Genomic DNA, 110058 nt, shown 5'->3' with positions numbered 1-110058 from the left:
CACGTGCGAGAAGGTCGAGCCCGAGTCGAACCACACCTCGAGGATGTCGGTGCTCTTGGTGTAGCTCGGTGCGTCTGCGGCGCCCAGGATGTCTTCGACGGTGACGCGGCTCCAGGCCTCGATGCCGCCCTTCTCGACGATGTCGGCGGCCTGGTCGAGGATTTCCATGGTGCGCGGGTGCAGCTCGCCCGAATCCTTGTGCAGGAAGAACGGGATCGGCACGCCCCAGCTGCGCTGGCGGCTGATGCACCAGTCGGGCCGGCCGGCGATCATGTCGTGCAGGCGGGCCTTGCCGTTCTCTGGGTAGAAGCTGGTCTGCTCGATGGCGTCGAGCGCGGTCTGGCGCAGCGTCTTGGGCGCCTTGTCCTTCGTGAACACGCCTTCGCCTTCGTCCATGCGAACGAACCACTGGGCGGCCGCGCGGTAGATCACCGGCGTCTTGTGGCGCCAGCAGTGCGGGTAGCTGTGGGTGATGGTCTCGGTGGTCAGCAGGCGGTTGGCGTCGCGCAGCGCGGCGATGATCACCGGCACGGCCTTCCAGATGTTCTGGCCGCCGAACAGCGGGAAGTCGGGCGCGTAGCTGCCGTTGCCCTGCACCGGGTTCAGGATGTCGTCGTACGCCACGCCGTGGGCGATGCAGGAGTTGAAGTCGTCCACGCCGTAGGCAGGCGAGGAGTGCACGAGGCCGGTGCCGTCGGTGGCGGTGGCGTAGTCGGCCAGGTAGATGGGCGACAGGCGCTGGTAGCCCGCATCGACGTCGTACAGCGGGTGCTCGAACTCGAGCCCGCCGAGCGCCTCGCCCTTGACCGTGGCCAGCACCTTGCCGTCGAGCGCATAGCGCGTCATGCACATCTCGACCAGCGAGTTGGCCAGGATCAGCAAACCGCGCTCGGTGTCGACCAGCGAGTACTCGAGCTCCGGGTTGAGGTTGATCGCCTGGTTGGCGGGGATCGTCCACGCGGTGGTGGTCCAGATCACGGCGAAGATGTCGCCCAGGATCGTGTGGTCGGTGCCGAAGGCCTTGAGCACCTTCTCGCGCTCGTGCGCCTTGAAGGCCACGTCGATGGTCTGGCTCTTCTTGTCGGCGTACTCGATCTCGAACTCGGCCAGCGAGGAGCCGCAGTCGAAGCACCAGTACACGGGCTTGAGGCCCCGGTACACGAAGCCGCGCTCGATCACGCGCTTGAACGCGCGCAGCTCGCCGGCTTCATTGGCGAAGTCCATCGTCTTGTACGGATGGTCCCATTCGCCCAGCACGCCCAGGCGCTGGAAGTCGACCATCTGCTGGGCGATCTGCTCGGTGGCGTAGGCGCGGCTCTTGGCCTGCATCTCGTCGCGGCTGAGGTTGCGGCCGAACTGCTTTTCGATGGCGTTCTCGATCGGCAGGCCGTGGCAGTCCCAGCCGGGCACGTACAGTGCGTCGAAGCCTTCGAGCTGGCGCGCCTTGGTGATCATGTCCTTGAGGATCTTGTTCACCGCGTGGCCCATGTGGATCTGGCCGTTGGCGTACGGCGGGCCGTCGTGCAGGATGAACTTGGGCGCGCCGTGGCGGGCGTCGCGCAGGCGGTGGTAGCGGCCTTCGTCGTTCCATTCCTTGACCCAGCCCGGTTCGCGCTTGGGCAGGTCGCCGCGCATCGGGAAGGGGGTGTCGGGCAGGTTCAGCGTGGAACGGTAATCTTTGGGGGAAGCAGCGTCAGACATGTTGGGGTGCGGCGAAACAGAGGGGCTTCGACAGGCTCAGCCCGAACTGCATTGAGCGGTCGGTGCGGAAGATATAGCCGTTCGCCCTGAGCTTGTCGAAGGGCGGCAGCACGGGGCGTGCAGGGCTAAATTCGGTCGCGCGTGGTCTGGCGATGGGTCTCGGCGTGGGTCGATGCGAAGAACGCGCGTGCGTCGCGGCCATCCTTCGCGATGCCCGCAGTGAGGGCTTCGAGGCTGGTGTAGCGCAATTCGTCGTGCAGTTTGTGCAGGAGTTCCACGCGCACGATTTTACCGTAGGCCCCTTCGGCCCCCAGATGCGAGGGCCACTCCAGGCAATGCGTCTCGAGCAGCACGCGCCCCGCGTTGACGTCGTTGGCGTCCAGCGAGGGCCGCACGCCGAGGTTGGCGACACCCGGCAACGGCTGGTCGGCCAGGCCGTGCACCAGCACCGCGAAGATGCCGCTGGCGGCCGGTTTCCAGTGCTTGAAGCGCAGGTTGAGGGTGCGAAAACCGTCGTCCTTGCCCGGCGACGAGGCGCCCAGCGCCCGGCCCAGCTTGCGGCCGTGGACGACGTGGCCCGAGATCGTGTACGGGCGGCCCAGCAGCGTGTGGGCGTCGGCCATGCGGCCTTCGGCCAGCGCCTCGCGCACGGCCGAGCTGGACACCCGCAGGCCGTGCACTTCGTAGCTGTTCATGCGCGCCACGTCGAAGCCGTGGGTTTCACCGGCCGCATCGAGCATGGCGTAGTCGCCCGCGCGCTTGGCGCCGAAGCGGAAGTCGTCGCCCACCAGCACGTAGCGCGCGCCCAGGCCGTCGATCAGCACGTTCTGGATGAAGGCCTCGGGCGACTGGGACGCCAGCCGGCCGTCGAAAGGCAGCACGATGGTCTGGTCGACGCCGCAGGCCGCCAGCTCGGTCAGCTTGTCGCGCAGCGTGCCGATGCGGGCCGGAGCCAGGTCGGGTTTCTTGGTGACGGCGGCGAAGTAGTCGCGCGGGTGCGGCTCGAAGGTCAGCACGCAACTGGGCAGCCCGCGATGGCGGGCCTCGGTCTGCAACAGCGCCAGCATGGCCTGGTGGCCGCGGTGGACGCCGTCGAAATTGCCGATCGTGAGGGCGCAGGCCGGAGCTACGCCCGGGTGTCGGAAGCCGCGGAAAACCTGCATGGGAGAGTATCTTTTTGATAGCGCCTGATGCCCGTCGTATGGGCAAATCAGGCCGATTTGTCACAAAGCCGGTATATTGTGACGCAGTGGGTGGGTTGGCGTGAGTCGCCAACGCATTCCGAGTCTCTGGTCTCTGCGTGTTTTTCTCGTTTCGAGGAGGCGTGTGTGAAGGTCTTGAAGCTGTCGGCCCAAGGGCTGCCCCAGTCATGGATATCGCTGGAACAGGCGGTGATCCACTACGCGGCGGACGAAGTCCGCTGGGAAGTGGGCGCGCAGGTGGCCGTGTTCCGTGGCGGCCACAACGCGATCACGGGTGAGCAGTCGCAGATCGCGATCAACAGCATCATCGGCACCAAGGGCGTGCCGCGCATCAACCCCTTCGCGCAGCGCCCGGGCCTGACCAACAGCAAGCTGTTCTCGCGCGACCGCAACATCTGCGCCTACTGCGGCGGCCATTTCCACGAAGACGAACTCACGCGCGAGCACATCATTCCGTTCGCGCAGCGCGGCATCGACACCTGGATGAACGTGGTCACGGCCTGCAAGCCCTGCAACCACCGCAAGAGCAGCCGCACGCCCGAGCAGGCGAACATGCCGCTGCTGTACGCGCCCTACGTGCCGAGCCTGTGGGAAGACTTCATCCTGCGCAACCGCCGCATCCTGGCGGACCAGATGGAATTTTTGATGGCGCACCTGCCGCAGTCGTCCCGGTTGCACGACATTTGACACCCGACGCGCAAGAAAAAAGGAGGCCTCGGCCTCCTTTGTCATTTCAGCCCTTCCAGGCCGGTGGCCGCTTCTCGATGAAGGCCTGCACGCCTTCCAGCGCGCTCTCGTCCATCATGTTGCAGGCCATGGTCCGGCTGGCGTCGGCCAGCGCGGCCTCGATGCCGGTCTCGAGCTGGCGATAGAACAGCGCCTTGCCCAGCGCGAGCGCCGTGCGGGGCTTGGCGACGATGCTGGCGACCAGTGCCTCGACGGCGGCGTCGAGCCCTGAGGGCGGCGCGACCCGGTTGACCAGGCCTTTCTCACGCGCTTCCTCGGCGCTGATGAATTCGCCCGTCACGAGCATCTCGAAGGCTTCCTTGCGCCCGAGGTTGCGCGACAGCGTGACGCCGGGCGTGGCGCAGAACAGCCCCACGTTGACGCCGCTGACCGCAAAGCGCGCGTCGCTGGCGGCCACCGCGAGGTCGCAGACCGCCACCAGCTGGCAGCCTGCCGCGGTCGCGATGCCGTGGACACGCGCGATCACCGGCACGGGCAGCCGCTGGATCGACAGCATCATCGCGCCGCACCGGTCGAACAGCTGCTGGTAGTAGCCGAGCGACGGCTCGGCGCGCATCTCCTTCAGGTCGTGGCCCGCGCAGAACGCCTTGCCCGCCGCGGCGATGACGACGGCGCGCACCGTGTCATCGGCGGCGACCGCGCCGAGCGCCTGCTCGAGCGCGCCCAGCATGCCTTCGGACAGCGCATTGAAGGCGGCGGGGCGGTTCAGCGTGAGCGTGACCACGCCGCGCGCGTCGCGGGCCGTCAGGACGAAGGGGGGCGTGTCGTTCATGGCCGTTCAGTACGTCAGCTCGAGCACCGTCGTGTGCCCTTGCGCGGCGGGCCAGCTCTGGCCGGTGAGGCGCTCGCCGTTGAACTCGGCGCTGACCGTGCGCTGCGGCGCGCCGGCCGCAATGCGCAGCCGCGAGCTCGACTGCCCCGCGCCCTGGGCCGGTACGCCGGGCGGCGGGCTCTGGCCGTCGAAGTTCATCGTGTCGCGCTGCGCATCGAAGTAGCCGCGCGGGCGCGTGAAGACGACCACCGCGCCCGCGCCGCTCTCGGCCGGCGCCAGGCGCTCGGTCCGCAGGTTGACGACGCCGCTGCTGCGCACGAACGGGCTGCGGTAGATGTGCGTGGTGCCCTGGCCGGGCACGTCGAGCACGAACTCGTAGCGTGCGGTGGGCTGCGCGCTGAACGGGCCCCAGCGGCCGTCGGCGCCGACCGTCTGCTGGTGCGCCGCCTCGCCGCGCCGCGCGCCCGAGGCCGGGTCGATGGCAAAGACCGTGACGCGCGCGCCTGTCAGTGCCAGGTTGTCCGCGCCGGTCGCGCGGCCGTCGAGCACGACCTTCGATTCTGGTGCCACCGCCGTGCTGGCCGGCGCCTGGCCGGTCAGGAAGCGCCAGGTCGCCGCGAAGGCCGCCGGCGAGAACGAGGTCTCGCGGTGGTCCACGCGCGGCAGCACGAGGTTGGTGGCGCCCTTGAGCGCCGGCCCGTCGAAGCCGATGTTCGTCGGCTGGCCCGGCGCGCCGATCCACAGGCCGTCGGGCTGGGCGTACTTGTCGTTGGTGTCCGAGCGCAGCGTGAGCCACTGCACGCCGGGCGTGACCTCGTCGCCGTTCGGTCCCTTGGGCGCATTGAGCTGCTGCATGAAGGCCGAGAGCCCCGAGAACTCGTTGTTCTCGCGCAGGCCCTTCACCTTCCAGATGCCGTGCGCGGGGTTGCCGCCGAGCACCACATGGCTCACCACGGCCGCGCCGCCGCCGTTCTGCACGTAGTTGCGGATGGTGTTGCCGCCGCGCGAGTTGCCGATGAGCACGACCTTGGGCGCGCCCGTGGCCTTCAGCACCTTCTCGACCTCGGCGCGCAGGAACGCGGCCGAGTCGGCGGTGGAACTGCGCCCCGGCTGGGCCACGGCATCGTCGTCGCGGGCCAGGGGAGTCGGCTGGTCGATGGCGAAGAGCCGCTCGCGCGGCCAGCCGTTCGATTCGAAGCGCCAGATCGTGGTCTGCCACAACGCGGCCGAGTCGCCGTTGCCGTGCATGAAGACGATGGGCGGACGCTCGGTGGAAGAGGGCGCGGAGGTGGCGCAGCCGGTCAGCAAGGTGACGGCGGTGCTTCCGGCAAGGGCCAAGGCAAGCAGGGTGCGGCGGGAAGGCATGTCTGTCTCTCTCCTGGCAGGGGGCTGGGGCCCCGCAAGTGAAAACGCCCGCCGGCGCAAGGCGGGCGGGCGTTGGATGCTATCGACAAACAGCCGTCAGGCGAAGACGCCGGCCGTGTCCTGCATGCGTGCCGACACTTCACCCAGGTGGTGCAAGGTGTCGCCGAAGGCGAGCTCGAGCTGCGTGAGCTTGCGGAAGTAGTGGCTGCCGATGTACTCGTCGGTCACGCCGATGCCGCCGTGCAGCTGCACCGAGTTCGCGGCCACGTAGCGCATCGACGTGCCCAGCTGGTACTTGGCGCGGGCCAGCGCCTGGCGGCGTTCGTCGGCCGGGGCGTTGAGCTTGAGCGTCGCGTAGTAGCTCATCGAGCGTGCCAGTTCCAGCTGCATCTTCATGTCGGCGACGCGGTGGCGCAGCGCCTGGAAGCTGGAGATGACCACGCCGAACTGCTTGCGCTGGTTCATGTAGTCGATGGTGACGTCGAGCGTCTTGTCGAGCACGCCGACCGCTTCGGCGCAGGTGGCGGCAATGCCGACATCGACCGCGTATTCGAGCGCGGCCAGGCCGTCGGCCGTGACCAGCGTGGCGTCGGCCTTGTCGAACACGACTTCGGCCGCGCGGCCGCCGTCCTGCGTGCCGTAGCCGCGGGCTTCGACGCCGCTGGCGCTGCGCTCGACCAGGAAGAGGGCGATCTTGCCGTCGACCTTGGCGGGCACGATGAAGGCATCGGCCTCGTCACCCACGGGCACCACGCTCTTGGCGCCGGTCAGCGAGTAGCCGTTGCCCGACTTGGTGGCCGTAGCCTCGCACACGTCGAGGCGGTAGCGCGCCTTGCGCTCCTGGTAGGCCAGCACCACGAGGGCCTGGCCGCCGGCGATGCGCGGCAGCCAGTTTTCCTTGGTGGCCGCGTCGGCGTAGCCGCCGAGCACGGCGCCGGCGATCAGCGTCTGGGCGAAGGGCTCCAGCACGATGCCGCGGCCCAGTTCTTCCATCACGACCATGCCGGCCACCGGGCCCATGCCCAGGCCGCCGTCGTCTTCGCTGATGTACAGGCCGCCCAGGCCGAGTTCGGCCAGTTCGTCCCAGGCTTCGCGCGAGAAGCCGCCCTTGGCCTCGATGCCGCGGCGGCGCTCGAAGTCATAGCCCTTGTCGACCCACTTGCGAACGGCGTCGCGCAGCTGGTCCTGGTCTTCCGAAAAATTGAAATCCATGTTGGTGTCTCCTCAGCCCAGGACGGTTTGCGCCACGATGTTGCGCTGCACTTCGTTCGAGCCGCCGTAGATCGTGGTCTTGCGCATGTTGAAGAAGGTCGATGCCAGCGGTGCCAGCGCCGGGTTGCCGCCGGGGAAGTTGCCCTGCCAGCCGGCTTCCATGGCTTCGCGGATCAGCGGCAGCGAATAGGGGCCGCCGGCCAGCATCATCAGCTCGGCGTAACGCTGCTGGATCTCGCTGCCGCGGATCTTGAGCAGGCCCGCGACGTCGAGCGAGTTCTTGCCCGAGGTGGCGGCCGAGAGCACGCGCAGCACCATCATCTCGAGGGCGACGATGTCGACTTCGAGCTTGGCGATCTCGTCGCGGAAGCGCAGGTCGTCGTACACGCCTTCGCTCTTGGCGATGCGCTTGAGGCGCTCGAGTTCGCGCTTGGCGCGGTTCACGTCGGCGATGTTGGTGCGCTCGTGCGAGAGCAGGTGCTTGGCGTAGGTCCAGCCCTTGTTCTCCTCGCCGATCAGGTTCTCGGCGGGCACTTCGACGTTGTCGAAGAACACCTCGTTCACCTCGACGCCGCCGTCGATCAGCTTGATCGGGCGCACGGTGACGCCGGGCGACTTCATGTCGAGCAGCAGGAAGCTGATGCCGGTCTGGGGCTTGCCTTCGTTGCTGGTGCGCACGAGGTTGAACATCCAGTCGCCGTGCTGGCCGAGCGTGGTCCAGGTCTTCTGGCCGTTGACGATGTACTTGTCGCCCTTGCGCTCGGCCTTGGTCTTGACCGAGGCCAGGTCGGAACCCGAGCCGGGTTCGCTGTAGCCCTGGCTCCACCAGACTTCGCCGCTGGCGATGCCGGGCAGGAAGCGCTTTTGCTGCTCGGCGTTGCCGAAGGCCATGATCACCGGGGCCACCATGACGGGGCCGAAGGGGATGATGCGCGGCGCGCCGGCCAGTGCGGTTTCTTCCTCGAACAGATGGCGCTGCACGGCGGTCCAGCCGGGGCCGCCGAATTCCTTGGGCCAGCCGTAGCCCAGCCAGCCCTTCTTGCCGAGGATCTTGGCCCAGCCTTGCAGATCGTCGCGCGTCAGTTCGAGCGCGTTGTGCACCTTGTGCGAAATCTCCTGGGGGAGGTTGTCCTTGACCCATGCGCGAACTTCTTCGCGGAACTTCTGTTCTTCGGGTGTGAAGCTCAAATCCATGCGTGCCTCGCTGTGTTGATCGGTCCACCGCAGACGCGGGGTGTCTCCGGAACTGCGAGTTTTAGCACGGTCGTGCTGCGATCCGGTGTCCGCGTCGCGACAAGCCCGCCGGCGTGCGGGTCGACGGGAGGCTGATCGGGGTGTTGGCGGGGCACGGATAATTCCGGCCTCCCATGAAGAACATCGTGATCCTGATCTCCGGCGGCGGCTCGAACATGGCGGCCATCGTGCGCGCCGCCGAGCGCGACCGCTGGGCCGAGCGCTTCGGCGCGCGCATCGCCGCCGTCATCAGCAACAAGGCGGAGGCCGGCGGGCTGGCGCTGGCCGCATCGCACGGCATCGCGACCGCCGTGGTGCCGCACCAGGCCTTCGACAGCCGCGAGGCCTTCGACGCGGCGCTGGCCGAGGCGGTCGACGCCCACGCGCCGGCGCTGGTGGTGCTGGCGGGCTTCATGCGCATCCTGACGCCGGGCTTCGTGGCGCGCTACGAGGGGCGGCTGGTGAACATCCACCCCTCGCTGCTGCCGGCCTTCCCGGGGCTGCACACGCACCAGCGCGCCATCGATGCGGGCTGCAAGGTGGCCGGGGTGACGGTGCACCAGGTCACGGCCGAGCTCGACCACGGGCCGATCCTGGCGCAGGCCGTGGTGCCGGTGCTGCCGGACGACACGGCCGCCACGCTGGCCGCCCGGGTGCTGTCCCAGGAGCACCTGCTGTACCCGCGCGCCATCGCTGGATGGCTTTTGGATACATTGAGTCACAAAGCTTAAAGTTGTTTATATTGCTGGGTTTTCGGGAGCACAGAACTTTGAAAACCCAATCGCTACTGTTGACGTTGGCCACCGCGGCCCTGCTGGCCGCCTGCGCCGCTCCGGCCCCCGCGCCGGCACCGGGCGCCGCCGCGCCTGCGCCCGCCGCGCCGGCCGAACCCGTCTTCCAGTGCAACGCCGAAGGCGCCCGCTTTGCCGTGGGCCAGCAGGTGACGCCTCAGCTCGAAGCCGCGGCACGTGCGCGCGCAGGCGCCGGCACGGCACGGGTGCTCAAGCCGAACCAGGCGGTCACGATGGAACTCAACCCCGGACGGCTCAACATCAGCGTCGACGCGCGTGGCCGCGTCAAGGACGTTCACTGCGGCTGAGCGTCGATCGGGGTGAAGCGGCGCTGCGGGCGGCCGTCGATCTCGATGGTTTCCTCGAACATCGCGGCCGGCCGGACCCACAGGCCGCGGGCACCGTAGAGGGCGCGGTACAGCGTCATCGGCTCCAGCGTCTCGCTGTGGCGGACGGTGCCGATCACGTCGTACTCGCCGCCCTTGTAGTGGCGGTAGCGACCGGGGGGCGTTTCGATCAGGGGAGGGAGGTCTTCGTCGTTCAACGGGGGCTTCTTTCTTCGGTAACAACTGTCGGATGAGTCTTTGACGGGAGTCGGATGGACCGTGCGGATTTTGTTCACCTGGTACGCCTGAGCGAGCACGCGAGTGCGGACGACAGCGCGCGCTACCGGCGTGGCGTCGCGGCGTTCGCCGCGCTCGGCTACCTCTGGGTGCTGGCCTGCCTCGGGCTGGCGGTGGGCATTGTGGCCTGGGTGGTCGTCTCGGTGGCCGACGGGCGCTTCAACTTCACCCGCGGCTGGCTGCTGGTGTTCGCGCTGGGCCTGTTCTGGGCGACCCTGCGCGCGCTCTGGGTGCACTTCGACGAGCCCGACGGCGAGCCGCTCACGCGCGCCGACGCGCCCGGGTTGTTCGAGGCGCTGGACCGCATCCGCGAGCGCATCAAGGGGCCGCCGGTGCACCGCGTCTACCTGGACGACAACTTCAACGCCAGCATCCGCCAGGTGCCGCGCTTCGGCCTGTTCGGCGGTGCGCTCAACTCGCTGAGCATCGGCCTGCCGCTGCTGATGATGCTGGACCGGCAGCGCCTGCTGTCGGTGCTGGCCCACGAATACGGTCACTTGCGCGGCAACCATGGCCGGCTGAGCGCCTGGATCTACCGCACGCGGCTGTCGTGGCTGCGGCTCGATGCCAGCCTGCAGCGCGACGAGGGCGTGATGGCGCTGGTGTCGCAGGCCTTCTTCCGCTGGTACTTCCCGCGCTTTGCCGCCAAGACCTTCGCGCTGGCCCGCCAGGACGAATACGAGGCCGACCGCATCTCGGGCCGGCTGCTCGGCACCGCGGTGGCCGCGGCCGCGCTCACCGAAGTGGCCATCAAGGGCAACTGGTACGCCAGCGAGTTCTGGCCCTGGCATTGGGCGCGCGCCGAGCGCGAGCCGCTGCCGCCCGGCCCGTTCGCCGCCCTGCGGCAGCGCGCCCGCACGCCGCCGAGCGAGGAGTTCGCGCGCCAGGCGCTGCGCGAGGCGATGCGGCGCGTGAGCGACCTGGACGACACCCATCCCGTGCTGCGCGACCGGCTGGAAGCGCTGAACCAGAAGGCGGCGCTGCCGGCCTGGTCGCAACGGCCTGCGCTCGACATGCTGGCCGACAAGCACAAGTGGATCTCGCATTTCGACAACGCCTGGCGCCGCGCCCACGCCGCCGACTGGAAGCAGCACCACGCGCACCGCTCGCGCATCCGCGAGCGCATCGCGGTGCTGGCGGCTCGCGGCGAGCGCAACACGCCCGACGAGATGGTCGAGTGGGCCGACGCCGAGCGCCGGCTCGATCCGGCGGCGCCGGTGCGTGCGCGCTACGAAAGCGCGCTGCGGATCGCGCCGGACCACCCGGGCGCGCTGCGTGGGCTGGCCCAGATGCTGCCCGTGCGCGAGCGCGCCGAGCGCCTGGTGGTGCTCGAGCGGCTGCACCAGTCGGGCGTGGCCAGCCGCTGGTGGGCGGCCAAGAATGCCGTCGCGTCCCTCGAAGATCCCGAAGCCGGGCCGCACGACGAGCAGGGGCTCAAGCTGTGGCGCGCGCGGCTCAAGGAGGCGGAGGAGGCCGAGGCGCGCGCCTGGGAAGAGATCACCGACACGCCGTTCTTCAGCCAGATCTCGCGCCACGACCTGAACGACCACGAGTTGGGCGAGCTGCGCGCCGACATCGCGCGCTGTCTGCCGGTGTCGCGGCTGTGGGTGGTGCGCAAGAACCTGCGCGAGTTCGCCTGGCGGCGGGCCTACATCGTGTTCGTCGAGGTGCCGGGGCTCGGCGACGAGGACCGCTGGCACCTGTGCCGCGAACTCGAGCAGACCCTGACCCTGCCGGGAGCGGCGCTGGTGCTCTGGGCGGGGCACTCGCCCACGCTGGAAGACATCGAGCGGCAGGCCTTCGGGACCGTCTGGGTGCGCGGCGCCTGAGGCGTTTCGGCCGCGAGGCCGGCCGGCTGAGACAATCGGGGCTATGCATCCCAAAGCCCTGTTGGAGGCCACCGCCGATCTGGTCGGCCTGGTCCTGAAATTCGATCACCCGGCCGACCAGGTCGTTTCGCGCTTTTTCCGCGACCACCGCGAGTTCGGCCCGCGCGAGCGCGCGACGCTCGCCGAAACCGTCTACACCGTGCTTCGCAAGAAGCTGCTGTTCGATCACCTGTCGCCCTCGGGCAGCGGTTCGAAGGAGCGCCGCATGGCGATCCTGGGCTTTCACGGCCCGCGCGACTTCCTGAAGAGCGCGCTCAACGACACCGAGAAGCGCTGGCTCGACAACTGCGACGCCGTCAAGCCCGACGACCTGCTCGAACGCCATCGCCACAACCTGCCCGAATGGCTGGTCACGCCGCTCAAGGCGCAGCTGGGCGACGGTTTCTGGCCGATGGTCGAGAGCCTGCAGCAGCCGGCGCCGCTCGACCTGCGCGTCAATGCATTCACCGACAAGCGGGCCGAAGTGAAGGCGGAGCTTGCGAAGGCTGCTATCAAATCGGAAGTGACGCCGTTCTCGCCCTGGGGGCTGCGCATCGACGGCAAGCCCGCGCTGACCAAGCTCGACGCGTTCGTGCGCGGCGCCATCGAGGTGCAGGACGAAGGCTCGCAGCTGCTCGCGCTGCTGCTGGACGCCAAGCGCGGCGAGATGGTGGTCGATTTCTGCGCCGGCGCCGGCGGCAAGACCCTGGCCATCGGCGCGACCATGCGCAACACCGGCCGGCTCTACGCCTTCGACACCTCGGCCCACCGCCTCGATGCGCTCAAGCCGCGGCTGGCGCGCAGCAAGCTGTCGAACGTGCACCCGGCCGCGATCGCCCACGAGCGCGACGACCGGATCAAGCGCCTGGCCGGCAAGATCGACCGCGTGCTGGTCGACGCGCCCTGTTCGGGGCTCGGCACGCTGCGCCGCAATCCGGACCTCAAATGGCGGCAATCGGCCAAGTCGGTGGCCGAACTGACGGCCAAGCAGACCGCCATCCTGCAAAGCGCGGCGCGGCTCGTGAAGTCGGGCGGCCGGCTGGTGTACGCCACCTGCAGCGTGCTGCCGGAGGAAAACGAGGCCATCGCCGAGGCTTTTGCCGCCGCGAACCCCGATTTCGTGCCCATGGATGCGGCGGAATTGCTCCAGGCGCTCAAGGTGGAGGGCGCCGAGGCCCTGTGCGCGGGCGGGGAAGACGGCCGGCGCTACCTGCGGCTGTGGCCGCATCGCCACGCCACCGACGGCTTTTTTGCCGCCGTGTGGAACCGGAAATAGGCGCGGGGCTCCAAACTAGGGTAAATCTGCGGTGTGACAGAAGGACAAAAGGCCTCGTTTTGGCCCTGACATCCTAAAATCGCGGGTTACCTGAAGGCTGCACCTTCGTGTGGCCATGGAGTACCTGACTCAATGATGCTTCCTGACTCCGCCGTTCTGAACGCGGTCATCCAATGGCTCGGACACGGCCTGTGGGACATTGCCTGGTGGCAAGTCGTGCTGTACACGCTCGTCACCACGCACATCACCATCGCAGCGGTCACGATCTTTCTGCACCGCACGCAGACACACAAGGCGATGGACCTCGGTCCGATCCCCTCGCACTTCTTCCGTTTCTGGCTCTGGCTCGGCACCGGCATGGTGACGAAGGAATGGGTCGCCATCCACCGCAAGCACCACGCAAAGTGCGAAACCGCCGACGACCCGCACAGCCCGCAGGTCAAGGGCATCGACGAAGTCTTCTGGCGCGGCGCCGAGCTGTACCGCAAGGAATCGAAGAACAAGGAAACGATGGAGCGCTACGGTCACGGCACGCCCGATGACTGGATCGAGCGCAACCTGTACACGCGCTACAGCTGGCAAGGCGTGGGCCTGATGCTGGTGATCAACCTGGCGCTGTTCGGCGGGCTCGGCCTGACCGTGTGGGCTGTCCAGATGCTCTGGATCCCGATCACCGCCGCCGGCATCATCAACGGCATCGGCCACTACTGGGGCTACCGCAATTTCGAGGCGTCCGACGCCAGCCGCAACATCATGCCCTGGGGCCTGATCATCGGCGGCGAAGAGCTGCACAACAACCACCACACGTACCCCACCTCGGCCAAGTTCTCGGTCAAGAAGTACGAGTTCGACATCGGCTGGGTCTACATCCAGGTGTTCCAGAAGCTCGGCTGGGCCAAGGTCAAGAAGGTGCCGCCGAAGATGCAGATGGGCGACATCCAGCCCGTGGCCAACGAGAAGACGCTTGAGGCCGTCATTGCCAACCGCTACGAAGTGATGGCCGGCTACGCCCGCGAAATGCGCCGCGCGACCAGCGAAGAAATCGACGTGCTGAAGGCCAAGGGCGCCGACCTGTCGGTGCTCAAGGCGGCCAAGCGCTGGCTGCATCGCGACGACGACAAGGTGCCCGCCTCGGCGCGCACCCATCTGGTGCAGGCCCGTGCTGCGCACCCGGTGCTCGACAAGATGGTCACGATGCGCGAAGAGCTGCGTCAGCTCTGGCTGAACACCTCGCAATCGCGCGAGCAGCTGGCGGCCGACCTGGCGGCTTGGTGCCACCGTGCGGAAGCCAGCGGCATTGCCGGCCTGCGCGAGTTCTCGACCCGCCTGCGCGCTGCGCGCGCCTGACGAAGAGCAAAGGGCCGGCGCCTCCCGCGCTGCTGCTCTTGCCCAGTGAAGAAGCCGACCTGCGGGTCGGCTTTTTTGTGCCTGCCTTTTTCTGCGTTCACAAAAACGACAGGCAATAAAAAACCCGCTGGGTGAGCAGCGGGTTTTTTGGGGAGAACAGGCCGAATTACTTCAGCTTGATTTCCTTGTATTCGACGTGCTTGCGCGCCTTGGGGTCGAACTTCATGATCGACATCTTTTCAGGCATCGTCTTCTTGTTCTTGCTCGTCGTGTAGAAGTGGCCGGTACCCGCGGTGGATTCCAGCTTGATCTTTTCGCGTCCGCCTTTGCTCGTTGCCATGATTCAGCTCCTTAAGCTTGGCCGCGGGCACGCAGGTCTGCGAGCACGGCATCGATACCGTTCTTGTCGATCAGGCGCAGTGCAGCGCTCGAAACGCGCAGGCGAACCCAACGGTTTTCGGTCTCGACCCAGAAACGGCGGTATTGCAGGTTCGGCAGGAACCGGCGCTTGGTTTTGTTGTTGGCGTGGGAAACGTTGTTTCCGACCATCGGGCCTTTGCCCGTTACGTCGCATACGCGTGCCATGTGGACACTCTTTCTTGAACAGCTGGCACCAGCGCAATCAGGGCGATTGCAGGGTGTTTTACAGCTTGACCTCGCCAGAAACGGGTGGCGGTACCCCGGATTTGCCGCAACCCGACTCCCGGTGGGAGGTAGGCCCTGTTTCGGCAAAGCCTCGGATTATAGCCCTTTCGGGCTCAGCGAGGCGGGGGCCGTCGCAGATACGGGAAATCCGGCCGCGCTGGCCGGTGCCCCGTTCCCCGTGGGATAGGCCTCAGTGCTCTTCCAGGAAGCGCTGCGCGTCGAGGGCAGCCATGCAGCCCGTGCCGGCGCTGGTGATGGCCTGGCGGTAGATGTTGTCCTGCACGTCGCCGGCCGCGAACACGCCGGGCACGCTGGTCATCGTCGCGAAGCCCTTCAGGCCCGAGCGGGTCAGGATGTAGTTGTCCTTCATTTCCAGCTGGCCCTGGAAGATGTCGGTGTTCGGGTGATGGCCGATCGCGATGAAGCAGCCCTTGAGCGTGATCTCTTCGGTCGCGCCGGTCTGCGTGTTCTTGATGCGGATGCCCGTCACGCCCGTGCCGTCACCGAGCACCTCGTCGAGCTGGTTGTGCAGCTTCAGCACGATCTTGCCTTCGGCCACTTTTTCCATGACCTTGTCGATCAGGATGGGCTCGGCGCGGAACTTGTCGCGGCGATGCACGAGTGTGACTTTGTTTGCAATGTTGGAGAGGTACAGCGCTTCCTCGACGGCCGTGTTGCCGCCGCCGATCACGCAGACCTCCTGCTCACGGTAGAAGAAGCCGTCGCAGGTCGCGCAGGCGGAGACGCCGCGGCCCATGAACTTCTCTTCGGAATCCAGGCCCAGGTACTTGGCCGATGCGCCCGTGGCGATGATCAGCGAGTCGCAGGTGTAGGTGCCGCTGTCGCCCGTGAGCGTGAACGGCCGCTTGCTCAGGTCGACCTTGTTGATGTGGTCGAACACGATCTGCGTCTTGAAGCGTTCGGCGTGTTCGAGAAAGCGCTGCATCAGCTCGGGGCCTTGCACGCCGTGCACGTCGGCCGGCCAGTTGTCGACCTCGGTGGTGGTCATGAGTTGACCGCCTTGCGCGATGCCCGTGATGAGCAAAGGCTGGAGGTTGGCGCGTGCGGCGTAGACGGCGGCGGTGTAGCCGGCCGGGCCGGAGCCCAGAATGAGAACCTTGGCGTGTTGGGGTGCGGACATGAGTAGAAAACCTAGGATGGACGCTGCGGCAGCGTGTACATTTTCAGGGTGGTAGCGATACGTGGGGAGTATCACCGCCCGGTTCAACACCGGGTGCACGGTGTTTTCAATGCGCGCGATTGTAGTAATCCATGGGCTCAGCATCAGGATCACATCGCGCGCTGTTTCAGGGATTGATTAATGTCGATGCTGTCCAACCTTGAATTGCTTCGGCGCGTTCCATTGTTCGCGTCGTTGACGGCCTCGCAGTCCGCAAGCATTGCGGATGCGATCATCAAGAAGCGCTTCAAACGCGCCGAGGTCGTCGTGGAGCAGGGCAAGAAATCCGATGCGCTGTACATCATCCTGACCGGCCGCGCCCGCGTCACGAGCGCCGACAGCCGTGGCCGCGAGGTGATCCTGGCCACGCTGCACCCCGGCGACTACCTCGGCGAGATGAGCCTGATCGACGACGAGCCGCATTCGGCCACCGTGCGCACCGAAATCCAGTGCGACGTGCTCATGCTGGGCCGCGATGCCTTCGCGCGCTGCCTGCCCGAGAACTCCTCGATGGCCTACAACATCATGCGCGGCCTGGTGCAGCGCCTGCGCCACGCTGACCGCAAGATCGAGTCGCTGGCGCTGATGGACGTGTACGGCCGCGTCGCCCGCGCACTGCTCGAGTTCGCCAGCCAGGACGGCATGGGCAACCTCAAGGTCCGCGACAAGATCTCCCGCCAGGACCTGGCCAAGATGGTCGGCGCGTCGCGCGAAATGGTGAGCCGCGTCATGAAGGACCTGGAAGAGCGCGGTTTCGTGCAGTCCCAGGAAGACGGCTCGGTGATCATCAAGGACCGGCTCCTGACGCTGACCTGAGCCCATAGGCCGGGCGCTTTCGGCGTCCACGGCCTTTTGTTGTAGTGTTCGGGGCGGCCGGCCTGCGTTTTTTCGGGCCGGGCGCCGTGCTTTTCATGACCTATTCGCTCCATACGCTTCAATCGTCCTCTTCTTCTTCCGCTGCCGAAGGGCAACCCGTGCGCCTGCGCGCCCTGCGCTTCGCCCACGAAATCACCTTGATCGCCGGGTTCGCAGCCCTCCTGTTCTGGCTGCTGGCGATGCTGAGCTTCACCCCGTCCGATGCCGCCTGGTCGACCTCGGGCACGGGCGGTGAGATCAAGAACTGGGGCGGCCGCATCGGCGCCTGGTTGGCCGATGGCAGCTACTTCCTTGCCGGCTATTCCGTCTGGTGGTGCCTTGCGGCGGGCCTGCGCGCGTGGCTCTCGTCGCTGGCCGGCTGGCTGCGCGGCGGCGAACCGACGCCGGCGGTCGAACAGCCCCCGCGCGGCCGCTTCAACCGCAGCCGCCTCGCTTTCTGGTTCGGCCTGGTCCTGCTGCTGTGCGCGAGCGCGGTGCTCGAATGGTCGCGCCTGTACCGACTCGAATCGCACCTCCCGGGTTCGGGCGGCGGCGCCCTCGGCTACCTCGTGGGGCCGGCGAGCGTGCGCTGGCTGGGCTTCACGGGCTCGGCGCTGGTCGCCATCGCCGGCGGTGTGATCGGCTCGGCGCTGGTGTTCCGTTTCTCCTGGAGCCTGATCGCCGAGCGCATCGGTGCCCGTGCGTACTCGCTGTTCGAGTCGCGCCGTGAAAAGCGCGAAATGGCCGCCGACATCGCCATGGGCAAGCAGGCCGCACGCGAACGCGCCGGCGACGAGGAAGAGCTGGCGCCCGCGCCGCGCGCCAAGAAAATGCGCCCCAGCAAGGAGGCCGCGTTCGGCGACGCCGGCCCTCTCGAGCCGAGCTTCGACGACGAAGAGGGAGAAGTCGCGCCCAAGCGCCGCCCCGCATCGCCGCCCGTGCAGATCGAGCCCGCGATGACCGAGGTCCCCCGCAGCGACCGCGTCGTCAAGGAACGCCAGAAGCCGCTCTTCAAGGAACTGCCCGACAGCAAGCTGCCGCAGGTCGACCTGCTCGACGCCGCGCTGGTGCGACAGGAAACGGTGTCCTCCGACACGCTCGAGATGACCTCGCGCATGATCGAGAAGAAGCTCAAGGACTTCGGCGTCGAGGTGCGCGTGGTGCTCGCTTCGCCGGGTCCCGTCATCACGCGCTACGAGATCGAGCCCGCCACCGGCGTCAAGGGCTCGCAGATCCTCGGCCTCGCCAAGGACCTGGCGCGTTCGCTCTCGCTGGTGTCGATCCGCGTGGTCGAGACCATTCCCGGCAAGAACTACATGGCGCTCGAATTGCCGAACGCCAAGCGCCAGTCGATCAAGCTCAGTGAAATCCTGGGCTCGCAGGTCTACAACGAGGGCAAGTCGATGCTCACGATGGGCCTGGGCAAGGACATCATCGGCAACCCCGTGGTGGCCGACCTCGCGAAGATGCCGCACGTGCTGGTGGCCGGTACCACCGGCTCGGGCAAGTCGGTCGGCATCAACGCGATGATTCTTTCGCTGCTCTACAAGGCCGAGGCACGCGACGTCCGCCTGCTCATGATCGACCCGAAGATGCTCGAAATGTCGGTCTACGAAGGCATCCCGCACCTGCTGGCGCCCGTGGTCACCGACATGCGCCAGGCGGCACACGGCCTGAACTGGTGCGTGGCCGAGATGGAGCGCCGCTACAAGCTCATGAGCAAGCTCGGCGTGCGCAACCTGGCCGGCTACAACACCAAGATCGACGAAGCCAAGGCGCGCGAGGAGTTCATCTACAACCCCTTCAGCCTCACGCCGGACGATCCGGAACCGCTCAAGCGCGAGCCGCACATCGTGGTCATCATCGACGAGCTGGCCGACCTGATGATGGTGGTCGGCAAGAAGATCGAAGAGCTGATTGCCCGCCTTGCGCAAAAGGCCCGCGCCGCTGGCATCCACCTGATCCTGGCCACGCAGCGCCCCAGCGTCGACGTGATCACCGGCCTCATCAAGGCCAACATCCCCACGCGCATCGCGTTCTCGGTGGGCTCCAAGATCGACAGCCGCACCATCCTCGACCAGATGGGCGCCGAGGCGCTGCTGGGCATGGGCGACATGCTCTACATGGCCAGCGGCACCGGCCTGCCGATCCGCGTGCACGGCGCCTTCGTGAGCGACGAGGAAGTGCATCGCGTGGTGGCCTACCTCAAGAGCCAGGGCGAGCCCGACTACATCGAAGGCGTGCTCGAAGGCGGCACGGTCGATGGCGACGGTGACGGCGACCTGCTCGGCGGCGGCGACGGCGAAAAGGACCCGATGTACGACCAGGCGGTCGAGGTCGTGCTCAAGAACCGCAAGGCCAGCATCTCGCTGGTGCAGCGCCACCTGAAGATCGGCTACAACCGCGCCGCGCGCCTGGTCGAGGACATGGAAAAGGCCGGCCTCGTGAGCGCCATGAGCGGCAGCGGCCAGCGCGAGATCCTCGTGCCCGCGCGCCAGGCGGAGTGACCCGCCGGCGCACCATCGACGACGACCCCCATCACCACCGCGGCAGGGCTGGTTACGTGCTGAGAGGCAATTTGCAAACGCGCACCGGCGCTGCTGCAAATCTTCATGAAAGCCTACAGAAGCCGGCACCTGCGGCGGGTAGTGTCGATGGGCATCGCAGCAACGTTTTTCCGAGGAACCTCCCATGAAGAAAACCCGCCTCTGGCTGTTGGCCGGCCTGATCTGCACCGTGGCCGGCAGTGCCTGGGCCGACGGGCTCGAAAGCCTCGAAGCCTTCGTGAAGACGGTCAAGTCCGGCCGCGCCGAGTTCACCCAGACCGTGACGGCCCCGCCGCGCGAGGGGCAGCCGGGCCGCGTGAAGACGTCGACCGGCACCTTCGAATTCCATCGCCCCGGCAAATTCAAGTTCGACTATCGCAAGCCCTTCGCCCAGAGCATCGTGGCCGACGGCAAGACGCTGTGGCTCTACGACGCCGACCTGAACCAGGTCACGCAGCGCACCCAGGCGCAGGCGCTGGGTTCGACGCCCGCGGCGCTGATTGCCTCGGCCGCCGACCTGCGCGCCCTGCAGGCCGATTTCGCGCTGGAGGCCGCGCCCGAGCGCGACGGCCTGCAGTGGGTCAAGGCCACGCCGAAGAACAAGGACGGCCAGCTGCAGAGCGTGATGGTCGGCTTCCAGGGTGACGCGCTCGCGGCCCTCGAGATCCTGGACAGCTTCGGCCAGCGCTCGGTGCTCAAGTTCAGCAAGGTCGAGGTGAACCCGGCCTTGCCCGCCAGCACCTTCGAGTTCAAGGCGCCCGCGGGCGCCGACGTGCTCAAGCAGTAATCACCCACAGCAGGACAGTCCCCGGTTTGGCCCCGCGCACCCACCAGCCCCTCGCCGAGCGCCTGCGTCCCAAGACGCTCGGCGAAGTGATCGGCCAGCAGCACCTGCTCGGTCCGGGCATGTCGCTGCGCATCGCCTTCGAGTCGGGTCAGCCGCACTCCTGCATCCTCTGGGGCCCGCCGGGCACCGGCAAGACGACCATCGCGCGGCTCATGGCCGACGCCTTCGACGCGCAGTTCCTGAGCATCAGTGCGGTGCTGGGCGGCGTGAAGGACATCCGCGAGGCGGTCGAGCAGGCCACCGCCGCGCGCGACGGGCTCACGCAGCAGCGCACCATCGTCTTCGTGGACGAGGTGCACCGCTTCAACAAGAGCCAGCAGGACGCGTTCCTGCCGCATGTCGAGTCGGGCCTGTTCACGTTCATCGGCGCGACCACCGAGAACCCGTCGTTCGAAGTCAATTCGGCCTTGCTGTCGCGGGCGGCGGTGTACGTGCTGCAGTCACTCAACGAAGGCGACCTGAAGCAGATCGTTGCCAAGGCGCAAGCGATCCAGGCGGTTCCGGCCATCGATGAGGTGGCCATCGACCGCCTGGTCGCCTACGCGGACGGCGACGCGCGCCGCCTGCTCAACACGCTGGAGACGCTGGCGGTTGCGGCCGGCGCCGAGAAGCTTACGAACATCACCGATGAGTGGCTGCTGCGCGTGCTCGGCGAGCGCATGCGCCGCTACGACAAGGGCGGCGAGCAGTTCTACGACACCATCAGCGCGCTGCACAAATCGGTGCGCGGCAGCGACCCCGACGCCGCACTCTACTGGTTCGTGCGCATGCTCGACGGTGGCGCCGACCCGCGCTACATGGCGCGCCGCCTGGTGCGCATGGCCAGCGAAGACATCGGCCTGGCCGACCCGCGTGCGCTGCGCCTGGCGCTCGATGCGGCCGAGGTCTACGAGCGCCTGGGTACCCCCGAAGGCGAGCTGGCACTGGCGGAATGCGTGGTCTACCTGGCCATCGCACCCAAGTCGAACGCGGTCTACAAGGCCTACAACGCGGTGCGCGCGCTGGTGAAGAAAGACAGCACGCGCCCGGTGCCGATGCACCTGCGCAATGCGCCGACCAAGCTCATGAAGGAGCTCGACTACGGCAAGGGGTACCGCTACGCGCACGACGAGGAGGGCGGTTTCGCCGCCGGCGAGCGCTACCTGCCCGAGGGGCTGGAAGGCCAGGTTTTCTACGAACCGGTCGAGCGTGGGCTCGAAATCCGCATCGCGGAAAAGCTGCGCGAACTGCGTCGCCTCAACACAAATTCAGATCGCTGATACAGGTTTGCGCATCTGCATGACTTCACGCGCATACAGCATGAAGTGAGCGGGTAAACCCCGGTCATCCCGCCCCAAAACAGCGCCGGGGCGTGTCTACAATCCCGCCCACCAAATCTGCCGGCGACACATGTTGGCTGGTTTTTTGCTTGTCAAGCCAGTGGCGCCAAACCGGTGCCTCGGTAGGTGAATGGCACCCGCAAGGTGCAACACATAGGGAATCGCGTTATGGAAATATTGCTGCAGCAGATCATCAACGGTCTGGTTCTCGGCAGCATGTATGCCTTGATAGCCTTGGGCTACACCATGGTGTACGGCATCATCAATCTGATCAATTTTGCGCACGGTGAAGTGCTGATGGTGGGGGCGCTCACAAGCTGGACCATCATCGGGCTCATGAAGGACGGAATGCCCAACACCCCGGGCTGGCTGATCCTCTTCGTTGCGCTGATCATTGCCTGCGTCGTCGCGGCAAGCCTCAACTTCGTGATCGAGAAAGTGGCCTACCGGCCGCTGCGCAACAGCCCCAAGCTCGCACCGCTCATCACCGCCATCGGCGTGTCGATCCTGTTGCAGACGCTGGCCATGATCATCTGGAAGCCGACCAACAAGGCGTATCCCAACCTGCTGCCGACCGACCCCATCCACGTGGGCGGCGCCGTGATCTCGCCGACGCAGGTCATGATCCTCAGCGTCACGGCGTTCTCGCTCGTGATCCTGATGTGGCTGGTCAACTACACCAAGCTCGGCCGCGCGATGCGCGCCACTGCCGAGAACCCGCGCGTCGCGGCGCTCATGGGCATCCGGCCCGACATGGTCATCTCGGCCACCTTCATCATCGGCGCCGTGCTCGCGGCCATCGCCGGCGTGATGTACGCCTCCAACTACGGCATCGCGCAACATGCGATGGGCTTCCTGCCTGGCCTCAAGGCCTTCACCGCGGCCGTGTTCGGCGGCATCGGCAACCTGGCCGGCGCGGTGGTCGGCGGCATCCTGCTGGGCCTCATCGAGGCCATCGGCTCCGGCTACATCGGCACCCTCACGGGTGGCGTGCTGGGCAGCAACTACAGCGACATCTTCGCTTTCATCGTGCTGATCGTGATGCTCACGCTGCGGCCTTCGGGTCTGCTCGGCGAGCGCGTGGCGGACCGGGCCTGAGGAGCAGCACACCATGAAGAACAGCAAGAACCTCGCGCTCTACATCCTCGGCGTGGTCGCCGTGCTGGCGCTGCCCATCCTGTTGCAGACCCAGGGCAACGCCTGGGTGCGCATCGCCGACATCGCATTGCTCTACGTGATGCTCGCGCTCGGCCTGAACATCGTGGTCGGCTACGCCGGCCTGCTCGACCTGGGCTACGTGGCCTTCTTTGCGGTCGGCGCGTACCTCTACGCGCTGATGGGTTCGTCGCACCTCTCGGACACCTTTCCGTGGTTCAAGGCGATGTTCCCGAACGGGCTGCACACCTCGCTCCTGATCGTGGTTCCACTCGCGCTGGTGGTGGCCGGGGTGCTCGGCGCGATGCTGGGGGCGCCCACGCTGAAGCTGCGCGGCGACTACCTGGCGATCGTCACGCTCGGCTTCGGTGAAATCATCCGGGTGTTCCTGAACAACCTCGACCAGCCGATCAACATCACCAACGGGCCGAAGGGCATCACGGCGATCGACTCCATCAAGTTCTGGGGGCTGGACCTCGGCAAGGCGTGGAAGTTCGACGGCTTCACGATCTCCTCGGTCACGCTGTACTACTACCTGTTCCTGGCGCTGGTGGTGGCCACCATCATCATCTCGCACCGCCTGCAGATCTCGCGCATCGGCCGCGCCTGGATGGCCATCCGCGAAGATGAAATCGCTGCCAAGGCGATGGGCATCAACACCCGCAACATGAAGCTGCTGGCCTTCGGCATGGGCGCCAGCTTCGGCGGCGTGTCGGGCGCGATGTTCGCAGCCTTCCAGGGCTTCGTGTCGCCCGAGTCCTTCAGCCTGATGGAGTCGGTGATGATCGTCGCCATGGTCGTGCTGGGCGGCCTCGGGCACCTGCCTGGCGTCATCCTGGGCGCCGTGCTGCTGGCCGCGCTGCCCGAAGTGCTGCGCTATGTGGCCGGCCCGCTGCAGGCGATGACCGACGGCCGCCTCGACGCGTCCATCCTGCGCCAGCTGTTCATCGCGCTGGCCATGATCGTCATCATGCTGATGCGCCCGCGCGGCCTGTGGCCCTCGCCGGAACACGGCAAGACGCTGACCAAGAAGAACGGCGCGCCCGTCGACCCGACCCATGCGGCCGTGGCGCCCGGAACGCTCCAGACCCACGCACCGGGCATCGACAGCCCCGCTGACGAAGTGCCGGGTGCGGCATCGCGTCCCATGTCCATCAATCCGTGAGCCAAGGACACACAGACATGACGACAGACACCATCCTCGACGTTCGCGGCATCTCCAAGCGTTTCGGCGGGCTGCAGGCCCTCTCGGACGTGGGCATCACCATCAAGCGCGGCCAGGTCTACGGCCTGATCGGGCCCAACGGCGCCGGCAAGACGACCTTCTTCAACGTGATCACCGGGCTGTACACGCCCGACAGCGGCACCTTCGAGCTGGCCGGCAAGCCCTACCAGCCGACGGCCGTGCACGAAGTGGCCAAGGCCGGCATTGCGCGCACCTTCCAGAACATCCGCCTCTTCGCCGAAATGACGGCCCTGGAGAACGTGATGGTCGGGCGCCACATCCGCACGCACTCCGGCGTGTTCGGCGCCATGCTGCGCACCAAGGGCTTCAAGGCCGAAGAGGCCGCCATCGCCAAGCGCGCACAGGAGCTGCTCGACTACGTGGGCATCGGCAAGTTCGCCGACTACAAGGCGCGCACGCTGAGCTACGGCGACCAGCGCCGCCTCGAGATCGCCCGCGCACTGGCCACCGACCCCCAGCTCATCGCGCTGGACGAACCGGCCGCCGGCATGAACTCGACCGAGAAGGTCCTGCTGCGCGAGCTCATCGACCGCATCCGCAAGGACAACCGCACGATCCTGATCATCGAACACGACGTCAAGCTCATCATGGGCCTGTGCGACCGCGTCACCGTGCTCGACTACGGCAAGCAGATTGCCGAGGGCAACCCGGTCGAGGTACAGAAGAACGAAAAGGTGATCGAGGCCTACCTCGGCACCGGAGGACATTGAGATGAGCACCGCAGAAGCAACGATGGCACCCACGACGGCAGCGGCCGCCGCCAAGGCCGCAGGCAAGAACCTGCTCAAGGTCCGTGGCCTGAAGGTGGGCTACGGCGGCATCCAGGCCGTGAAGGGCGTGGACTTCGACGTGTTCGAGGGCGAGCTGGTCTCGCTCATCGGCTCCAACGGCGCCGGCAAGACCACCACCATGAAGGCCATCACCGGTACGCTGCCGGCCGGCGCGGGCGACATCGAGTTCCTGGGCCGCAGCATCAAGGGCCGCGGCGCCTGGGACCTGGTGGGCGAGGGCCTCGTGATGGTGCCCGAGGGCCGCGGCGTGTTCACGCGCATGACGATCACCGAGAACCTGCAGATCGGCGCCTACATCCGCAACGACAAGGCCGAGATCGCCAGCGACATGGAGCGCGTGTTCGTGACCTTCCCGCGCCTGCGCGAGCGCAAGGACCAGCTGGCCGGCACGATGTCGGGCGGCGAACAGCAGATGCTGGCGATGGGCCGCGCGCTCATGGCACGCCCGAAGGTGCTGCTGCTCGACGAGCCCACCATGGGCCTGTCGCCCATCATGTGCGACAAGATCTTCGAAGTGGTGCAGACCGTGGCCTCGCAGGGCGTCACGATCCTGCTGGTGGAGCAGAACGCCAACCGTGCGCTGCAACTGGCCGACCGTGGCTACGTCATGGAGTCGGGCCTCATCACGATGAACGGCGACGCCAAGGAACTGCTGCGCGACCCGCGCGTGCGCGCCGCCTACCTCGGCGAGTAAGCGCCAGTCAACGCCGACCGGCCAGCACCGCAGAGCGCGGTGGCTGGCCGTTTTTTCGTCTGTCCCTATCCCATCATCGCGGCGGCGGCCTTGATCGCCTCGCGGATGCGCCCGTAGGTGCCGCAGCGGCACACGTTCTCGATGGCGTCGATGTCGGCGTCCGTCGGGGTGCGGGTGCGGCGCAGCAGGTCGACCGCGGCCATGATCTGGCCCGGCTGGCAGAAGCCGCACTGCGGCACGTCCAGGTTCATCCAGGCCTGCTGCACCGGGTGCAGCGTGTTGCCGTTGGCCAGGCCCTCGATGGTCGTCACCTGGCGTCCGCGCACGTCGGACACGCGCACCGAGCAGGTCGTCACGGCCTTGCCGTCGACGTGGCAGGTGCAGGCCTTGCACACGTTGATGCCGCAGCCGTACTTCGGGCCGGTGATGCCGAGCTTGTCACGCAGCACCCACAGCAGCGCCAGGTCGTCGGGCGCCTCGACGTCGACGTTCTGGCCGTTCACCTTGAAAGATTGCACAGGCATGGCGGGTCTCCTCAGGCGGGGATCGGAACGTTGACGGGCGTGGGCAGCTTGCCCGGCGGGATCGGCGTGAAGTCGACCGGGAAGTTCAGCGGGAAGCTGCGCGGCTTGATGCCGGTGGCGCGCCCGTAGGCGTTGGCGATCGCACCCGAGCTCGCCGACAGGCCGACTTCGCCCAGCCCGCCGATGGCCTCGCCATTGGCCGGCAGGATGATGATCTTCACGTCCTTCGGGTAGTGCTTCATGCGCGAGAAGTGGTACTGCGAGTAGCTGCCTTCCAGCGGCAGGCCGTTCTGGATGTGCAGCCCCGCCGACAGCACCAGCGCGATCGATTCGCACAGGCCGCCCTGCAGCTGCGCCTCGATGCCCGAGGGGTTGATCGGCGTGCCCACGTCGATGGCGATGGTCGCGCGCACCACGCGGGCCTGCGCCGGCACGCGCGCGTCGATCTCGACGATGCAGGCCGTGAAGGACTTCGACTCCTGGTGCACGGCCACGCCCTGCGCAAAGCCCGCCGGCATCGCCTTGCCCCACTGCGCGGCCTCGGCCACGGCCTTCAGCACCGCGCGGGCGCGCGGCAGGCGCAGGTACTCGAGCCGGAAGGCGACTGGGTCCTTGCGCGCGGCGCGGGCCATCTCGTCGACCAGGATCTCTTCCACCAGCCGCGCGGGCTGGATGTGCACCGAGCGGTAGGAGCAGGTGTTCATGTCCATCGGCACCGGCGTCAGCAGCTTGGTCGTGACGCCGAAGTTGTACGGCGAGGTCACCATGGTCTTGAACATGACCTGCTCGATCGCGAAGTTGCCCACCGTCTGCGGGAAAGCGTTGGGCAGCGCGATGGCGGCGGCCTCGAGCATGTTGCCGAAGCCGTGGCGCGTGTCCAGGCGCACGCTGGCGATGCGCTGCTCGAAGGCGATGACCTGGCCCAGCAGCATCGTGGCGCGCGCCTTCTGGTAGATCGGCGGGCGGATGCGCGTGTGGCGCATGTCGTCGGTGCGGTGGTACATCAGGCGGCAGGGGCGCCCCAGCGCCTTCGACACCTGGATCGCCTGCAGCACCGGGTCCCAGAACAGGCGCCGCCCGAAGGAGCCGCCCGAGGGCACCGCATGCACGACGACCTTGTTCAGCGGCAGGCCCAGCTCGGCGGCCACCGCCTGCTGGGTGACGATGGGGCTCTGCAGCCCGGCCCAGATCTCGGCGCGATCGGGCCGCACATCGGCAATCGCGCATTCGACTTCCATCGGGCAGTGCGCGGCCGGCGCGAACTCGAACTCGGCCTCGACCGTCAGCGCGCCCAGCGGCGGCAGCGCAAAGGGCAGCAGCGACGACTTCAGCTTGCGCATGATGGTGGCGTTCGACTCGCCGTCGAGCGGGCCCGCGGCCCAGGTCACGTCGAGCGCGTTCACCGCGGCCCAGGCCTGGCCGAAGGTCTCGGCCATCACCGCCACGCCGGGCGGCGTCGGCGTGATGCCGTTGGTGGCGGGAATCGGCACCACGCCGATCACGCCCGGCATCGCCATCACCGTGTTCAGGTTGTTGATGCCGACGAACTTGCCGTTGATAGTCGGCGGGCGCCGCACCATCGTCGGCTTGGCATTGGGCACCGCCTGGTCGAGCGTGAACTTCTTGCGCCCGGTGACGATGTCCAGCGCATCGAGCCGCGTCACGCGCTGCCCGACCACCGAGGGCGTGGAGCCCGAGAGCAGGCCGCCGAGGCCGCCCAGCACCGGCATCCCCGCGTGCATCGAGCGCACGCTCGACGAGCCGCCCGTGAGCTGGTTCCAGATCAGCTCGGGGCTCGCGTCGGCCGACGTGACTTCGATGGCGCTCAGCGGCAGGCGCAGCTTGTCGGCCAGCATCATCGCGCTGGCCGTGGCGATGCCCTGGCCCACTTCGAGGCGCGGCAGCGCGAGGCGCACGCGGCCGTCGCCGGTGTTCGTCACCTTCACCAGCGGCATGGTCGGCAGCGAGGTCAGTGTGACCGCGTCGCCGATGTCGATCAGGTCGGTGGTGTCGGGCGGGGTCATGGGCAGCAGCGCAGCGACTGCAGAGGCGGGCGCCGTGAGGGCGCCGAGCCCCGCGATGCCGGCCGCCGCCGATGCCAGCGGCGCGGCCGTGGCGTAGCCGAGCACGTCGCGCCGGCGCAGGCCGTGCGCATCCCCGTCGTCCGTCCCGCGCGCGGGACGCGGGTCCTTGTTCGAACGCTTCATCGTTGTCTCCTTGTTGTTTGGCGAACGCGGATGACTGTGGCACCATCGCCGCGCCGAAGATGTCGTTGCAACGACATTTCTTACGGTCCCCGCCGACCGGCGCCTGCGACGGATCGGCCGATGCGATGTCACGAGGGACGACAGCAGGAGGCGCGATGTCGAACGCGTTGGAGAACATGCTTCGCGAGAGCCTGTGGGCGCGCGCGCTCACGGACGACGAACTCGACCGCGTCGTCCAGGAGTCGCACGAGCGCGTGGTGCCGGCCGGCGGCTTCGTCGTGCGGCGCGGCGAGCCGGCCGATCACTGGATCGGCGTGATCGACGGCCTCATGAAGATGTCGGTGTCGCTGCCCGACGGGCGCGTGTCCACCTTCACCGGCGTGACCGCCGGCGGCTGGGGCGGCGAAGGCTCGCTGCTCACCCCCGGATGCTGGCGCTACGACGGCGTGGCGCTGCGGCCCACGCGCGTGGCCTGCGTGCCGCGGCACAGCTTCGAGCGGCTGATGTCCACCAGCATCGACTTCAATCGGTTTCTGTTGTTACACATCAATGCGCGACTGAGCCTGTTCATCGGCCTCATGGAATTCGATCGCCTGCTCGGCCCCGATGCGCGCGTGGCGCGCTGCCTGGCCAGCCTGTTCGACCCCATCCTCTATCCGCGCGCCACCCGCTTCGTGCGGCTGAGCCAGGACGAGATCGGCCTCTTGTCGGCGGTGTCGCGCCAGCGTGCCAACCGCGCGCTGCATGCGCTGCAGCGCGACGGCCTGTTGCGCATCGAACATGGCGGCGTGGAGGTGCTTGACCTCGCGGGCCTGCGCACCTACCAGAGCGGGGCGGCCGAAGCGGCGGCGGCCGTGGCGGCGGCCACCGACATGCAGGCCGCAGCGCCCCTGGACGACCTCGTCAGTCCACCTTCGCCCCGGTGGCCTTGACCACCTTCTCGTACTTGGCCAGTTCGCTCTTCATGAAGGCGCCGAACTGCTCGGGCGAGTTGCCGACGGGCTCGGCCAGCATCGAGGCGAAGCGGGTCTTCGTTTCCGGCGCGTTCAGCGCGGCGGCGAAGGCCTGATTCAGTTTCGCGACCACCTCGGGCGGCGTGCCGGCCGGCGCGACCAGGCCCCACCAGGTGTCGATCGAGAAGCCCTTGAGCGTGTCGGCCACGGGCGGCACGTCGGGCAGGGCGCTGCTGCGCTTGAGCGTCGTGACCGCGATCGCCTTCAGCTTGCCCGAGCGGATGTTCGGCGCGGCCGTGGCGAGGTTGTCGAAGTTGAAGTCGACCTGGCCCGACAGCAGCGCCAGCTGCGCCGGGTTGCCGCCGTTGTACGGAATGTGCACAGCGAAGATGCCTGCTTCCTTCTTGAACAGCTCGCCCGCCAGGTGGCCGGCGCTGCCGTTGCCGCCGCTGGCGTAGTTGAGCTTGGCGGGGTTGGCCTTGGCGTAGCGGATCAGGTCGGCCAGCGTGCGGATGTTCAGGCGGTTGGCCGTCTCGGCGTTCATCACCAGCACGTTGGGCACGCGCACCATCTGCGTGATCGGCGCGAAGTCGGTCGCGGCGTTGAATGGCATCTTGCTGTACAGCCACGGGTTCACCGCGTTCGTGGCCGTGGCCGCGATGCCGATCGTGAGGCCGTCCGCCGGCGCCTTGGCGACGAAGTCGGCGCCGATGTTGCCGCCCGCGCCGGGCTTGTTGTCGATGATGACCGGGCCGCCCAGCGTGTCCTTCACCTGCTCGGCCAGGATGCGCGCCGTGTTGTCGATCGGGCCGCCGGCCGCGTAGGGCACGACGAGGCGGATCGGGCGGTGTTGCTGGGCTGCAGCATGGCCAGTGCCGAGCACGGCAGCGCTGGCGATCAGGGTCAGGAGGAAGTGTCTCGTCTTCATGTTGTTCTACGGAAAGGAAAGGGGAACGCGAAGGCTCAGGGCAGGGCTTTGTCGGCTTCGGTGGTGAAGGCGTCGGCGAAGAACTCTTCTTCGGGCAGGCCCGCGAGCGCCACGTAGTCGCGCTTGGCCGAGTCGACCACGATCGGCGCACCGCAGGCATAGACCTGGTGGTTCGACAGGTCCGTGAAGTCTTCCAGCACCGCCTGGTGGACGAAGCCGGTGCGGCCGGTCCAGTTGTCTTCCGGCGTGGCGTTCGACACCACAGGCACGTAGCGCAGGTTCGGCATCGCGGCCAGCTGCTCGCGCAGCCAGGCGTCCATGTACAGGTCTTCGGGGCGGCGCCCGCCCCAGTAGAGCGCGGTGGGGCGGTCGATGCCCTTGAACTGCATGTGCTCCAGCAGCGCCTTGATGGGTGCGAAGCCCGTGCCCGAGGCCAGCAGGATCATCGGCTTGTCGGAGTCCTCGCGCAGGAAGAAGCTCCCGAACGGGCCTTCGATGCGCAGAATCTCTTTTTCCTTCATCGCGCCGAAGACATGGTCGGTGAACTTGCCGCCCGGCAGGTGGCGCAGGTGCAGCTCCAGGCCCGTGCCCGGCACGGCCACCGTGTGCGGTGCGTTGGCCATCGAGTAGCTGCGGCGCGCGCCGTCGCGCAGGATGAATTCCACGTACTGGCCTGCATAGAACTGCAGCGGCTCGCCGGCCGGCAGTTGCAGGCGCAGCATCATCACGTCGTGCGACTGGCGCGTGAGCGCCATCACGCGCACCGGCATCTTGCGGATCGGCAGCGCGCCGGCCTCGGTGACCTGGCGCGACTCGAGCACCACGTCGCTCGTCGGATGGGCGCAGCAGGTCAGCACGTAGCCGGCCAGTTGCTCCTCGGCGCTCAGCGCCTTGCTCTGGTGCGGGCCGAGCGTGACCTCGCCCGACAGCTTCTTGCACTTGCAGGAACCGCAGGCGCCGTCCTTGCAGCCGTAGGGGAGGCCGATGCCCTGGCGGATGCCGGCCGCGAGGATGGTTTCGTCGCCCTGGACCACGAAGTGGCGCCCGCTGGGCTCGACGGTGATGGAAAAGCCCGCTTCGTGCGGCGCTGTAGCAGTCATCGGTATTCTTCGGGGGTGAACTTTCCCGGCTGCGTGCGGCCGGGACAACTGAATTGAGACAGGAAACCCGGATTTTGCCTTCAATCAATAGTCCCTCCGGCGCACTGCCGGCCCGGTTCCGGCGCGAACGCCTGCTGATCGTCGGCTGCGGCGACGTCGGCCAGCGCGTGGCGCGCAACCTGCGCGGGCGCATGCAGCTGGTGGCGCTCACGTCCTCGGCCGATCGTGTCGCGGCGCTGCGCGCGGCCGGCATCCGGCCGCTGGTGGGCAACCTGGACGACCGCGCCACCCTGCGCCGCCTGGCGGGCATCGCCACCCGCGTGGTGCATCTGGCGCCGCCCGCGCGCGAAGGCGGCGCGGCCTGGTGGCGCGACCAGCGCACCGTGTCGCTGGCGCAGGCGCTGCGGCTGCGCTCGCTGCCCTCGGCGCTGGTCTACGGCTCCACCAGCGGCGTGTACGGCGACTGCGGCGGCGCGCGCGTGAGCGAAACGCGCGGCGTGCGCCCCGACACCCCGCGCTCCCACCGGCGCGTCGACGCCGAGCGCGCCGTGCGCTGGTTCGGCCGCAGCACCGGCGTGCGCACCAGCATCCTGCGCATCCCGGGCATCTACGCGCCCGACCGCGAGAACGGCACGCCGCGCGGCCGCCTGGAACGCGGCACGCCCGTGCTGCGCCGCGAGGACGACGTCTACACCAGCCACATCCACGCCGACGACCTCGCGCGCGCCTGCGTGGCGGCGCTGTTCCGCGGCAAGCCCCAGCGCGTGGTGCACGCGTCGGACGACACCGAGCTGCGCATGGGCGACTACTTCGACCTGGCCGCCGACCTCTACGGCATGCCCCGCCCGCCGCGCGTGGCGCGCGGCGAGGCCGAGCGCCAGCTGCCGCTGCAACTGCTGAGCTTCATGGGTGAATCGCGCCGGCTCGACAACACGCGGCTCAAGCGCGAGCTGCGCGTGCGGCTGGCGCATCCGACGGTGCACACGGGCCTGCAGCCTGCGCAAGCCTGAAAGGACGCACCCGTGAGCAAACAGAGCGTTCGCATCCCCGACGGCCATCCGACTTTCGGCTCGACCGCCGTCTTCGACACCTTCAAGTACGCGCCCGGCGTCAAGGCCGGCGGCCTGCTGTTCGTGGCGGGGCAGGTCGGCCTGCGTGCCGACGGCAGCGTGCCCGAGAGCGCCGCGGAACAGGCCGACTGGGCCTTCCGGCGGCTGGGCGTGGTGCTCGAAAGCGCAGGGCTCGGCTTTGCCGACCTGGTGGAGATCGTGAGCTACCACGTCGACGTCGAGCACGAACTGGCGGGCTTTCGCGAGGTGAAGGACCGCTACATCACCGAGAATTTCCCGGCATGGACCATCCTTGGCGTGGCGGCGCTGGCGCGGCCGGCGCTGCGGGTGGAGATTCGCGCCGTGGCGGCGTTGAGGGCTGTGTAGGCGGGCTTGCACAGGAGAGAGGGAGTGGCGCTAGCCACCAGCGAAACACAACGAAGGGAAGACGCGACGCGGTGTTGGTTCCGGTGATCTCAAGGGTGTAGTTCGGTTTCTCTTGAGGCCTAATTCGCTCCATGATCTTCATCAAAGCCCGCCTTTCTGCGACTGCCCTTGCCCTTGTTGCTGCCTTCGTGATGGCGCCTGCCGCCAATGCGTCGGACACATACGGTGCAGGTGTCGGCGTCCGTGATGACAGCTGCAGTTTGTGGCTCGCTGCTCGAGCAGCGTCCCCCTCCGATCCAAATGCCATTGCGGCGCATCTGATGACTTCTTGGGTTCTGGGCTTTCTGACAGGCTTGAACGCAACAACCAACAAGGACGACATGGTCCGGCTACCGTCCGCTGACACGATCAACGCCTATTTGGACAAGGCCTGCAAGGAAGAGCCGGGCACGATGGTCATGTTCCACGCCGTGGCGCTCAGAGGCGCTGTCCAGAGGCAAGATCGACGGTGATTCACTCAAGCCGTGGACGGGCAGGGATTGTCGGGGGCGTGGTCCTGCCATATTGGACCGCCAGGACGCAACCCTGTCAGGCGGCTCGACTGAAGCGGGTGCCCGGGGCCGCTCTCGCAGATCGGTCCGGGCGTACCATGGCAGGACGGGTTCCAGATCGAACCGATCGAAGCGAAGCGGACGAAACGAATGCCCCAAACGATTGAAGCGTTGCTTGCCGATCAAGGCGCACAGGCTGTCCTCGCCTACCTGAACGCGCGCGTGCCGCATCGGTACACCGGGATCTACAGGATTCGCGCCGACCTGGTCACGAGCCTCTACCTGCACGACAAGCAAGGTGAACTGATCCCCGAGAACATTGCCGTCGTGCCCTTCGAGGCGAGCATCTGTCCCTTTGTCCTGCGCGACGGATGGTTCCGCACCGACGACTCGAGCGTGGACGAGCGCTTTGCCACGCACCCCGGGCGGGACTACACCATCAGCTATCACGGCGTTCCGCTGTTGAACCCCTCGGGCGCGGTCGCCGGCACCTTGTGCCACTTCAACTTCACGGCCGTGCCACTGCCGGACGACGAGTTCGAGTTGCTGCACCAGGCCGCCTTGTCGCTCCAGGTGAAGCTCGCCGACGTGCTTGGCTAAGGCGGGGCTTGCCCGGCCTGAAAGGCCCCGAGGCAAAGAAAAACCCGCTGCGCCAGTGAAGCGAGCGGGTTTCTTGATGTGGGGGTGAGACGGTGTCGTCTCGTGGTGCCCGGGGCCGGAATCGAACCGGCACACCTTTCGGTGGGGGATTTTGAGTCCCCTGCGTCTACCAATTTCACCACCCGGGCACATCCGGAAGGAAGCCCAAAATTATGGCACAGTGGCTGGCATGAATTATCCGACGATCGAAGACGCCATCGGCAAGACCCCCCTGGTTGCCCTGCAACGCATCCACGCCGCGGAAAACGCCAAGCGCGGCAACGTGATCCTGGGCAAGCTCGAAGGCAATAACCCGGCGGGTTCGGTCAAGGACCGGCCGGCGCTGTCGATGATCAAGCGGGCCGAGGAGCGCGGTGAAATCAAGCCCGGCGACACGCTGATCGAGGCCACCTCGGGCAACACCGGCATCGCGCTGGCGATGGCCGCGGCCATCAAGGGCTACCGCATGGTGCTGATCATGCCGGAGGACCTCTCGGTGGAACGCGCCCAGACCATGAAGGCCTTCGGCGCCGAGCTGGTGCTCACGCCCAAGAGCGGCGGCATGGAATACGCGCGCGACCTGGCCGAGCAGATGGTCGCCCAGGGCAAGGGCCGCGTGCTCGACCAGTTCGCCAACCCCGACAACCCGCGCATCCACTACGAGACCACCGGCCCCGAGATCTGGACCGATACGCAGGGCAAGATCACGCACTTCGTGAGCGCGATGGGCACCACGGGCACCATCACCGGCGTCTCGCGCTACCTGAAGGAAAAGAACCCGGCGGTCCGCATCGTCGGCGCGCAGCCGGCCGAAGGCTCGCGCATTCCGGGCATCCGCAAGTGGCCGGTCGAGTACCTGCCGAAGATCTACGACCCGAGCCGCGTCGACGAGGAAATCAGCGTGAGCCAGGACGATGCCGAAGAGATGTGCCGGCGCCTGGCGCGCGAAGAGGGCATCTTCGGCGGCATTTCGGCGGCCGGCGCGCTGTGGGCGGCCATCGAGGTGTCGAAGAAGGTCGAGAACGCCACCATCGTCTTCGTGGTCTGCGACCGCGGCGACCGCTACCTGTCGACGGGCGTTTTCCCCGCCTGATCCCTTCACACTGCGGCGGCGCCCACGGGGCGCCGCACGCCCGAGAAAAAGAACAGAGACTTCCCATGCCCCACCCCAAGTTCTGCCAGGCCTGCGCCACCCCGCTCGAATGGATCGCGTTGATGGAAGACGGCGGTCCCAAGGAGCGCCTGCGCTGCCCCAACTGCGGCCACACGCACTGGAACAACCCCACGCCCGTGCTGGCGGCCATCGTCGAGTACCGCGGCCAGGTGCTGCTGGCGCGCAATGCGGCCTGGCCGGGCAAGATGTTCGCGCTCATCACCGGCTTCATGGAGGCCGGCGAGACGCCCGAGGAGGGCATCACGCGCGAGGTCAAGGAAGAGACCAACCTGGACGTCAGCGCCGCCAAGCTCGTCGGGGCCTACGACTTCCAGCGCATGAACCAGATCATCATCGCGTACCACGTGGTGGCCGATGGCGAGGTGAAGCTCTCGCCCGAGCTGGTGGACTACCGCCTCTACGACCTGCCCGACCTGCGGTGCTGGCCCGCCGGCACCGGCTACGCGCTGGCCGACTGGCTGCGCACGCGCGGCCACGAGCCGGTGTTCTTCACGGCGGCGGAAAACGAAGAGCGTCGCCGCGGCCTGAACCTGCCGCCGGAGCCTGGCAATGCAAGTTGACCGCGAAATCGACACGCGCGGCCTCAACTGCCCGCTGCCGATCCTGAAGGCGAAGAAATCGCTCAACGACATGGCGAGCGGTCAGCTGCTGAAGGTGGTGTCGACCGACCCGGGGTCGGTGCGCGACTTCCAGGCCTTTGCGCGCCAGACTGGCAACGAACTGGTGGCGCAGGAGACCGTGGGCAGCGACTTCATCCACGTGCTGAAGCGGCGCTAGCGTCGGCAACCGGCAAAAGAAAAAGGGGCCTCGCGGCCCCTTTTGTTTTCAGCGCTTTGCAGCGCCCTCAGAGCTTCAGGCTCTTGAGGTACTCGCGGAACTGCTCGCCCACTTCAGGGTGCGCCAGCGCCAGTTCCACCGACGCCTGCAGGAAGCCTTCCTTGCTGCCGCAGTCGTAGCGGATGCCCTTGTACGAGTAGGCGTAGACCGATTCCTTCTTCATCAGCGCCGCGATGCCGTCGGTCAGCTGGATCTCGCCGCCCGCGCCCTTGGGCTGGTTGCGGATCTCGTCGAACACGCCGGGCGTGAGGATGTAGCGGCCGGCCACACCGAGGCGCGAGGGCGCGTCTTCGGGCTTGGGCTTCTCGACCATGCGGTTGACCTTCACGAGGCCGTCTTCCACGTTCTCGCCGGCCACGATGCCGTAGCGCTTGACGTGTTCCAGCGGCACTTCCTGCACGGCCAGCACCGAGGCGCCCAGGCGCGCGAAGACTTCGGTCATCTGCGCCAGCACCGGCTGGCCACCGACAGGGCCGACCATCAGATCGTCCGCCAGCAGCACGGCGAAGGGCTCGTTGCCCACCAGGTGCTCGGCGCACAGCACGGCGTGGCCCAGGCCCAGCATGCGCGGCTGGCGCACGTAGGAGCAGGTCATGTCGTCGGGCGACACCGAACGGGCGATTTCAAGGAGTGCGTCCTTGCCGCTGGCTTCGAGCTGGCTTTCGAGCTCGTAGGCGGTGTCGTAGTGGTCTTCGATCGCGCGCTTGTTGCGCCCGGTCACAAAAATCATGTCGCGGATGCCCGCGGCATAGGCTTCTTCGACGGCGTACTGGATCAGCGGCTTGTCGACCACGGGCAGCATCTCTTTGGGCTGCGCCTTGGTGGCCGGCAGAAAGCGGGTGCCGAAGCCTGCAACAGGGAATACGGCCTTGCGGATGCGCGTCGGGGAAGAAGTGGACATGGGCAGTTCAGTGTCGTTGGATGCAGGAAAAAGGAGAGGGATGAGGATGGTTACAGCGCGAAGCCGATGACCAAATCCTAGTCCCCCACCCGGGCCGCGTCTGTCAGCCGAGGCGCACAAGCTGGTCGCGCAGGCGCTCCAGCGTGGCGGTGAAATCGACCAGGCGCGTGCGCTCCTGTTCGATCACGGCGGGCGGCGCCTTGGCCACGAAGGCCTCGTTGCCGAGCTTGCCGTGAACCTTGGCGATCTCGCCCTCGATGCGTGCAATTTCCTTGCCGATGCGCAGCTTCTCGGCCGCCTTGTCGATCTCCATGTGCAGGCACAGGCGCGCCGCGCCCACCACCGCCACGGGTGCGGCTTCGGCGGCGGCCTGCCACGAGGCCTCGTCGTCGAACACCTTCACTTCCTTGAGCTTGGCCAGTGCCTGCAGCACCGGGGCCGCATCGCGCAGGAAGGCCGCGCCCTCCGCGTCGTCGGCCACCGCGTACAGCGGCAGGCGCGTGGCGGGCGACACGTTCATCTCGCCGCGCAGCGTGCGGCAGGCGTCGACCAGTGCTTTCAGGCGCGCCACGTGCGCCTCTGCGGCTTCGTCGATCTTCTCCGGCTGGCTCTGCGGGTAGGCCGCGATCATGATCGACGCGCCTTCGCGGCCCGCGACCTTCGACACCTTCTGCCACAGCTCTTCGGTGATGAACGGGATGATCGGGTGCGCCAGGCGCAGCAGCGCCTCGAGCACGCGGATCAGCGTGCGGCGCGTGGCGCGTTTTTGCGCATCGTCGCCGGTCTGGATCTGCACCTTGGCGATCTCCAGGTACCAGTCGCAGAACTCGTCCCAGGCGAACTGGTAGATCGTGTTGGCCACGTTGTCCAGGCGGTATTCCTCGAAGCCCTTGGCCACTTCGGCCTCGACGCGCTGCAGCTGCGAGACGATCCAGAAGTCGGCGCGGCTGAACTTCAGGTAGCCGTGCGCCTTGCCGCCGACCTGGCAGTCTTCCTTGCTGTGCTCCAGCAGGCCGCAGTCCTGGCCTTCGCAGTTCATCAGCACGAAGCGCGTGGCGTTCCACAGCTTGTTGCAGAAGTTGCGATAGCCCTCGCAGCGCTTCGAGTCGAAGTTGATGCTGCGGCCCAACGAGGCCAGCGAGGCAAAAGTGAAGCGCAGCGCATCGGCGCCGAAGGCCGGAATGCCCTCGGGGAATTCCTTCTGCGTGTTCTTGCGCACCGCCGGGGCGGTCTCGGGCTTGCGCAGGCCTTGCGTGCGCTTGTCGAGCAGCGCGGGCAACTCGATGCCGTCGATCAGGTCGACCGGGTCGAGCACGTTGCCTTCGGACTTGCTCATCTTCTTGCCCTGGGCGTCGCGCACCAGGCCGTGGATGTACACGTCCTTGAACGGCACAGTGCCCATGAAGTGCTTGGTCATCATGATCATCCGGGCGACCCAGAAGAAGATGATGTCGTAGCCCGTCACGAGCACGGTCGAGGGCAGGTACAGCGCCAGGTCCTGGGTCTTCTCGGGCCAGCCCAGCGACGAGAAGGGCACCAGCGCCGACGAGTACCAGGTGTCGAGCACGTCTTCGTCGCGCGTGAGCGTCTTGCCCGGTGCCTTGGCCTGCGCCTCGGCTTCGGTCTCGGCCACGTACACCTTGCCGTCTTCGTCGTACCAGGCGGGAATCTGGTGGCCCCACCAGAGCTGGCGCGAAATCGTCCAGTCCTGGATGTTCTCCATCCAGTGGTTGTAGGTGTTGACCCAGTTCTCGGGCACGAAGCGCACCTCGCCCGACTTCACGACGTCGATGGCCTTCTGCGCGATCGACTGGCCGTCGGCGCCGGGGCGTGTCATGGCCACGTACCACTGGTCGGTGAGCATGGGCTCGACCACGGCGCCCGAGCGCGCGCAGCGCGGCACCATGAGGCGGTGCTTCTTCACCTCGACCAGCAGGCCCAGCGCCTCGAGGTCGGCCACGATGGCCTTGCGCGCCACGAAGCGGTCCATGCCGCGGTATTTTTCAGGCGCGTTGTCGTTGATGGTCGCGTCGAGCGTCAGGATGCCGATCACCTCGAGCTTGTGACGCTGGCCCACGGCATAGTCGTTGTAGTCGTGCGCGGGCGTCACCTTGACCACGCCGGTGCCGAACTCCTTGTCGACGTAGTCGTCAGCAATGATGGGAATCAGCCGGTCCACGAGCGGCAGCCTCACGCGCTGACCGATCAGGTGCTTGTAGCGTTCGTCTTCGGGGTGGACCATCACGGCCGTGTCGCCGAGCATGGTCTCGGGGCGCGTGGTGGCCACCGTGAGCGTGCCGCTGCCGTCTTCCAGCGGGTAGGCGATGTGCCAGAGCGAGCCGTCTTCTTCCTCGCTCTCGACTTCCAGGTCGCTCACCGAGGTCTTGAGCACCGGGTCCCAGTTGCCCAGGCGCTTGCCGCGGTAGATCAGGCCTTCTTCATACAGCTTCACGAAGGTGTGCGTGACCACCTTGGACAGGTCGTCGTCCATCGTGAAGTACTCGCGGCTCCAGTCGACCGTGTCGCCCATGCGGCGCATCTGCTCGGTGATGGTGCTGCCCGACTTTTCCTTCCACTCCCACACGCGTGCCACGAAGTTCTTGCGGCCCAGGTCGTGGCGGCTGACTTTTTGCTCCTGCAGCTGGCGCTCCACCACGATCTGGGTGGCGATGCCCGCGTGGTCGGTGCCTGGCACCCACAGCGTGTTGGCGCCCTTCATGCGGTGGTAGCGCGTGAGGCTGTCCATGATCGTCTGGTTGAACGCATGGCCCATGTGCAGCGTGCCCGTCACGTTGGGCGGCGGCAGCTGGATCGCGAACGACTCGGCGCCTTCCTTGGGCTGCTGCGTGCCGCGGAAGCCCGCCTTGGCGTAGCCGCGCTGCTCCCATTCCGGGCCCCAGTGCGCCTCGATGGCGGCGGGTTCGAACGATTTGGACAGGCTCTCGAGGCCGGGCTGGGAGGTAGGTTCGCTCATGGGGAATGCAAAACGGCACCCTCGGGTGCCGTTGGTGACAGGGTGGGATTGCCCGGGATTTTACCGGGGCGGCCCGGGGAAACCCCAGCCCCACATAATCGACTGATGCTGTTCCTGCTTTCCCCCGCGAAGTCGCTCGACTACGACACCCCCGTCCCCTCCGAAACCCCCGCCACCCAGCCCCATTTCGAAGCCCCGCGCGGCCCCTCGGTCGAACTCATCAAGCTCTTGCGCGAGAAGTCGCCCCAGGACATCGCCGAGCTGATGCACCTGTCGGACAAGCTCTCGGCCCTCAACGTGGCCCGCTACGCCGCCTGGTCGTCCAAGAGCACCGACAAGAACGCCCGCCAGGCCGCCTTCGCCTTCGACGGCGACGTCTACGGCGGCTTCGACGCCCGCAGCCTCACGTCCGCCCAACTCGCCTGGGCCCAGGACCATGTGGGCATCCTCAGCGGCCTGTACGGCCTGCTGCGCCCGCTGGACCGCCTGCAGCCCTACCGGCTCGAAATGGGCACCGCGTTGGCCAACCGCCATGGCAAGGACCTGTACGCCTTCTGGGGTTCGCGCATCGCCGAGCACCTGAACGAGCGCCTGGCGGCCGATCGCACGCCGGTCGTCGTCAACGTCGCCTCGCAGGAGTACTTCAAGTCGGTCGACCAGAAGGTGCTCAAGGCGCGCGTGGTCGAATGCGTGTTCCAGGAGTGGAAGGGCGACAGGTACAAGATCGTGAGCTTCTTCGCCAAGCGCGCCCGCGGCCTGCTGGCGCGCTGGGCCGTGCTGCACCAGGCGGCCACGCCCAAGGCGCTGGAAAAATTCAATCTCGAGGGTTATGGTTTCGACGCCCAGGTATCGACGGCCGAAAGGCTGGTGTTCAGAAGGAAAGTCTGATGTCTCAAGCGATCAGTCCGGAATTGCGCGAATGGCTGGTGGCCCAGCTCGCGGCCGGCCATTCGGTGCCCGCGTTGCGCATGTCGATGCGGGCGGCCGGCTGGCAGGATGCCGCCACCGACCTCGCACTGGCCCAGCTGGAGGGCGGGTTCCCCGATGTCGCGGCGGCCCTGGCGCCGGCCCGCACCGAGATGCCCGGCCCCGATCTGGACGGTGCGCCGCTGTACATCGAGGCCGGCGACCGCCGCGTGCAGGTGCTGCAGACCGTGCGGCACCCGCGCGTCGTGGTGTTCGGCAACCTGCTGTCGGTCGAGGAATGCGAAGGCCTGATCGCCGCCGCGCGTGTGCGGCTGGCGCGCTCGCTCACCGTCGAGACCCGCACCGGCGGCGAGGTGCTCAACGTCGACCGCACCAGCGACGGCATGTTCTTCGAGCGCGGCGAGAACGAGATCGTCGCGCGCCTCGAACAGCGTCTGGCCATGCTGCTGCGCTGGCCACTCGAGTACGGCGAGGGCCTGCAGATCCTGCGCTACGCGCCCGGCGCGCAGTACCGCCCGCACTACGACTACTTCGACCCGCACGAGCCCGGCACGCCCACCATCCTCAAGCGCGGCGGCCAGCGCGTGGCCACGCTCGTGATGTACCTGCAGGAGCCCGAGCAGGGCGGCGCCACCACCTTCCCCGACATCGGCCTCGAAGTGGCCCCGGTGCGCGGCACCGGCGTGTTCTTCAGCTACGACCGGCCCGACCCCGCCACCCGCACGCTGCACGGCGGTGCGCCGGTGCTCGCGGGCGAAAAGTGGGTCGCCACCAAGTGGCTGCGCGAGCGCGAGTTCAAGTAGAAAAAATAACAAGGAACCGATGAAAGTCACCGCCAACGGCCTGCAGATCGAAGTCGACGACACCGGCGGCGAAGGGCGCCCCGTCATCCTGCTGATCATGGGGCTGGGCATGCAGCTGGTCGCGTGGCCCGATGCGTTCGTGCAGCAGCTGGTCGATGCGGGCTTTCGCGTGGTGCGCCACGACAACCGCGACATCGGCCTGAGCCAGGGCTTCGATCACCTCGGCACCGGCAACCTCGTGTGGGAAACCATCCGCCACCGCATCGGCCTGAAGGTGCGCAGCGCCTACACGCTGCAGGACATGGCGCTCGACTCGCTCGGCGTGCTCGACGCGCTGGGCATTGCCCGCGCCCACATCGTCGGCGCCTCGATGGGCGGCATGATCGCGCAGCGCATCGCCGCCACCGCGCCCGGGCGCACCGCCAGCCTCGTGAGCATCATGAGCTCCAGCGGCGCGCGCGGCCTGCCGGGCCCGCGCCGCGAGGTCGGAGCCATGCTCATGCGGCGCCCGCGCAGCCACGACGAGGCCGCGCTGGTCGCGCACAGCATCAAATTGCTGCGGCTCATCCAGAGCCCGGCCTACCCGCAGACCGACGAGCAACTGGCCGCGCGCCTCACCTTCAGCATGCGCCGCGCCTACCACCCGGCCGGCCTGATGCGCCAGATGCTCGCCATCGGCGCCGACGACGACCGCCCGCAGGTGCTGGCGCGCATCCAGCGCCCGACGCTGGTGCTGCACGGCGACGCCGACGCGCTCGTGCCCATCGCCTGCGGCCGCGATTCGGCGCAGCGCATTCCGGGTGCGACCTTCATCGCCGTGCCCGGCATGGGCCACGACCTGCCGCCCGAGGTCTGCACGATCCTCGCCCACCACATCGCTCCGTTCGCACACGCGGCGGATGCCGGAACCGCCCCATGAGCCACGACCCCACCAACCCCAACACGAACCCCAACACCCCCGAGCAGTCGCAGCTCGGCCGCGCCTCGGCCTACGCCGACAAGTACGACCCGAGCCTGCTGTTCCCCATCGCACGCACCACGCAGCGCGAAGCCATGGGCATCCAGGCCGGTGCCTTGCCCTTCTTCGGCGCCGACCTCTGGACCGCCTTCGAGCTGAGCTGGCTGAACCCGCGCGGCAAGCCGCAGGTGGCCATTGCGCACTTCACCATTCCCTGCGAAACGCCGAACATCATCGAGAGCAAGTCGTTCAAGCTGTACCTCAACAGCTTCAACAACAGCACCTTCGCCAGCATCGATGCCGTGCGCGAGCACCTGCGCACCGACCTTTCCGAAGCCGCATGGCGCGGCAGCGACCAGTCGGCCGGCATCGGCGTGAAGCTGCTCACGCCCGACCTGTTCGACCGCGAGCCCGTGCACGAGATCGACGGGCTGGACCTCGACCGCCTCGACATCGAATGCACCCACTACCAGCCCGCGCCCGAGCTGCTGAGCAGTGACACGACGCAGGTGCACGTGAACGAAACCCTCACCAGCCGGCTTCTGAAGAGCAACTGCCTCGTCACCGGCCAGCCCGACTGGGGCAGCGTGCAGATCCGCTACAGCGGCCCGCCCATCGACCAGGCCGGCCTGCTGGCGTACATCGTGAGCTTTCGCAACCACAACGAGTTCCACGAACCCTGCGCCGAGCGCATGTTCACGGACATCTGGCGCCAGTGCCAGCCGACCAAGCTCGCGGTGTACGCGCGCTACACGCGGCGCGGCGGGCTGGACATCAACCCGTTCCGCACGAGCTGGCCGCAGGCGCTGCCGGCGAACATCCGCACGGCGCGGCAGTAGACGCAACCGAGCCGGCGAGCCCTCGTGAATCTTGTTCGGCTCGAACAGCAGCTGCTCGTTGTCAGCCAGTCGGTTGGCGTGGCCAGCTACGACTTCAACTTTGAACTGAATTTCGCCTGCGACCATCCGTATCTCCTGGATGCCGAGGAGCCATGCGTGCTTCGCGTGGGACCGATCGAAGATTACGCCGCGATGTATGCCGAGAAAGTCGCCATGGGGCTGCGACCGGTCAACTCACCGCAGGAGCATGCGCTCGCCAGTGAGCTTGACAGCTGGTACCCCCTCATCGAGGAGTTCACGCCGCGAACGGTTGTCTTCGATGCGCTGCCCGATGCGGCGCAGATCGAGGCCCTGTTCACATGGCCGGTCTTCATGAAGGGCGCAAGGCAGACCAGCAAGCACAACCCGGATCTTGCGGTGATCCAGAGTCGAGCGCACTACGAAGTTGCCGCGAGCAGGTACCGTGACGACGCGATCCTTCATTGGCAGAAGCCCGTTATCAGGGAGTTCGTTCCTCTGGTGCCGGTTGCCGGGCACGTGCCCGGCAAGGTCGTGCCCTCTGCGGAATACCGATCGTTCTGGTGGAACGGCGAGTGTGTCGGGTGGGGCCGTTATTGGCACCAGGTGGCGCCCTATGAGCTTGCGGACGCCCGCGTGGGGCTGGCCTTGGCGCAGCAGGCGGCCGCTCGGCTGAAAGTGCCGTTCCTGGTGGTGGACTTTGCCAAGGCCAGGGACGGCCGCTGGATCATCATCGAATGCAACGACGCTCAGGAATCGGGGTACGCCGGCGCAAACCCGCTCCTGCTCTGGCGGGAAATCCTGGCGCGCGCGAGGTCATGACCCCGTCTGCCTGAAGCCCCTCTTCGGAAACCCCAAACCCGCGCCTGCCTCGCCTGTGGCATTCTGAAATTCCCCCGCGAACTCGCGGGCGAACGAACATCCGAAGCAGAGGCAAGACACATGGTTGAAGGCAAAGTGGTCGTCGTCACCGGCGCGGGCGGCGGCATCGGGCGCGACATCGCGCTCGCAATGGCGCGGCACGGCGCGAAGGTGGTGGTCAACGACATCGGTGCGGGACTCGATGGCGCGGGCGGCAGTGCCGGGCCGGCGCAGCAGGTGGTCGAGGAGATTCGTGCGGCGGGCGGGCAGGCCGTGCCCAACACCGACAGCGTGGCCGATGCCGCGAGCGCGGGGCGCATCGTGGAATGCGCGGTCGACAGCTTCGGGCGCATCGACGCGGTGGTGAACAACGCGGGCATCCTGCGCGACCGGTTCTTCCACAAGATGTCGGTCGACGAGTGGGACGCGGTGATCAAGGTGCACCTGTACGGCGCCTACTTCGTGAGCCGCGCGGCTGCGACGCACTTCAAGGAACAGAATTCGGGCGCGCTGGTGCACATGACCTCCACCTCGGGCCTGATCGGCAACTTCGGCCAGGCCAACTACGCGGCGGCCAAGCTCGGCATCGCGGCGCTGTCGAAGTCCATCGCGCTGGACATGCTGAAGTTCAACGTGCGCTCCAACTGCATCGCGCCCTTCGCTTGGAGCCGCATGATCGGCGCCATTCCCACCGACACCGACGAGCAGCGCGCCCGCGTCGACAAGATCAAGCAGATGACGCCCGCCAAGGTGGCGCCGCTCGCGGTGTACCTGGCGAGCGATGCAGCCGCCGCGGTCAACGGCCAGATCTTCTCGGTGCGCAACAACGAGATCTCGCTCATCAGCCAGCCGCGCCCGGTGCGCTCCATCCACCGCTCCGAAGGCTGGACGCCCGAGAGCATTGCCGAGCACGCCATGCCCGCGATGCGCGCCAGTTTCTTCCCGCTGGACCGCTCGGCCGACGTGTTCAGCTGGGACCCGGTCTGAGAAGGCGTGAACGAACCCGCCATGTCCGGATTCATTCACACCTTCTGAGGACAAACCCGCAAGCGGCTGCAGGCGACGCCGTTCGCCGGACAATGCGCGTTCCTCCCGCTTCCTTCGTGCCCGCCCGGTGAACCTGCACTTCGACCTGTTCGACCTGAAACTGTTCGTCTACGTGGCGGACGCGCGCAGCCTCACGCGCGGCGCCGAGAAGGCCTGCATCTCGCTGGCCGCCGCGTCCACGCGCATCAAGCAGATGGAAGAGGCGGTGGGCGGCAAGCTGCTGCATCGCAGCGCGCAAGGCGTGAGCCTCACGGCGGCGGGGCAGGCGGTGCTGTATCACGCCAAGCGCGTGATGCAGCAGATGGAACACCTGCGCTGCGACATGCAGGACTTCGGCAAGGGCATCAAGGGCCATGTGCGCGTGTTCGCCAACACCACCTCGATCACCGAGTACCTGCCGCAGAAGCTCGCGGGCTTTCTCACGCAGCACCCAGCCGTGCAGGTCGACCTGCGCGAGTACCTGAGCGAAGAAATCGTGCGCGCGGTGGCCGACGGCGAGGCCGACATCGGCATCCTCGCGGGCGACGTGCACACCGGCGAGTTCGATGCGCGCCCGTTCGGGCGCAACCAGCTCGTGCTGGTGGTGCCGCCCACACACCCGCTGGCGGGCGCGTCGTCGGTGGCCTTTGCCGACACGCTCGATGAGCAGCACGTGGGCCTGCACCACGGCAGCGCGATCCACCGCTTTCTGCAGCGCCGCGCCGAACTTGCGGGGCGTGGCTTCAACCCGCGCATCCAGGTGAGCAGCTTCGAGGCCATCTGCCTGATGATCGAAGCGGGCGTGGGCGTCGGCGTGCTGCCGTCGTCGTCGGCGCAGCGGCTGTCGATGGCGATGCGGATCGCCACGGTGCCCTTGAGCGACGCCTGGGCCGAACGCGAACTCAAGCTCATCGCGCGCAACCGCGAGCAGCTGCCGGCTTCCGCGCGCGAGCTGTTCGATCACCTCGTTTTGACCTGAGGCGCGACGGGCCATGTCCGCCGACCTGAAGTCGCTGCGCCTGTTCGTGGCCGTGTCCGACCACGGCAGCATCAGCGAAGGCGCCAAGCGCTGCCACATCGCGCTGGCCGCTGCGAGCAAGCGCATCTCCGATCTTGAAGCCCGCGCCCGGTTGCCGCTCCTGGTGCGGCATGCGCGCGGCGTCACGCTCACCTCGGCCGGCCATGGGCTTCTCCTGCATGCGCGCGCCGTGCTCTCGGCCATGGACCGGCTGGGCGCCGAGCTCGACGATTTCCAGAACGGCGTGGCGGGCGTGGTCAGCATCACGGCCAACGCCTCGACCATCGCGCAGTTCCTGCCGGCGCAGATCGGCTCGTTCCTGCGCCTGCACCCGGTGCTCAAGATCGACCTGCAGGAGCGCGCCAGCACCGAGGTGGTGAAGGCCGTGCAGGCCGGGCTGGCTGATATCGGCGTGATCGAGGGCCAGACGCCGGCCGACGGTCTCGAATGCCTGCCCTACCGCACCGACGAGCTGGCCGTGGTCATCGCACGCGACCACCCGCTGGCGCGCCGCAAGCGCATCGATGTGCAGGAGGTGCTGCGCCACGACCATATCGTGGTGCGCGAAGGCACGGCGCTGCATCGCGTGCTGCTCGCCGCCGCGCTCGAGGCCCAGGTGCCGCTCAAGGTGCGCATGCAGGTGGGCAGCTTCGACATGGTCTGCCGCATGGTGGAGCAGGGCGTGGGCATCGGCGTGCTGCCCTATGCGGCCATCCTGCCGCAGCTGCAGATCCTCAAGCTGCGCTGCCTCAAGCTCGACGCACCCTGGGCGCTGCGCCGACACCTGCTGTGCGTGCGGCGCCAGCAGGACCTCACGGCCGCCGCGCGCTCGGTGCTCGAACACCTCGGCCGTCCCGATTGATCTGAGGCCACCGGGGCGATGAGCCTTCGCGCCGCGCGAAGGCTCGAACTCGCCAAAAACGAATTGTTCTCCTGCGGCCCTCGCGCAAAGATGCGGGCACACCAAAGGAGACGCCCTTGAAGATCATCCGCGTCAGCGCCACGCCGCTGAACATCCCCGTGACCATCGACGTGGTCGGCCTGAACAAGCAGACCTCGCTGTCGCTGTGCCTCACCGAGATCGAGACCGACACCGGCCTCGTCGGCCACGGCATGACGGCCATCACCGAAGAAGAAATCATTGCCGCCGCCGTGCGCGAAGTGGCCGGCCCCGCGCTGATCGGCGAAGACCCGATGGCCACCGAGCGCCTGTGGGAGAAGCTCTACTGGCTGCTCTCGCCGCGCGGCCAGACCGGCTACGCGAGCCACACCATCGCCGCGCTCGACATCGCGCTGTGGGACCTCAAGGGCAAGGCGCTGGGCCAGCCGCTGTGGCGCCTGTTCGGCGGCGCGCGCGCCAAGGTGCCGGTGTACGCCACCTTCGGCTTCGGCTTCTTCGAGCGCGACCAGCTCGCCGCCGCCGCCAAGCTGTGGGTGTCGCAGGGCTTCCAGCGCCTGAAGATGACCGTCGGCAACCACGCACTCGCGCGCCGCGACGAGCCGCGCCCGCTCGACGAGGTCATTGCCGAAGATGTGCGCCGCGTGGCCGCCGTGCGCGAGGCGGTGGGCCCCGACGTGAAGCTGTACGTCGATGCCAACTGCGGCCTCGATCTGTTCCACGCCACCGAACTCGCGCACCGCATCGAGCCCTACGGCATCAGCTTCTTCGAGGAGCCGCTCACGCAGAACGACGTGCGCCAGATGGCCCAGCTGCGCGCGCGCACGCGCATTCCGCTGGCCTGCGGGCAGAACGAAGGCCTGGCCTTTCGCTTCCGCGACCTGCTGGTGAACCAGGCGGCCGATGTGCTGCAGCCCAACGTGACCATCTCGGGCGGCTACTCGCAGTGCCTGAAGATCGCGGGCATGGCCGCGGCCTTCAACGTGCCGATCGACAACGGCGGCGCCTGGCCCTTCCACAACATGCACCTGCACGCGGGCGTGTCCAACGGCGGGCTGGTCGAGTACCACTACGTCGCGGTGCAGATGCTCAAGCAGATCTTCGACGGCCTGCCCGTGCCCGACCAAGGCTGGCTCACGCTGCCCGAAGCGCCGGGCCTGGGCTTCACGCCCAATGCCGAGCGCGTGCGCGAACTCGCGAAGCTGCCGACCTCGCACGGGAAAGGCAAGGCCTGAGCGCCACCCGACGACACTTCCGACCACGACCAGGCCGCGCAGACGGCCGGCGCATCCCGACCACCACGGAGACAAGATGAACGACAGAAGAAGAGACGCCATGCGGCCATCGCGCCGGCATGCCCTGCAGGCCGCCCTGGCCCTGGCCGGCCTGCTGGCCGCCGCACCCGCCGCGTGGGCGCAGAAGTTTCCCGACAAGCCCATCCGCATCGTCGTCGGCTACTCGGCCGGCGGCGGCGTCGACGCGGTCGCGCGCATGCTCAGCGCGCGCCTGCCCGCGGTGCTGGGCCAGCAGGTGCTGGTCGAAAACCGCACCGGCGCCACAGGCCTCATCGCGGCCGACCTCGTCGCCAAGGCGCCGCCCGACGGCTACACGCTGATGATGGGCGACAGCGCCTTGCTCATCGCCAAGCTGCTGCAGCCGAAGATCGCGATCGATCCGCTGACCAGCTTCAAGCCCGTGGCCGGTGCCTTCGTGTCGCCGCTGATGATCGTCGCGGGCAACGACTTTCCTGCGAAGACACCCGCCGAACTCGTCAAGGAACTCAAGGCGCACCCGGGTCGTTACTCCTACGCGTCGTCGGGCGTCGGCACCGTGCAGCACCTGGGCTTCGAGATGCTCAAGCAATCCACCGGCGCGTTCGTGGTGCATGTGCCCTACCGCGGCGCGGCGCAGATCGTGCCCGACGTGGTCGGCGGACAGGTGCCGCTGGGCGTGGTGAGTGCCACCGCCGCCATGGCGCAGTCGAAGGCCGGCAAGCTGCGCGCGCTCGCGCTGTTGAACAACGCGAAGCTCGAAGGTGCCGAAAGCGTGGCGCCGCTGGCCGAGGCGCTGCCCGGCTTCGACGTGGCGCCGCGCATCTTCCTGCTCGCGCCGGCGGGCACGCCGAACGACGTGGTCGACAAGCTCTCGGCGGCCGTGAAGACCGTGCTCGACATGCCCGAGACGGGCACGGCCGCCGCCGCGCAAGGCACGCTGCGCGCGTATGCCACGCCGGCCCAGCTGGGCAAGGACATGGCGGAAGAAACGACGCGATGGAAACGCATCATCACGGACCAGCGCATCGTGGCGGAGGGGAACTGAGGTGACACAACAGCCCCATCTCGGCCTCATCGTTCCCCCTGCAGCCGGCGCCGTGCCGGTCGACGGCCCGCTGCTCTACGGCGACCGCATCCGCTTCAGCGCCAAAGGCCTGGGCCTCGGCGAAATCTCCACGCGCGGCTACACCGAGGTGATCGACTCGGTCATCGGCAAGGCGCTGGCGCTGAAGGAAGAGGGCGCCAGCGCCGTCTCCCTCATGGGCACCTCGCTGAGCTTCTTTCGCGGCGTTGCCTTCACCCGCCAGCTGAAGCGCGAGATGGAACAGGCCACGGGCCTGCCCTGCACGACGATGAGCGACGCCATCCTTGCGGGCCTGCGCCACCTGAAGGTGCGGCGCGTGGCCGTCGCCACCGCCTACATCGACGAGGTCAACACGCAGCTGCGCACCTACCTCGAGCAGAGCGACTTCGAGCCGCTCGCGCTCGAAGGCCTGGCCATCTCCGACGTGCAGGCCGTGGGCCAGGTGTCGACCGAGGTGCTGGTCGATCTGTGCCTCAAGGTGTTCGAGGACCAGCCCGGCGCCGACGGCCTCCTCATCTCGTGCGGCGGCCTCGTCACGCTCGATGCCGTGCGCGAGGTCGAGGCGCGCCTGCGGGTGCCCGTGGTGTCCAGCTCGCCCGCGGGCTTCTGGGACCTTGTGCGCACCGCCGGGCTCGATGCGCGCTCGCCGGGGCAGGGCCGGCTGTTCGGCTGAACGAACGACCTCAGCCGAGCCAGCGCCCCACGCGGGCCGTGTCGGCCAGCTGCCAGACGCGCTCGCACAGCGCCTTCGCTTCGTCGGCCGTCGCGCCTTCGCCGTAGTGCGCCAGGCGCTGCATCTTGTCCTCGATCTCGGCGCGGCTCAGGCTGTTGCCGGGGTCACCCTTGGGCTCGTCGACGCGGCCGGCCAGCGTGCGGCCATCGGCCGTGTGCACGCTGACCTTGCCGATCCAGCGCGCGGGGTAGGCGGTGTCGACCTCGTCGTCCAGCGCCATCGTCACCTTCTCGCGGAAGGCCGAGACCTCGGGCGAGAGAAAGTCGCGGTCGAACTCGCCCAGGCCCGCGCGGCCATGCACGGCGATGAGGCCCAGCACCGTGCCCATCGAGAACTTGCCCTGGTGCACCGTGGCGGGCACCGTCACGCGGCCCAGCACGTCGATGGCGCCCTGGTGCACGTGGGTCGTGACCTGGGACACGTCGGCCGGCTTGAGTTGGTTCTGTTCCATCACCTGCAGCAGCGCGTCGGCGGCCGGGTGCGTGTGGCGGCAGGAGGCGTGGTACTTGAACGAGGTCTCGGCCAGCGTCCAGCGCGTGCCCAGGCCGTCGGTGAGCTTCGCGGGATCGGCGTCGCTCGACATGCCCACGCCCAGCCCCTGCGCGCCTTCGAGGATCTTCGCCGCGCCCGTGAAGCCGTCCTGCGCGAGGTAGGCCGACATCAGCCCGCTGGCCGCCGCGTGCGCGCAGTGCAGCTGCTTCGAATCGGCCGCGTCGCGCAGGAACTCCCACACACCGGCCGACTGCGTGCCGGCCGAGCCGAAGGCATGCAGCATCTGCTGCGGCGACAACTCGAGCAGGCGGCCCACCGCCGCGGCGGCCGCGAGCGTGCCCGCCGTCGCCGTGGTGTGGAAGGTGCGGTAGTGCGAGCGGCCCAGGAACTCGCCGACGCGGATGCCCACCTCGTAGCCCGCGACCACGGCCGTCAGCAGCTGCGCGCCGCTGGCGCCGAGGCTCTGCGCCACTGCGAGTGCGGGTGCGATGACGACGGCGGCCGGGTGGAACACCGAGCCGTTGTGCACGTCGTCCTGCTCCACGTAGTGCGAGGCCGCCGCGTTGACCATCGCCGCGAACAGCGGGGAGCTGGTGCGCCGCGAGGTGAGGATTTCGCTCGGGCCTTCAGCGGGGCCCATCATCTGCGCGAAGCGCTCGATGCTGCGTATCGGCCGCGCCGTGCGGGCCGCGAGCACCGAGCCGAGCCAGTCGAGCATCAGGTCTTCGGTGCGGCGCAGCACGGGCGCGGGAATGTCGGCGAACTTCAGCTCGGCCGCGAAGGTCGCGAGCACCTTGCTGGGGTGGTCGATGGCGTTCATGTGCAGTCCTTCAGAACGAGCGTGGCAGGCCGAGCATGTGTTCGGCGACGTAGCTCAGGATGAGGTTGGTCGAGATCGGCGCCACCTGGTACAGCCGCGTCTCGCGGAACTTGCGTTCGATGTCGTATTCGCATGCAAAGCCGAAGCCGCCGTGGAACTGCAGGCAGGCGTTGGCCGCCTCCCAGCTCGCCTTGGCCGCGAGGTACTTCGCCATGTTGGCCTGCGCGCCGCAGGGCTGGCGCGCGTCGAACAGGCGGCAGGCCTCGTAGCGCATCAGGTTGGCGGCCTCGGTCTCGATGAAGGCTTCGGCAATCGGAAACTGCACGCCCTGGTTCTGCCCGATGGGGCGGCCGAACACCACGCGGTCCTTCGTGTAGGCCGTGACCTTGTCGATGAACCAGTAGCCGTCGCCGATGCACTCGGCCGCGATCAGCGTGCGCTCGGCGTTCAGGCCGTCGAGGATGTACTTGAAGCCCTGGCCTTCCTCGCCGATGAGGTTCTCCGCCGGGATCTCGAGGTTCTCGAAGAACAGCTCGTTGGTCTCGTGGTTCACCATGTTGAGGATGGGGCGCACCGTCATGCCCTGGCCGATGGCTTCGCGCAGGTCGACGATGAAGATCGACATGCCTTCCGACTTCTTCTTCACATCGGCCAGCGGCGTGGTGCGCGCCAGCAAGATCATCAGGTCCGAATGCTGGATGCGCGAGATCCACACCTTCTGCCCGTTGACGACATAGCGGTCGCCCTTCTTCACGGCCGTGGTCTTGATCTTCGTGGTGTCGGTGCCGGTGGTCGGCTCGGTCACGCCCATCGACTGCAGGCGCAAGTCGCCGCTGGCGATCTTCGGCAGGTACTGGCGCTTCTGCGCCTCGCTGCCGTGGCGCAGCAGCGTGCCCATGTTGTACATCTGGCCGTGGCAGGCGCCCGAGTTGCCGCCGCAGCGGTTGATCTCTTCCATGATCACCGAGGCTTCGGTCAGGCCCAGGCCCGAGCCGCCGTACTCCTGCGGGATCAGCGCGGCCATCCAGCCGGCCTTCGTGAGCGCGTCGACGAACTCGGCGGGGTAGCCGCGCGCCTCGTCGACCTTGCGGAAGTACTCGTTGGGAAACTGCGCGCACAGGTCGCGCACGGCGTCGCGGATGTCGGGGAAACGGTTGTCGGTAGCGATCATCATGTGCTTCAGTCCTGGCGGGGGCCGCCTGCTTCCTTTTCGACGCGTTGCCAGATCTCGATGGCCATCGGGTCGTCGATCTCCTCGAGGATGTGACCCACGAGGCCGATGGCGCGCGCCATCACGCCGAAGCCGCGGATGATCTTCCACGGAAAGCCGAACTCGGCCGCAATGGCGCCGATGGCGCCGGTGGCGTTGATCGGCAGCGACTTGCCCGACACGCGCTCGGCCTCTTCCTGCACGGCCTGCATCAGCGCGACGTAGTGGCTGGAGAGCCCGTTCTCGGCTGCGATCTGAAAGAGGCGCGGCGTGCGCGGATCGATCGGCTTGTGCAGCGGATGGCCCAGGCCCGGCACGATGATCTTGCGCGCGCGGTGGTCGGCCACGATGTCCTTGGCCATGTCGGCCAGCGGACGGCTCGGCTTCTCGCCGAAGGGAATGGCCTCGTACAGCATCTTCGCGGCGCCCTCGGTGCTCCCCACGAACACGGTGCCCAGCCCGCACAGGCCGGCGGCCACGGCGGCCTGCAGGGCCTCGGGCGCGCCGGCGTAGGTGAGCCGCGCGGCCAGTGCGCTGGGCGTCACGCCGTGCTCCACCAGCGTGACGACGATGGCGTTGAAGGTCACGGACTCCTGCGGCGTCGGGATGCGGCCCGTCAGCTCCAGGAAGGCCATGTCGCCCAGGTTCAGGTGGCCGAGGATCTCCGAGGGCAGGTCGCGCCCGCGCACGGTGATCTTGTCGGGCGTGCTGTGGCCGAGGTCGGTGTGCAGGGATTTCTTGATCTTTGTCATGGCCGCAAATCTATCCCCGCGCGCGCCCGCAGGCGCTCAGTGATTGCGAAACCCTCCCTTCCGCAATCGCGAATGCCCGCCGGCGAGGTCTTCGGGCACGCTGCGACTCGTCATTGCAACGGAAAAGAAAAGGCAGACAGCGCGATGGATTCCGACTCACTCCTGGCCGTGCGCGAAGCGGCGCTCGACTACTTCACCCGCAGCGGCGCCACCGCGCGACGCCGCGCCCGCACCGAACACCCGCAGGCCGACGAGGCCCAGGGCTGGGGCGAGATCGCCGCGCTCGGCTGGCCCGGCATGCTGGCGCCCGAAGCGGCCGGCGGCCTCGCCTTGGGGCTCGACGGCGCCGCCGAGATCCTGCGCGCCGCCGGCGAGCACGCGGCGCCCGAGCCGCTGCTGGCCGTGGCGGGCCTGAGTGCGTTGCTGCTGGCGCGGCTCGAATCGCCCGGCGCGCGCGCCGTGCTGGCCGACCTCGTCGCGGGCCGCAGCCTGCCCGCGCTGGCGTGGCAGGAAAGCGCGGGTGACCTCAGCGCCGTGCCGCTGGCCTGCGGCTGCGAGGCGCGCGCGGGGCATGTGGGCGGCGTGCTGCTGCAAGGCGACAAGCTCATGGTGCTGCCCGGCGCCGCCGCCAGCGGCTGGCTGGTGTCGGCGCGCGGCGAGGACGACGCCGTGCTGCTGTGGGTGCCGCGCGGCACAGCCGGCGTGACCGAGACGATCGTGCCGCTGGTCGATGGCAGCCAGGCAGCCAACCTGCGCTTCGAAGAGGTCGTGCTGCCGGCCGACGCCGTGCTGGCCAGTGGGCCGGCCGCGCAGGAGGCGCTGCGCCAGGCGCTCGCGGCCGGACAAATCTTGCAGGCCGCGGAGCTGCTCGGCGCGGGGCAGGCGATGCTGGCGCAGACGCTGGCCTACCTGCGCACCCGCTCGCAGTTTGGCAAGGCCATCGGCAGCTTCCAGGCGCTGCAGCACCGCAGCGTCGACATGTTCATCCACCTCGAGGTGGCGCAGGCCACGCTGAACGAGGTGCTGGCGCTGGCAAGCGACGGCACCTTGCCTTCTGACCGGCTCGAAGCCGAGGCCAGCCGCGTCAACGCGCGTTGCACGGCTGCCGCGCTGCAGGCGTCGCGCGCGGCGGTGCAGCTGCACGGGGCCATCGGCTACACGCAGGAGTGCGACCTGAGCCTGTTCTACAAGCGCGTGCTGTGCCTGTCGGCATGGCTGGGCAATGCCACGGCGCACCAGCGCCGGCATGCCGCGCTGACTGGCGAAGCTGAAGCTGCTGCGAGCAGTGCTGCAGCCTGGAACGGCGAGTTCCTGGCGCGCACCACCGACTGGTCCGCCATGCCCGAGGCCGAGTTCCGCCGCATGGTGCGCGGCTTTTTGCAGCAGCGCTATCCGGCGCACCTGCGCTACCTGTCGCACCGCGCGCGCTGGAGCGAGGTGCGCGAGTGGTACCTCACGCTCTCGGCGCAGGGCTGGATCGCGCCGGCCTGGCCGCAGTCGCATGGCGGCATGGGCCTGCCCGCCGACAAGCTCATCGCCTGGATCGAGGAGCTGGAGCAGCACGGCGTGGCGCGCGCGCCGGACCAGGGCATCGTGATGATCGGGCCGCTGCTCATCCAGCACGGCACGCCCGAACAGCAGCAGCGCTTCCTGCCGCGCATCCTGAGCGGCGAGCACGTGTGGTGCCAGGGCTATTCGGAGCCCAATGCCGGCTCCGACCTGGCCGGCCTGCGCACCGAGGCGGTGGCGGGGCACGATGCGCAGGGCGATCACTTCGTCGTCAACGGCCAGAAGATCTGGACCACGCTCGCGCAGGACGCCAACCACATCTTCATGCTCGTGCGCACCGACAAGGGCGCGCGCAAGCAGGAGGGCATCAGCTTCCTGCTGTGCGACCTGCGCACGCCGGGCGTCACGGTACGGCCGATCCACACGCTGGCGGGCGAGCCCGAGTTCTGCGAGGTGTTCTTCGACAACGTGCGCGTGCCGGCCGACCAGCTCGTGGGCCGACTGCACGGCGGCTGGACGATCGCGAAGGCGCTGCTGGGCTTCGAGCGCATCTTCCTGGGCAGCCCCAAGCAGTCGCAGTACGCGCTGGGCCAGCTGGCGCGACTCGGGCAGGCGCGGCGCCTGTTTGCCGACCCGGTGTTCGCGCAGCGCTTCGCGGCGCTGCGGCTCGACGTGCTCGACCTGTCGGCCGCCTACACGGGCTTTGCCGACATCGTGCGCGCGGGCAAGCCGCTGCCCGCGTCGGTGTCGCTGCTGAAGATCTGGGCCAGCGAGACCTACCACCGCATCGGCGCGCTGCTGGTCGAGGCCGGCGAAGAGCAGGGCGCGGTCGCGGGCGACCAGGTGCTCGACGGCCAGAGCTTCAACGTGCTCTCGCCGCTCATCGGCTCCACCGCCGCCATGATCTACGGCGGCACGAACGAGATCCAGCGCAACATCCTCGCGCGACAAGTCCTGGACTTGCCGGCCTGAGCGATGTGAGCCGCCAAAGACATACACAACTGGAGACAACGCTCATGCAATCCCTCGACCTCTTTTCGCGCCGCCAGCTCATGGCCGCGCTGGCGGGCGGCGCGGCGCTGGCCGCACTGCCGCACCGCGCCTTCGCGCAGCAGCCGCTGCCGCCACTCATCAAGTTGGTGGTCGGCTATTCGGCCGGCGGGCCGGTCGACGGCGCCGCGCGCCTGCTCGCGCCCGCGCTGGGCCAGGAGCTGGGCACGCAGGTGATCGTCGACAACCGGCCCGGCGCCGCCGGCTCGCTCGGCGGCAACGCCGTGGCCAAGGCGCCGCCCGACGGCGCGATGCTGTTCTTCGGCGCGAGCCCGACCATCACCATCAACCCGAACGTGCAGCGCAGCATGCCCTTCGACCCGATGAAGGACCTCACGCCGCTGGCGCCGCTGGTCGACTACACCAACGTGCTGGTGGTCAACAACGACCTGCCGGTGCGCAACGTGGGCGAGCTGCTGGCCTATGCCAAGGCCAAGCCCGGCAAGCTGTTCTACGGCTCGGCGGGCGTGGGCGCATCGAACCACCTGAGCGGCGCGCTGCTCGAGAAGATGAGCGGCGTGCAGCTCACGCACGTGCCCTACAAGGGCAGCGCCCCGGCACTGGCCGACGTGATGGCCGGCACCGTGCCGATGATGTTCGACATCATCGCCACCTCGCGGCCCTTCATCCAGTCGGGCAAGTTGCGCGCGCTGGCCGTCACCTCGCGCCAGCGCAACCGCATGCTGCCCGACGTGCCGACCATGATCGAGTCGGGCGTGCCCGGCTATGACGTGGGCGGTTGGTTCGGCCTGTACGGCCCGGCGCGCATGGACCCGGCGCTGGTGGCGCGCGTGAACGCCGCGGCACAGAAGATGCTGGCGCGCGAAGACATCGCGCACCGCCTGCGCGAGCAGGGCTACGAGGTCTGGGCGGGCGCGCCGGAGGTGCTGGCGACCAAGGGCGTGTCGGACCGCAAGCTGTGGGCGAGCGCGTCCAAGGGCATCGAGGCGGAATAGCCGATGCAGCCCCGCATTCATCACCTGCTCGAAGACCGCGCGGCCCGCACGCCGGACGCGGTGTTCCTCCACGAAATCGATGGCACCACCACCTACGGCGCACTGCAGGCCATGGTCGAGACTGCCGCGAACGACCTGCTCGCCGCCGGCGTGCGGCCGACCGACCGCGTGCTGCTGGTGGCCGAGAACTGCGCCGCCCACATCGCGCTGCTGCTGGCCTGCAGCCGCGTGGGTGCGTGGTCGTGCGGCGTCAACGCGCGCATGTCGCCGGGCGAGATCGCGGCCATCGCCGAGCGCGCCGACGCGCGGCTGTGTTGCTTCACCACCGATGCGTCCGACGCGGCGCGCACGCACGCGCAGCGCGCGTCGGCCGTGCCGGCCACGCTGCCCGGCGTGATGTTCACCACCGCGCGCGCCGAGGCCCGCCCCGAACCCGATGCGGCGCTGGCCGATGCCGCCGCGATCATCTTCACCTCGGGCACCTCGGGCACGCCCAAGGGCGTGATGGTGTCGCACCGCGGGCTGCTGCACTTCGGCCGCGTGTCGGCGGCGGTGCGCGCGCTCGACACGCACGACCGCGTCTACGCCTTCCTGCCGATGACCCACATCTTCGGCATCGGCACCGTGCTGATGGCCGCGCTCACGGGCGGGGCCGCGCTGGTGCTGCGCGGCAGCTTCTCGCCGGCCGACATGCTCGAGGCGCTGGCGCACGGGCAGGTGTCGAACCTGCTCGGGCCGCCGACCATGTACGCGCGGCTGCTGGCGCACATCGAGGCGCAGCAGCTGGTGCCGCGCTTTCCGCAGCTGCGCTACGTGTACACGGGCTCCGCGCCGCTCGACCCGGCGCTCAAGCAGCGCGTGGAGCGGCTGTTCGGCCAGCCGCTGCACTACGGCTACGGCCTGTCGGAGTACGCGGGCTCGGTGTTCCTCACGCGCACCGAGGCGCCGCGCGCCGACACCTCGGCCGGCTATGTGGTCGAGGGCGGCGAGGGGCGCATCGTGACGCCCGAGGGCACCGAGGCCGCCATCGGCGACACCGGCGAGATCTGGCTGCGCGGCCCGGGCCTGATGCTGGGCTACTTCCGCGACGCGGCCGCCACCGCGCAGGTGATACGCCCCGGCGGCTGGTACGCCACCGGCGACCTCGGTCGCTTCGATGCCGACGGTGCGCTGTTTGTGGTGGGGCGGCTCAAGGAAATGATCATCCGCTCGGGCTTCAACGTGTACCCGGCCGAGGTCGAGGCGGTGATCGGGCGCTTCGTGGGCGTGCACCTGTGTGCCGTGGTCGGCGTGCCCGAGGCCGACGGCAACGAGCAGATCGTCGCCTTCGTCGAGCTGAACCCCGGCGCGTCGCTCGACGAGGCGGCGCTGCGCGCCCACCTGGCCGAGCACCTGTCGCCCTACAAGCGGCCCGCGCGCATCGAGGTGATCGACGCGATGCCGACCACGGCCAACGGCAAGCTGCTCAAGCGGGAACTGCAATCGAGGGCCCGGCGGCCCTGAGGTCGGCCGGCAGGTCGCCGATGACGCTGCGGCGCCCCTTCTGCGTGTCCATGTACTCGCGCATGCGGGCGATGCGGCCCTCGCGCAATTCGAGGATGAAGCAGTAGTCGTTGTCGTAGTGCCGGCCGCTGGCGAGCGTCGCTTGCAGGCGCATCTCCAGCACCACGGTGTCGCCGTCGCAGAGCAGGTGGATGAAGTCCACCGCGACGTCGGCCACGAACAGCTTCGGAAACTCCTCGACCAGGAAGCGCACGATCGTCTGCGGCCCGATCATGTGGTCGGTGAAGCCCAGGGCCACGCCGGTGGCGTTGTCCTTGGGCGCCAGCCATTCGGCGTCGTCGGTGAAGGCGGCGCGCACGCGCTGCGGGTCTCGGCTGGCGAAGGCCTTCCAGGCGTCGACGACGGCGCGCTTGTTCTGCTCGGGGGTCATGGGGTGCGGCGGATGAAGTGAAGGAGCGGCGACGATAGGTGCGCCGCGTTGCGCCGGCCCGCTGCTTCCGGACATCTGCAACGTGCTCTCGGACTTATCCTGCAAGGAGCCGCGCTGCTGTCCGCCAGCCGATCCTCCGTGCGGGCCGCATCGTGGGAGCCTTCAACAAGGAATCCACGCCATGGCCGATGACCTGAGCAAGCGCGGACCGCAGGATGCGGCCCGCATCAATGTCAACGAACTCCACGAGGTTCGCTACTGGACCCAGACGCTGGGCGTGACCGAGGCGCAGCTGCGCTCGGCCGTCGCGGCCGCCGGGGTCGAGGTGAAGGACGTGCGCACCTACCTCGGCAAACCCTGAGCGCGCGCTGCAGGTGCGGCCCGGCGGGCAGGGCGCGCGTAGGCAGGCTCCTACAGCCGCGGCGCGGAGCGGGGCCGATACTCGTGGCCTTGTTCCCGCCTTCAGGAATCCTGCCTTGACCGTGCTCCCTGCCGCCTCTCGTCCCACGGGCCGCGCGCCCTTGCGGGCCGCTGCGCCGCGATGAAGTCGTCTCCCAGCGCCCGCAGCTGGATTGCGGCCGGCGTGCGCCACGAGCTGCTCACGCGTGCCCTGCCGGCGCTGCGGCACGACATGACGGCGCCCGTCTCGGTGATCCGCATGGCGGTGCTGATGCTCAAGCGCCAGGTGGCGGCCGACCCCGTCGACCCCGCGGCCTGCGAGGAGCGGGTGAACCTCATCGACAGCCAGGTGTCCGAGCTGGTGGCCGCGATCCGCTCGCTGCGCGACTGGGAACTGGCCACCACCGACGACGGCATCACGCGCAGCGCGCTGGTGGCGCAGTGCATGACGCTGATGCGCTCGGCCTTCGACCTGCACGGCGTGGCGCTCGAGGTCGACGAGGCGCTCGCCGCCCCGCAGGACGACGAGCCGCGCTGGCCCAATGCCGCCGCGCTGCGCTACCTGTTCCTGGGCGCGCTGGGCTACCTGCACGACGGCGCGGACGAGGCCGGCACCATCCGCATCGAGTCCGACGGCACCGACGCGCTGCGCCTGCACGCCCGGGTGCGCGAGGCCGGCGGCGCGAACGCGGTGCTCGACGCCCACCGCGCGCCGCGCGCCCTGGCCATCGACACCGTGGCGCTGCAGAACCTGGCCGAAGACCTCGGCTACGCCGTGCTGCTCGACGCCGACACCGTGCGCTTCGCCCTCGCCGCGGGCTGAGGCGTCCGCAGGAAGGCGAGCAATCGCCGCTCCGCCGCCACCAGGCCGCGCGCCGGGCCGGTCGTGGCGGCACGGGCCGCGATCTTCTCCAGCAAGGTGCCCGTCGCCGCCGTGTCGTCCTCGCGCGCCAGCGCCTCGCCCAGCGCCAGCACGGCCGGGTGCACGTAGGCCTTCTTGCAGACCGCCGGCGTGTTGCCGAGCTGCCGCGCCACGGCCGCGTGGATGTCCCTGGCGCCGGGCCGGCGCTCGCCCTCCCAGGCACAGGCCCGCCGCGTGAGTTCCAGCGCCTGCACCGTGCCGTGCCAGGTGCGGAAGTCCTTGGCGGTGAAGCGCTCGCCTTCGCCCTTGCCTGTGTCGGTGGCGTCGGCGATGTAGTCGTTCACGTCGTTGGACGACACGCCGCGCACCTCGCCCGCTTCGTCCGTGTACTGGAACAGCGCCTGACCCGGCAGCTGCTGGCACTGGCGCACCACGCGGGCGACGCGCGGGTCGTCGATGCGGGCCTCGTGCGTCACGCCGCTCTTGCCGCGAAAGCGCAGCCGCAGCGCCGAGCCCTGCACCGCCGCGTGGCGGTTGCGCAGCGTGGTGAGGCCGAACGAGCCGTTGCTGCTGGCGTAGGCCTCGTTGCCCACGCGCAGCAGCGTGGTGTCGAGCAGGCGCACCAGCGTGGCGATCACCTGTGCGCGACCGGGCGTCTTGGTGCCGGCGCGCAGGTCGCGCGCCACGCGGGCGCGCAAACGGGGCAGGGCGCGCCCGAAGGCCGCCAGGCGCTCGAACTTGGTGCCGTCCTGCAGTGCGCGCCAGTCGGGGTGGTAGCGGTACTGCGTGCGGCCGCGCGCGTCCAGACCCGTGGCCTGCAGGTGGCCCTGCGGCAGCGGGCAGATCCACACCTCGGTGTAGGCCGGCGGAATCGCCAGGCTGCGGATGCGCGCGAGCGCGTCGGCATCGCGCAGCCAGCGGCCGTGCGCGTCGCGGTAGCGAAAGCCGTCGCCCCACTTCAGCCGGCGGATGCCCGGCATGCCGGGGTTCACGTAGACCAGCCCGCCGGCCAGCGCTGAGGTGGCAGCCGGCGCGGGCCGGCATGGGGTTTGCATCGAAGGCATGTCATCGCGCTTGTGCCAGCATCGACAATCGTGCGGTGTAGGACGCCGCACGCTGTTGCCGAGGCGCGCTTTCCTTTCCTTCCTTCTCTTCGGATTCCACCCATGTCTCTCCTGAACTCCCGTCGCTTCTCCCTGGGCAGCCGCGGTCTGGCGCTGTGCGGCGCCGTGCTGCTCGCCACGGCCTGTGCCTCCACCTCGCCCACGGCCGACACGCGCGCTGCCGCCGCCCCCACCGGCGCCCCCGTCAAGGTGAAGGTGTTCGTGGCCGCCATGTTCGAGATCGGCCAGAACACCGGCGACCGCGCCGGCGAGTTCCAGCACTGGTACGAGCGCTACTGGAAGGGCGCGACGCCCGTGGCCGTGCCCGGCGCGCTGCAGCCCGTGTACTGCAACGCCGACGGCGTGTGCGGCGCGGTGCTGGGCATGGGCAAGGTCAACTCGTCGTCGTCGATGCAGGCCATCCTGCTGAACCCGAAGTTCGACTTCTCGCAGGCCTACTACGTGATCTCCGGCGTGGCCGGCACGCCGCCCCAGCGCGGCACCATCGGCGAGGTGAGCTGGGCCACCTGGCTGGTCGACTACGACCTCGGCCACCGCTGGGCGCCCGAAGAGAACAAGCCCGGCGAGCCCACCTTCATGCCGCGCAAGGGCTACGAGGAGTACCGCCGCTTCAAGCTCAACCCCGACCTCGTCGGCTGGGCCATGAAGCTGTCGGCCGACACGCCGCTCAAGGACGCGGAATCGGCGCGCAAGTACCGCCTGCGCTACCCCGACGCCGCCGCGCGCCGCGCCCCCTTCGTGGGCACCGGCACGCACATGACGGGCGACACCTTCTTCCACGGCCCCGGCATGTCGAAGCAGGCGCAGTACATCGCCAAGCTGTATGGCGCCGACGACTACGTGATCACCGAAATGGAAGCCGCCGCCATCACCCTCGTGATCAAGCGCACCCACGGCACCGACCGCGTGATGAGCCTGCGCGGCGCGGTCAACTTCGACCAGGGCCACCCGAAGGAAAGCACGCTGCAGCACCTGGACCCGGCACCGGGCGAGACGGCGGGCGGCTTTGCCGAGACGGTGGAGAACATCGCGCTGGTGGGCACGCGCGTGGTCGACCACATCGTGAAGAACTGGCCCACCTGGTCGGCGGGCGTGCCCAAGCCCTGAAGATCGTCAGGGCTGCAGCACCGGCTGCAGATGCCAGGTCACGTTGAAGTCGAAGGGCGTCCAGCGGCTCACCGTGACGCCCGCCTGGCGCAGGCCGCGGCCGGTCCAGGTGTTGCAGGTCTCGAACAGGTGGTAGCTGCCCTGGGCTTCGTAGAAGGCATCGTCGTTCGCGTAGTGCGCACCCGCGATCGGCGTCGCGCGGTCTGAAGGCAGCGTGGCGCGCACATGGGCCACGAGCTGCGCGTACTGCGCCTGCGAGAGCGGGAGCTTGTAGGCCCCGCGCCGCAGCTGCGCGCGCTGCAGGTAGGTCACGTGCAGCAGCGAGCGGTTGCCGCCCGACAACGCCCCGAAGGCGCGCGCGGCCGTCAGGTCGCCCCAGGTCGGCGTGTGCAGGTAGAACTCGCGGTCGCCCCAGCCGATGGCGACGAACTCGGCATCGGGCGGCGGCGCCTTGAAGTCCGACAGCGGAAAGAGCTGCCGCCAGTCGACGGTGGCCGAGCGGACCGGAAACACCAGGTCGGTGTGCACGCCGTTGCTCAGCACCCAGGCCTCGACGGTCGCAGGCTCGGCCGATGGTTTCGCGTTGGCCGGCAGGAAGACCAGCGCGCAGGCCACGGCCACATACAGCGTGATGGCGAGCAGCAGCCCCAGCAGGGTGAAGGCGATGCGCAGCAGCCAGCGTCGGATCATCGTCGGGGCGCTCAGAAGAGCGACGCCGTGGTCGCCGCCGGCGTCGCGCTGCGGGCGTTGCCAGCGGGTGCCAGCGCCTCGGGGCTCCCGGCCTTGGCCAGCGCGCCCACGCGCACGCCCAAGAGGCGCAGCGGCCGCTCCAGCGGCACGCGCTTCAAGCACTGGCCGCCGACCTGGCGGATGGTCTTGCCGTCGTCGGTGAAGCGGTCGATGGTCTGGTCGCGCGTGGCGATCTTGAAGTCGTCGTAGCGCAGCTTGATGCCGATGGTCTTGCCCACGTAGCCCTTGCGCTGCAGGTCTTCGGCCAGCTTCTCGCACAGGTGCGTGAAGATCGCGCCCAGCTCGGCGCGGTCGCGCACCGCGTGCAGGTCGCGCTCGAAGGTGGTCTCGCGGCTCATCGACACGGGCTCGCTCTCGGTCACGACGGGACGGTTGTCGCGGCCCCAGGCCACCTCGTGCATCCACGCGCCGGTGGCCTTGCCGAAGGTGTCGATGAGCCAGCCGCGCTCGCGTGCCGCCAGCTGGCCCACGGTCTCGATGCCGAAGCGCTTGAGTTTTTCGTCGGCCTTCGGGCCGATGCCGTTCACCTTGCGGCAGGGCAGGGGCCAGATGCGGGTTTCGAGGTCGTGCTCGTAGACCACCGAGATGCCGTTGGGCTTCTCGAACTCGCTGGCCATTTTTGCGATGAGCTTGTTGGGCGCCACGCCGATCGAGCAGGTCAGGCCCGTGGCGTCGAAGATCGATTTCTGGATCAGCCGCGCCAGCGAGCGCCCGCCGTCGCGCTGGCCGCCGGGCACGTCGGTGAAGTCGATGTACACCTCGTCCACGCCGCGGTCTTCCATGAGCGGCGCGATGTCCAGGATGACCTGCTTGAAGGTGCGCGAGAAGCGCCGGTACTCGTCGAAGTCGACTGGCAGGATCAGCGCCTGCGGGCACAGCTTGGCGGCCTTCATGAGCCCCATGGCCGAGCCGATGCCGAACTGCCGCGCGGGGTAGGTGGCGGTGGTGATCACGCCGCGCCCCGTGTAGTCCTTCAGGCGCGGAAAGGCATCGATGGGAATGTCGGCCAGCGTGGCGCCCTCGGGCAGTTCGCGGATCGCCTCGTCGACGCGGCGCCGGCCACCGCCGATGACCACCGGCAGCCCCTTGAGCTGCGGGTAGCGCAGCAGCTCGACGGACGCGTAGAACGCGTCCATGTCGAGGTGGGCAATGCGGCGGATCGGAGGGGCCGGGGGCGGCGCGGGCTGGAAACTCACGGTGACAATTGTCTCGCTCTCCGGGCATGTTCGCCCGCCCCGGTGTCGCGTGCAAGAATGCGGCGGAATTTCAATCCCCACGCAGGTGGCGAACGGAAAGGAATGCACGATGGGTGACGACGAGGTGGAAGGCGGCCTGTCGGTCGCGCTGACGCCGGTGCAGATGGCGGCGGTGCTCGGCGGCGAAGACGTGCCCGAGTCGGCCAGCCTCAGCAACCGGCTCTGGGGCACGGCGGCGCTGATCGGCGGCGTGATCGAACTGGTCGGCGCCGGCGTGCTGTGCGTCGCGCCCGAGCCCACCATGGCCAGCAAGGTCGGCTGCGTGGTGCTGGGCGCGCACGGCAGCGACGTCACCGCCACGGCCGCGCGCCAGATCTGGACCGGCCAGACGCAGCGCACCGCCACCGCGCTCACCGCCGACGCCACCGCGCAGGCGCTGGGCGCCTCGCCCGAAACTGGCGCGCAGGTGGGGCTCGCGGTCGACGTGGCGGTGCCGCTCTTCGTGGCCGGCGGGCTGGCCGCATCGCGCGTCATCGCGGTGCGCGCGAGCCGCTTCAAGCTCGAGCCCGTGCGGCTCATCGAGCACGAGGGCATTGCGGGCTCCAAGGCCGGCGGCCACACCATCCGCGAGCACGTGGGCAAGTCGGCGCAGGAGCTGCTCGACCGCTTCGCGAAGAAGCCCAGCCTGCAGCGCTCGTCGTCGTTCTTCGACCTGGCCACCGCCGAGTCGGCCATCAGCCAGACCGTGCGCGCCAACGCACGGGCCATTCGCGCGTGGTCGCGCTCCGCGGCGGTGGGCTCCAAGCCCGTGGCCTTCGAGCACGACATCGGCACCGTGGTCGGCATCGGCGTGCAGCGCGGCAGCACTGCCGTGAGCCAGCTCACCAAGGTGCGCGTGACGCTGAACATGCGCACGTACAACGGCAAGCCGTTCTACATCCTCACCGCCCATCCGTTCTGATTTTTCCCCTACGACCCACGATGCGATTCGAACTGATCGACCACCTCACCAAGGTCTACTTCGGCCAGGACGCCGACATCCTCTTCGGCGAAACCGGCGCCGAGATCATGGCCTCGTACCGCGAGTCGAGCACCGAGGCCGAGTTGGCCGCGCTGCGCGCCGAGATCGCCGACTACCTCGGTTCGCACGACGACCTCGAAGCGGCGTTTGCGCGCGACTTCTCGCGCGACTACATCCCTGAAGATTTCGGCACGCCGGCGAAACAGTTTCTCGACAGCGTGCTGGCTGCGGTGCAGTAGCGGGGCGTCAGCGCGATTCGACCGTCACCAGCAGCGGCGAGTCGAACATCGCCACCGGCGAGATCACCGGTTCGTCCATCGGCACGGCGTTGCCGTAGCGCTCGCGCATCTTGGCGCGCACGGCCGGGTCGGAAAGGTTGAAGCTGCGGATCTTCTGCAGATCGCCGATGCGCACGCCCAGCGCGCGGTCGTACAGCTTCCACACCAGTTCCGAGCAGTAGATGCGCGAATCCGACCATTCGAAGGTCAGGTCGTAGGGGCGGCCCGCGAAGTCCGAGGTGCGCGCATGCAGGCGCGCCACGGCGCCGGGCGTGAGCCGCGTGTCGGCATCGCGCAGCCGCTTCACCACGTAGCGCCCACCGTTGCCGCGCGCCGTCCATTGCGCCAGCGGCGTGTAGCGCACCGTCGAGACCGCCTCGAACACGTAGGGTTTGCCCTCCCGCAGCAGCACGATGCCCATGTGGCTGTAGCGCGAGCCCGTGGCGCGCTGCACGGCCAGGCTTTGCGCCGAGCGCGAGGTGTGGAAGATGATGTCGCCGTCCTTCAGTGCGGTGGCCGCATGGCCTGCGCCGGCTGCCAGGAGGGTGAAAAGGGCAGACAACGACGTGTAAAGGGCTTTCGACATGCAGGGCATTTTGCGGGATGCCGCTTGCGCCCCGCGGCATGCCGGTGCCATGATCCGCGCCATATGCAAACCGTCGCCTCCATCCTCTGGCGCAGGCTCGATGCACCGGGCCACGATGCCTGCCGCCTCGAACGCAACGCCTCGGCCTGGCAGCTCGACGGCGCGGCGGTGTTCCGCACCGAAGGCGGGCGCATCGCCCAGCTGCACTACCGCGTGCGCTGCGACCTGCTCTGGCACACGCAGTGGGGCACCGTGCGCGGCTGGCTCGGCGAGTCGGCCATCGACCTGTCGATCACGCGCGACGCGCGCGGCCACTGGAAGCTCAACGACGAAGCCGTGTCCGACATGTCGCACTGCGTCGACCTCGACCTGGGCTTCACCCCCGCCACCAACCTGCTGCAGCTGCGCCGCCTGAACCTCGCCCCCGGCGAAAGCGCCGACGCACCGGCGGCCTGGGTCGACATCGAAGACGGCGGGCTCAGCGAGCTGATGCAGCGCTACGAACGGCGCAGCGACAGCACGTATGCGTACGAGGCCAAACGCTTCGACTATGCGGAGGTGCTGGGCGTCACGGCGGACGGGTTCGTGAGCGACTATCCGCGGCTCTGGCGCGCGGAGGACTGACCCGTTGCTTGGAGTTGTCGGGCGCTGCGCCTGAACGCAGCGGCATGGGCTTTTTGAGTTTCGCCTTCAATGCAGCCACCGTGGTGCTGCTGATGGTCGGCGTCCTGGTTCTCGGCGTCGTGCTCTTTGGCGTCCGGGAGGTGCTGGCGGGGTGGATGGGCACTTCGCGGGCCGCCGACCGTTTTCGCAAGTTCACAAGCTACTTCACGTGGGGGGCCTGCATTGCCGCGCTGGTGGGCGGCTTCGTTCTCTACGTGACGCGCGGGCCCGACCCCGCGGAACTTGAGCGAGGCATGGCCAAGCTCTTCACCTACCCGTCCAACCGCATCCGCATCGATCTGAACGATGTCAGCGACGCGCAGCGCCAGGAACTGGTGCGCGCACTGCAGCCGCTGCTGAAGAGCACATCGCGCGAGTTCTACCAACGCGTCACCACGCGCCGCGGCGGTTACGACGTCGAGGCGACGCTGCCGAGCTACTACCGCCTGACCGCCGATCGCCTGGAGATCGCCACGGGCGAGAGCTTCGGCAACGGCAGGACGATCCCCGTGCTGTTCCCGCAGGTGCTGGCGCACGCGGCCAACGCCGCCACCGTGCCGGCGCTGCCTGCCGCGATCGACGCGCAGATCGTGGCGGGCGACGCCGCGCCGGTCCCGTTGTCGCTGGTGTCGAAGACCGCCGAGCTGATGGTGCTCACGCGCCAGACGCTGCGGGGCACGCAACCCTTGCCCGCGCCCTGCCTGATGGCGATCCAGGCGCAGGTGCCCACCGATCACTTCGAGTGGCTCTTCGGGGCCGACCGGAACGGCCTGGGCAAGGACGTGCGCTTGCAGGTGAACGCCGTGCCCGGCGTGCTGCCGGCCGGCACGTACGAACTGCGGCAGCTGACGCTGCTGGGCTCCGAGCGCCGGCGCGTGCTCTGGGAACGCGCCGCCGCGCAGGGGCATGTCGCCGTGCAGCTGGGCCTGGCACCTGTCGGCCTGCGCGAGAGCCCCGGCTGCGAGGCCCGCCTGCTCAAGCAGCTCGACCGCGCATGGACCGTGACGGCGTTGCGCAACGTGTCGCCCGCACTGGCCAGCGCGGTGAAGCAGGTCGACATCGAACAGCGCCCGTCACGCTTCAGCCCCTGGTACGCGGGCTTCGGCTGGGTGGCCGCGCAGCCCTAGTCGAACTGCGCCCGCGCCCCCGCCACCAGCGCGCGGTTGCGCCGCCGATCGGTCGCGATCTCCTGCGCGAAGTCCTCGATGCTCCCGCCGGCCGGCAGGTTGTAGGCCTCGCGCAGGCGCGCGCGCAGCGGGTCGCCTTGCAGCAGCCGGTTGATCTCGGCGTTGAGGCGCTGCACCACCGCCGTCGGCGTGCGCGCCGGCGCGAAGATGCCGAAGAGCGAATCGCGGTTCGCCTTCTCGTAGCCCAGCTCCGCGAGCGTGGGCACCGCAGGCAAGGCTTCGATGCGCGCGGGTGCGCCGACCGCCAGCGCCTGCAGCCGGCCGCCCTCGATGTACTGCAGCTGCTGCGCCGCGACGTTGGTCGACAGCACCTCGAACTGGCCGCCGAGCGCATCGTTGAGCTGCGGACCGCCGCCCTGGTAGGGGATGTGCGTGATGTCGGTGCGGCTTTGCAGGCGCACCTGCGCCAGCACCATGTGGCCGATGGTCGCCACGCCCGAGGTGGCCCAGCGCACCGCGCCGGGCTGGCGGCGCGCCAGCGCGATCAACTCTGCAAAGCCGCGGCCCGCGAAGGCCGGCGTGCCCACGACCAGCACCGGCGTGCGCATCACGCTCGCCACGGGCACGAAGGCGCGCAGCGGGTCGTAGGGCGCGCGCGCGAGCAGCGGGTGCAGGGTGAGCGGGCTGATGGCGGAAAAGGCCAGCGTGTGGCCGTCGGGCGTGGCGCGTGCGAGCGCATCCATGCCCAGGCTGCCGCCCGCGCCTGCGCGGTGCTCGATGAGCACCGGCACGCCCAGCGACTGCGCCAGCGGCTCGGCCAGCGCGCGCGCCATGCCGTCGCTCACGCCGCCCGGCGGGTAGACGACGATCAGGCGCACCGGGCGGCTGGGCCAGGGCGACGAGGCGGCGTGCGACAGGTGCGGCAATGCGCACGCAGCCGCGAAGCCGACGCGTTGCAGGAAATGGCGGCGCAACAGCGGCACGGTCATGCGACGGGCTTCCCCTCGGCCAGCCCGCGCAGCAGCGCCGCGAAGTGCCGCGCCGGCAGGTTGTCTTCGTCGGCGCGCGACACCAGGGTGAGCGGCGCGTCGAGCTGGCCGCCGTCGGCCAGCCGCGTGTAGGCGATGGCGTGCGCGTGCACGCCGGTCATCGAGGTCGGCACCACCGACAGGCCGACGCCCGCGGCCACGAGGTTCAGGTTGGTCATCATGCGATCGACTTCGGCCACCACGCGCGGACGCAGGCCCTGTGCGTGGCACAGCGCGAGCAGCTCGGCATAGAGGCCGGGCGCGCCCGGGCGGCGCACGAGGATGATGCCTTCTTCGCAGAGTTTCGACAGCGACAGTGGCTTCGCGGGCTTCTTGCCGTTTGCAGGTGGCGCGAAGCGGTGATCGCTCGGCATCGCGACCCACACGGGCTCGCGCAGCAGCGTTTCGAACACCAGCCCCTCGGGCCGCGCCACCGGCACGCGCAGCAGGCCGCAGTGCAGCCGGCCCGCGGCCAGCGCCTCGGTGAGCTCGGCGGCGTTGTCTTCGCGCAGCTGCAGCTCCACGCCGGGGTGCGCGCGGCGAAAGGCGCGCAGTGCCTCGGGCATGAAGCGGTGCGCCGCGGCCGAGCTGGTGAAGCCGACCGCCAGCGTGCCGGTCTGGCCCTGGGCCACGCGCGCCATGCGCTGCTTCATGGCCTCCATGTCCTGCAGCATGCGCAGCGCCTCGGCCTGGAACAGCCGGCCGGCGTCGGTGAGCGCCACGCCGCGCGGATGGCGCTTGAACAGCAGCACGCCCAGCTCGCGCTCCAGCGCCTTGATCTGCAGGCTCAGCGGTGGCTGCTGGATGCCCAGCTGCTCGGCGGCGCGCGTCATGTGGCCGGTGCCGGCCACGGCCACGAAGTACCTCAGGGCGCGTATGTCCATATGTTTTTTGTATTGAATAGGCCTTGTTATTTTATTTGACCCTAAGTCACACGGAATCTATCGTCCGGCCGCCTATTCAAAAAGCAGTCCACCGAGGCTGCATGCCGGAGACAAATCCATGCGCACACCGCGCCCTGCCTCGAAGTTTCGTGTCGTCGTTGCGCTGATTGGCGCGTCGTTGGTCCTGGCCGCCTGTGGTGGCGGCAGCGGGGGAGGAGGAAGCCCCGGCTTCTTCCTGCCGACCGTGCCGCCCGCCAGCGGCGGCACCCCGCCGGCCGAGGAGCCGCCCGGCACAGTACCCCCGCCCGTGCTGCCCGTCGTGGCCTGCGCCGACCTGGCCGGCAAGAGCCTGCCCGCCGCGCTGATCAGCCTGCCCACGCAGGGCGCCACCGTCACCAGCGCCACGCCCGTGGCCGCGGGCGACGCGGGCAACACGCTGGGCGATTACTGCCGCGTGCGCGGCACCATCGCGCCGGTGGACCCGGCCTCGCAGCTCATCCACTTCGCGGTCAACCTGCCCGAAGAGTGGAACCAGAAGACCATCCACTTCGGCGGCGGCGGCTTCGACGGCGTGCTCATCGACGGCACCGAGGTCATCCGTTTCGGCCCCGCCGGCAAGCCCGCGCCGCTGGCGCTGGGCTACGCCACCTACGGCGACGACTCGGGCCACCAGTCGAGCAGCATCACCGACGGCAAGTTCGCGGCCAACGACGAGCAGCTGGCCAACTACGGCGGCCAGTCGCTCAAGAAGACGCGCGACGTGGCACAGGCGCTGGTGTTCGTGCGCTACGCCGTGAAGCCCAGGCACGCCTACTTCCTCGGCACCTCGACCGGCGGGCGCGACGCGCTGAGCTACATCCAGCGCTGGCCGCAGGACTACGACGGCGTGATCGCCAACGAGCCCGCGCTCAACTACACCGGCACGCGCCTGTCGAACGTGGCGGTGGGCCGAGCGCTGTACAACGACGGCGGCCAGGGCTGGCTCAACCTGACGGAGACGCTGCTGGTGCAGAAGGCCGCGATGCAGGCCTGCGACAAGCTCGACGGCGCGATCGACAACATCGTGAGCAATGTCGAGAGCTGCCGCCAGCTGAACACGCAGATCCTCGCTTCGCTGCGCTGCCCCAACGGCGCCGACACGGCGGACACCTGCCTGTCGGACGCGCAGATCGACACGGTGCACGCCATCGAATCGCCGCTGGAGTTCACGAGCTATTCGCTTGCCAACGGCGTGAAGCGCGCGGGCGGCTACAACCTCCTCGAAGGCGCGTTGGTGGCCGGCCCGTACACCACGCGCGACCTCGGCACGCGCAAGACGCCGGGCAACCCCGCCACCTCGGCCGATGCCAACATGTACGTCACGGGCGACCAGTGGGTGAAGTTCTTCGTCACGCGCGATGCCGCTTTCAACACGCTCACCTTCGATCCGCAGAACCCCGGCACATACGCGGCGCGCGTGACCGAGGTGTCGAAGCTCACCGACGCGACCGACCCGAACCTTGCGCCCTTCTTCGCGCGCGGCGGCAAGCTGATCATGTTGCACGGCCTGGCCGACGAGGTGATCAGCCCCAACTCGACCATCGACTACTACCGGCAGCTCGTCGCCACGCTGGGCCAGGCCGCGGTCACGCAGAACGTGCGCTTCTACACCGTGCCCGGCATGGGCCACGGCACCGGCAGCTTCATTCCCAACTGGGACTCGCTCGCGGCGCTCGAAGGCTGGGTCGAGGCCGGCCTCGCGCCCGCCACGCCCGTCGCGGTGGACGCCGTGGCCGGCAGCTACGGCCGCACGCGCCCGCTGTGCCAGTTTCCGTCGTGGCCCAAGTACCGCGGCAGCGGCAGCCTCGATGCGGCCGTCAACTACAGCTGCGTGACCGAGGTCGGCGACCCGCTCGCCTGCCCGAACCTGCCGGCGAGCGCGACGCGCTACAAAGGCGGCAACAGCTTCGGCGAGGAACTGCAGGTGCAGATCGACCCGGCCAGCATGGCCTACACCGTGACCATCGACGCGAGCCACGAACCCACGCGGGTCGGCACGCAGCGCAGCGGCTCGCTGGTGTCGCAGGGCAGCTGCAGCTACACGAGCGGCGAGAGCGGGGCGGTGTTCAGCTTCGGCGCCGGCGGCGTGCTGCTGGGCGGCGTGAACCCGCCGAGCGGCAGTGGCTTCTCGCCGCTGGTGGCGTTCCAGAACACCTTCCAGAACGTGTCGCCGTCGACGGACTTCCGCTCGGTGTCGCTGATCTTCAATGCGGCCGGCGTGGAGCAGCTCGGTGCGGGCACCACGGCGGCGTTCTCATCGGCGGGGCGGCTGCGCAATGCGGGCACCTTCCAGTTCTGCCGCAGCCCGGCGTCGAACAGCTTCATGACCTACGACCAGACCTGCAAGAACACCGAGAAGGGCTACCTGAGCTACAGCACGGCGCGCGGGGCCTTCGACATGTACACGACCTCGACCTCGTCGAGCGGCACCGCCGAGACCGAGGGCGGCACGCTCACCGGCTCGGTGGTGATCGGGCTGGTCAACGGCGTGTCGACGCCGCTGTACCTGCGGCGCGTGGCCACCGCCGTACCGGCCGCCGACACGAGCAGCGGCGCGGCCACCGTCATCCAGCCGGGCCTGCGCCTGCTCGCGGTGCAACAGACGCTGATGCCCGGCGCGGCCGACGGCAGCTACGCCATGGCCAGCGTGAAGGGCGAGGGCCGCGAAGCCACCGTGGTCGGCACGGCCTTCAACCTCGGCGGCGCGGCCACCACGCTGGGCTACGACACGCCGGTGCTCGGCGTGGCGCAAGCCGGCGCCGGCCGGCCGGGCCACCTCATCTTCAACAGCGGCGTCGTGGCCTTCGTCTCCACCGACGGGGCGAACGCGACGCTGGACCTCGGAGTACGCCATTGAAAAAATACCTCTCGCAACTTGCCGCCTTCGCTTGGCTGGGGGCGGCGCCGCTGCTGTCCGCGCACGCGGCCCCCGCCACCGCGCCGAAGCCCACGGCCTGCCCGTCGCCCGTGCCGGAGAGCGCGCGCTGTTACACCGGTGAAGACGGTGCAGGGTCGTTCTACTGGATCGCCATCCCGAAAGACTGGCAGCGCGGCGTGCTCGTGATGCACGCGCACGGAGGCCCCGAAACCGGTGCGCCCAAGCTCGCGCGCAGCGAGGAAGACCTCAAGCGCTGGGCTGTCACCGTGAAGGCCGGCTATGCGTGGGCCGGCTCCACCTACCGGCGTGGTGGCTACGGCGTGACGATGGCGGCGCAAGACACCGAGCGGCTGCGCCAGATCGTCGTGCGCCATTTCGGCCAGCCCCAGCGCACGCTGCTGCACGGGCAGAGCTACGGCGCTGGCGTGGCGGCGAAGGCGGCCGAACTCTATGCGCCCGTGGGCGATGCGAAGTCGCCGTACGACGGCCTGCTGCTTACCAGCGGCGTGCTCGGCGGCGGCAACAGCGCCTACGACTTCCGGCTCGACCTGCGCGTGGTGTACCAGTACGTCTGCCGCAACCATCCCAAGCCCGACGAGCCGCAGTACCCGCTGTGGATGGGCCTGCCGATGGACGCGAAGCTCACGCGCGCAGAGCTCGCGGCGCGCGTCAAGGACTGCACCGGCGTCGGCACGCCCGCCGCGCAGCGCACGCCCGAGCAGGCGGCGCGGCTGAAGACGATTCTCTCGGTCGTGAAGATCCCCGAACGCGCGCTCGTCGGCCACCTCAACTGGGCGACGTGGCTGTTCCAGGACCTCGTGCAGCAGCGCCTGCAGGGCCGCAACCCCTTCGGCAACATCGGCGTGGTCTACAGCGGCTCGAGCGACGATGCGGCGCTCAATGCCGGCGTGCTGCGCTACGCCGCGGACCCGCAGGCCCAGGGCGCGCTCGCGGCCGACAGCCAGCCCACCGGCCGCACGTCGCTGCCCACGGTGGGCCTGCATGCCATCGACGACCCCACGGCCTTCGTCGAACTCGAGAACGCCTACCGCCGCATCCGCGATGCGGCCGGCACCGGTGGGCACCTGGTGCAGAGCTTCAGTGCCGAGCGCGAGCACAGCTACCTCAGCGACTCGGAATACCCCGCGCTCTTCGGCGCGCTGCTCGACTGGATCGACAAGGGCGAGAAGCCCACGCCGCAGAGCCTGGCGCAACGTTGCGTGGCGCTCATGCCGCGCTACGACACCGACGGCAAGAACGGCTGCCACATCCAGCCCGAGTGGCAACCCCCGACGCTCGAAAGCCGCGTGCCCTCGCGCGCGCCCTGATTCTTCTTTTTGACCTTGACGGAGACCTTCATGAAAAAAATGTTCGCCCTTGCGGCGGTTGCCCTGACCACCCTGGCTGTCGGCGCCCACGCGCAGGACTTTCCCGCGGGCAAACCCGTGACCATCGTCGTTCCCTTCGCGGCCGGCGGCCCGACCGACCGCGTCGCGCGCGACCTCGCCGAGGCACTGCGCAAGCCGCTGGGCGGCGCCAGCGTCATCATCGACAACGTGCCCGGCGCGGGCAGCTCCATCGGCGCGGCCAAGGTGGCGCGCGCCAACCCCGATGGCTACACGCTGCTGCTCAACCACATCGCGATGGCGACCGTGCCGACGCTGGTGCGCAACGTGCCGTTCAAGGTCGAGACCGACTTCGAGTACCTGGGCATCGTCAACGACGTGCCCATGACGCTCATCGCCAAGCCCAGCCTGCCGGCCACCAACTACAAGGAGCTGACCGCCTGGATCGCCGCCAACAAGGGCAAGATCAACCTGGGCAACGCAGGCATCGGCTCGGCCTCGCACCTGTGCGGTTTGCTCTACCAGAGCGCCACGAAGACCGAGATGACGCCCGTGCCCTACAAGGGCACGGCGCCCGCCATCACCGATCTGATCGGCGGCCAGATCGACCTCCTGTGCGACCAGAGCACCAACACCTCGCCGCAGATCGAGGCGAAGAAGGTCAAGGCCTATGCCGTGACCACGCCCAAACGCCTGACCACGCCGCTCTTGAAAGACCTGCCCACGCTCGACGAGGCCGGCCTGAAGAACTTCCAGGTGACGATCTGGCACGGCCTGTACGCGCCCAAGGGCACGCCCGCGCCGGTGCTCAAGAAGATCAGCGATGCGCTGAAGGCGGCACTGAAGGACGCCGACTTCATCAAGCGCGAGGAAGCGCTCGGCGCCGTGGTCGCCACCGACGGGCGCATCGAGCCCGAGGGGCACAAGAAGTTCGTGGCGGCGGAGATTGCAAAGTGGAGCCCGATCATCAAGGCGGCGGGGGTGTACGCGGACTGAGTTTGTCGGGCGGCGCGCATCGCGCTCAGAGTCCGTGGATGGCAACTGTGGCCCAGAAGGCGGCCCACACGCCGATCAGCCCCAGCAGCGCCATGACGGCGACGTAGGCAATGAAGTACGTCACGCGTCTTGCGATGCTGGGGGTGGCTGGGACCTGCCACCAGTAGATCAACCCTGCCCACAAGAGCAGGGCGCAGGCGACGAGGGCTACACCGGTCCCTGTCAATGTCAGGACCTGGCGTCGCGCCAGGCCGGTGAGCAGGACATTGAGGACCGGGATCGAAACGACCCACGTCAGCACGCTCAGCACCAGCCGCAGGCCGGCATTCATCGAATCGCGTCGCGCGGTGCTGCGTGAGTTCTGTACTGTCATTTTTCTCTCCCTGTTGGACCGTTGTGGCCTCCTCAAAATCTTAGGGAGAGCTGTCTCATGCACATGCAGCAGGTCGCGCTGGAATCAGCAATGACCGTGACGCAAGTAGTTTGCTTGCCGTGGCAATCGCAAACCGATCGTGAACGAGTTAGCCCCACCGCATCGAATGCACCAGGGCGCAGCTCAGAGCCATTACCCTCGTCGATCCTGTTCATCAGAAATCGGCTCCATGAGCTTCAGCATCTACTACGACGCAAGACGAGACAGTCCCCTGACCCGCGAGGAAGCGCAGCGCCTGGACGCGATCGTGGCTGCCTTCGACAAAGTCGACGAAGCCGACCGCCATGCGCATTCAGGTAAGGGCCTCAACTGGGAGACCTTCACGCTCTACGAGGCGTCCGGACTCACCGGGGGAAAGGTACTGGAAGGCGCCACGAAACTCCCCGACAACAAGGCGTTCGCCATGCACAAGGGGGCCAGCCACTGGGTGGCCTGCCTCAATCGGATTCGCCGCGAAGTGCTGCCGGATGCCAGGTGGAGCGTGAGCATCGATGACAGGATGCTGCTCTGGAACGACAAGAGCGGCTGGCACGACGAGGCATCGGACGGGCTGGCGACGCTCTGGCTGGGCTGCCTGTTGAGCGCGCCGTTCCGACGGTTCACGAAGTGAGCGGGTAACCGTCGGGCGTGGCCCTGCCAGACCGCGTCAGAACGTCCCCGGCAACAGGATGTCCGACTTCACATCGTCGATCTGCGTGCGACCGCAGAAGGCCATCGTGATGTCCAGTTCCTTGTGGATGATCTGCAGCGCGCGCGTCACGCCTTCCTGGCCGTAGGCGCCCAGGCCGTACAGGAAGCTGCGGCCGATGAGCGTGCCGCGTGCGCCGAGCGCGCGGGCCTTGAGCACGTCCTGGCCGCTGCGCACGCCGCCGTCCATCCACACCTCGATCTGGCGGCCCACGGCGTCGGCGATGGCCGGCAGCGCGGCGATGGAGGAGGGGGCGCCGTCGAGCTGGCGCCCGCCGTGGTTCGACACGATGAGCGCGTCGGCGCCGCTGTCCACGGCCAGGCGTGCGTCTTCCTCGTCCATGATGCCCTTGAGGATCAGCTTGCCGCCCCAGCGCTTCTTGATCCATTCGACGTCCGCCCAGCTCAGGGCAGGGTCGAACTGTTCGGCGGTCCACGACGACAGCGACGACAGGTCTTTCACGCCCTTGGCGTGGCCGGCGATGTTGCCGAAGGTGCGGCGCTTGGTGCCCAGCATGCCCATGCACCAGCGCGGCTTGGTCGCCAGGTTGATGAGGTTCTTGATGGTGGGCTTGGGCGGCGTCGACAGGCCGTTCTTGATGTCCTTGTGGCGCTGGCCGAGGATCTGCAGGTCGAGCGTGAGCTGCAGCGCCGACACGTTGGCGGCCTTGGCGCGGTCGATCAGGCGTTCGATGAAGTCGCGGTCCTTCATCACGTAGAGCTGGAACCAGAAGGGATGCCGGTCGGTGTTCTCGGCGATGTCTTCCAGCGAGCAGATGCTCATGGTCGAGAGCGTGAACGGAATGCCGAAGGCCTTGGCGGCGCGCGCGCCCAGGATTTCGCCGTCGGCGTGCTGCATGCCGGTCAGGCCGGTGGGCGCGATGGCCACGGGCATGGCGACCTCCTGGCCGATCATGGTGGTGCGGGTGGACCGGCCTTCCATGTTCACGGCCACGCGCTGGCGCAGCTTGATCTTCTGGAAGTCGCTCTCGTTGGCGCGGTAGGTGCCCTCGGTCCAGGCGCCGGAATCGGCGTAGTCGTAGAACATCTTCGGCACGCGCCGCTGGGCGATCGCCCGCAGGTCTTCGATGCAGGTGATCTTGGAAAGGTCGGGCACGGGGGAGGTCTCCTGGCTGGTGTTATGGGGGTCAGGGCGGGCCGGGCCATGTGGGCCACGGCAGCGCCGGGGGTCGAGTCTGCAGGGGAAACGCGCCGGCGACCTGAAAAAAGCCCACACCCCGGCTGAAAATTATTCAGCCCGGCTCGCGCAGCGCCTGGCGCAGCCATTCGACGAAGGTGGCGCATTCCCAGCGTTCCATGGTGCCGGGGCGCCAGCACAGGAAGTAGGCGTTGGGCGAGGGCGCGCTGTGCGGCGACAGGCGCACCAGCCGGCCGTTGTCCAGCCAGGCGCGGCCCAGCCGCAGGTGCATGAGCACCACGCCGAAGTCTTCGGCGGCCGCATCGAGCGCCAGCCCCAGGTCGTTGAACTGGTGGCCCACCGCCGGTTCGGGCAGGCCGATGCCGCAGGCCTTGAACCAGATGCGCCACGACTCCAGCGGCGTGCGCAGCATCTGCACGCGCGCCACCTCGGCGTCGGTCGAGAAGTGCTGCTCGAAGGGCCCGTGTCGCTCCAGGTAGGCCGGGCTGCACACCGGCGAGACGTCGTCGGCCAGCAGCTGGCAGAACTCGCGGTCGTGGAACGGGCCGGTGCCGAAGCGCAGCTCGATGTCGGCGTCTTCGGCCGTGAAGTTGCGCACCGGCATGGTCACCTGCAGCATCAGCTCGATGGTCGGGTAGGCGTCGCGGAACTCGGCCAGCCGGGGCAGCAGCATCTGGCGCGAGAAGGTGGGTGTGACCGCCACGCGCAGCCGCCGCACCTGCGACGCGGGCTCGCGCCCCGGCACCTGCTGCAGCGCCGCGATGGCCTCGCGCACGCGCGCCAGGTAGGCCACACCGTCGGCGCTCAGGCCGAAGTCGTTGCCGGTGAAGAGCTTGAGCTCGAGCTGCGTCTCGAGCTGGCGGATGCGGTGGCTGACCGCGCTGGGCGTCACGCTGAGTTCTTCGGCCGCCAGGTTCACGCTGCGCAGCCGCGCGACGGCCTCGAAGGCCTGCAGGCCCTGGGTCGAGGGGAGTCGCGTCGATGCCATGTGCTTTTGGAAGGGAGTGAGCGATGCGATGTTATCGAAGGGCGACCAGCGCATCGAGCAGCCGCCGCAGATCGTCGACCGCCTCGCGCGCCAGCGCCGCATCGCCCATCTGCGCCTTGACGATGGCGCCGTCGACGCCGAGCGCGGCCGCCTGTGCAACGGCCATGCGTTGCGGGCCGTCGGGCAGCAGGCCGGCGATCACCTCGACCATCTCGCGCTTGTGCTCGCGCGCGATGTCGGCGGCGCCGGCCACGCTGGCCCCCACTTCCACCACCGAGTTGATGAAGGCACAGCCCCGAAACAGCGGGTCGGCGAACCACTCGGCCATCACGTCGGCCAGCACCGGCAGCGCCTGCCCCTGCGCGATGCGTTGCTGCGCGTCGCGACGGCCCAGCGCATCGACGAACCAGGCCATCCACACGCCGTGCCGGTGGTCGAGAAAGGCGCGCACCAGGTCGTCCTTCGAGGGGAAGTGCCGGTAGAAGGTGACCTTGGTGACGCCCGACGCGGCGATCACGCGGTCGATGCCGGTGGCGCGGATGCCGTCGGCATAGAAGAGCTCGTGCGCCGTGAGCAGGATGCGCTCGCGCGCGGGCAGTGCAGAGATGTCCATGCGGCGATTGTAGGCATGTAGACAGGTCTGTCTACTCGTGGCACATTGCGGGCCTTCATCACTTCATTTCTTGACTGAAAGACCGCCATGGAATCCCGCCCGCCGCTGCCGCCCTTTACCCTTGAATCCGCCCTCCAGAAAGTCCAGGCCGCCGAAGACGCCTGGAACTCGCGCGACCCCGCGCGCGTGAGCCTGGCCTACACGCCCGACACCGAATGGCGCAACCGCGCGGACTTCGTCAATGGCCGCGAGCAGGTGGTGGAATTCCTCACCCGCAAGTGGGAGCGCGAGCACGACTACCGCCTGAAGAAGCAGCTGTGGGCCTTCATGGACAACCGCATCGCGGTGCGCTTCGAGTACGAATGGCACGACGCCGCGGGCCAGTGGTTTCGCAGCCACGGCAACGAGAACTGGGAGTTTGCGGAGAACGGGTTGATGCGCAAGCGCTACGCGAGCATCAACGACCAGCCCATTGCGGAATCGGAGCGCAAGTTCCGCTGGGAGCGCTGAGGCGAAGGGGGCGACAACGGGCATGCCTGTTGCTTGCCCTGTCGCATCCCTTCATACCCAGGAGCCAAGCCGCATGAACCGCAACGACGTCACCGAGAAGATCATCACCGTGAAGGTGTCCAAGGGCATCCAGTGGGCCGACGTGGCCAAAAAGGTCGGCCTGTCGAAGGAGTGGACCACCGCCGCCTGCCTCGGCCAGATGACGCTCGACGACAAGCAGGCCAAGGTCATCGGCAAGATCTTCGGCCTCACGCCGGAGGAGCAGAAGTGGCTCCAGGTCGTGCCCTACAAGGGCTCGCTGCCCACGCCCGTGCCCACCGACCCGCTGATCTACCGCTGGTACGAGGTGGTGAGCGTGTACGGCACCACCATCAAGGAGCTGATCCATGAAGAGTTCGGCGACGGCATCATGAGCGCCATCGACTTCAGCATGGACATCCAGCGCCAGCCCGATCCGAAGGGCGACCGCGTCAACGTGGTGCTGTCGGGCAAGTTCCTGCCGTACAAGAGCTACTGACGTTCGGCGTTCAGTCAGTACACCGGTGCCGCCGGCTTCGGCCGCGGCGTCGGGGCCGGGCGCCAGCCGGGGCCCGCCATGCCGTAGCGCGCGCCCTCGATCGCACCTGCAATGGCGCGCGCCACGCCGTCGACCGGCGTCGTCAGCCGCCGCCGTGTGCGCATGCGCTCGAAGGCGTAGCTGTCGGCGATGCGCTCGGCCAGCGGGTCGGCGGCCTCAGCCACGTCGGGGCTCACCAGCGAGACGTGCACGCGCCCCGCGTGTTCCCGCCGCAGCCCTTCGGAGATCGCCTGCACCGCGTACTGCGTGCCGTGGTACACGGCCGAGTCGGGCGTGGCGCCGCCCATGGCCACCGGCGCGACGTTGACGATGTGGCCCCAGCCCTGCTCCTGCATCGTGGGCAGCACGGCCGCCACGCCCAGCAGCATGCCGCGCAGGTTGACGTCGATCATCAGCTCCCACTCCTCGATCTTGCGCTGCCACAGTGGCGACAGCGGCATCACGCCGGCGGCGTTCACCAGCACGTCGATGCGGTCGTGCGTGTCGAGGGCGAACTCGGCAAAGGCCTCCATGTCGGGCCGGTGTGTCACATCGAGCCGCCGGAAGCTCGCCGAGCCGCCGATGGCATTGATCTCGGCCGCGAGCGCCGCGAGCCGTTCGGTGCGGCGCGCGCCGAGCACCACATGGGCGCCGCGCCGCGCGAGCCGCCGCGCCGTCGCCTCGCCGATGCCGCTGCTGGCGCCGGTGACGAGAACCACTGTGTCCTGGATTGCACTCATACAAAACTCCTCATGCGGGTCGATGCGCCATGGCGCAAGGGGTGCGCCGGGCATGCAGAGGAGTCTCGGGGCGAAGGGGCCGGAGGCGGTATCCGGATCGAACGAGGTTTTTGCCTGATCCTGCGAAATGCAGAAACAGGCGGGTCGTGCGCGGGGTCGCGTCAGGCGTGCCGGCCCAGCCGATTCCCCAACGCCAGCAGCCCCCATCCCGCCAGCCCGAAGGTCAGCGCGATGCCTGCGGCATAGACGGCCACGCCGCCGTAGCCGCCGACGTTGGCAGGGTTGAGGAAAGGGTAGGGGTACCAGCCCGTGCGGCTGCCGCGCACCAGCGTGTAGACCAGATAGGCCATCGGGAAGACCAGCGTCCACAGCAGCTGCCGGCCGCCGAGGCGCGTGCGCGGCGGTTGCAGCAGCCAGTCGAGCAGCACGACGCAGGGCATCACGTGGTGCAGCAGCGTGTTGATCCACGGCCGCAGCGCGCCGAGGTCGACGTCGCGCAGCAGCAGCGAGAAGACGATGCCGACCACCGCCATGTTCACGGCCGACAAGGCACGCAGGCGGTCGTCAGGGCCCGTGGATGTTGGCTGCCAGAGGCGGCGCGCGCCGAGCACCAGCACGATGGCCGCGAACAGGTTCGAGAGGTTGGTGAAGAAGCTGAAGAAGTTGACGACGTTGAAACCCATGCGGACATGGATCGTCAGCTGCCAGCCGATCGCCACGAGGGTCAGCAGGCCGAAGAACAGACGCAGCGTGGACCAGGCCATGGGATGCCGTGTCGGTCGTCAGGGCTTGCAGCTGCCGCCCATGGACACCGAGCCGTCCTTGCATTCGGTGAGGATGGGCTCGCCGCGCGACGCGGGCGCCGAGGTGGCGCTCGGGGGCGGCGAGGCCGCGCCGCCTTCGCGCTGGTAGACGATCTTCCTGGTGCCCAGCTCGCAGCTGCCCACCACCTGTCCGCTCGCCGTGGCGGCGGCATCGATGGTGACGACGCTGAAGTTGGTCACGCCCGAGGCGGTGATCTTCGCTTCGATCTGGGCGCGCAGCGTTTCGCAGTTGCTCTGAGTGGGGCTCTGGGCATGGGCGCTGCCGGCGGCCATGAGCAGGGGCCAGGCGGCGGCGGCAACAGCAAGCCAATGGCGTTTCATGAGGGGCCTGCCTTTCTTTCTTGCGTGCAGTGGGGGCGGGAGAAATCGGAGTCTAGTCGCGCACAAAGACCAACGGCCCGCCGCGTGAGCGACAGGCCGTTGGTGTGGGCACTTCCGGGCCTGGTCAGGCCCGGGAGGCGCAACGCAGCGGAATCAGACCGCCGGTGCCAGCACCGCGTTCAGCGTGGCGCTCGGGCGCATCACGGCTTCGTACTTCTTCGGGTCGGCCAGGTAGTAGCCGCCGATGTCCACGGCCTTGCCCTGCACGGCCGCGAGTTCGTCGACGATCTTCTTCTCGTTGGCGGTGAGCGCTTCGGCCAGCTTCTTGAACTTGGCCTGCAGCTCCTTGTCCTCGGTCTGCGCGGCGAGTTCCTGGGCCCAGTACATGGCCAGGTAGAACTGGCTGCCGCGGTTGTCGAGCTGGCCGGTCTTGGGCGACGGGTTCTTGTTGTTGTCCAGCAGCTGGCCGGTGGCGGCGTCGAGCGTCTTGGCCAGGATCTTGGCCTGCGCGTTGCCGGTCTTCAGGCCCAGGTCTTCCAGGCTCACGGCCAGCGCGAGGAATTCACCGAGCGAGTCCCAGCGCAGGTGGTTTTCTTCCACCAGCTGCTGCACGTGCTTGGGGGCCGAGCCGCCCGCGCCGGTCTCGTACATGCCGCCGCCGGCCATGAGCGGCACGATCGACAGCATCTTGGCCGAGGTGCCCAGTTCCATGATGGGGAACAGGTCGGTGAGGTAGTCGCGCAGGATGTTGCCGGTGGCGCTGATGGTGTCCAGGCCGCGCACGACGCGCTCCAGCGTGTAGCGCATGGCGCGCACCTGGCTCATGATCTGGATGTCCAGGCCCGTGGTGTCGTGCTCGTGCAGGTACATCTTGACCTTGGTGATCAGCTGCGCCTCGTGCGGGCGGTAGGCGTCGAGCCAGAACACCACCGGCATGCCGGAGTTACGCGCGCGGTTCACGGCCAGCTTCACCCAGTCGCGGATCGCGGCGTCCTTGACCTGGCACATGCGCCAGATGTCGCCCTTCTCCACGTCTTCGCTCATCAGCACTTCGCCGGTGTCCAGGTCGGTGATGTTGGCCACGCCGTCTTCGGGGATCTCGAAGGTCTTGTCGTGCGAGCCGTACTCTTCGGCCTTCTGGGCCATGAGGCCGACGTTGGGCACGGTGCCCATGGTCTTGGGATCGAAGGCGCCGTGCCACTTGCAGAAGTTGATGATCTCCTGGTAGATGCGGGCGAAGGTCGATTCGGGCATCACGGCCTTCACGTCCTTCAGGCGGCCATCGGCGCCCCACATCTTGCCGCCGTTGCGGATCATGGCGGGCATCGAGGCGTCCACGATCACGTCGTTGGGCGAGTGGAAGTTGGTGATGCCCTTGGCCGAGTCGACCATGGCCAGCTCGGGGCGGCCTTCGTGGCAGGCGTGCAGGTCGCGCTTGATCTCGTCCTGCGTGCTCTGGGGCAGCGTGGCGATCTTGTTGTACAGGTCGACCATGCCGTTGTTGACGTTGATGCCCAGCTCGTCGAACAGCTTGCCGTGCTTCTCGAAGGCTTCCTTGTAGAAGATCTTCACGCAGTGGCCGAACACGATGGGGTGCGAGACCTTCATCATGGTGGCCTTCACGTGCAGCGAGAACATCACGCCGGTCTTGTGCGCGTCTTCGATTTCCTTTTCATAGAAGGCCAGCAGGGCCTTCTTGCTCATGAACATGGAGTCGATGATCTCGCGGTCGAGCAGGGCGACCTTGGGCTTGAGCACGATGGTCTTGCCGCTCTTGGTCAGCAGTTCCATCTTGACGTTGCGCGCGCGGTCCAGGGTCATGGACTTTTCGCCGTGATAGAAGTCGCCGCCGTGCATGTGCGAGACGTGCGAGCGCGAGGCCTGGCTCCACTCGGCCATGCTGTGCGGGTTCTTGCGGGCGTATTCCTTCACGGCGCGGGGCGCGCGGCGGTCGGAGTTGCCTTCGCGCAGCACGGGGTTCACGGCGCTGCCGGTGCACTTGTTGTAGCGCGTGCGGATGTCCTTGTCCTCGTCCGAGGTCGGGTTCTCCGGGTAGTCGGGGATCTTGTAGCCCTTGCCCTGCAGTTCCTTGATGGCCGACTTGAGCTGCGACACCGAGGCGCTGATGTTGGGCAGCTTGATGATGTTGGCTTCGGGCTTGAGCGTGAGCTTGCCCAGTTCGGCCAGGTTGTCGGGCACCTTCTGGTCGTCGCTCAGGAACTCGGGGAACTCGCCCAGGATGCGGGCGGCCACCGAGATGTCGCTCGTCGTCACGTTGATGCCGGCCGGAGCCGTGAAGGCGCGCACGATGGGCAGGAAGGCGTAGGTCGCCAGCAGGGGCGCCTCGTCGGTGAGGGTGTAGACGATGGTGGGTTGCTTCGTGCTCATGCGCTTGCTTCCGTAGGTTCTGGGTTGTCGAGAGGGCTGAAATTTCATTGGGCGAAATGGACTTTCGCCGGAGCCCCCCATTGTCGCCCGGTCGGGCCGGGGCGCGGTCGGAGAAACCCCGATGACCCCTCTGCCAGGGCTTCCCGCGATGGCTACCATTGCGCCCCATGAAAAAGCTGCCTCTTGCCGGGATCGTCGGTCTTCTCGCGTCGCTGCCGGCCGGCCCCGTGCTCGCTGCGCCCGCAGCCCAGGTCTTCGTGGCCGTCAAGACGCCCGAGGCCGTCGACGCCATGTGGCGCGCCCACCTGTGCGCCTTGCTGCCCCAGCCCTGCGATGCGCAGGCGCTGAAGCTGCACCGTCCGCGCGACGGCGGCGCACCCGACGACTACCTGCTCACCTCGGAAAAGCCCCTGGCCATGGCACGCCTGAAGCGCGACGCCGGCACCGGTGGCTGGCAGCTCGCGCAGCTGCACGATTTCTCGACCTACGTGGCCTCGCAGCAGCGCGACCGCCCCAGCACCGACCCCGAGCTGCACCTGGCCCTCGCGCCGGTGCTCTACCCGCTGGCCGAAGGCCGTTGGGCCGTGGCCGTGACCCAGCGCGAATCGGAAAGCTATTCGGGCGGCGGCGCGTCCTATGTGACGGCCGACTTCGTGCCGCTGGACACGCCGCCCGGGCAGCGCGCCAAGGCCGCGCGGGAGGGCATCCCGTACTGGTGTTCGCGGTCGATCCGCGCCTGCTTCAGCGAGAAGGAATACAAGACCTCGAAGCACTGCCACGACGAAAGCCGCGGCAGCCTGCGCATCGCCTACGACGCGCCGGCGAAGGCCGGCGGTCCCTATGTGTGGCGCTACACCTGGCTGCAGAGCGAGTGGCCGGCGCACACGGGGCCGGCCGGCAACAAGCGCACCAGCGTGGACTTCACGGACGACAGCGCGCAGAAACCAACCGCCTGCGACGGCGGGCTGCAGTAGGCAGGCAGCAGACTGCGGCTCAGTGCCGCGGCACCGTCACCGCGCCCACGTGCAGCGTGCGTCCCGCGCCCAGCCCCGCCATGACCAGCACCACGCCCAGGCCGACGAACAGCCACGCCGAGGCGCGGAAGCTGCCGGTCCAGCCGTGCAGCAGCCCGGCCAGCAGCGGGCCGAAGGCCGCCACCATGTAGCCCACGCCCTGCGCCATGCCCGACAGGTGCGCGGCAATGTGCGAATCGGGCGAGCGCAGCACGATCATCGTGAGCGCCAGCGCGAAGGTGCCGCCCTGCGAAATGCCCAGCACCACGGCCCAGGTCCACATGCCGCCGGGGGCGTCCAGCGGCGCGAACAGCATGGCCAGCATGGCCGCCACCGTCATCGCCGAGAGCACCACCGCCAGCGCGCGCTGGTTGCGCAGCTTCACGGCCAGCGCCGGCACCACGAGGCAGGTCACGACCTGCGTCATGACCGACAGCGACACCACGTAGCCGGCCATTTCGCCGCTGAGCCCGCGCTCGCGCAGGATCGGCGCCAGCCAGCCCATCACGATGTACGCCAGGGCCGACTGCAGCCCCATGAAGAAGGTCACCTGCCAGGCCAGCCGGTCGCGCCACAGGCCGCGCACGGTGAAGCCCGACTCGCTGGCCACCGGCTTGAGCGGCAGCGCCTGCGGCGCCCAGATGAACGTGACCAGCGCGGCCGGCACGGCCCACATGGCGAGCGCCAGCGTCCAGCCGCCGCCCAGCGCGTGTTCCAGCGGCACCGTGAGGCCCGCGGCGCTGGCGGCGCCGCCGCACACGGCCATGGTGTACAGGCCCATCATCAGCGCGGCCTGCTTGGCGAAGTCGCGCTTCACCAGGCCCGAGAGCAGCACGTTCGACACCGCGATGCCGCTGCCCGCGATGGCCGAGGCCAGGAACAGCAGCGGGATGTTGCCGGTGCCGCGCAGCACCGTGCCCACGCCGATCAGCACCATGCAGCCCAGCAGCGTGCGTTCGGTGCCGAAGCGGCGCCCGAGCCAGGGCGCCAGCGGCGCGAACACGCCCAGGCAGACGATCGGCAGCGTGGTCAGCAGGCTGGCGGCGGTGGCCGACAGGCCGGTGGCGCGGATGATTTCCGGCAGCACCACCGACAGGCTGGCGAACACCGGGCGCAGGTTGAAGGCGATGAGCACCACCGTCAGGCCAAGCAGCAGCTGGTGGCCCCGGCTGGGCGTCGGCGTGGGGCGCGGCGCGGGGAGGCTGTCGACTTCGGCGTCGATCAGCAGTTCTTCGGCGCCCGATGGCGCCGCCTGGGTGCGCGCAGCAACACCCGTGGGCAAGGTCATGGAGTTCATGCGGTGCCCAGTGCGAGCGCGTTGAGCGTCGGCGCCATCAGCTCGCGCACGGCGGCGGCGGCGCGCTCGGGGTCGCGGCTCGCGATGCCTTCGACGATGGCGCGGTGCGCCGCCTCGTCGGGCTCGGGCAGGCTGGCGCTCAGCGTGCTGGCGATGGTTTCCTTGATGTAGCCGGTGATGAAGCGGCAGGTCTCGACCAGCGCCAGGTTGCCCGACACATCGACGATGGCCAGGTGAAAGGCCAGGTCGCGCTCGATGAAGGCCGCGCCGCCGTCGGCCAGGTCGGGCTGGCCGCGCTTGTCGAGCAGGGCGTTCAGCCGGCGCAGGTCTTTCGCGGTGTGGCGTACGGCGGCGAGCCGGGCGGCCTCGACCTCGAGCGCGCGGCGCACCTCGAACTGGTCGCGCAGGCTGGCCAGGCGCAGCTTCTGCAGGCTGGCCGAGGGGTCGAAGCCTGAGCGCACGTACGTGCCCGAACCCTGCCGCACCTCGAGCAGGCCGCGCGACACCAGCGTCTTCACCGCCTCGCGCACCGTGCCGCGGCTCACGCCCAGCAGCTGCGCCAGCTGGGGCTCGATCGGAATGCGCGAGCCGATGGGCCAGCGGCCCGCCGCGATTTCGGTGCGGATGCTGTTCGCGGCGGCGTCGGCCAGGGAGGTGCGGGGCGGTTGGACGAGCATGGGATCAGGGTGGCTTATTCATTCAATGATTGGATGAATTTAACCATTGTCAAAAAGACGCGGTCGGCGGGAGGGGCATGAAGGCGGCGCGGCGGGTGTCCGGCCGCCCGCTTTACCAGCTGCCCGAGGCGCCGCCGCCGCTGCTCGAACCGCCGCTGTCCGAGGAGGACGACGACGAAGACGAGGACGAGGACGACGAACTGCTGCTGCTCCAGCCGCTGTCCCCGTCGTCGTCGCTCGATTCCATGACGCCGGGCGGCAGGAAGCCGATCAGCATCGAGAAGAACGCCGCTAGCGCAATGGGAATCCACGAGGTGTCCGGCACCGGGCCGGGCGAGGTGATGTGGAACACGTAGCCGCAGATGCCGGCCACGATGACCAGCCGGACGAGGAAGCTGACCACGCTGCGCTGGAAGGTGTTGACCATGCAGCGCACGATGATCACCGCGAACAGCGTCACGCCGCCGATGCACAGCGCCCACAGGAAGCCCCACCAGAAGCGGTCGGCGCCGACCGTGAATGCGACGGCGACCAGCGACGCGATCACGAGCACGAAGCCGCCCATGAAGATGGCGGCCGTGCGCGACATGCCGCAGAGAAAGCCCAGGCCGTAGCCGAAGATCGCCGGCATCGCCAGCACCAGCGCGATGGCCGGATTCAGCAGCGCCGCGCCGGCCGCCAGCGGGCCGGCCCCGAGCAAGCCGAGCACCAGGCGCAGGTCGCGCGGGGCAGGGCGCGCACGCGCCGGTTCGGGCTCGATCGCCGCCAGGGCGTCGGCCCAGGGTTCGGGGCGCGCGCTGCCCTTGCGCTTGCCCTTGCGTTTTTTCTCTTCGGCACGCCGCGAGGCCGAGCTGCCGCGCGACGCGTCGCGCGGGACGCCGCGGCCGTGGTAGATGCCCAGGCCCAGGCCCCACAGCACCACGCCCAGCAGGCCCCAGCCCTCGGGCGTGACGCGGCCGCCGCTCGTCAGGCTGGTGACCTTCTCTTCGTCGGGTGCGGCGGCGTGGTCCACCACGATCTGCTGCGACTCGGGCGCGACAACGCCCACCTCGCCATCGAGCAGCCGCGCGAGCGCGCCCACGGCCGCTTGCACGCCGCCGGCGAAGTCGCCCTCGCGAAAGCGCGGCGCCATCTCGCGGTCGATGATGCGGGCCGCCTGGATGTCGGTCACCGTGCCTTCGAGCCCGGTGCCGACCTCGATGCGCATGCGGCGGTCTTTCTGCGCCACGAGCAGCAGGATGCCGTCGTCGGCGTCGCTGCGGCCCAGCCGCCACTTCGCGAACACGCGCGTGGCGTAGCTCTCGATGGTGTCCTCGCCCGTGGTCGGCACGATGAGCACCGCGAGCTGGGCCTGGGTGCGGCCCTGGATGTCGGCGATCTGCGCGCGCAGCGCCTCGGCCTCGCCGGGCGGCAGCGCCTGCGCGAGGTCGACCACGCGCGAGCTCATCGGCGGCACCGGCACGGGCTTGGCCTGCGCGGCGCGCGGGCCGGCCAGGCACAGCACCAACAGCAGCAGGCCCAGGCACAGCGACAGCCAGCGGGGCATCGACAGCGACACGCGCACCAGCGCGTTCATCGGCGCGCGCCCTTGGCCGCCACAACGCCCGCGCCGCGCACCTCGACCCGGCGCTGGTCGACCACCTTGCCGCTGGCGTCCACCAGCTCGATCAGGTGCCGGCCGGGCCAGGGCAGCCACTGCGCGCTGTTGCCGCGCGCGTGGAACTTGCCGTCGATGCGCCACTGCACGCCGCGCCCCTCGGATTCGAAACGCACGCGCTGGCGCTGCGGCGGAATGTCGGGGTCGAGCGCCAGGATCGTGCCGTCGGCCGGCGCCGTGATGCGCGCCGAGGCGGCGTCGCTCGCCATGCCGGTGTCGAGCGCGAACAGCGGTTGCTCAGTGCCCTGCAGGAACCATTCGCTGCGCGCCGCTTCGAGCGGGCTGCCGTCGGCGCCGGGGCCGAAGCTCACGCGCGCCTCGACCAGCCCGGCGGGCGGCGCGGGCGCGCGGCTGGGTTCGCGCGCGTGCAGGAAGCGCATCACCTCGGCCCACACGGGCGCGGCGCCGCTGGTGCCGCTCACGTCCCACATCGAGGCGCCGCTGGCGTTGCCCACCCACACGCCGACCGTGTAGCGCTGCGACCAGCCCACGGCCCAGTTGTCGCGCATGTCCTTGCTGGTGCCGGTCTTCACGGCGGTCCAGAAACGGGTGGACAGGATGCTGTCCAGGCCGAAGGTGCGCGTGCGCGCGTTCGGGTCGGAGAGGATGTCGCTGACGATGAAGGCGGCGCGCGGGTCGAGCAGCGGCGCGGCTTCAACGGGCTTCGCCTTGGTGGCCGGGGCAGGGCGTGGCGTGAGCGTGGTCGCCCCGAAGCGTCCGCCGTTGGCCATCATGCGGTAGGCATTGGCCAGCGACAGCAGCGACACCTCGGCGCTGCCGAGTGCCAGGCTGTAGCCGTAGTAATCGCCGCTCTCGCGCAGCGGCAGGCCGGCGGCGCGCAGCTCGCGCGCGAAGGCCTCGGGCGACACCATCACCAGCGTGCGCACGGCCGGCACGTTGAGCGAGGCGGCCAGCGCGGTGCGCGCCGACACCGGGCCCTTGAAGCGGCGGTCGTAGTTCTGCGGAATGTAGAGGCCGCTCGCGGTGCTGATCTGCGCCGACGAGTCCTCGATGAGCGAGGCCGCCGTGATGCGCTTCTCGGCCAGGGCCTGCGCGTACAGCAGGGGCTTGAGCGTGGAGCCGGGCTGGCGCAGCGCGGTCACGCCGTCGACCTCGGCGGCCTGGCTCAGCGGGCCCGAGGAACCGACCCAGGCCAGCACCTCGCCGCTCGCGTTGTCGAGCACCACGAGCGCGCCGTCTTCCACGTGGCGGTCGCGCAGCTCGCGCAGGTGGCGCTGCAGGCTGTCGAGCGCGTAGCGCTGCAGCGGCGCGCGCAGCGTGGTGCGCACGCTGGTGGGGGCGGTGGCCTTGTCGTTCCCTGCATCACGCAACTCGCGCAGCACCCGCCGCGCGGCATGTGGCGCGATGCCTTCGTTGGGCTCGAACGCACGCCGCTGCACCACGGCGCTGGTGAACATGTCGAGCGCCTCGCAGTCGGTCTTGGCGCCGGGCTCCATCACGCGCAGCACCTCGCAGGCGCGCTGCGCCACCAGGGCGGGGCGGGCGTTGGGCGCGCGCACCAGCGCGGCGGCCACGGCGGCCTCGCGTGCGTCGAGCCCGCTCGGGGCCTTGCTGAAGAGCGTGCGCGAGAGCGCGTCGATGCCGACGATCTCGCCGCGGAAGGGCACCGTGTTCAGGTAGGCCTCGAGGATCTGGTCCTTGCGCCAGCGGCGCTCCAGCTGCGTGGCGGCCACGGTCTGGCCGATCTTCTGCGTGAAGCTGCGCCCGCCCGCCGCGCGGCGCAGGTCGTCGTCGAGCAGGCCCGCCAGCTGCATGGTGATGGTCGAGGCGCCGCGCGTGCGCGTGTTCCACAGATTGCCCCAGGCGGCGGCCGAGGCGGCGCGCCAATCGACGCCGCTGTGTTCGTAGAAGCGCTTGTCCTCGCTCAGCACCATGGCCGCGCGCAGCGCGGGCGACACGTCGGCCAGCGCGGTCCACTGGCCGCGCCGCACCGTGGGGTCGGTGCGCACGCGCTGCAGCAGCTCGCCCTGGCGGTCGAGCACGGCGGTCTCGGAGGAACGGAAGTCGCGCTTCACCTCCTCGAAGCTGGCCAGCGCCCAGGCCGAGGGTGCGGCGGCTGCCGTCAGCAGGACCACGGCCAGGGTGTGCCGGGCGGTGGAAGAAAACGAGAACGCAAGAGGCATCGCAGCAGACGGGGCCGAAGGGCGGCAGGCAAAGCGGAGACGGCCCATTCTCCGCCATGCCTTCCGGGACGCGTCAGGTGCCCACGTACGCAGCGAGATGCTGTCCTGTGAGCGTGGCGCGTTGGCTGATCAGCTCGGCCGGCGTGCCCTCGAAGACCACGCGCCCGCCGTCGTGGCCGGCGCCGGGGCCCAGGTCGATGATCCAGTCGGCGTGCGCCATCACCGCCTGGTGATGCTCGATGACGATGACCGACTTGCCCGCATCCACCAGCCGGTCGAGCAGGGCCAGCAGCTGCGCCACGTCGGCCAGGTGCAGGCCGGTGGTCGGCTCGTCGAGCACGTACACGCCGCCCTTCTCGGCCATGTGCGTGGCCAGCTTGAGCCGCTGGCGCTCGCCGCCCGACAGCGTAGTGAGCGGCTGGCCCAGGCTCAGGTAGCCCAGGCCCACGTCGGCCAGCCGTTGCAGGATGGCGTGCGCCGCCGGTGTGCGCGCCGGGCCCTCGCCGAAGAAGGCCGCGGCCTCGGTCACCGGCATCGCGAGCACCTCGCTGATGTCGCGCCCGCCGAAGCGGTGCTCGAGCACCGAGGCGTGGAAGCGCTTGCCCTCGCACTCCTCGCAGATCGTGGCCACGCCGGCCATCATCGCCAGGTCGGTGTAGATCACGCCCGCGCCGTTGCAGGTGGGGCAGGCGCCCTCGGAGTTGGCGCTGAACAGCGCAGGCTTCACGCCGTTGGCCTTGGCGAAGGCGTTGCGGATCGGGTCGAGCAGGCCGGTGTAGGTGGCCGGGTTGCTGCGGCGCGAGCCGCGGATCGCGCCCTGGTCGACCGCCACCACGCCCGCGCCGGCGGGAATCGATCCGTGCACCAGCGAACTCTTGCCCGAGCCCGCCACGCCGGTCACGACCACCAGCACGCCCAGCGGAATGTCGACATCGACGTTGCGCAGGTTGTGCGCCTTGGCGCCGCGGATCGGCAGCGCACCGGTGGGCTGGCGCAGCTTCTTCTTGAGCGCGGCCCGGTCGTCCAGGTGCCGGCCCGTGAGCGTGCCGCTGGTGCGCAGCGCTGCCACGCTGCCTTCGAAGCAGACCGTGCCGCCCGCCGAGCCCGCGCCGGGGCCGAGGTCGACGACGTGGTCGGCGATGGCGATGGCCTCGGGCTTGTGCTCCACCACCAGCACCGTGTTGCCCTTGTCGCGCAGGCGCAGCAGCAGCTCGTTCATGCGCTGGATGTCGTGCGGGTGCAGGCCGATGGTGGGCTCGTCGAAGACGTAGGTCACGTCGGTGAGCGAGGAGCCCAGGTGGCGGATCATCTTCACGCGCTGCGCCTCGCCGCCCGAGAGCGTGCCCGAGGGGCGGTCGAGGCTGAGGTAGCCGAGGCCGATTTCCACGAAGGAATCGAGCGTGTGCGCCAGCTTGGCCAGCAGCGGCGCCACCGAGGGCTCGTTCAGGCCGCCGACCCACGCAGCGAGGTCGCTGATCTGCATCGCGCAGGCCTCGGCGATGTTGAGCTTCTTGATGCGCGACGAGCGCGCCGCCTCGCTCAGCCGCGTGCCCTCGCACTCGGGGCAGGTGGTGAAGGTCACGGCGCGTTCCACGAAGGCGCGGATGTGCGGCTGCATCGCCTCGACGTCCTTGGCCAGGAACGACTTCTGCACCTGCGGAATGAGGCCCTGGTAGGTGAGGTTGATGCCGTCGATCTTGATCTTGGTCGGCTCCTTGTGGAGCAGGGCGTCGAGCTCCTTCTTCGTGAACTTGCGGATCGGCTTGTCGGGGTCGAAGAAGCCGCAGCCGTTGAATATGCGCCCGTACCAGCCTTCCATGCTGAAGCCCGGGATGGTGAGCGCGCCTTCGTTGAGCGACTTGCTGTCGTCGTAGAAGGCGCTCAGGTCGAAGTCCGTGACCGCGCCCCGGCCCTCGCAGCGCGGGCACATGCCGCCGGTGCGGCTGAAGGTCTGCTTCACCGTCTTGGCGGCGCCGCGCTCCACCGTGATGGCGCCGGTGGCTTTCACCGAAGGCACGTTGAACGCGAAGGCACTGGGCGAGCCGATGTGCGGCTTGCCCAGGCGGCTGAAGAGAATGCGCAGCATCGCGTTGGCGTCGGTCGCGGTGCCGACGGTGGAGCGCGGGTCGCCGCCCATGCGCTCCTGGTCCACGATGATCGCGGTCGTCAGGCCGTCGAGCACGTCGACCTCGGGCCGCGCGAGCGTCGGCATGAAGCCCTGCACGAAGGCGCTGTAGGTCTCGTTGATGAGCCGCTGCGACTCGGCCGCGATGGTGCCGAACACCAGCGAACTCTTGCCCGAGCCCGAGACGCCCGTGAACACCGTGAGCCGGCGCTTGGGCAGCTCGACGCTGATGTCCTTCAGGTTGTTCACGCGCGCGCCCTGCACGCGGATGAGGTCGTGGTGGTCGGCGGCGTGCCTGCCGTTCGCGTCCTTCGTGCTCTTTGTTTCCTTCTTCGGGGCCTTGCTGCTCATCGGGTCTTTCTCTGGAAGGGACACGGGGCCGCCACGGCGGCGGCGCCCGTGCAGGAGGTCAGGGGGCTACGGCGCCGGCGGGCCGGCTCAGCGCGTCTGCTGGATGCGGATCAGGTTGCCCGCCGGGTCGCGCACCGCGCAGTCGCGCACGCCGTAGGGCTGGTCGGTGGGCTCCTGCACGATCTCGGTGTTGCGCGCCTGCAGGCGCTCGAAGGTGCCTTCGAGGTCCGGCGTGGCCAGCAGCAGCGAGGCGAAGGTGCCCTTGGCCATCATCTCGGCGATGGTGCGGCGCTCGTCGTCGGTGAGCCCGGGCGTGGCGGCCGGCGGGTACAGCACGATGGAGGTGGCGGGCTGGCCGGCCGGGCCGACCGTGATCCAGTGCATGCCGCCGTAGGCGACGTCGTTGCGCACCTCGAAGCCCAGGGTGTCGCGGTAGAAGGCCAGCGAGGCCTGCGGGTCGGTGTGCGGAAGAAAGCTCGAATGGATGCTGAGGTTCATGTCGATGGTCCGAAGTGTGTACGGGCCGTCATGCTAGGTGCGACTCGGGGTTTCGCGCTTCTCGATTCCTGATCGGGCGCGTCACTTGTTTGGCGATGCACGCCGGCATGCCCGCCGTCGCCTGCGCCGCCTCGCGCCGGTAGACGCCGGGCGACACGCCCACCAGCTCGGTGAAGCGCGTGGTGAAGGTGCCCAGCGAGGCGCAGCCGACCTCGAAGCAGACCTCGGTCACGCTCAGGTCGCCGCGGCGCAGCAGCGCCATCGCGCGCTCGATGCGCCGCGTCATCAGGTAGGCGTAGGGCGACTCGCCATACGCCAGCCGGAACTGGCGGCTGAGGTGCCCGGCCGACATGTTGGCGTCGCGCGCGAGCGCTTCCACGTCCAGCGGCTGCGCGTGTTCGCGGTCGATGCGATCGCGCACGCGGCGCAGCCGTGCGAGGTCGGGCAGGGAGGGCTGGGGCTGCGTGGCGGTCATCGGCGGGATCGTGCCACGTCGCTACGGCGTGCTCAAGCGCAGGCAAAGGTTCCACATCCGGTAACGAACTTCACACAAGCGCCTGCATCTGGACACCCGATGCGCACGCAGCGGGGCTTCAATACGGTACGGGCTCGCAGGAGGCGGGCCCGACCGTACAGCCCCACCCAAGGAGAACTCCGCATGACGAAAACACTCGCGCTTTTGCTGGCCGCCTCGGCCATCCTGGCTGGTTGCGTGGTCGCCCCCTACGACCGGGGCCCGCCCCCGCGCGGCCACGGCTACGACCGCGACCGCGACGGCGTGCCCAACCGCTACGACCGTGACCGCGACAACGACGGCGTGCCCAATCGCTACGACCGCCGGCCGAACAACCCCTACCGCTACTGACGCCGGGGCTGAAGGCCCCCAAACAAAAAGACCGCGAGGCGCGCAGCCCCGCGGTCTTTTTTCTTGTGCGTGTGTGGATGTGCTCAGGTGGCGCGGCGCGCCATCAGCGCCCACAGGCCGGCCGCGCTCAGCAGCGAGCCGCCCGCCAGATGAAAGCGCCGCTGCGCGCGTGGCGAGGCGAGCAGCCGGCCCGCCGAACTGGCGAACACCGCATAGAGCGTGGCGTTGAGCGTGGCCAGCGCCACGAAGGTCAGCGCCAGCACCCACATCTGGTGCGACACGTCGGCGCCCGGACTGATGAACTGCGGCAGGAAGGCCACGAAGAACACGATGCCCTTGGGGTTCAACGCCGTCACCAGGTAGGTGTTGGCGAACAGGCGCCAGCGCGAGGCCGGTGCGGCCGGCGCGGCGGTCTCGGTGGACGAGATGCCGGCGCGCAGCAGCTTGATGCCCAGGTACAGCAGGTACAGGCCGCCGACCCACTTCACCACCGTGAACCAGAAGGCCGACGCGGCCAGCAGCGCGCCCAGCCCCAGCAGCGACACCACCAGCGCGGTCGAGTCGCCCAGCGCCACGGCGGCCACCAGCGGCACGTTGGCGCGGCGGCCGTGCGACATCGAATAGCTGATCACCGTGAGGATGGTCGGCCCCGGAATGATCAGCAGCAGCGCCGAAGCGGCGACGAAGGCGAGCCAGAGTTCGATGGGCATGGGTGTTCCTGAAAGAGGGAGGAAGAGAGGGAAGGGCGGTGCGCCGTTCAGCGCGGGAACGAAGTCTTTTTCATGCGTCCGAGGCCGAAGCAGGTGCGCCGAAACGCAGCGCGGACCGCGCCTTGGCGCGCTCGGCCTCGATGGCCCGGTCGCGCGGCTCGGCCGTGGTGACCAGCGAGTCGATCAGCCGAGCGGCCGTGGCGGCTACTTCGTCCACGGCATGCTCGAAGGCCTGCTCGTTGGCGCGCGAGGGCACGCTGAAGCCGCTGAGCTTGCGCACGAACTGCAGGGCGGCGGCGCGGATCTCCTGCTCGGTGGCAGGGGGCTCGAAGTTGTAGAGGGTCTTGATGCTGCGGCACATGGCGAATGCTCCGGTCAGGCGCGGCGCAGGGGCCGCGCGGCCAGTCTAGCGAAACAGCGCCTGGTTGCGCAGCACCCGCCGGGCAAAGGCTATTTCAGGCTCAGGACACCCAGCCCCAGCCCGATCACCCCCAGCACGAAGCTCACGAGGCTGATCTGCAGCGGGATGCGGTAGGCGGGATCGGGGTGGTCCCAGTGTGCGCGCAGCACCTCCAGCGCGGTGGCCCGGCGGATTTCCATCGCGCAACCGTGAAAGCCCTGCATGTTGATGCTGCTCTTGGGAATCTGCAGCGCGAGCCGGGTTTCGTAGTCGATCTCGATGCCGTCTTCGGGGAAGCCCGGGTCGCGGCCGATGCCCCGGATCATGCGGCAGCAGCGCTTGCCGGCGTTCGTCTTCAGCACCACCCAGGCGTTGCGCCCGCCCAGCGGCGCCAGCCGCTGGTTGTGCACGCGGATCAGCGAGAAAGCCTCGTAGTCCGCCGGGTTGGTGAACGAGCGTTGTTGCGTGACGTGGAGTCCTGTGACCATGATTTCCTCCCCCTGTGAATGAACGCCGGTGCGCCTGCCGGACAGCCCGTGCAGGCGTCGGTTTCGACGTTAGTTCAGAAGGCGGGAGGTGCCCATTGGCGTTGCCATGGAGAGAACGATTCAATCGTCAACAATGGTGAAGCAGACGGGCGATCCGGCCGCGCGTCGGCTTGGGCTCAGTCGCCCTCGTAGAAGAATTCTTCGCGCACGATCTTGCCGTCCTTGACGGTGTACAGCGCCATCTCTTCCATCGTGAAGCGCTGGCCCGTGGGCTTCATGGTCACGTCGAAGCGAAAACCCACGATGAAGCGGTCGTCGTGCGGCCAGGGGCCGGCCACCTGGAACGAATGCACCTCGTGGTTGGCGACCCACCATTCGCCCTTGGCGCGGATGGCCGACAGGCCCACCGACTCGCGCGACATGCCGGGCGGCGCGCTGGCCTCGACGCTGACGGCCTCCGGCGCGTAGAGCGCCTGGGCTTCATCGAATGTCCCTGCTTTGCACAGCGCCACGAGCTTGGCGGCGATTTCCTGGGTGTTCATGCGTTTCTCCAGTGAGTTGGGGGGATGACGGGAGGCGCAGTGTAGGCCCGCGCACCGTGCGTCGTCGACAGATGTTCAACGCGCTGGTTCGTTGAGCGCGCGCAGGCTGTCGACGCCCTCCGGCGAGAGCCACAGCAGTGTGTTCAGGTAGGTCTCGATGCGGTCGACCAGCGCGCTGCGCGGGCCCTCGCGCCATTCGGTGGAACCGTAGAACGCCGCCTGCTCGGCCTCCAGCGCCTCGCGGCTCGCGTAGGCGCGCACGAGGTGGTAGCTCTCTTCCTCGTGGTCCGACCGGCCGTAGCTCACCACGTCCATGCCCTTGCTGCGCAGCATGGGCACCGCGCGTTCATGCATCGCGCGGTGGAAGTCGTCGAGGGTGCCGGGCTTGAGACGGTAGGTGCGGATTTCGAGCAGGTGCTTCATGGGAATGGACGGCAGCGTTCATGCGGGAATGCGCGGTGCTTCGACGTCGTGCAGCCGCGCGCTGAAGTCGTACTTGTAGGTGTAGTCGCCGGCATAGGCCAGCGCGATCTTCCCGGTCCACGTGATGTCGAAGCGGTCGGTGCCCGCGATGCGGTCGAAGCGGATGCGATGGTGGGCCGCGGCGTCGTGCCCGAGCAGGTAGATGTGAAAGACGTTGTCTTCCATGTCGTCGGGCGGCGGCAGGTCGATGCTGACCTCGAGCCCGTCGATGCGCGCCAGGCTGAAGTCCTGCAGTGCGCAGACCGCGAAGCCGCCGCCGTCGCCCCAGGCGGTCGACGACAGCGTGCAGCGGTGGTAGTTGGTCCAGACCCCGGGCGCGTCCCAGTCGGAGGGGTAATCGATGTCCTCGTCTTCCGGCTCGTCGATCTCGCGCTCGGCGTCGTAGTCTTCGCTGCGCAGGTGCAGGTCGAACCACACCTCGTTGTTCCTCACGGACGCTGTCCAGCGGAACTCCTTGACGGGATGGCCTTCGGGCCAGGGGTTGCCGGCGAAGTGAATGCGGTTTGGAGGCGTCATGGGGCGGGTGTCGTGTGTGTTCGTTGCGCTGTCGTGTGCGCGGGCATGGGCGCTGTCGTCCGCGACCGCGATGCAGCGCTCCAGCAGGGCGGCCTCGCGCACCTCTTCGGTGGTGTTCACCTGGAACACGTTCTTGCCGCAGTCGCTGCAATACCGGACGCCGGGTGTGGCGGTCGCTTCGAGTGCGTCCCAGGGCTTGGGGCACGAGAGCGATCCGTCGTGCCCGCTTCCGGGCGGCGCCTGCGGATCGACCGGTGCGCGGCCGATGCGGATCGACTTCTTCATGGGGGCGGTGGGCGGTGGGTGCCGAGGATGTACTGCGCGACCCATTCCGCCTGTTCCGGTGTGTCGGGCATGTCGACGCCCCGGGAGCGGCTCAGCAGGTGGAAGATGTTCTGGCGCGGAACGCCGAGCCCGTGCAGCAGGCTGCCCGCGATGAGGCCCGTGCGGCCGATGCCTGCGCGGCAGTGGATGGCGATGGCCTTTCCGCTCGCCAGTTCGGCGCCCAGTTCGGCAATGAAGGCCGCCGCGTCCTGCTGCGATGCCGGCAGGCCTCGGTCCGGAATCGGGAAATGCCGGAACACGATGCCATGTTCGGCGCACAGCGCAGGCTCTTCCCGGAGTTCAAGTGCCCGGATTTCCTGTGCCTCGAGCAGGGAGACCACCATGTCCAGCGAGGCACGCTGCCAGGACGCCACCTCGGCGCGCAGCAGGTCACCGCCGCGCGGACGTGCCATCAGGCCCAGCCGATGCGGCGGTATGTCGCGGACCCAGTGGATGGTGGTCTCGAACATGGTCTGCGGACCTTACAGCCGATCGATCAGCCGCATCGCCCTCAGGTGAAAACGATCGCCGTCTTGTGCGCGATGCTCAGCCGCGCCGATTCGTACAGCAGCAGCCACGATTCGATCTCCCGGTAGAGGCCTTCGTCCTCTCCCAGGCTGTCGGCGATCCGCGCGGCTTCCTCGTCCGACAGCTCGCCATCCGAGAGCGTGATGCCGAGCGCGGGGGCGACCAGCACCAGTTCCTCGAGCAGGCGGTACGACGAGCCGAGCATGCCGCCGGGCAGGTCGGTCTCGTCTTCCTCGGCAAAGATCACTTCGTCGAAGTCGACCGGCAGGTAGAAACCTTCCGCGTCGGAGTGGCACAGCAGGTGGCTTTCGAACAGGCCCGCCACGTCTTCGAGCGTCTCGTCTTCCGTGGGGTCGGCGTCCTCCGGCAGGGGCGTGGCGATCCAGTCGGGCGTCGTCACGCGGTGCGCGTAGGCGCGGCGCAGGTAGTGGATGAACGAATAGGGCAGGCCGTCGAGCGGCGCGCGGGATTCGAGCGGCGGCAGGGTGCGGGGCTCCACGTGCGGCGGCAGGCCGGCTTCGGCGAGCTTGCGGTTAGCGGCGGCGAAATCCGCCTCGAAGTGTTCGGCGCCTTCGGGATCGTTCTCGATCAGGTCGGCGAGGATGCCGACGCAAATGGCCAGGCCCATGGGGTTCTCCAGGTTGTGGGTTCGCGCGATGGTGATGAACGCAGATGAAGGCGGGATGACCGGCGGGTTTCAGTGCCCGCCGGTGATCTGTTTCACTTGGCCTTCGCCCTGATGGGGCGTCGGAATGCTTACTGGAGTACGCAGGACCAGTCTACGGCTGGCGTGTTGGCTGCGACGTAGTTCTTCACCGTGACGACGGGTGCCACATAAAGATCGGCTTGGCGCGAAACCAGGTAGTCGGCGATCTGCGTGTAGGCCGACTGGCTGATCGAGTAGCCGTCACCGGTGTCGCCCAGCGAATGGAAGACGAGGACTGTCCAGGTGCCCTTGGCAATGCCGTTGTCGATCGCCTGCTTGGCGGTGCTGACTGCGATCGCGTCGCTTCCTGCGATCGAAAGTCCGCTGATGTTGAAGCGGCGCCGAACCACCGCGCTCGGCTGGTTTTCTCCGGAACCCAACCCGCGCGCGCCTGTGACCGACGAGGCCAGCAGGCCTGCATATTCGCAGGCACCGACCTGTGTGCTTTGACCGCTCGCCTGTGACCCGACCACATAGTTGCCTTGCGGGTACGCGTAGGTGTGATCGGCGGGCGTCATGCCGTAGATGTTGCTCAAGAGCCACCATTCCATGTTGCCGACTTCACCAGCGACTTCCTGCCACGTCTTCGTTGCCAGAATCTGGTCGCTCCAGTGGGTATACGAGTGGTTTCCCACCTCATGCCCGCGCTGGTAGACCTGTGCCCATTGCCCCGCATTGGCCGGGACCGAGGACAAGCCCATCGCGGTCAGATAGAAGGTCCCCTTGAGTCCTCTGGCATCCAGGATGGCGGCCTGCGTGAGCTGGCTGGGCCATCCATCATCGGCCGTGATGCTGACGGCGCTCTTCTTGTTCGCCGGCCATTGAAACGCCATCGCAGTGCCGGAGAAAAGAACAGCCAGCGCGAGCAGCGATTTGACGGGGACTTTCATTCTCAGAACCTTTCAACAGAGGATTGATTCCTCAGGGACACGAACTGGCGGACGACCTGAGGACCCCTCTGGATTTCTTGCTTCTTGAGCCTCACTTCGCCGCCTCCACCTTCACCCGCGCATTCGGCGTCTCGCCGAACATCTCGGGCGCGTACATCGCTTCCACGCGGCTGGGCGGCAGCGCGAAGTCGCCGACGTTGTTCAGGCGCACGGTGTATTCCATCTTCACGACGCCCTTGGGCAGGTACTCGTAGTAGCTGCGGAAGGCCTCGAAGCTGCGCTCTTCGAAGGCCGGCCAGCCGGAACCGCTCTTCTTCTCGCCCTGCGTGGCGATCTGCGAGTCGCGGCCCAGGCCGCTGCCCAGGATGGTGGCGCCGCCCGGGACCGGGTCGGTGATCACGACCCAGGTCATGTCGGTGCTGGCGTTGACCTCGATGCTCACGCGCAGCACGTCGCCGCGCGTGTACTTGCCGGCCACGGCCTGCTCGACCGGCGTGACGGTCTTCTTCAGCGCGTAGCCCGCCGCGAACGGCGCCTTCAACTGCACGGCGGCCAGCGACTGCAGCGTGAGCCACGGCTTGCCGGTGCCCTGCTGCGTCACCAGCAGCGTGTCGCGCACGGGCGCACCCGTGGGCGATGCGGACCAGGGCAGGAACATCGTGTTGTTGCGCAGGTTGCCCGGCGAGGCGGGCGCGCCGAACATCGTGGTCTGGTTCGGGGCGCCGGTTGCGTCGCTGGCCTTCACGCGCTCCACCTTGCTCCAGTCGACCTGCGCCTTCACCGCGCCCAGCGTGGCGGCGGTGACGCCGGCCACCGGCGTGCTCTCGAACACCTTGCTGAACTTCTCCAGCGCCAGCCCGCCCCACAGGTTGGCGGTGGTGGTGTGCCAGGCGCCGTTCTGCTGGCGGCCGATGAAGCCGTTGGCGAGCTTGCCGATGTCGTCCTTCCAGGCCGGGTCGTCCATCACCGTGAGCAGCAGGCGCGCGGTGTTGACGTCGCCGTTGGTCATGAGCCACCACCAGTAGTCGTCCTGCTCGGTGCTGAAGATGAGCTTGGTGCCCTGGTAGGAGAGGCGCGCCTTCAGCACGTTGTTGGCCTCGTCCAGGCGCTGCTGGCGCTGCGGCACGTCGTTCACGCGCTTCAGGATGTTGACCCAGTCGATCACCGCGCTGGTGGGCCACTGGTTCGGCGCGATGGTGATGCTGCCGAGCATGCTGCCCTTGGCCTTGCCGTAGCGCGAGAGCGCTTCGAGCGCGGCGAGCTTGCGCACGTCCAGGTCCTTGCGTGGGCTCCAGAACTCGCGCGTGACGCGGCCTTCGACGAACGCGATCAGGCCCGACTCCATCGGTGCGCGCGCGTCGTCGGCGAGCGCGAAGGCGGGGTTGAGCTGGGCCGCTTCGTGCGTGGCCGCGAGCAGGTACGACGTGAGGATGTCGCTGCCGCGGTTGGCTTCGCCGTCGCGCGGCGGGAAGTAGCTGGCGAGGCCGTCGCTGTCCAGGTAGGTCGGCAGCGTGGCCAGCACGCCCTGCCACATCTTCGCGTCGCGCAGGCCGACCGCCTTGCTGGTCTTCTGCTCGAGGCAGCTGAAGGGGTAGTTGGCGAACCAGTCGCGCACGCCCGGCAGGCCCTCGGCCAGCTTGGGCTGCAGCGACATCTTCAGGCCACCGCGGCCGGGCAGGGCGTCGGCGGGCGGTGCCACGTCGAGCGTGAATGGCCCGTCGACCTGCACCAGCGTGGCCTGCTGCACCGTGAGGGGCACGGCGGGCACGATGCGCTGGCGCACCTTGAGTGCGTCGCGCGCGCCGCCGACGGTGTCTTTCGCCTCGATCTCCCACAGGATGGCTTCGGCGCGCGTCTGCGCGAGCTGCGCGGGCGCGGTCACGTTCCAGGCCACTTCACGCGATTCGCCGGCCGGGATGTCCACGGTCTGCGTTTCGAGCGTGAGCAGCGTGGCGCGCGGCGTGGCCTCCACCTTCATCGGTTTCTGCGTGGTGTTGCGCAAGGTGATCTGCGCGCGGAACTGGTCGTCCTCGCGCACCAGCGGCGGCAGGCCGCTGATGATCTGCAAATCTTGCGTGGCCTGGATGCTGGCCTGGCCGGTGCCGAACAGGCTGGTGCCCGCATCGGCCACGGCCACGATCTTGAAGGTGGTGAGCGCGTCGTTCAGCGGCACCGTCACCACGGCCTGGCCGTTGGCGTCGAGCACGATCTTCGGGTTCCACACGAGCAGGGTGTCGAGCAGCTCGCGCGTCTGGCCCTTGCCGCCGCCGCCGCCCGCGGGCACGGCCTTGCGACCGTAGTGGCGCCGGCCGACGATTTCCATCTGCGCGGTGGAGGTGCTCACGCCCCAGCTGCGCCGCTGCAGCATCGCGTTGAGCAGGTTCCAGCTGTCGTTGGGCATGAGCTCCAGCAGGGCCTGGTCGACCGCGGCCAGGGCCACTTCGGCGCCGGCGGCCGGCTTGCCGTCGGGCAGCTTGGCGGTGATGGTGACCTGCGCCTTGCTGCGGATCGGGTAGCTGGGCTTGTCGCTGGTGACGGTCACGTCGATCTGGTGCGCGCGCGTGCCGACGCGGATCTCGGCCATGCCCAGGCGGTAGGCGGGCTTGCTCAGGTCGACCATGGCCGTGGGCGCGACGTATTCCTTGCCCTCGTACCAGAAGGCGGTCCACCACTCGCGCGGCGCCTTGAAGCCCCAGGTGAAGAAGCTGTACCACGGCACTTCGCGCAGGCGCCCGCGCAGCGCGAGCACGCTCACGTAGGCGTTCGGGCCCCACTCGGGCTTGACCTGCAGGCTGACCGTCGGGTCCTTGCCGTCCAGCTGCACCACGTGCGTCTCGATGATGCCTTCGCGTTCCACCGCCACGAGTGCGGTGGCAAAGCGGAAGGGGCTGCGGACCTGGAACTTGGCGACCTCGCCGGGCTGGTAGCTCTTCTTTTCGGGCAGCACGTCGATGCGGTCGTTGTCCTCGCCGCCGAACCACAGTTCGCCCTGCTTGGTCACGTAGACCGAGCTCACGGCGCTGGCGCTGCGGCCGTCGCTGTCGGTGGCGCTGGCCACCAGCTCGACCTCGCCGGCCTCCTTCAGCTCCGACTCGCACAGCAGCAGGCCGCGCGAATCGCTCTTGCCGGAGCAGACGGTGCCGATGTCCTTGGTTTCGGTCTTGTTGTCGTAGGTGTAGAAGCCGCCCACCATGCGCTTGCGGCTGGTGGTGGTGATGCGGGCCACGGCGCGCACGTTGAGCGTCACGCCGGCCTGGGGCTTGCCCGTGAGGTCGAGCGCGAGCGCCTGGAACTTGAGCTTCTGGCTGGTCGAGACCCAGCCCTCGGTCTTGATGCCGGCGATGACCGACGCGGGCCACAGCGTCTGCGTGCTGCGAATGGTCTGCACCTCGCCGTTCGGGTCGGCGTAGGTGGCTTCGAGCAGCAGCTCGCGCGCGGCCTTCACCTTGGGCACCTTGTCGATCGTGACCTTGCCGGCGCCGTCCTTGTTCAGCGTGAGCGGCAGCTTGTCGGCGATCACGCGGGTGTCGTTCACGCTGTTGAGGTCTTCCTCGCCGGCGCTCGTGTCGGCGGCGGTGGCGGCTTCGCTGCCGTCGCCGGCGGCGCGCGGCGGGTTGAAGCTGAAGGCGTCGTAGTCGGAAAAGCTCAGGCCCTTGCCGCGCACCATGGCCGACACGCGCACCGGCAGGTTGGCGGCGCCGCCGCCGGCCACGTAGTTGATCTGCACGTCGGTGGGCACGCTCGTGGCGGCCACCAGCGGCTTCTTCTCGGTGGGCGCGATGCGGCCTTCGAGGACCGGCAGGCGGAACTCCTCGACGCGGAAGATGCCGGTCGAGTAGGTGCGGTTGTTGCCTTCGTCATTGGTGCCGTCGCCGCTGCGCAGCTCGACCTGGTACACGCCGAGCTTGGCGGCCGGCGGAATGGCAAAGCTGTTCTCTGCGCTCAGGCCGCCGGTGGCGGTCTTGCGCCAGGCCAGCGGCTGGGTGAAGCGCTGGCCGCTGCCCATGTGGGTCACGACCAGCGTGTCGGGCCGGTCTGCCGGCAGGCCGAAGCCCTTGCTGGTCTGCGTGCGCAGCAGGCTCTTCATCGACACCGTCTCGCCGGCGCGCAGCAGCGTGCGGTCGAAGATGGTGTGGGCGATGCCATCGGGGCGCACGTCCAGGCTGGTGGGCACGTTGAAGCGCCAGGGCTCGATGCCGCGCTGCCAGTCGCTCCAGGTGAAGGCGAGGTCTTCCACGCCCTTGTCGTCCTTGGCGCGCGCGCTCACGAACCAGGCGCTGGTCTCGTACTCGTTCGGGCCGTTGCAGCTGGGTGCATCGGGCGACACGCCGTTGAGCATCACGATGCCGCTGGCGTCGGTGGTGCCGGTGGCCACGGCCTTGCCGTCGCAGCTGGACACGCGCACCTCGGCGCCCGCCACCACCTTGCCCTTGTCGAGCGTGGTGACCCAGGCCATCGAGTTCTCGCGGCCCAGCTTGAAGTGCACCGCCAGGTTGGTGGCCAGCGCGGTGGTGCGCACGTACATCGTGCGCCCGGCGTTGTAGCGCTCGTCGAGAAGGGCTTCGCCGAGTTTCTGCGAGGCGATCTCCAGCACGTGGAAGCCCGGCGTCAGCGGGATGCCGACCACTTCGAAGGGGCGCGGGTCGCCGCTCTCGGCCTTGGGCATGTCCAGGGCCTTCACGCCCGGCTGGCCGCCGAGCAGCGACACCATGCGCGTCTGCACGTGCGAGCGTTCGTTCTTGTCGATCACCGGGGGCAGGGCGCCCTTCACGTCGCGGCGCGCGGTGTCGCGGCTGACCGTGTAGCTGTCGTAGCGGCGCACCTTGCGGTACCACGCGATGATCTCGGCGTCGGTCTTGGGGTTGAGGTCGCTCACCTTGCCGGGCGTGAGCGCCTGCACCATGAGTTGCGGCTCCACGCGGCGCACGGTGACCGGCATCATGGCTGGCGTGCCGGGCTCGGCCAGGCGTTCGATCACGCCGAAGGGCGAGGCCGCGAACTTGGCCAGCGGCGGCATCGCGCCGGTCGCCACCTTCAGCGGAAAGCCGCCGGGCGTGCCCAGCGGGCGGCCCGAGGCGTCCTGGAAGCCGGAAGGCAACTCGATGCTGAACTGCGTGCTCTCGGCCAGCGGCGGGCCGAAGCTCGCGCTGTTGACCACGTCGTCGTCGTTCTGCGAGCCGCCGCCGCTTTCGAGCGTGGCCTTGATCGTCTTGCCGTCGCCCTTGAGCACGATCTGCGACGCCACCTTGCGCGTCACCGGCGCATTGAACTGCAGCTGCATCGGGCGCAGCGGCAGGCAGGCGGCCTGGGCGTTCTCGCGCTCGCAGGTGAAGGACACGGCGAAGGGCTCGCGCACCTGGTAGTCGAAACGGCGTTCCACGTTGTTGGCGACGCCCGACGGCGTGGCCACGCCCTTGCCGTAGACGACCTGCACCTTGGCGCCCGGCGTGAGCGTGCGGTTGCACTGCATCGTGATGAAGCGCAGCGGGTCTTTCGCGGCTTCCTTCTCGCGGTGGAAGGCCTTGAGCAGCTCGGTGCGCGCCTCGCCCTCGAGCAGCTTGGCCGGAATGCGTTCGCCGACACCGTCGGCCGCGCACCAGACGTTCTGGCGCACGCTGTCGATCGTGGCCGCGCCGTTGAGCTCGAGCACGAACATCTGCTGTTCGTCGATGCGGGCGTAGGTGCCCGGCATGTAGTTGCGCACGAACGGGCCACCGCTATTGAATTGATAGCGTTCGGGGCCGGTCAGCTCGCCGCCGCCGGCTGGCTTGAAGGTGGGGATGCGGGTGACCGAGCAGCGCACGCCGGGCGGCAGGTCGTTCTCGAAGTCGTAGACCCAGGCCTTGGCGTCGGTCCAGCGGCCGGTGCCCTTGCCGGCCTGCGCGTCGGAGCAGCTCACGGTGAGCGGCGCGGGCGCCTTGGGGTCGCCGAAGTTGACCGCCGCCTGATCGAATTTGGCGACGACCTGGCGCACGCGCGCCACTTCGCCCTGCGGGGTCAGGCTGGTGATCTGAAGTGCAAAGCCCGGGCCCGCCGCGAGCGCGCCGGCGGCCAGTAGCAATGTCGGAATGAAACGGTTCACGGAGTTCTCCACCTTGAGGCAGCGCGCAGCGTAGCCGATTTGCATGGCGCTTCGGGAGTGCCAAGCGTCATAGGCCGTGCGTGTTTGAAGCGCGCGTTCGGTCGACGTACGCCGGTCTTCTTACAATCGCTGACGTCGTGCGTGCGCTGCGCAGACCGCCACCAAGACCTCGCCGCCGACCGAATGAAACGCTACTGGGAAATAGACGCCTTGCGCGGGCTGATGCTCGTGCTGATGACCGTCACCCACCTGCCCACGCGGCTGACCGATCCACTGGGTCAGCCTTTCGGCTTCGTGTCGGCCGCCGAGGGCTTCGTGCTGCTGTCGGCCTTCGTGGCGGGGCTGGTCTACAGCCGCATCGGCCATGTGCGCGGCGTCGACTCGATGCGCCAGGCCTTCTGGCGGCGCGTGCTCAAGGTCTACCTGTGCCAGGCGGCGATCCTGCTGTTCTTGTTCACCGTGATCGCCGCGCTCGGCGTGCACATCGACCAGCCGGCGGTCAAGAACCTCGTGTCGTACTACCTGGCCGAGCCGCGCGACGGCTTCCTGTTCGGGCTGCTGCTGATCTACGAGCCGCCGCTGCTGGACATCCTGCCGATGTACATCTTCTTCATGCTCATGAGCCCGTGGGTGCTGGCCTTCGCCATGCGCCACGGCTGGACGCTCGTGATGGTGGCCAGCGCCACGGTCTGGGCGATGGCGCAGTTCGGGCTCAGCGAATGGGTCTACGGACTGGCGGTGCGTTACCTCGGCGTGCCGGTGCCGTTCCACGAGATGGGCGCCTTCAACACCTACGCCTGGCAGTTCCTGTGGTTCGCCGGCCTGTGCCTGGGCGCCAGCCGCAACGCGCCCGAGGCCCGGCCACTGCGCTTTCCGGCCTGGCTGCTGGTGCTGGCGGCGGGCATCGCGCTGTACGGCTTCTACTGGCGCCACACCGGCATCAACGGCCAGGCGCCGTTCGGCGGCGATGTGGAAATGAACCTGCTGTTCGACAAGTGGCAGCTCGGCCCGCTGCGGATCGTGAACCTGGTGGCGCTGGGCATCCTGGCGGTGCGCTTCGGGCCCTGGCTCATGCGCAAGATCCCGCGCCTGCACTGGCTCGAGGCCATGGGCTCGGCCTCGCTGCCGGTGTTCTGCGCGCACCTCGTGGCGGTGCTGCTGGTGCTGGCCTTCTACGGCGACAACCAGATGGCGCGGCCCTGGTGGGGCGACGGGCTGCTGCTGGCGGCGGTGTTCGCGGGGATGTACTTCGTGGCACGCTTCACGCGCGGCGCCGACGTGCCGCCGCCGGCGGACGACGTGCCTTCGGAGCCTGCGCCGGCGTAGGTGTCTGTAGGGAGCGCCGCTCGTTTTTTGAGAAGAGGGGGAGGGCGATGATCGATTCCGTGCTTTGGAGACGTGCACTGGCGGCCTGCGTGCTGGCGTGGGGCGCGGCGGCGCAGGCGGCCTTGCCGCAAGCAGCGCAACAGGACGTGCAACGGCGGCTGGATTGCTACGGCGCCGCCAACCCATCGGCCTGCGAAATCACGCTGGCCGACAGCGGCACTCCGTTCGGCCGCGTGTTCCGCGGCTCGGCGCTCATGATGGGCGTGGAGGTCGATGCCGCGACCCGTGCCCGCGCGATGGAAGACCTCCGCTCGGCGGCGGCGGAAGGCTATACGCCGGCCTATGAATCTCTCGCGGTCTTTCTCAGGCGCGGTGCCGGTCGAAGCGAGAGCCTGCAATGGCGCTGGCTGGCCGCTGAGCATGGCCACGCCGCTGCGGCGAAACATCTGGGCGGAAGCATCGACTTCGACGGGACAGACCGCCAATCGGCGGCCGACCGGATGTTCCTGTCATGGGTCCACTGCCACCCCGCGTCGTTCGATAGCGACGGTCCCGTGATGAGCGAATTGAACACGGCGCGCAAGGCCTCGCCGGGCGCCGACCTGACGCAGGTGATCGCCCAGGTCCACGCGAAGCGGCTCAACGAGGCCAAGGCCAGGGCCGAGAACTTCCTGCACGGCTGCGTGCCGGGCGCCTACTACCTGGCCAGCCTCTCGCCCGACGACCAGGCCTGGGTGCGCAAGACGGTGCGCGCGCGCATGGTGCAGACGCTGAAGAACATCAAGGAGGCGGTGCGCAAGTTCCCCGACCTGGAGCTGCTCACGCTCCCCGAATACCAGGACCTGCTGCCGCCGCCCTGATCAGGGCGCGTTGGTCGGCGCAACTGGCGCCGCAGGCGGCATCGGCAGGTGCGGCGCCACCACCGACTGCCACAGCCGGTAGCCCTCGTCCGTCAGGTGCAGCCGGTCGCCGCGGAACAGTTCGGGGCGCGGGCGGCCGTCCGCACCGAGCATCGGCGTGTGGATGTCGATGTACTCGCTGTTGGGCAGCAGGTTCAGGTAGGCCGAGATCACGTGGTTGGTCTCGCGGATCTGCGGCATGAGCTGCTCGCGCGACGGGCTGGGCTTGACCGAGATGAAGCTGATGCGCGCGTCGGGCAGCTCGGCGCGCACCGTGTTGGCAAAGCGCGCGAAGCTGTCCAGCACCTGCAGCGGCGTGCGGCCCTCGGCCAGGTCGTTGTCGCCCGCGTAGAGCACCACCTGCCGGGGCTTGTAGCGCACCACGAGGTCGCGCGCGAACAGGGCGCAGTCGGCCAGCGTCGAGCCGCCGAAGCCGCGGTTGACGATGCCGCCCGGCACGCGGGAAAAATCCTGAGACAGGCGGGTCCACATGCGCACCGTGGAGCTGCCCACGAACACGACGCCGCCCGGCGCCGGAAAGCGCTCCTGGTCGGCACGCGCGAAGGCGGCCAGTTCGTTGTGCCAGCGGGCCTTGGCGGCGAGGTACGCGGGGGCGGTGTCGGCGGCCGCGGCGCCGTCGGCTTCGTAGGGGAAGGCGGCGGCCGCGGTCTGGGCCTGGGCGGTGAAGGCGGCGGTTGCCAGCAGCAGGGCGGCGGTGGCCGCCAGCGCGGATTTCATCGAAGGCATCGGAAAGAGAACGGAAGCGGAGAAATTCAGGACAGGGTCAGAGCGTTTTTTCGATCAGCGGGCCATGGAACAGCACCGGCCCGGTCGGGCCGCCCGCGCTCGGCACGCCGCCCTTGGGCTCCAGGCTGATCGCCAGCGCCGGCACGCGCACATCGGATTCCGAGGCGGCCAGCCGCAGCGCCGGTGCATTGTCCAGCACGCCGAGCGAGCGCGGCGCGCCGCCGGGTGGCAGGGCCCACAGCTGCAGCGACTTGTCGGCGCCTTCGCGGAAGCTGCCCACGCGCTGCAGCACGAGCTGCTTCTTCTTCGGGTCGAAGGTCACGAGCATGGAGGCGGCGGCCTTGTCGTCGGACAGCACGGCCACGTACTGCACGGCGGGCGCGTTGATCAGCTGCTCGCGCAGGTTCAGGCCCACGCCCACGGCCAGCACGGCCACGAGCGCGCCCGCTGCGGCGGCGCCGCGCCACAGCGCGAGGCTGCGCAGCCA

106 protein-coding genes and 1 tRNA gene (2 of these 107 cut by a window edge) are annotated in these 110058 nt (G+C 68.7%); 53 read left to right on the top strand and 54 right to left on the bottom strand.

The features are described from left to right. On the bottom strand, positions 1-1701 hold the 5' portion of the coding sequence (ileS, locus tag AC07O4_RS15360; RefSeq protein WP_495305001.1) for an isoleucine--tRNA ligase. It extends 1149 nt beyond the left edge of the window; 1701 of the gene's 2850 nt are visible here — the first part of the coding sequence; it begins with the start codon at positions 1699-1701; its stop codon lies off the left edge, out of view. A 125-nt stretch (positions 1702-1826) separates the two neighbouring features. Then, a complete protein-coding gene (locus AC07O4_RS15355; RefSeq protein ID WP_307694915.1) occupies positions 1827-2864 on the bottom strand; it encodes a bifunctional riboflavin kinase/FAD synthetase in 1038 nt (345 codons plus the stop codon). Between the two features lie 165 nt (positions 2865-3029). Here AC07O4_RS15355 and AC07O4_RS15350 point away from each other — a divergent pair, with 165 nt between their 5' ends. Continuing rightward, positions 3030-3590 carry an HNH endonuclease gene (locus AC07O4_RS15350; protein ID WP_062480919.1) on the top strand — a complete coding sequence of 187 codons (561 nt, stop codon included), beginning with the start codon at positions 3030-3032 and terminating at the stop codon, positions 3588-3590. A gap of 46 nt (positions 3591-3636) precedes the next feature. On the opposite strand, the gene AC07O4_RS15345 is transcribed toward AC07O4_RS15350, so the two are convergent. The 4 genes from AC07O4_RS15345 to AC07O4_RS15330 all read right to left on the bottom strand — a co-directional run bounded on the left by AC07O4_RS15345 (position 3637) and on the right by AC07O4_RS15330 (position 8193). After that, complete coding sequence (locus AC07O4_RS15345; RefSeq protein ID WP_495305000.1) at positions 3637-4422, bottom strand: enoyl-CoA hydratase; 786 nt, start codon at positions 4420-4422, stop codon at positions 3637-3639. Between the two features lie 6 nt (positions 4423-4428). Further along, entirely contained in the window at positions 4429-5787 is a 1359-nt protein-coding gene (locus AC07O4_RS15340) for an alpha/beta fold hydrolase (protein ID WP_495304999.1), read from the bottom strand. A gap of 96 nt (positions 5788-5883) precedes the next feature. Further along, a complete protein-coding gene (locus AC07O4_RS15335) occupies positions 5884-6999 on the bottom strand; it encodes an acyl-CoA dehydrogenase family protein (protein WP_495304998.1) in 1116 nt (371 codons plus the stop codon). Between the two features lie 12 nt (positions 7000-7011). Beyond that, positions 7012-8193, bottom strand: coding sequence for an acyl-CoA dehydrogenase family protein (locus AC07O4_RS15330; RefSeq protein ID WP_062482930.1), 1182 nt, complete (start codon positions 8191-8193; stop codon positions 7012-7014). 173 nt (positions 8194-8366) lie between these two features. Between AC07O4_RS15330 and purN the strand changes: the two genes are divergently transcribed. Together purN and AC07O4_RS15320 are read left to right on the top strand one after the other, a co-directional pair. After that, positions 8367-8963, top strand: coding sequence for a phosphoribosylglycinamide formyltransferase (purN, locus tag AC07O4_RS15325; RefSeq protein ID WP_495304997.1), 597 nt, complete (start codon positions 8367-8369; stop codon positions 8961-8963). A 59-nt stretch (positions 8964-9022) separates the two neighbouring features. Beyond that, positions 9023-9331, top strand: a complete 309-nt coding sequence (locus tag AC07O4_RS15320) for an I78 family peptidase inhibitor (protein WP_223301392.1) — start codon at positions 9023-9025, stop codon at positions 9329-9331. Here the strand turns inward: AC07O4_RS15320 and AC07O4_RS15315 are convergent. Next, complete coding sequence (locus AC07O4_RS15315) at positions 9319-9567, bottom strand: DUF1653 domain-containing protein (protein WP_062483076.1); 249 nt, start codon at positions 9565-9567, stop codon at positions 9319-9321. The genes AC07O4_RS15320 and AC07O4_RS15315 overlap by 13 nt on opposite strands. A 54-nt stretch (positions 9568-9621) precedes the next feature. On the opposite strand from AC07O4_RS15315, the gene AC07O4_RS15310 reads away from it, so the two are divergent. The 3 genes from AC07O4_RS15310 (at position 9622) to AC07O4_RS15300 (ending at position 14137) form a co-directional block, all read left to right on the top strand. Beyond that, on the top strand, positions 9622-11475 hold the full coding sequence (locus AC07O4_RS15310; protein ID WP_495304996.1) for a M48 family metalloprotease: 1854 nt from the start codon (positions 9622-9624) through the stop codon (positions 11473-11475). Positions 11476-11518: 43 nt separating this feature from the next. After that, positions 11519-12790, top strand: a complete 1272-nt coding sequence (locus AC07O4_RS15305; RefSeq protein ID WP_495304995.1) for an RsmB/NOP family class I SAM-dependent RNA methyltransferase — start codon at positions 11519-11521, stop codon at positions 12788-12790. Between the two features lie 132 nt (positions 12791-12922). Continuing rightward, positions 12923-14137, top strand: a complete 1215-nt coding sequence (locus tag AC07O4_RS15300; protein ID WP_495304994.1) for a DesA family fatty acid desaturase — start codon at positions 12923-12925, stop codon at positions 14135-14137. Positions 14138-14303: 166 nt separating this feature from the next. Here the strand turns inward: AC07O4_RS15300 and rpmG are convergent, their stop codons facing one another. The 3 genes from rpmG to trxB all read right to left on the bottom strand — a co-directional run bounded on the left by rpmG (position 14304) and on the right by trxB (position 15923). Then, positions 14304-14477, bottom strand: a complete 174-nt coding sequence (rpmG, locus tag AC07O4_RS15295) for a 50S ribosomal protein L33 (RefSeq protein ID WP_007830291.1) — start codon at positions 14475-14477, stop codon at positions 14304-14306. An 11-nt stretch (positions 14478-14488) separates the two neighbouring features. Further along, entirely contained in the window at positions 14489-14722 is a 234-nt protein-coding gene (rpmB, locus tag AC07O4_RS15290) for a 50S ribosomal protein L28 (RefSeq protein ID WP_007830293.1), read from the bottom strand. Positions 14723-14972: 250 nt separating this feature from the next. Further along, a complete protein-coding gene (gene trxB / locus AC07O4_RS15285) occupies positions 14973-15923 on the bottom strand; it encodes a thioredoxin-disulfide reductase (protein ID WP_062481027.1) in 951 nt (316 codons plus the stop codon). A gap of 180 nt (positions 15924-16103) precedes the next feature. Between trxB and AC07O4_RS15280 the strand changes: the two genes are divergently transcribed. The 8 genes from AC07O4_RS15280 (at position 16104) to AC07O4_RS15245 (ending at position 25415) form a co-directional block, all read left to right on the top strand. After that, positions 16104-16778, top strand: coding sequence for a Crp/Fnr family transcriptional regulator (locus AC07O4_RS15280; RefSeq protein WP_062481025.1), 675 nt, complete (start codon positions 16104-16106; stop codon positions 16776-16778). A 95-nt stretch (positions 16779-16873) separates the two neighbouring features. Beyond that, positions 16874-19324 carry a DNA translocase FtsK gene (locus AC07O4_RS15275; protein WP_495304993.1) on the top strand — a complete coding sequence of 817 codons (2451 nt, stop codon included), beginning with the start codon at positions 16874-16876 and terminating at the stop codon, positions 19322-19324. Positions 19325-19508: 184 nt separating this feature from the next. Beyond that, a complete protein-coding gene (gene lolA / locus AC07O4_RS15270; protein WP_159275543.1) occupies positions 19509-20150 on the top strand; it encodes an outer membrane lipoprotein periplasmic chaperone LolA in 642 nt (213 codons plus the stop codon). Positions 20151-20176: 26 nt separating this feature from the next. Then, positions 20177-21469 carry a replication-associated recombination protein A gene (locus tag AC07O4_RS15265; protein ID WP_495304992.1) on the top strand — a complete coding sequence of 431 codons (1293 nt, stop codon included), beginning with the start codon at positions 20177-20179 and terminating at the stop codon, positions 21467-21469. A 228-nt stretch (positions 21470-21697) separates the two neighbouring features. Next, complete coding sequence (locus AC07O4_RS15260) at positions 21698-22627, top strand: branched-chain amino acid ABC transporter permease (protein ID WP_062481019.1); 930 nt, start codon at positions 21698-21700, stop codon at positions 22625-22627. A gap of 13 nt (positions 22628-22640) precedes the next feature. Continuing rightward, positions 22641-23849, top strand: a complete 1209-nt coding sequence (locus AC07O4_RS15255) for a branched-chain amino acid ABC transporter permease (RefSeq protein ID WP_062481017.1) — start codon at positions 22641-22643, stop codon at positions 23847-23849. A 17-nt stretch (positions 23850-23866) separates the two neighbouring features. After that, positions 23867-24640 carry an ABC transporter ATP-binding protein gene (locus AC07O4_RS15250; protein WP_056572293.1) on the top strand — a complete coding sequence of 258 codons (774 nt, stop codon included), beginning with the start codon at positions 23867-23869 and terminating at the stop codon, positions 24638-24640. A 1-nt stretch (position 24641) separates the two neighbouring features. Then, positions 24642-25415 (top strand): ABC transporter ATP-binding protein, encoded by a 774-nt coding sequence (locus AC07O4_RS15245; protein WP_373866832.1) that lies wholly within the window; start codon positions 24642-24644, stop codon positions 25413-25415. A 65-nt stretch (positions 25416-25480) separates the two neighbouring features. On the opposite strand, the gene AC07O4_RS15240 is transcribed toward AC07O4_RS15245, so the two are convergent. Beyond that, the gene (locus tag AC07O4_RS15240; RefSeq protein WP_056572291.1) at positions 25481-25939 is read right to left on the bottom strand and encodes a (2Fe-2S)-binding protein; all 459 of its coding nucleotides are present in this window, start codon (positions 25937-25939) and stop codon (positions 25481-25483) included. Between the two features lie 11 nt (positions 25940-25950). Then, complete coding sequence (locus tag AC07O4_RS15235) at positions 25951-28146, bottom strand: xanthine dehydrogenase family protein molybdopterin-binding subunit (protein ID WP_495304991.1); 2196 nt, start codon at positions 28144-28146, stop codon at positions 25951-25953. 155 nt (positions 28147-28301) lie between these two features. Between AC07O4_RS15235 and AC07O4_RS15230 the strand changes: the two genes are divergently transcribed. Beyond that, positions 28302-29078, top strand: a complete 777-nt coding sequence (locus tag AC07O4_RS15230; RefSeq protein WP_495304990.1) for a Crp/Fnr family transcriptional regulator — start codon at positions 28302-28304, stop codon at positions 29076-29078. Here the strand turns inward: AC07O4_RS15230 and AC07O4_RS15225 are convergent. Together AC07O4_RS15225 and AC07O4_RS15220 are read right to left on the bottom strand one after the other, a co-directional pair. Beyond that, positions 29050-30027: a Bug family tripartite tricarboxylate transporter substrate binding protein gene (locus AC07O4_RS15225; RefSeq protein WP_495304989.1), complete on the bottom strand. Its 978-nt coding sequence runs from the start codon at positions 30025-30027 to the stop codon at positions 29050-29052. The two genes, AC07O4_RS15230 and AC07O4_RS15225, sit on opposite strands and share 29 nt — an antisense overlap. Positions 30028-30062: 35 nt before the next feature. Beyond that, positions 30063-31127: a CDP-6-deoxy-delta-3,4-glucoseen reductase gene (locus AC07O4_RS15220; RefSeq protein ID WP_495304988.1), complete on the bottom strand. Its 1065-nt coding sequence runs from the start codon at positions 31125-31127 to the stop codon at positions 30063-30065. A 74-nt stretch (positions 31128-31201) separates the two neighbouring features. Here AC07O4_RS15220 and AC07O4_RS15215 point away from each other — a divergent pair, with 74 nt between their 5' ends. The 4 genes from AC07O4_RS15215 (at position 31202) to AC07O4_RS15200 (ending at position 33714) form a co-directional block, all read left to right on the top strand. Continuing rightward, positions 31202-32137: an NAD-dependent epimerase/dehydratase family protein gene (locus AC07O4_RS15215; RefSeq protein WP_492681722.1), complete on the top strand. Its 936-nt coding sequence runs from the start codon at positions 31202-31204 to the stop codon at positions 32135-32137. 12 nt (positions 32138-32149) lie between these two features. Further along, complete coding sequence (locus tag AC07O4_RS15210; RefSeq protein WP_495304987.1) at positions 32150-32563, top strand: RidA family protein; 414 nt, start codon at positions 32150-32152, stop codon at positions 32561-32563. 131 nt (positions 32564-32694) lie between these two features. Then, complete coding sequence (locus AC07O4_RS15205; protein WP_495304986.1) at positions 32695-33075, top strand: hypothetical protein; 381 nt, start codon at positions 32695-32697, stop codon at positions 33073-33075. 189 nt (positions 33076-33264) lie between these two features. After that, positions 33265-33714, top strand: coding sequence for a guanylate cyclase (locus tag AC07O4_RS15200; RefSeq protein ID WP_495304985.1), 450 nt, complete (start codon positions 33265-33267; stop codon positions 33712-33714). A gap of 103 nt (positions 33715-33817) precedes the next feature. Here the strand turns inward: AC07O4_RS15200 and AC07O4_RS15195 are convergent. After that, positions 33818-33902: transfer RNA gene (locus AC07O4_RS15195), tRNA-Leu, on the bottom strand. 41 nt (positions 33903-33943) lie between these two features. On the opposite strand from AC07O4_RS15195, the gene cysM reads away from it, so the two are divergent. The 3 genes from cysM (at position 33944) to AC07O4_RS15180 (ending at position 35704) form a co-directional block, all read left to right on the top strand. Next, positions 33944-34846, top strand: a complete 903-nt coding sequence (cysM, locus tag AC07O4_RS15190; RefSeq protein ID WP_062479803.1) for a cysteine synthase CysM — start codon at positions 33944-33946, stop codon at positions 34844-34846. A gap of 65 nt (positions 34847-34911) precedes the next feature. Beyond that, on the top strand, positions 34912-35487 hold the full coding sequence (locus AC07O4_RS15185; protein ID WP_495304984.1) for an NUDIX domain-containing protein: 576 nt from the start codon (positions 34912-34914) through the stop codon (positions 35485-35487). Then, positions 35477-35704: a sulfurtransferase TusA family protein gene (locus tag AC07O4_RS15180; RefSeq protein WP_056572272.1), complete on the top strand. Its 228-nt coding sequence runs from the start codon at positions 35477-35479 to the stop codon at positions 35702-35704. Before AC07O4_RS15185 ends, AC07O4_RS15180 begins: the two co-directional genes overlap by 11 nt. Positions 35705-35771: 67 nt before the next feature. On the opposite strand, the gene galU is transcribed toward AC07O4_RS15180, so the two are convergent. Both galU and AC07O4_RS15170 read right to left on the bottom strand, forming a co-directional pair. Then, on the bottom strand, positions 35772-36665 hold the full coding sequence (galU, locus tag AC07O4_RS15175; RefSeq protein WP_492684696.1) for a UTP--glucose-1-phosphate uridylyltransferase GalU: 894 nt from the start codon (positions 36663-36665) through the stop codon (positions 35772-35774). A gap of 103 nt (positions 36666-36768) precedes the next feature. Next, on the bottom strand, positions 36769-39639 hold the full coding sequence (locus AC07O4_RS15170) for a valine--tRNA ligase (protein WP_495304983.1): 2871 nt from the start codon (positions 39637-39639) through the stop codon (positions 36769-36771). Positions 39640-39744: 105 nt separating this feature from the next. On the opposite strand from AC07O4_RS15170, the gene yaaA reads away from it, so the two are divergent. The 11 genes from yaaA (at position 39745) to AC07O4_RS15115 (ending at position 50018) form a co-directional block, all read left to right on the top strand. After that, a complete protein-coding gene (gene yaaA / locus AC07O4_RS15165; RefSeq protein ID WP_495304982.1) occupies positions 39745-40527 on the top strand; it encodes a peroxide stress protein YaaA in 783 nt (260 codons plus the stop codon). Then, complete coding sequence (locus AC07O4_RS15160; RefSeq protein ID WP_495304981.1) at positions 40527-41369, top strand: 2OG-Fe(II) oxygenase; 843 nt, start codon at positions 40527-40529, stop codon at positions 41367-41369. Before yaaA ends, AC07O4_RS15160 begins: the two co-directional genes overlap by 1 nt. Before the next feature lie 19 nt (positions 41370-41388). Further along, complete coding sequence (locus AC07O4_RS15155; protein WP_495304980.1) at positions 41389-42288, top strand: alpha/beta fold hydrolase; 900 nt, start codon at positions 41389-41391, stop codon at positions 42286-42288. After that, the gene (gene queF / locus AC07O4_RS15150) at positions 42285-43166 is read left to right on the top strand and encodes an NADPH-dependent 7-cyano-7-deazaguanine reductase QueF (protein ID WP_495268178.1); all 882 of its coding nucleotides are present in this window, start codon (positions 42285-42287) and stop codon (positions 43164-43166) included. The genes AC07O4_RS15155 and queF overlap by 4 nt, the downstream gene beginning before the upstream one ends. 24 nt (positions 43167-43190) lie before the next feature. Beyond that, the gene (locus tag AC07O4_RS15145; protein WP_495304979.1) at positions 43191-44006 is read left to right on the top strand and encodes an ATP-grasp domain-containing protein; all 816 of its coding nucleotides are present in this window, start codon (positions 43191-43193) and stop codon (positions 44004-44006) included. A gap of 120 nt (positions 44007-44126) precedes the next feature. Beyond that, positions 44127-45032, top strand: coding sequence for an SDR family NAD(P)-dependent oxidoreductase (locus tag AC07O4_RS15140; protein WP_070062159.1), 906 nt, complete (start codon positions 44127-44129; stop codon positions 45030-45032). A gap of 127 nt (positions 45033-45159) precedes the next feature. Continuing rightward, the gene (locus AC07O4_RS15135) at positions 45160-46050 is read left to right on the top strand and encodes a LysR family transcriptional regulator (protein WP_070062160.1); all 891 of its coding nucleotides are present in this window, start codon (positions 45160-45162) and stop codon (positions 46048-46050) included. A gap of 13 nt (positions 46051-46063) precedes the next feature. After that, the gene (locus AC07O4_RS15130; RefSeq protein WP_192195330.1) at positions 46064-46951 is read left to right on the top strand and encodes a LysR family transcriptional regulator; all 888 of its coding nucleotides are present in this window, start codon (positions 46064-46066) and stop codon (positions 46949-46951) included. A gap of 116 nt (positions 46952-47067) precedes the next feature. Next, on the top strand, positions 47068-48222 hold the full coding sequence (locus AC07O4_RS15125) for a mandelate racemase/muconate lactonizing enzyme family protein (protein WP_070062161.1): 1155 nt from the start codon (positions 47068-47070) through the stop codon (positions 48220-48222). Positions 48223-48322: 100 nt separating this feature from the next. Continuing rightward, positions 48323-49306: a Bug family tripartite tricarboxylate transporter substrate binding protein gene (locus tag AC07O4_RS15120; RefSeq protein ID WP_493193254.1), complete on the top strand. Its 984-nt coding sequence runs from the start codon at positions 48323-48325 to the stop codon at positions 49304-49306. A gap of 1 nt (position 49307) precedes the next feature. Beyond that, complete coding sequence (locus AC07O4_RS15115; protein WP_495304978.1) at positions 49308-50018, top strand: arylmalonate decarboxylase; 711 nt, start codon at positions 49308-49310, stop codon at positions 50016-50018. A gap of 10 nt (positions 50019-50028) precedes the next feature. Here AC07O4_RS15115 and AC07O4_RS15110 read toward each other — a convergent pair whose 3' ends face one another. The 3 genes from AC07O4_RS15110 to AC07O4_RS15100 are packed head-to-tail and all read right to left on the bottom strand — an operon-like array spanning position 50029 to position 53352. Continuing rightward, positions 50029-51390 carry an MmgE/PrpD family protein gene (locus AC07O4_RS15110; protein WP_495304977.1) on the bottom strand — a complete coding sequence of 454 codons (1362 nt, stop codon included), beginning with the start codon at positions 51388-51390 and terminating at the stop codon, positions 50029-50031. Between the two features lie 10 nt (positions 51391-51400). Further along, the gene (locus AC07O4_RS15105; protein WP_495304976.1) at positions 51401-52564 is read right to left on the bottom strand and encodes an acyl-CoA dehydrogenase family protein; all 1164 of its coding nucleotides are present in this window, start codon (positions 52562-52564) and stop codon (positions 51401-51403) included. A gap of 5 nt (positions 52565-52569) precedes the next feature. After that, positions 52570-53352 carry a citryl-CoA lyase gene (locus AC07O4_RS15100; RefSeq protein ID WP_062479773.1) on the bottom strand — a complete coding sequence of 261 codons (783 nt, stop codon included), beginning with the start codon at positions 53350-53352 and terminating at the stop codon, positions 52570-52572. A 144-nt stretch (positions 53353-53496) separates the two neighbouring features. Between AC07O4_RS15100 and AC07O4_RS15095 the strand changes: the two genes are divergently transcribed. The 3 genes from AC07O4_RS15095 to AC07O4_RS15085 are packed head-to-tail and all read left to right on the top strand — an operon-like array spanning position 53497 to position 58370. Continuing rightward, positions 53497-55833 carry an acyl-CoA dehydrogenase family protein gene (locus AC07O4_RS15095; protein ID WP_495304975.1) on the top strand — a complete coding sequence of 779 codons (2337 nt, stop codon included), beginning with the start codon at positions 53497-53499 and terminating at the stop codon, positions 55831-55833. Positions 55834-55877: 44 nt separating this feature from the next. Next, complete coding sequence (locus tag AC07O4_RS15090; RefSeq protein WP_062477974.1) at positions 55878-56867, top strand: Bug family tripartite tricarboxylate transporter substrate binding protein; 990 nt, start codon at positions 55878-55880, stop codon at positions 56865-56867. 3 nt (positions 56868-56870) lie between these two features. Continuing rightward, on the top strand, positions 56871-58370 hold the full coding sequence (locus tag AC07O4_RS15085; protein WP_495304974.1) for a class I adenylate-forming enzyme family protein: 1500 nt from the start codon (positions 56871-56873) through the stop codon (positions 58368-58370). Here the strand turns inward: AC07O4_RS15085 and AC07O4_RS15080 are convergent. Beyond that, complete coding sequence (locus AC07O4_RS15080) at positions 58333-58800, bottom strand: nuclear transport factor 2 family protein (RefSeq protein ID WP_495304973.1); 468 nt, start codon at positions 58798-58800, stop codon at positions 58333-58335. The genes AC07O4_RS15085 and AC07O4_RS15080 overlap by 38 nt on opposite strands. A 181-nt stretch (positions 58801-58981) precedes the next feature. Here AC07O4_RS15080 and AC07O4_RS15075 point away from each other — a divergent pair, with 181 nt between their 5' ends. Together AC07O4_RS15075 and AC07O4_RS15070 are read left to right on the top strand one after the other, a co-directional pair. Continuing rightward, positions 58982-59161 (top strand): DUF3606 domain-containing protein, encoded by a 180-nt coding sequence (locus tag AC07O4_RS15075; RefSeq protein WP_062477985.1) that lies wholly within the window; start codon positions 58982-58984, stop codon positions 59159-59161. A 180-nt stretch (positions 59162-59341) separates the two neighbouring features. Next, positions 59342-60022 (top strand): hypothetical protein, encoded by a 681-nt coding sequence (locus tag AC07O4_RS15070; protein WP_495304972.1) that lies wholly within the window; start codon positions 59342-59344, stop codon positions 60020-60022. On the opposite strand, the gene AC07O4_RS15065 is transcribed toward AC07O4_RS15070, so the two are convergent. Beyond that, positions 59968-61125, bottom strand: coding sequence for a DNA topoisomerase IB (locus AC07O4_RS15065; protein WP_495304971.1), 1158 nt, complete (start codon positions 61123-61125; stop codon positions 59968-59970). The genes AC07O4_RS15070 and AC07O4_RS15065 overlap by 55 nt on opposite strands. Before the next feature lie 102 nt (positions 61126-61227). Between AC07O4_RS15065 and AC07O4_RS15060 the strand changes: the two genes are divergently transcribed. Continuing rightward, a complete protein-coding gene (locus AC07O4_RS15060; RefSeq protein WP_495304970.1) occupies positions 61228-62292 on the top strand; it encodes a purine-nucleoside phosphorylase in 1065 nt (354 codons plus the stop codon). Between the two features lie 6 nt (positions 62293-62298). Here AC07O4_RS15060 and AC07O4_RS15055 read toward each other — a convergent pair whose 3' ends face one another. Together AC07O4_RS15055 and dinB are read right to left on the bottom strand one after the other, a co-directional pair. Beyond that, positions 62299-62982, bottom strand: a complete 684-nt coding sequence (locus AC07O4_RS15055) for a TIGR02117 family protein (protein ID WP_495304969.1) — start codon at positions 62980-62982, stop codon at positions 62299-62301. An 11-nt stretch (positions 62983-62993) separates the two neighbouring features. Continuing rightward, positions 62994-64178, bottom strand: a complete 1185-nt coding sequence (gene dinB, locus AC07O4_RS15050) for a DNA polymerase IV (protein WP_495305139.1) — start codon at positions 64176-64178, stop codon at positions 62994-62996. A 169-nt stretch (positions 64179-64347) separates the two neighbouring features. Between dinB and AC07O4_RS15045 the strand changes: the two genes are divergently transcribed. Together AC07O4_RS15045 and AC07O4_RS15040 are read left to right on the top strand one after the other, a co-directional pair. After that, positions 64348-65199 (top strand): RNase A-like domain-containing protein, encoded by an 852-nt coding sequence (locus AC07O4_RS15045; RefSeq protein WP_062477997.1) that lies wholly within the window; start codon positions 64348-64350, stop codon positions 65197-65199. Between the two features lie 20 nt (positions 65200-65219). Further along, positions 65220-65498: a contact-dependent growth inhibition system immunity protein gene (locus tag AC07O4_RS15040; RefSeq protein WP_159275572.1), complete on the top strand. Its 279-nt coding sequence runs from the start codon at positions 65220-65222 to the stop codon at positions 65496-65498. 7 nt (positions 65499-65505) lie between these two features. Here the strand turns inward: AC07O4_RS15040 and AC07O4_RS15035 are convergent, their stop codons facing one another. Continuing rightward, on the bottom strand, positions 65506-66123 hold the full coding sequence (locus AC07O4_RS15035; RefSeq protein ID WP_495304968.1) for a YiiX family permuted papain-like enzyme: 618 nt from the start codon (positions 66121-66123) through the stop codon (positions 65506-65508). Between the two features lie 63 nt (positions 66124-66186). On the opposite strand from AC07O4_RS15035, the gene AC07O4_RS15030 reads away from it, so the two are divergent. Next, positions 66187-66747, top strand: a complete 561-nt coding sequence (locus AC07O4_RS15030) for a putative glycolipid-binding domain-containing protein (RefSeq protein ID WP_495304967.1) — start codon at positions 66187-66189, stop codon at positions 66745-66747. Between the two features lie 44 nt (positions 66748-66791). Then, complete coding sequence (locus tag AC07O4_RS15025; RefSeq protein WP_495304966.1) at positions 66792-67913, top strand: hypothetical protein; 1122 nt, start codon at positions 66792-66794, stop codon at positions 67911-67913. On the opposite strand, the gene AC07O4_RS15020 is transcribed toward AC07O4_RS15025, so the two are convergent. Both AC07O4_RS15020 and AC07O4_RS15015 read right to left on the bottom strand, forming a co-directional pair. After that, a complete protein-coding gene (locus tag AC07O4_RS15020; RefSeq protein ID WP_495304965.1) occupies positions 67910-68902 on the bottom strand; it encodes a Bug family tripartite tricarboxylate transporter substrate binding protein in 993 nt (330 codons plus the stop codon). The genes AC07O4_RS15025 and AC07O4_RS15020 overlap by 4 nt on opposite strands. After that, positions 68899-69825, bottom strand: coding sequence for a LysR family transcriptional regulator (locus tag AC07O4_RS15015; protein ID WP_495304964.1), 927 nt, complete (start codon positions 69823-69825; stop codon positions 68899-68901). The genes AC07O4_RS15020 and AC07O4_RS15015 overlap by 4 nt, the downstream gene beginning before the upstream one ends. A 118-nt stretch (positions 69826-69943) precedes the next feature. Between AC07O4_RS15015 and AC07O4_RS15010 the strand changes: the two genes are divergently transcribed. Genes AC07O4_RS15010 through AC07O4_RS15000 form a run of 3 tightly spaced genes read left to right on the top strand, consistent with a single transcriptional unit; the run spans position 69944 to position 75084 of the window. Beyond that, positions 69944-72721: a tannase/feruloyl esterase family alpha/beta hydrolase gene (locus AC07O4_RS15010; protein ID WP_495304963.1), complete on the top strand. Its 2778-nt coding sequence runs from the start codon at positions 69944-69946 to the stop codon at positions 72719-72721. Then, the gene (locus tag AC07O4_RS15005) at positions 72718-74070 is read left to right on the top strand and encodes an alpha/beta hydrolase family protein (RefSeq protein ID WP_495304962.1); all 1353 of its coding nucleotides are present in this window, start codon (positions 72718-72720) and stop codon (positions 74068-74070) included. Before AC07O4_RS15010 ends, AC07O4_RS15005 begins: the two co-directional genes overlap by 4 nt. A 30-nt stretch (positions 74071-74100) precedes the next feature. Beyond that, positions 74101-75084 carry a tripartite tricarboxylate transporter substrate-binding protein gene (locus AC07O4_RS15000; protein WP_070062183.1) on the top strand — a complete coding sequence of 328 codons (984 nt, stop codon included), beginning with the start codon at positions 74101-74103 and terminating at the stop codon, positions 75082-75084. A gap of 25 nt (positions 75085-75109) precedes the next feature. On the opposite strand, the gene AC07O4_RS14995 is transcribed toward AC07O4_RS15000, so the two are convergent. Then, a complete protein-coding gene (locus AC07O4_RS14995; protein WP_307694874.1) occupies positions 75110-75457 on the bottom strand; it encodes a hypothetical protein in 348 nt (115 codons plus the stop codon). 229 nt (positions 75458-75686) lie between these two features. On the opposite strand from AC07O4_RS14995, the gene AC07O4_RS14990 reads away from it, so the two are divergent. After that, entirely contained in the window at positions 75687-76127 is a 441-nt protein-coding gene (locus AC07O4_RS14990; RefSeq protein WP_070062185.1) for a hypothetical protein, read from the top strand. 36 nt (positions 76128-76163) lie between these two features. Here the strand turns inward: AC07O4_RS14990 and AC07O4_RS14985 are convergent, their stop codons facing one another. The 3 genes from AC07O4_RS14985 to AC07O4_RS14975 all read right to left on the bottom strand — a co-directional run bounded on the left by AC07O4_RS14985 (position 76164) and on the right by AC07O4_RS14975 (position 78964). Beyond that, a complete protein-coding gene (locus AC07O4_RS14985) occupies positions 76164-77321 on the bottom strand; it encodes an alpha-hydroxy acid oxidase (protein ID WP_495304961.1) in 1158 nt (385 codons plus the stop codon). A gap of 136 nt (positions 77322-77457) precedes the next feature. After that, positions 77458-78351, bottom strand: a complete 894-nt coding sequence (locus tag AC07O4_RS14980) for a LysR substrate-binding domain-containing protein (RefSeq protein ID WP_070062186.1) — start codon at positions 78349-78351, stop codon at positions 77458-77460. 31 nt (positions 78352-78382) lie between these two features. After that, a complete protein-coding gene (locus tag AC07O4_RS14975; RefSeq protein ID WP_062478023.1) occupies positions 78383-78964 on the bottom strand; it encodes a TetR/AcrR family transcriptional regulator in 582 nt (193 codons plus the stop codon). Between the two features lie 87 nt (positions 78965-79051). On the opposite strand from AC07O4_RS14975, the gene AC07O4_RS14970 reads away from it, so the two are divergent. After that, entirely contained in the window at positions 79052-79474 is a 423-nt protein-coding gene (locus tag AC07O4_RS14970; protein WP_495274288.1) for a nuclear transport factor 2 family protein, read from the top strand. Positions 79475-79547: 73 nt separating this feature from the next. Then, a complete protein-coding gene (gene cynS, locus AC07O4_RS14965) occupies positions 79548-79991 on the top strand; it encodes a cyanase (RefSeq protein WP_095949618.1) in 444 nt (147 codons plus the stop codon). A gap of 14 nt (positions 79992-80005) precedes the next feature. Here the strand turns inward: cynS and AC07O4_RS14960 are convergent, their stop codons facing one another. From AC07O4_RS14960 to AC07O4_RS14945, 4 genes are all read right to left on the bottom strand, one after another. Next, positions 80006-80770: an SDR family oxidoreductase gene (locus AC07O4_RS14960; protein ID WP_495304960.1), complete on the bottom strand. Its 765-nt coding sequence runs from the start codon at positions 80768-80770 to the stop codon at positions 80006-80008. A gap of 161 nt (positions 80771-80931) precedes the next feature. Continuing rightward, a complete protein-coding gene (locus AC07O4_RS14955; protein WP_495304959.1) occupies positions 80932-81534 on the bottom strand; it encodes a Pr6Pr family membrane protein in 603 nt (200 codons plus the stop codon). Positions 81535-81552: 18 nt separating this feature from the next. After that, a complete protein-coding gene (locus tag AC07O4_RS14950) occupies positions 81553-81915 on the bottom strand; it encodes a DUF1161 domain-containing protein (protein ID WP_495304958.1) in 363 nt (120 codons plus the stop codon). Positions 81916-82068: 153 nt separating this feature from the next. Next, entirely contained in the window at positions 82069-84303 is a 2235-nt protein-coding gene (locus AC07O4_RS14945; RefSeq protein ID WP_095949616.1) for an NADP-dependent isocitrate dehydrogenase, read from the bottom strand. Positions 84304-84470: 167 nt separating this feature from the next. Here AC07O4_RS14945 and AC07O4_RS14940 point away from each other — a divergent pair, with 167 nt between their 5' ends. Further along, the gene (locus AC07O4_RS14940) at positions 84471-85277 is read left to right on the top strand and encodes a hypothetical protein (RefSeq protein ID WP_495304957.1); all 807 of its coding nucleotides are present in this window, start codon (positions 84471-84473) and stop codon (positions 85275-85277) included. Between the two features lie 19 nt (positions 85278-85296). Here AC07O4_RS14940 and AC07O4_RS14935 read toward each other — a convergent pair whose 3' ends face one another. From AC07O4_RS14935 to AC07O4_RS14905, 7 genes are all read right to left on the bottom strand, one after another. Next, the gene (locus AC07O4_RS14935) at positions 85297-86613 is read right to left on the bottom strand and encodes a CynX/NimT family MFS transporter (RefSeq protein WP_495304956.1); all 1317 of its coding nucleotides are present in this window, start codon (positions 86611-86613) and stop codon (positions 85297-85299) included. Further along, positions 86610-87290, bottom strand: a complete 681-nt coding sequence (locus tag AC07O4_RS14930) for a FadR/GntR family transcriptional regulator (protein ID WP_095949614.1) — start codon at positions 87288-87290, stop codon at positions 86610-86612. The genes AC07O4_RS14935 and AC07O4_RS14930 overlap by 4 nt, the downstream gene beginning before the upstream one ends. A 112-nt stretch (positions 87291-87402) precedes the next feature. Continuing rightward, complete coding sequence (locus AC07O4_RS14925) at positions 87403-88866, bottom strand: TPM domain-containing protein (RefSeq protein WP_495304955.1); 1464 nt, start codon at positions 88864-88866, stop codon at positions 87403-87405. Beyond that, positions 88863-91091 carry a penicillin-binding protein 1C gene (gene pbpC, locus AC07O4_RS14920; protein WP_495304954.1) on the bottom strand — a complete coding sequence of 743 codons (2229 nt, stop codon included), beginning with the start codon at positions 91089-91091 and terminating at the stop codon, positions 88863-88865. The genes AC07O4_RS14925 and pbpC overlap by 4 nt, the downstream gene beginning before the upstream one ends. 73 nt (positions 91092-91164) lie before the next feature. Next, entirely contained in the window at positions 91165-93567 is a 2403-nt protein-coding gene (locus tag AC07O4_RS14915; RefSeq protein WP_495304953.1) for an ATP-binding cassette domain-containing protein, read from the bottom strand. Positions 93568-93654: 87 nt separating this feature from the next. Beyond that, positions 93655-94065 (bottom strand): VOC family protein, encoded by a 411-nt coding sequence (locus tag AC07O4_RS14910; protein ID WP_390341833.1) that lies wholly within the window; start codon positions 94063-94065, stop codon positions 93655-93657. Positions 94066-94093: 28 nt separating this feature from the next. After that, the gene (locus tag AC07O4_RS14905; RefSeq protein WP_070062200.1) at positions 94094-94540 is read right to left on the bottom strand and encodes a helix-turn-helix transcriptional regulator; all 447 of its coding nucleotides are present in this window, start codon (positions 94538-94540) and stop codon (positions 94094-94096) included. 183 nt (positions 94541-94723) lie between these two features. Here AC07O4_RS14905 and AC07O4_RS14900 point away from each other — a divergent pair, with 183 nt between their 5' ends. Then, positions 94724-94930 carry a hypothetical protein gene (locus AC07O4_RS14900; protein ID WP_062474353.1) on the top strand — a complete coding sequence of 69 codons (207 nt, stop codon included), beginning with the start codon at positions 94724-94726 and terminating at the stop codon, positions 94928-94930. Positions 94931-95013: 83 nt separating this feature from the next. Here the strand turns inward: AC07O4_RS14900 and AC07O4_RS14895 are convergent, their stop codons facing one another. The 10 genes from AC07O4_RS14895 to AC07O4_RS14850 all read right to left on the bottom strand — a co-directional run bounded on the left by AC07O4_RS14895 (position 95014) and on the right by AC07O4_RS14850 (position 106599). Continuing rightward, positions 95014-95640, bottom strand: a complete 627-nt coding sequence (locus AC07O4_RS14895) for a LysE family translocator (RefSeq protein ID WP_492738876.1) — start codon at positions 95638-95640, stop codon at positions 95014-95016. Between the two features lie 70 nt (positions 95641-95710). Then, positions 95711-96001 carry a DUF2277 domain-containing protein gene (locus AC07O4_RS14890; RefSeq protein WP_487849027.1) on the bottom strand — a complete coding sequence of 97 codons (291 nt, stop codon included), beginning with the start codon at positions 95999-96001 and terminating at the stop codon, positions 95711-95713. Positions 96002-96090: 89 nt separating this feature from the next. Then, on the bottom strand, positions 96091-96528 hold the full coding sequence (locus tag AC07O4_RS14885) for a hypothetical protein (RefSeq protein WP_062474348.1): 438 nt from the start codon (positions 96526-96528) through the stop codon (positions 96091-96093). 176 nt (positions 96529-96704) lie between these two features. Beyond that, positions 96705-97070, bottom strand: coding sequence for a nuclear transport factor 2 family protein (locus AC07O4_RS14880; protein WP_095746497.1), 366 nt, complete (start codon positions 97068-97070; stop codon positions 96705-96707). A gap of 75 nt (positions 97071-97145) precedes the next feature. Further along, positions 97146-97493 carry an NIPSNAP family protein gene (locus tag AC07O4_RS14875; RefSeq protein ID WP_095949606.1) on the bottom strand — a complete coding sequence of 116 codons (348 nt, stop codon included), beginning with the start codon at positions 97491-97493 and terminating at the stop codon, positions 97146-97148. A gap of 18 nt (positions 97494-97511) precedes the next feature. Further along, positions 97512-98354, bottom strand: coding sequence for a hypothetical protein (locus tag AC07O4_RS14870; protein WP_495304952.1), 843 nt, complete (start codon positions 98352-98354; stop codon positions 97512-97514). After that, entirely contained in the window at positions 98351-98863 is a 513-nt protein-coding gene (locus AC07O4_RS14865; protein WP_095746495.1) for a phosphatase domain-containing putative toxin, read from the bottom strand. The genes AC07O4_RS14870 and AC07O4_RS14865 overlap by 4 nt, the downstream gene beginning before the upstream one ends. Before the next feature lie 41 nt (positions 98864-98904). Next, positions 98905-99549 (bottom strand): putative DNA-mimic protein, encoded by a 645-nt coding sequence (locus AC07O4_RS14860; protein ID WP_495304951.1) that lies wholly within the window; start codon positions 99547-99549, stop codon positions 98905-98907. 128 nt (positions 99550-99677) lie between these two features. Then, the gene (locus AC07O4_RS14855; RefSeq protein ID WP_495273498.1) at positions 99678-100517 is read right to left on the bottom strand and encodes a polysaccharide deacetylase family protein; all 840 of its coding nucleotides are present in this window, start codon (positions 100515-100517) and stop codon (positions 99678-99680) included. 91 nt (positions 100518-100608) lie between these two features. Continuing rightward, positions 100609-106599 (bottom strand): alpha-2-macroglobulin family protein, encoded by a 5991-nt coding sequence (locus AC07O4_RS14850; protein WP_495305138.1) that lies wholly within the window; start codon positions 106597-106599, stop codon positions 100609-100611. A gap of 183 nt (positions 106600-106782) precedes the next feature. On the opposite strand from AC07O4_RS14850, the gene opgC reads away from it, so the two are divergent. Further along, positions 106783-107925 carry an OpgC domain-containing protein gene (gene opgC / locus AC07O4_RS14845; protein ID WP_062474337.1) on the top strand — a complete coding sequence of 381 codons (1143 nt, stop codon included), beginning with the start codon at positions 106783-106785 and terminating at the stop codon, positions 107923-107925. 47 nt (positions 107926-107972) lie between these two features. Continuing rightward, on the top strand, positions 107973-108785 hold the full coding sequence (locus tag AC07O4_RS14840) for a hypothetical protein (protein ID WP_495304950.1): 813 nt from the start codon (positions 107973-107975) through the stop codon (positions 108783-108785). Here the strand turns inward: AC07O4_RS14840 and AC07O4_RS14835 are convergent, their stop codons facing one another. After that, on the bottom strand, positions 108786-109562 hold the full coding sequence (locus tag AC07O4_RS14835; RefSeq protein WP_495304949.1) for an SGNH/GDSL hydrolase family protein: 777 nt from the start codon (positions 109560-109562) through the stop codon (positions 108786-108788). Positions 109563-109608: 46 nt separating this feature from the next. After that, positions 109609-110058 carry the 3' portion of an anti-sigma factor gene (locus AC07O4_RS14830; RefSeq protein WP_095949601.1) on the bottom strand. It continues 303 nt past the right edge of the window, so only the last 450 of its 753 coding nucleotides appear in the window; its start codon lies beyond the right edge, outside the window; it ends in the stop codon at positions 109609-109611.

This window comes from Variovorax sp. GW821-FHT09D04, from assembly GCF_059416405.1.
The sequence above is the reverse complement of the archived record's forward strand: the minus strand, read 5'-3'. Positions and strand labels throughout refer to the sequence as shown.

Excerpts from the sequence above, each read along its gene's own strand:
- AC07O4_RS14915 (WP_495304953.1), bottom strand. The coding sequence starts at position 93,567 with ATGAGCAGCAAGGCCCCGAAGAAGGAAACAAAGAGCACGAAGGACGCG.
- AC07O4_RS15075 (WP_062477985.1), top strand. The coding sequence starts at position 58,982 with ATGGCCGATGACCTGAGCAAGCGCGGACCGCAGGATGCGGCCCGCATC.
- AC07O4_RS14890 (WP_487849027.1), bottom strand. The coding sequence starts at position 96,001 with ATGTGCCGCAGCATCAAGACCCTCTACAACTTCGAGCCCCCTGCCACC.
- AC07O4_RS15140 (WP_070062159.1), top strand. The coding sequence starts at position 44,127 with ATGGTTGAAGGCAAAGTGGTCGTCGTCACCGGCGCGGGCGGCGGCATC.
- AC07O4_RS14950 (WP_495304958.1), bottom strand. The coding sequence starts at position 81,915 with ATGAAACGCCATTGGCTTGCTGTTGCCGCCGCCGCCTGGCCCCTGCTC.
- AC07O4_RS14935 (WP_495304956.1), bottom strand. The coding sequence starts at position 86,613 with ATGAACTCCATGACCTTGCCCACGGGTGTTGCTGCGCGCACCCAGGCG.
- AC07O4_RS15035 (WP_495304968.1), bottom strand. The coding sequence starts at position 66,123 with ATGTCGAAAGCCCTTTACACGTCGTTGTCTGCCCTTTTCACCCTCCTG.
- AC07O4_RS15025 (WP_495304966.1), top strand. The coding sequence starts at position 66,792 with ATGGGCTTTTTGAGTTTCGCCTTCAATGCAGCCACCGTGGTGCTGCTG.
- AC07O4_RS15235 (WP_495304991.1), bottom strand. The coding sequence starts at position 28,146 with ATGAAGCGTTCGAACAAGGACCCGCGTCCCGCGCGCGGGACGGACGAC.
- AC07O4_RS14925 (WP_495304955.1), bottom strand. The coding sequence starts at position 88,866 with ATGAACGCGCTGGTGCGCGTGTCGCTGTCGATGCCCCGCTGGCTGTCG.
- AC07O4_RS15020 (WP_495304965.1), bottom strand. The coding sequence starts at position 68,902 with ATGACCGTGCCGCTGTTGCGCCGCCATTTCCTGCAACGCGTCGGCTTC.
- AC07O4_RS14840 (WP_495304950.1), top strand. The coding sequence starts at position 107,973 with ATGATCGATTCCGTGCTTTGGAGACGTGCACTGGCGGCCTGCGTGCTG.
- AC07O4_RS14870 (WP_495304952.1), bottom strand. The coding sequence starts at position 98,354 with ATGAAGAAGTCGATCCGCATCGGCCGCGCACCGGTCGATCCGCAGGCG.
- AC07O4_RS15225 (WP_495304989.1), bottom strand. The coding sequence starts at position 30,027 with ATGAAGACGAGACACTTCCTCCTGACCCTGATCGCCAGCGCTGCCGTG.
- AC07O4_RS15010 (WP_495304963.1), top strand. The coding sequence starts at position 69,944 with ATGCGCACACCGCGCCCTGCCTCGAAGTTTCGTGTCGTCGTTGCGCTG.
- AC07O4_RS15015 (WP_495304964.1), bottom strand. The coding sequence starts at position 69,825 with ATGGACATACGCGCCCTGAGGTACTTCGTGGCCGTGGCCGGCACCGGC.
- AC07O4_RS15120 (WP_493193254.1), top strand. The coding sequence starts at position 48,323 with ATGCGGCCATCGCGCCGGCATGCCCTGCAGGCCGCCCTGGCCCTGGCC.
- AC07O4_RS15275 (WP_495304993.1), top strand. The coding sequence starts at position 16,874 with ATGACCTATTCGCTCCATACGCTTCAATCGTCCTCTTCTTCTTCCGCT.
- AC07O4_RS15355 (WP_307694915.1), bottom strand. The coding sequence starts at position 2,864 with ATGCAGGTTTTCCGCGGCTTCCGACACCCGGGCGTAGCTCCGGCCTGC.
- AC07O4_RS15130 (WP_192195330.1), top strand. The coding sequence starts at position 46,064 with ATGTCCGCCGACCTGAAGTCGCTGCGCCTGTTCGTGGCCGTGTCCGAC.
- AC07O4_RS14955 (WP_495304959.1), bottom strand. The coding sequence starts at position 81,534 with ATGGCCTGGTCCACGCTGCGTCTGTTCTTCGGCCTGCTGACCCTCGTG.
- galU (WP_492684696.1), bottom strand. The coding sequence starts at position 36,665 with ATGTCCACTTCTTCCCCGACGCGCATCCGCAAGGCCGTATTCCCTGTT.
- opgC (WP_062474337.1), top strand. The coding sequence starts at position 106,783 with ATGAAACGCTACTGGGAAATAGACGCCTTGCGCGGGCTGATGCTCGTG.
- AC07O4_RS15230 (WP_495304990.1), top strand. The coding sequence starts at position 28,302 with ATGTCGAACGCGTTGGAGAACATGCTTCGCGAGAGCCTGTGGGCGCGC.
- trxB (WP_062481027.1), bottom strand. The coding sequence starts at position 15,923 with ATGTCCGCACCCCAACACGCCAAGGTTCTCATTCTGGGCTCCGGCCCG.
- AC07O4_RS15070 (WP_495304972.1), top strand. The coding sequence starts at position 59,342 with ATGAAGTCGTCTCCCAGCGCCCGCAGCTGGATTGCGGCCGGCGTGCGC.
- AC07O4_RS15085 (WP_495304974.1), top strand. The coding sequence starts at position 56,871 with ATGCAGCCCCGCATTCATCACCTGCTCGAAGACCGCGCGGCCCGCACG.
- AC07O4_RS15095 (WP_495304975.1), top strand. The coding sequence starts at position 53,497 with ATGGATTCCGACTCACTCCTGGCCGTGCGCGAAGCGGCGCTCGACTAC.
- lolA (WP_159275543.1), top strand. The coding sequence starts at position 19,509 with ATGAAGAAAACCCGCCTCTGGCTGTTGGCCGGCCTGATCTGCACCGTG.
- pbpC (WP_495304954.1), bottom strand. The coding sequence starts at position 91,091 with ATGCCTCTTGCGTTCTCGTTTTCTTCCACCGCCCGGCACACCCTGGCC.
- AC07O4_RS15255 (WP_062481017.1), top strand. The coding sequence starts at position 22,641 with ATGAAGAACAGCAAGAACCTCGCGCTCTACATCCTCGGCGTGGTCGCC.
- AC07O4_RS15245 (WP_373866832.1), top strand. The coding sequence starts at position 24,642 with ATGAGCACCGCAGAAGCAACGATGGCACCCACGACGGCAGCGGCCGCC.
- AC07O4_RS14960 (WP_495304960.1), bottom strand. The coding sequence starts at position 80,770 with ATGAGTGCAATCCAGGACACAGTGGTTCTCGTCACCGGCGCCAGCAGC.
- AC07O4_RS15080 (WP_495304973.1), bottom strand. The coding sequence starts at position 58,800 with ATGACCCCCGAGCAGAACAAGCGCGCCGTCGTCGACGCCTGGAAGGCC.
- AC07O4_RS15305 (WP_495304995.1), top strand. The coding sequence starts at position 11,519 with ATGCATCCCAAAGCCCTGTTGGAGGCCACCGCCGATCTGGTCGGCCTG.
- AC07O4_RS14860 (WP_495304951.1), bottom strand. The coding sequence starts at position 99,549 with ATGGGCCTGGCCATTTGCGTCGGCATCCTCGCCGACCTGATCGAGAAC.
- AC07O4_RS14875 (WP_095949606.1), bottom strand. The coding sequence starts at position 97,493 with ATGAAGCACCTGCTCGAAATCCGCACCTACCGTCTCAAGCCCGGCACC.
- rpmB (WP_007830293.1), bottom strand. The coding sequence starts at position 14,722 with ATGGCACGCGTATGCGACGTAACGGGCAAAGGCCCGATGGTCGGAAAC.
- AC07O4_RS15205 (WP_495304986.1), top strand. The coding sequence starts at position 32,695 with ATGATCTTCATCAAAGCCCGCCTTTCTGCGACTGCCCTTGCCCTTGTT.
- AC07O4_RS15060 (WP_495304970.1), top strand. The coding sequence starts at position 61,228 with ATGTCTCTCCTGAACTCCCGTCGCTTCTCCCTGGGCAGCCGCGGTCTG.
- AC07O4_RS14990 (WP_070062185.1), top strand. The coding sequence starts at position 75,687 with ATGAGCTTCAGCATCTACTACGACGCAAGACGAGACAGTCCCCTGACC.
- AC07O4_RS15090 (WP_062477974.1), top strand. The coding sequence starts at position 55,878 with ATGCAATCCCTCGACCTCTTTTCGCGCCGCCAGCTCATGGCCGCGCTG.
- AC07O4_RS14945 (WP_095949616.1), bottom strand. The coding sequence starts at position 84,303 with ATGAGCACGAAGCAACCCACCATCGTCTACACCCTCACCGACGAGGCG.
- AC07O4_RS15220 (WP_495304988.1), bottom strand. The coding sequence starts at position 31,127 with ATGACTGCTACAGCGCCGCACGAAGCGGGCTTTTCCATCACCGTCGAG.
- AC07O4_RS15030 (WP_495304967.1), top strand. The coding sequence starts at position 66,187 with ATGCAAACCGTCGCCTCCATCCTCTGGCGCAGGCTCGATGCACCGGGC.
- dinB (WP_495305139.1), bottom strand. The coding sequence starts at position 64,178 with ATGGACGCGTTCTACGCGTCCGTCGAGCTGCTGCGCTACCCGCAGCTC.
- AC07O4_RS15110 (WP_495304977.1), bottom strand. The coding sequence starts at position 51,390 with ATGAACGCCATCGACCACCCCAGCAAGGTGCTCGCGACCTTCGCGGCC.
- purN (WP_495304997.1), top strand. The coding sequence starts at position 8,367 with ATGAAGAACATCGTGATCCTGATCTCCGGCGGCGGCTCGAACATGGCG.
- AC07O4_RS15345 (WP_495305000.1), bottom strand. The coding sequence starts at position 4,422 with ATGAACGACACGCCCCCCTTCGTCCTGACGGCCCGCGACGCGCGCGGC.
- cysM (WP_062479803.1), top strand. The coding sequence starts at position 33,944 with ATGAATTATCCGACGATCGAAGACGCCATCGGCAAGACCCCCCTGGTT.
- AC07O4_RS15045 (WP_062477997.1), top strand. The coding sequence starts at position 64,348 with ATGGGTGACGACGAGGTGGAAGGCGGCCTGTCGGTCGCGCTGACGCCG.
- AC07O4_RS15250 (WP_056572293.1), top strand. The coding sequence starts at position 23,867 with ATGACGACAGACACCATCCTCGACGTTCGCGGCATCTCCAAGCGTTTC.
- AC07O4_RS14905 (WP_070062200.1), bottom strand. The coding sequence starts at position 94,540 with ATGACCGCCACGCAGCCCCAGCCCTCCCTGCCCGACCTCGCACGGCTG.
- queF (WP_495268178.1), top strand. The coding sequence starts at position 42,285 with ATGAGCCACGACCCCACCAACCCCAACACGAACCCCAACACCCCCGAG.
- AC07O4_RS15170 (WP_495304983.1), bottom strand. The coding sequence starts at position 39,639 with ATGAGCGAACCTACCTCCCAGCCCGGCCTCGAGAGCCTGTCCAAATCG.
- AC07O4_RS14865 (WP_095746495.1), bottom strand. The coding sequence starts at position 98,863 with ATGTTCGAGACCACCATCCACTGGGTCCGCGACATACCGCCGCATCGG.
- AC07O4_RS15300 (WP_495304994.1), top strand. The coding sequence starts at position 12,923 with ATGATGCTTCCTGACTCCGCCGTTCTGAACGCGGTCATCCAATGGCTC.
- AC07O4_RS15185 (WP_495304984.1), top strand. The coding sequence starts at position 34,912 with ATGCCCCACCCCAAGTTCTGCCAGGCCTGCGCCACCCCGCTCGAATGG.
- AC07O4_RS15340 (WP_495304999.1), bottom strand. The coding sequence starts at position 5,787 with ATGCCTTCCCGCCGCACCCTGCTTGCCTTGGCCCTTGCCGGAAGCACC.
- AC07O4_RS15055 (WP_495304969.1), bottom strand. The coding sequence starts at position 62,982 with ATGATCCGACGCTGGCTGCTGCGCATCGCCTTCACCCTGCTGGGGCTG.
- AC07O4_RS14930 (WP_095949614.1), bottom strand. The coding sequence starts at position 87,290 with ATGCTCGTCCAACCGCCCCGCACCTCCCTGGCCGACGCCGCCGCGAAC.
- yaaA (WP_495304982.1), top strand. The coding sequence starts at position 39,745 with ATGCTGTTCCTGCTTTCCCCCGCGAAGTCGCTCGACTACGACACCCCC.
- AC07O4_RS14885 (WP_062474348.1), bottom strand. The coding sequence starts at position 96,528 with ATGGTCACAGGACTCCACGTCACGCAACAACGCTCGTTCACCAACCCG.
- AC07O4_RS14970 (WP_495274288.1), top strand. The coding sequence starts at position 79,052 with ATGGAATCCCGCCCGCCGCTGCCGCCCTTTACCCTTGAATCCGCCCTC.
- cynS (WP_095949618.1), top strand. The coding sequence starts at position 79,548 with ATGAACCGCAACGACGTCACCGAGAAGATCATCACCGTGAAGGTGTCC.
- AC07O4_RS14975 (WP_062478023.1), bottom strand. The coding sequence starts at position 78,964 with ATGGACATCTCTGCACTGCCCGCGCGCGAGCGCATCCTGCTCACGGCG.
- AC07O4_RS14835 (WP_495304949.1), bottom strand. The coding sequence starts at position 109,562 with ATGAAATCCGCGCTGGCGGCCACCGCCGCCCTGCTGCTGGCAACCGCC.
- AC07O4_RS14895 (WP_492738876.1), bottom strand. The coding sequence starts at position 95,640 with ATGCCCATCGAACTCTGGCTCGCCTTCGTCGCCGCTTCGGCGCTGCTG.
- AC07O4_RS15000 (WP_070062183.1), top strand. The coding sequence starts at position 74,101 with ATGAAAAAAATGTTCGCCCTTGCGGCGGTTGCCCTGACCACCCTGGCT.
- AC07O4_RS15335 (WP_495304998.1), bottom strand. The coding sequence starts at position 6,999 with ATGGATTTCAATTTTTCGGAAGACCAGGACCAGCTGCGCGACGCCGTT.
- AC07O4_RS14900 (WP_062474353.1), top strand. The coding sequence starts at position 94,724 with ATGACGAAAACACTCGCGCTTTTGCTGGCCGCCTCGGCCATCCTGGCT.
- AC07O4_RS15065 (WP_495304971.1), bottom strand. The coding sequence starts at position 61,125 with ATGCCTTCGATGCAAACCCCATGCCGGCCCGCGCCGGCTGCCACCTCA.
- AC07O4_RS15155 (WP_495304980.1), top strand. The coding sequence starts at position 41,389 with ATGAAAGTCACCGCCAACGGCCTGCAGATCGAAGTCGACGACACCGGC.
- AC07O4_RS14855 (WP_495273498.1), bottom strand. The coding sequence starts at position 100,517 with ATGAAAGTCCCCGTCAAATCGCTGCTCGCGCTGGCTGTTCTTTTCTCC.
- AC07O4_RS14995 (WP_307694874.1), bottom strand. The coding sequence starts at position 75,457 with ATGACAGTACAGAACTCACGCAGCACCGCGCGACGCGATTCGATGAAT.
- AC07O4_RS15260 (WP_062481019.1), top strand. The coding sequence starts at position 21,698 with ATGGAAATATTGCTGCAGCAGATCATCAACGGTCTGGTTCTCGGCAGC.
- AC07O4_RS15180 (WP_056572272.1), top strand. The coding sequence starts at position 35,477 with ATGCAAGTTGACCGCGAAATCGACACGCGCGGCCTCAACTGCCCGCTG.
- AC07O4_RS14980 (WP_070062186.1), bottom strand. The coding sequence starts at position 78,351 with ATGGCATCGACGCGACTCCCCTCGACCCAGGGCCTGCAGGCCTTCGAG.
- AC07O4_RS15040 (WP_159275572.1), top strand. The coding sequence starts at position 65,220 with ATGCGATTCGAACTGATCGACCACCTCACCAAGGTCTACTTCGGCCAG.
- AC07O4_RS14910 (WP_390341833.1), bottom strand. The coding sequence starts at position 94,065 with ATGAACCTCAGCATCCATTCGAGCTTTCTTCCGCACACCGACCCGCAG.
- AC07O4_RS15240 (WP_056572291.1), bottom strand. The coding sequence starts at position 25,939 with ATGCCTGTGCAATCTTTCAAGGTGAACGGCCAGAACGTCGACGTCGAG.
- AC07O4_RS15280 (WP_062481025.1), top strand. The coding sequence starts at position 16,104 with ATGTCGATGCTGTCCAACCTTGAATTGCTTCGGCGCGTTCCATTGTTC.
- AC07O4_RS14940 (WP_495304957.1), top strand. The coding sequence starts at position 84,471 with ATGAAAAAGCTGCCTCTTGCCGGGATCGTCGGTCTTCTCGCGTCGCTG.
- AC07O4_RS15105 (WP_495304976.1), bottom strand. The coding sequence starts at position 52,564 with ATGATGATCGCTACCGACAACCGTTTCCCCGACATCCGCGACGCCGTG.
- AC07O4_RS15200 (WP_495304985.1), top strand. The coding sequence starts at position 33,265 with ATGCCCCAAACGATTGAAGCGTTGCTTGCCGATCAAGGCGCACAGGCT.
- AC07O4_RS15310 (WP_495304996.1), top strand. The coding sequence starts at position 9,622 with ATGGACCGTGCGGATTTTGTTCACCTGGTACGCCTGAGCGAGCACGCG.
- AC07O4_RS15100 (WP_062479773.1), bottom strand. The coding sequence starts at position 53,352 with ATGACAAAGATCAAGAAATCCCTGCACACCGACCTCGGCCACAGCACG.
- AC07O4_RS14880 (WP_095746497.1), bottom strand. The coding sequence starts at position 97,070 with ATGAACACCCAGGAAATCGCCGCCAAGCTCGTGGCGCTGTGCAAAGCA.
- rpmG (WP_007830291.1), bottom strand. The coding sequence starts at position 14,477 with ATGGCAACGAGCAAAGGCGGACGCGAAAAGATCAAGCTGGAATCCACC.
- AC07O4_RS15330 (WP_062482930.1), bottom strand. The coding sequence starts at position 8,193 with ATGGATTTGAGCTTCACACCCGAAGAACAGAAGTTCCGCGAAGAAGTT.
- AC07O4_RS15160 (WP_495304981.1), top strand. The coding sequence starts at position 40,527 with ATGTCTCAAGCGATCAGTCCGGAATTGCGCGAATGGCTGGTGGCCCAG.